General features: G+C 64.7%; 87 protein-coding genes and 1 tRNA gene (2 of these 88 cut by a window edge). 45 read left to right on the plus strand and 43 right to left on the minus strand.

Features of this window, described 5'->3' with window-relative positions; translation table 11 throughout:
- The 6 genes from EV641_RS07055 to EV641_RS07080 form a co-directional block, all read left to right on the plus strand.
- On the plus strand, positions 1 to 229 hold the 3' portion of the coding sequence (locus EV641_RS07055; RefSeq protein WP_132471273.1) for a DNA methyltransferase. It extends 4,349 nt beyond the left edge of the window; 229 of the gene's 4,578 nt are visible here — the last part of the coding sequence; its start codon lies off the left edge, out of view; its stop codon occupies positions 227 to 229.
- 32 nt (positions 230 to 261) lie between these two features.
- Positions 262 to 1,464: an AAA family ATPase gene (locus EV641_RS07060; protein ID WP_132471274.1), complete on the plus strand. Its 1,203-nt coding sequence runs from the start codon at positions 262 to 264 to the stop codon at positions 1,462 to 1,464.
- Positions 1,461 to 2,390, plus strand: coding sequence for a hypothetical protein (locus EV641_RS07065; RefSeq protein ID WP_132471275.1), 930 nt, complete (start codon positions 1,461 to 1,463; stop codon positions 2,388 to 2,390). The genes EV641_RS07060 and EV641_RS07065 overlap by 4 nt, the downstream gene beginning before the upstream one ends.
- 177 nt (positions 2,391 to 2,567) lie before the next feature.
- A complete protein-coding gene (locus EV641_RS07070) occupies positions 2,568 to 8,906 on the plus strand; it encodes a DEAD/DEAH box helicase (protein WP_132471276.1) in 6,339 nt (2,112 codons plus the stop codon).
- Positions 8,906 to 11,152, plus strand: a complete 2,247-nt coding sequence (locus EV641_RS07075) for a 3'-5' exonuclease (protein WP_132471277.1) — start codon at positions 8,906 to 8,908, stop codon at positions 11,150 to 11,152. The genes EV641_RS07070 and EV641_RS07075 overlap by 1 nt, the downstream gene beginning before the upstream one ends.
- Before the next feature lie 1,196 nt (positions 11,153 to 12,348).
- A complete protein-coding gene (locus EV641_RS07080) occupies positions 12,349 to 12,906 on the plus strand; it encodes a hypothetical protein (protein WP_132471278.1) in 558 nt (185 codons plus the stop codon).
- Between the two features lie 544 nt (positions 12,907 to 13,450).
- On the opposite strand, the gene EV641_RS07090 is transcribed toward EV641_RS07080, so the two are convergent.
- On the minus strand, positions 13,451 to 14,161 hold the full coding sequence (locus EV641_RS07090) for an SGNH/GDSL hydrolase family protein (protein WP_199233168.1): 711 nt from the start codon (positions 14,159 to 14,161) through the stop codon (positions 13,451 to 13,453).
- 120 nt (positions 14,162 to 14,281) lie between these two features.
- On the opposite strand from EV641_RS07090, the gene EV641_RS07095 reads away from it, so the two are divergent.
- Positions 14,282 to 15,055: a helix-turn-helix domain-containing protein gene (locus EV641_RS07095; RefSeq protein ID WP_199233169.1), complete on the plus strand. Its 774-nt coding sequence runs from the start codon at positions 14,282 to 14,284 to the stop codon at positions 15,053 to 15,055.
- Between the two features lie 12 nt (positions 15,056 to 15,067).
- Here the strand turns inward: EV641_RS07095 and EV641_RS07100 are convergent, their stop codons facing one another.
- Positions 15,068 to 15,487, minus strand: coding sequence for a cupin domain-containing protein (locus EV641_RS07100; protein WP_132471279.1), 420 nt, complete (start codon positions 15,485 to 15,487; stop codon positions 15,068 to 15,070).
- A 65-nt stretch (positions 15,488 to 15,552) separates the two neighbouring features.
- A complete protein-coding gene (locus EV641_RS07105) occupies positions 15,553 to 20,376 on the minus strand; it encodes an AAA domain-containing protein (protein ID WP_347238221.1) in 4,824 nt (1,607 codons plus the stop codon).
- Between the two features lie 290 nt (positions 20,377 to 20,666).
- Between EV641_RS07105 and EV641_RS07110 the strand changes: the two genes are divergently transcribed.
- Positions 20,667 to 23,219 (plus strand): LuxR C-terminal-related transcriptional regulator, encoded by a 2,553-nt coding sequence (locus tag EV641_RS07110; RefSeq protein ID WP_132471280.1) that lies wholly within the window; start codon positions 20,667 to 20,669, stop codon positions 23,217 to 23,219.
- A gap of 9 nt (positions 23,220 to 23,228) precedes the next feature.
- On the opposite strand, the gene EV641_RS07115 is transcribed toward EV641_RS07110, so the two are convergent.
- From EV641_RS07115 to EV641_RS07125, 3 genes are all read right to left on the minus strand, one after another.
- Positions 23,229 to 23,300: transfer RNA gene (locus EV641_RS07115), tRNA-Cys, on the minus strand.
- Between the two features lie 116 nt (positions 23,301 to 23,416).
- On the minus strand, positions 23,417 to 25,726 hold the full coding sequence (locus tag EV641_RS07120) for an arylsulfatase (protein WP_132471281.1): 2,310 nt from the start codon (positions 25,724 to 25,726) through the stop codon (positions 23,417 to 23,419).
- Positions 25,726 to 26,670: a TauD/TfdA family dioxygenase gene (locus EV641_RS07125; protein ID WP_054716435.1), complete on the minus strand. Its 945-nt coding sequence runs from the start codon at positions 26,668 to 26,670 to the stop codon at positions 25,726 to 25,728. Before EV641_RS07125 ends, EV641_RS07120 begins: the two co-directional genes overlap by 1 nt.
- Before the next feature lie 517 nt (positions 26,671 to 27,187).
- On the opposite strand from EV641_RS07125, the gene EV641_RS07130 reads away from it, so the two are divergent.
- Genes EV641_RS07130 through EV641_RS07145 form a run of 4 tightly spaced genes read left to right on the plus strand, consistent with a single transcriptional unit; the run spans position 27,188 to position 32,297 of the window.
- A complete protein-coding gene (locus tag EV641_RS07130) occupies positions 27,188 to 28,780 on the plus strand; it encodes an ABC transporter substrate-binding protein (RefSeq protein ID WP_132471282.1) in 1,593 nt (530 codons plus the stop codon).
- Positions 28,781 to 28,793: 13 nt separating this feature from the next.
- Complete coding sequence (locus EV641_RS07135; protein ID WP_132471283.1) at positions 28,794 to 29,753, plus strand: ABC transporter permease; 960 nt, start codon at positions 28,794 to 28,796, stop codon at positions 29,751 to 29,753.
- 2 nt (positions 29,754 to 29,755) lie between these two features.
- Positions 29,756 to 30,613, plus strand: coding sequence for an ABC transporter permease (locus tag EV641_RS07140; RefSeq protein WP_241996913.1), 858 nt, complete (start codon positions 29,756 to 29,758; stop codon positions 30,611 to 30,613).
- A gap of 34 nt (positions 30,614 to 30,647) precedes the next feature.
- Positions 30,648 to 32,297, plus strand: coding sequence for an ABC transporter ATP-binding protein (locus EV641_RS07145; protein ID WP_132471285.1), 1,650 nt, complete (start codon positions 30,648 to 30,650; stop codon positions 32,295 to 32,297).
- An 8-nt stretch (positions 32,298 to 32,305) separates the two neighbouring features.
- Here the strand turns inward: EV641_RS07145 and EV641_RS07150 are convergent, their stop codons facing one another.
- Together EV641_RS07150 and EV641_RS07155 are read right to left on the minus strand one after the other, a co-directional pair.
- Complete coding sequence (locus EV641_RS07150; RefSeq protein WP_132471286.1) at positions 32,306 to 35,035, minus strand: hypothetical protein; 2,730 nt, start codon at positions 35,033 to 35,035, stop codon at positions 32,306 to 32,308.
- Positions 35,036 to 35,266: 231 nt separating this feature from the next.
- Positions 35,267 to 37,090, minus strand: coding sequence for a TerD family protein (locus tag EV641_RS07155; protein ID WP_241996896.1), 1,824 nt, complete (start codon positions 37,088 to 37,090; stop codon positions 35,267 to 35,269).
- Between the two features lie 178 nt (positions 37,091 to 37,268).
- Between EV641_RS07155 and EV641_RS07160 the strand changes: the two genes are divergently transcribed.
- Complete coding sequence (locus EV641_RS07160) at positions 37,269 to 37,583, plus strand: hypothetical protein (protein ID WP_132471288.1); 315 nt, start codon at positions 37,269 to 37,271, stop codon at positions 37,581 to 37,583.
- A 122-nt stretch (positions 37,584 to 37,705) separates the two neighbouring features.
- On the opposite strand, the gene EV641_RS07165 is transcribed toward EV641_RS07160, so the two are convergent.
- On the minus strand, positions 37,706 to 38,281 hold the full coding sequence (locus EV641_RS07165) for a TetR/AcrR family transcriptional regulator (RefSeq protein ID WP_199233170.1): 576 nt from the start codon (positions 38,279 to 38,281) through the stop codon (positions 37,706 to 37,708).
- A 91-nt stretch (positions 38,282 to 38,372) separates the two neighbouring features.
- Between EV641_RS07165 and EV641_RS07170 the strand changes: the two genes are divergently transcribed.
- The 3 genes from EV641_RS07170 to EV641_RS07180 are packed head-to-tail and all read left to right on the plus strand — an operon-like array spanning position 38,373 to position 41,345.
- Positions 38,373 to 38,957, plus strand: coding sequence for an NAD(P)H-dependent oxidoreductase (locus EV641_RS07170; protein WP_132471290.1), 585 nt, complete (start codon positions 38,373 to 38,375; stop codon positions 38,955 to 38,957).
- Positions 38,954 to 40,378, plus strand: a complete 1,425-nt coding sequence (locus EV641_RS07175) for a DHA2 family efflux MFS transporter permease subunit (RefSeq protein ID WP_132471291.1) — start codon at positions 38,954 to 38,956, stop codon at positions 40,376 to 40,378. Before EV641_RS07170 ends, EV641_RS07175 begins: the two co-directional genes overlap by 4 nt.
- Position 40,379: 1 nt before the next feature.
- A complete protein-coding gene (locus EV641_RS07180) occupies positions 40,380 to 41,345 on the plus strand; it encodes a zinc-binding dehydrogenase (RefSeq protein ID WP_132471292.1) in 966 nt (321 codons plus the stop codon).
- 25 nt (positions 41,346 to 41,370) lie between these two features.
- On the opposite strand, the gene EV641_RS07185 is transcribed toward EV641_RS07180, so the two are convergent.
- The 7 genes from EV641_RS07185 to EV641_RS30255 all read right to left on the minus strand — a co-directional run bounded on the left by EV641_RS07185 (position 41,371) and on the right by EV641_RS30255 (position 50,762).
- The gene (locus tag EV641_RS07185; protein ID WP_132471293.1) at positions 41,371 to 43,137 is read right to left on the minus strand and encodes an oleate hydratase; all 1,767 of its coding nucleotides are present in this window, start codon (positions 43,135 to 43,137) and stop codon (positions 41,371 to 41,373) included.
- A gap of 108 nt (positions 43,138 to 43,245) precedes the next feature.
- Positions 43,246 to 44,847, minus strand: a complete 1,602-nt coding sequence (locus EV641_RS07190; RefSeq protein ID WP_158289133.1) for an MFS transporter — start codon at positions 44,845 to 44,847, stop codon at positions 43,246 to 43,248.
- Between the two features lie 72 nt (positions 44,848 to 44,919).
- Positions 44,920 to 45,909: a linear amide C-N hydrolase gene (locus EV641_RS07195; RefSeq protein ID WP_054713513.1), complete on the minus strand. Its 990-nt coding sequence runs from the start codon at positions 45,907 to 45,909 to the stop codon at positions 44,920 to 44,922.
- 61 nt (positions 45,910 to 45,970) lie between these two features.
- Positions 45,971 to 47,419, minus strand: coding sequence for a class II fumarate hydratase (gene fumC / locus EV641_RS07200; RefSeq protein ID WP_132471295.1), 1,449 nt, complete (start codon positions 47,417 to 47,419; stop codon positions 45,971 to 45,973).
- Positions 47,419 to 49,071, minus strand: coding sequence for an NAD-dependent malic enzyme (locus tag EV641_RS07205; RefSeq protein WP_132471296.1), 1,653 nt, complete (start codon positions 49,069 to 49,071; stop codon positions 47,419 to 47,421). The genes fumC and EV641_RS07205 overlap by 1 nt, the downstream gene beginning before the upstream one ends.
- Before the next feature lie 28 nt (positions 49,072 to 49,099).
- Positions 49,100 to 49,696, minus strand: coding sequence for a thiamine pyrophosphate-dependent enzyme (locus EV641_RS30250; protein ID WP_347238222.1), 597 nt, complete (start codon positions 49,694 to 49,696; stop codon positions 49,100 to 49,102).
- Entirely contained in the window at positions 49,665 to 50,762 is a 1,098-nt protein-coding gene (locus tag EV641_RS30255; protein WP_347238224.1) for a thiamine pyrophosphate-binding protein, read from the minus strand. The genes EV641_RS30250 and EV641_RS30255 overlap by 32 nt, the downstream gene beginning before the upstream one ends.
- A 453-nt stretch (positions 50,763 to 51,215) precedes the next feature.
- Between EV641_RS30255 and EV641_RS07215 the strand changes: the two genes are divergently transcribed.
- A complete protein-coding gene (locus EV641_RS07215; protein WP_132471380.1) occupies positions 51,216 to 52,133 on the plus strand; it encodes a mechanosensitive ion channel family protein in 918 nt (305 codons plus the stop codon).
- Entirely contained in the window at positions 52,130 to 52,594 is a 465-nt protein-coding gene (locus tag EV641_RS07220) for a hypothetical protein (protein ID WP_054714531.1), read from the plus strand. Before EV641_RS07215 ends, EV641_RS07220 begins: the two co-directional genes overlap by 4 nt.
- Positions 52,595 to 53,247: 653 nt before the next feature.
- Here EV641_RS07220 and EV641_RS07225 read toward each other — a convergent pair.
- The gene (locus EV641_RS07225; protein ID WP_054714534.1) at positions 53,248 to 54,102 is read right to left on the minus strand and encodes a 3-hydroxyacyl-CoA dehydrogenase; all 855 of its coding nucleotides are present in this window, start codon (positions 54,100 to 54,102) and stop codon (positions 53,248 to 53,250) included.
- Between the two features lie 427 nt (positions 54,103 to 54,529).
- Between EV641_RS07225 and EV641_RS07230 the strand changes: the two genes are divergently transcribed.
- From EV641_RS07230 to EV641_RS07240, 3 genes are all read left to right on the plus strand, one after another.
- Positions 54,530 to 55,519, plus strand: a complete 990-nt coding sequence (locus EV641_RS07230; RefSeq protein ID WP_054714548.1) for a linear amide C-N hydrolase — start codon at positions 54,530 to 54,532, stop codon at positions 55,517 to 55,519.
- A gap of 218 nt (positions 55,520 to 55,737) precedes the next feature.
- Entirely contained in the window at positions 55,738 to 56,295 is a 558-nt protein-coding gene (locus tag EV641_RS07235; protein ID WP_347238225.1) for a DUF3558 domain-containing protein, read from the plus strand.
- 23 nt (positions 56,296 to 56,318) lie between these two features.
- Positions 56,319 to 56,648 carry a hypothetical protein gene (locus EV641_RS07240; RefSeq protein ID WP_054714537.1) on the plus strand — a complete coding sequence of 110 codons (330 nt, stop codon included), beginning with the start codon at positions 56,319 to 56,321 and terminating at the stop codon, positions 56,646 to 56,648.
- A gap of 115 nt (positions 56,649 to 56,763) precedes the next feature.
- Here EV641_RS07240 and EV641_RS07245 read toward each other — a convergent pair whose 3' ends face one another.
- The 10 genes from EV641_RS07245 to EV641_RS07290 all read right to left on the minus strand — a co-directional run bounded on the left by EV641_RS07245 (position 56,764) and on the right by EV641_RS07290 (position 66,564).
- A complete protein-coding gene (locus tag EV641_RS07245) occupies positions 56,764 to 57,516 on the minus strand; it encodes an SDR family NAD(P)-dependent oxidoreductase (protein ID WP_054714539.1) in 753 nt (250 codons plus the stop codon).
- Entirely contained in the window at positions 57,513 to 58,349 is an 837-nt protein-coding gene (locus EV641_RS07250; RefSeq protein WP_132471298.1) for a TauD/TfdA family dioxygenase, read from the minus strand. The genes EV641_RS07245 and EV641_RS07250 overlap by 4 nt, the downstream gene beginning before the upstream one ends.
- A 4-nt stretch (positions 58,350 to 58,353) precedes the next feature.
- Positions 58,354 to 58,689 (minus strand): hypothetical protein, encoded by a 336-nt coding sequence (locus EV641_RS07255; RefSeq protein ID WP_054714542.1) that lies wholly within the window; start codon positions 58,687 to 58,689, stop codon positions 58,354 to 58,356.
- A gap of 10 nt (positions 58,690 to 58,699) precedes the next feature.
- Positions 58,700 to 59,989, minus strand: a complete 1,290-nt coding sequence (locus EV641_RS07260; RefSeq protein WP_132471299.1) for an aromatic ring-hydroxylating dioxygenase subunit alpha — start codon at positions 59,987 to 59,989, stop codon at positions 58,700 to 58,702.
- Between the two features lie 37 nt (positions 59,990 to 60,026).
- Entirely contained in the window at positions 60,027 to 61,217 is a 1,191-nt protein-coding gene (locus EV641_RS07265; protein WP_132471300.1) for a CoA transferase, read from the minus strand.
- Positions 61,218 to 61,220: 3 nt separating this feature from the next.
- Positions 61,221 to 62,111, minus strand: coding sequence for an enoyl-CoA hydratase/isomerase family protein (locus tag EV641_RS07270; protein ID WP_132471301.1), 891 nt, complete (start codon positions 62,109 to 62,111; stop codon positions 61,221 to 61,223).
- Between the two features lie 12 nt (positions 62,112 to 62,123).
- The gene (locus tag EV641_RS07275) at positions 62,124 to 63,086 is read right to left on the minus strand and encodes a TIGR03621 family F420-dependent LLM class oxidoreductase (RefSeq protein WP_132471302.1); all 963 of its coding nucleotides are present in this window, start codon (positions 63,084 to 63,086) and stop codon (positions 62,124 to 62,126) included.
- A 35-nt stretch (positions 63,087 to 63,121) separates the two neighbouring features.
- On the minus strand, positions 63,122 to 63,892 hold the full coding sequence (locus EV641_RS07280; RefSeq protein WP_054714282.1) for an SDR family oxidoreductase: 771 nt from the start codon (positions 63,890 to 63,892) through the stop codon (positions 63,122 to 63,124).
- Positions 63,889 to 64,812 carry a CoA ester lyase gene (locus EV641_RS07285; RefSeq protein ID WP_199233171.1) on the minus strand — a complete coding sequence of 308 codons (924 nt, stop codon included), beginning with the start codon at positions 64,810 to 64,812 and terminating at the stop codon, positions 63,889 to 63,891. Before EV641_RS07285 ends, EV641_RS07280 begins: the two co-directional genes overlap by 4 nt.
- 273 nt (positions 64,813 to 65,085) lie before the next feature.
- Entirely contained in the window at positions 65,086 to 66,564 is a 1,479-nt protein-coding gene (locus tag EV641_RS07290) for an aldehyde dehydrogenase family protein (RefSeq protein WP_132471303.1), read from the minus strand.
- A 288-nt stretch (positions 66,565 to 66,852) separates the two neighbouring features.
- Between EV641_RS07290 and EV641_RS07295 the strand changes: the two genes are divergently transcribed.
- Positions 66,853 to 67,482 carry a TetR/AcrR family transcriptional regulator gene (locus EV641_RS07295; RefSeq protein ID WP_132471304.1) on the plus strand — a complete coding sequence of 210 codons (630 nt, stop codon included), beginning with the start codon at positions 66,853 to 66,855 and terminating at the stop codon, positions 67,480 to 67,482.
- A 228-nt stretch (positions 67,483 to 67,710) separates the two neighbouring features.
- On the plus strand, positions 67,711 to 68,181 hold the full coding sequence (locus tag EV641_RS07300; protein WP_241996897.1) for an amidase family protein: 471 nt from the start codon (positions 67,711 to 67,713) through the stop codon (positions 68,179 to 68,181).
- 113 nt (positions 68,182 to 68,294) lie between these two features.
- On the opposite strand, the gene EV641_RS07305 is transcribed toward EV641_RS07300, so the two are convergent.
- From EV641_RS07305 to EV641_RS07315, 3 genes are all read right to left on the minus strand, one after another.
- Complete coding sequence (locus EV641_RS07305; protein ID WP_132471305.1) at positions 68,295 to 69,908, minus strand: helix-turn-helix domain-containing protein; 1,614 nt, start codon at positions 69,906 to 69,908, stop codon at positions 68,295 to 68,297.
- Between the two features lie 65 nt (positions 69,909 to 69,973).
- On the minus strand, positions 69,974 to 71,422 hold the full coding sequence (locus tag EV641_RS07310) for an aldehyde dehydrogenase (protein WP_132471306.1): 1,449 nt from the start codon (positions 71,420 to 71,422) through the stop codon (positions 69,974 to 69,976).
- Between the two features lie 170 nt (positions 71,423 to 71,592).
- Positions 71,593 to 72,555, minus strand: coding sequence for a LysR family transcriptional regulator (locus EV641_RS07315; protein ID WP_241996898.1), 963 nt, complete (start codon positions 72,553 to 72,555; stop codon positions 71,593 to 71,595).
- A 190-nt stretch (positions 72,556 to 72,745) separates the two neighbouring features.
- On the opposite strand from EV641_RS07315, the gene EV641_RS07320 reads away from it, so the two are divergent.
- The 3 genes from EV641_RS07320 to EV641_RS07330 all read left to right on the plus strand — a co-directional run bounded on the left by EV641_RS07320 (position 72,746) and on the right by EV641_RS07330 (position 77,138).
- A complete protein-coding gene (locus EV641_RS07320; RefSeq protein WP_241996899.1) occupies positions 72,746 to 74,071 on the plus strand; it encodes an aromatic acid/H+ symport family MFS transporter in 1,326 nt (441 codons plus the stop codon).
- Positions 74,072 to 74,169: 98 nt separating this feature from the next.
- Positions 74,170 to 75,756 (plus strand): benzoylformate decarboxylase, encoded by a 1,587-nt coding sequence (mdlC, locus tag EV641_RS07325; protein WP_132471307.1) that lies wholly within the window; start codon positions 74,170 to 74,172, stop codon positions 75,754 to 75,756.
- A gap of 20 nt (positions 75,757 to 75,776) precedes the next feature.
- Positions 75,777 to 77,138 (plus strand): FAD-linked oxidase C-terminal domain-containing protein, encoded by a 1,362-nt coding sequence (locus tag EV641_RS07330; protein WP_132471308.1) that lies wholly within the window; start codon positions 75,777 to 75,779, stop codon positions 77,136 to 77,138.
- Between the two features lie 247 nt (positions 77,139 to 77,385).
- Here the strand turns inward: EV641_RS07330 and EV641_RS07340 are convergent, their stop codons facing one another.
- Positions 77,386 to 78,324 (minus strand): YafY family protein, encoded by a 939-nt coding sequence (locus EV641_RS07340; RefSeq protein ID WP_054713683.1) that lies wholly within the window; start codon positions 78,322 to 78,324, stop codon positions 77,386 to 77,388.
- Positions 78,325 to 78,386: 62 nt separating this feature from the next.
- Between EV641_RS07340 and EV641_RS07345 the strand changes: the two genes are divergently transcribed.
- The 9 genes from EV641_RS07345 to EV641_RS07385 all read left to right on the plus strand — a co-directional run bounded on the left by EV641_RS07345 (position 78,387) and on the right by EV641_RS07385 (position 87,110).
- On the plus strand, positions 78,387 to 78,965 hold the full coding sequence (locus tag EV641_RS07345) for a DinB family protein (RefSeq protein ID WP_054713684.1): 579 nt from the start codon (positions 78,387 to 78,389) through the stop codon (positions 78,963 to 78,965).
- Positions 78,962 to 79,345 carry a RidA family protein gene (locus tag EV641_RS07350; protein ID WP_054713685.1) on the plus strand — a complete coding sequence of 128 codons (384 nt, stop codon included), beginning with the start codon at positions 78,962 to 78,964 and terminating at the stop codon, positions 79,343 to 79,345. The genes EV641_RS07345 and EV641_RS07350 overlap by 4 nt, the downstream gene beginning before the upstream one ends.
- Before the next feature lie 49 nt (positions 79,346 to 79,394).
- Positions 79,395 to 81,617 (plus strand): glycoside hydrolase family 3 C-terminal domain-containing protein, encoded by a 2,223-nt coding sequence (locus tag EV641_RS07355; RefSeq protein ID WP_132471309.1) that lies wholly within the window; start codon positions 79,395 to 79,397, stop codon positions 81,615 to 81,617.
- A gap of 2 nt (positions 81,618 to 81,619) precedes the next feature.
- Positions 81,620 to 82,567: an exodeoxyribonuclease III gene (locus EV641_RS07360; protein ID WP_132471383.1), complete on the plus strand. Its 948-nt coding sequence runs from the start codon at positions 81,620 to 81,622 to the stop codon at positions 82,565 to 82,567.
- 136 nt (positions 82,568 to 82,703) lie between these two features.
- The gene (locus EV641_RS07365) at positions 82,704 to 83,291 is read left to right on the plus strand and encodes a DUF3558 domain-containing protein (protein ID WP_158289134.1); all 588 of its coding nucleotides are present in this window, start codon (positions 82,704 to 82,706) and stop codon (positions 83,289 to 83,291) included.
- A gap of 36 nt (positions 83,292 to 83,327) precedes the next feature.
- Positions 83,328 to 83,663: a hypothetical protein gene (locus EV641_RS07370; RefSeq protein WP_132471311.1), complete on the plus strand. Its 336-nt coding sequence runs from the start codon at positions 83,328 to 83,330 to the stop codon at positions 83,661 to 83,663.
- A 77-nt stretch (positions 83,664 to 83,740) separates the two neighbouring features.
- Complete coding sequence (locus EV641_RS07375) at positions 83,741 to 84,511, plus strand: hypothetical protein (protein ID WP_132471312.1); 771 nt, start codon at positions 83,741 to 83,743, stop codon at positions 84,509 to 84,511.
- Positions 84,512 to 84,565: 54 nt separating this feature from the next.
- Complete coding sequence (locus EV641_RS07380; RefSeq protein ID WP_347238226.1) at positions 84,566 to 85,516, plus strand: hypothetical protein; 951 nt, start codon at positions 84,566 to 84,568, stop codon at positions 85,514 to 85,516.
- A 55-nt stretch (positions 85,517 to 85,571) separates the two neighbouring features.
- Positions 85,572 to 87,110 (plus strand): hypothetical protein, encoded by a 1,539-nt coding sequence (locus tag EV641_RS07385; protein ID WP_132471313.1) that lies wholly within the window; start codon positions 85,572 to 85,574, stop codon positions 87,108 to 87,110.
- Here the strand turns inward: EV641_RS07385 and EV641_RS07390 are convergent.
- The gene (locus EV641_RS07390; protein ID WP_054713179.1) at positions 87,094 to 88,140 is read right to left on the minus strand and encodes a zinc-dependent alcohol dehydrogenase family protein; all 1,047 of its coding nucleotides are present in this window, start codon (positions 88,138 to 88,140) and stop codon (positions 87,094 to 87,096) included. The genes EV641_RS07385 and EV641_RS07390 overlap by 17 nt on opposite strands.
- A 115-nt stretch (positions 88,141 to 88,255) precedes the next feature.
- On the opposite strand from EV641_RS07390, the gene EV641_RS07395 reads away from it, so the two are divergent.
- From EV641_RS07395 to EV641_RS07410, 4 genes are read left to right on the plus strand one after another with little or no spacing between them, the layout of a single operon-like run.
- Positions 88,256 to 89,755: a DUF3375 domain-containing protein gene (locus EV641_RS07395; protein WP_199233172.1), complete on the plus strand. Its 1,500-nt coding sequence runs from the start codon at positions 88,256 to 88,258 to the stop codon at positions 89,753 to 89,755.
- Positions 89,752 to 90,348, plus strand: coding sequence for a DUF4194 domain-containing protein (locus tag EV641_RS07400; RefSeq protein ID WP_054713178.1), 597 nt, complete (start codon positions 89,752 to 89,754; stop codon positions 90,346 to 90,348). Before EV641_RS07395 ends, EV641_RS07400 begins: the two co-directional genes overlap by 4 nt.
- Positions 90,345 to 93,653, plus strand: coding sequence for an ATP-binding protein (locus EV641_RS07405; RefSeq protein WP_132471314.1), 3,309 nt, complete (start codon positions 90,345 to 90,347; stop codon positions 93,651 to 93,653). The genes EV641_RS07400 and EV641_RS07405 overlap by 4 nt, the downstream gene beginning before the upstream one ends.
- Before the next feature lie 20 nt (positions 93,654 to 93,673).
- The gene (locus EV641_RS07410) at positions 93,674 to 94,780 is read left to right on the plus strand and encodes a DUF3322 domain-containing protein (protein ID WP_241996921.1); all 1,107 of its coding nucleotides are present in this window, start codon (positions 93,674 to 93,676) and stop codon (positions 94,778 to 94,780) included.
- A gap of 9 nt (positions 94,781 to 94,789) precedes the next feature.
- Here EV641_RS07410 and EV641_RS07415 read toward each other — a convergent pair whose 3' ends face one another.
- The 3 genes from EV641_RS07415 to EV641_RS07425 form a co-directional block, all read right to left on the minus strand.
- On the minus strand, positions 94,790 to 96,148 hold the full coding sequence (locus tag EV641_RS07415) for a permease prefix domain 1-containing protein (RefSeq protein ID WP_132471316.1): 1,359 nt from the start codon (positions 96,146 to 96,148) through the stop codon (positions 94,790 to 94,792).
- Positions 96,148 to 96,507, minus strand: coding sequence for a PadR family transcriptional regulator (locus EV641_RS07420; RefSeq protein ID WP_054713176.1), 360 nt, complete (start codon positions 96,505 to 96,507; stop codon positions 96,148 to 96,150). Before EV641_RS07420 ends, EV641_RS07415 begins: the two co-directional genes overlap by 1 nt.
- Before the next feature lie 85 nt (positions 96,508 to 96,592).
- Positions 96,593 to 97,381, minus strand: a complete 789-nt coding sequence (locus EV641_RS07425; protein WP_054713175.1) for an IclR family transcriptional regulator — start codon at positions 97,379 to 97,381, stop codon at positions 96,593 to 96,595.
- Between the two features lie 36 nt (positions 97,382 to 97,417).
- On the opposite strand from EV641_RS07425, the gene EV641_RS07430 reads away from it, so the two are divergent.
- The 4 genes from EV641_RS07430 to EV641_RS07445 all read left to right on the plus strand — a co-directional run bounded on the left by EV641_RS07430 (position 97,418) and on the right by EV641_RS07445 (position 102,007).
- On the plus strand, positions 97,418 to 98,242 hold the full coding sequence (locus tag EV641_RS07430; RefSeq protein WP_132471317.1) for a fumarylacetoacetate hydrolase family protein: 825 nt from the start codon (positions 97,418 to 97,420) through the stop codon (positions 98,240 to 98,242).
- On the plus strand, positions 98,239 to 99,180 hold the full coding sequence (locus EV641_RS07435) for an acetaldehyde dehydrogenase (acetylating) (protein WP_132471318.1): 942 nt from the start codon (positions 98,239 to 98,241) through the stop codon (positions 99,178 to 99,180). Before EV641_RS07430 ends, EV641_RS07435 begins: the two co-directional genes overlap by 4 nt.
- Positions 99,180 to 100,208, plus strand: a complete 1,029-nt coding sequence (gene dmpG, locus EV641_RS07440) for a 4-hydroxy-2-oxovalerate aldolase (protein WP_132471319.1) — start codon at positions 99,180 to 99,182, stop codon at positions 100,206 to 100,208. The genes EV641_RS07435 and dmpG overlap by 1 nt, the downstream gene beginning before the upstream one ends.
- A gap of 371 nt (positions 100,209 to 100,579) precedes the next feature.
- The gene (locus EV641_RS07445) at positions 100,580 to 102,007 is read left to right on the plus strand and encodes a stealth family protein (RefSeq protein ID WP_199233179.1); all 1,428 of its coding nucleotides are present in this window, start codon (positions 100,580 to 100,582) and stop codon (positions 102,005 to 102,007) included.
- A gap of 9 nt (positions 102,008 to 102,016) precedes the next feature.
- Here EV641_RS07445 and EV641_RS07450 read toward each other — a convergent pair whose 3' ends face one another.
- The 7 genes from EV641_RS07450 to EV641_RS07480 form a co-directional block, all read right to left on the minus strand.
- The gene (locus EV641_RS07450) at positions 102,017 to 102,937 is read right to left on the minus strand and encodes a phosphodiesterase (protein WP_132471320.1); all 921 of its coding nucleotides are present in this window, start codon (positions 102,935 to 102,937) and stop codon (positions 102,017 to 102,019) included.
- Positions 102,938 to 103,146: 209 nt separating this feature from the next.
- Positions 103,147 to 104,625 carry a sodium:solute symporter family protein gene (locus EV641_RS07455; RefSeq protein ID WP_054713174.1) on the minus strand — a complete coding sequence of 493 codons (1,479 nt, stop codon included), beginning with the start codon at positions 104,623 to 104,625 and terminating at the stop codon, positions 103,147 to 103,149.
- A gap of 19 nt (positions 104,626 to 104,644) precedes the next feature.
- Positions 104,645 to 105,673 (minus strand): 2-oxoglutarate and iron-dependent oxygenase domain-containing protein, encoded by a 1,029-nt coding sequence (locus tag EV641_RS07460; RefSeq protein WP_132471321.1) that lies wholly within the window; start codon positions 105,671 to 105,673, stop codon positions 104,645 to 104,647.
- Positions 105,670 to 106,428, minus strand: coding sequence for a hypothetical protein (locus EV641_RS07465; protein WP_132471322.1), 759 nt, complete (start codon positions 106,426 to 106,428; stop codon positions 105,670 to 105,672). The genes EV641_RS07460 and EV641_RS07465 overlap by 4 nt, the downstream gene beginning before the upstream one ends.
- Positions 106,425 to 108,395, minus strand: coding sequence for a 5-oxoprolinase/urea amidolyase family protein (locus tag EV641_RS07470; protein ID WP_132471323.1), 1,971 nt, complete (start codon positions 108,393 to 108,395; stop codon positions 106,425 to 106,427). Before EV641_RS07470 ends, EV641_RS07465 begins: the two co-directional genes overlap by 4 nt.
- 7 nt (positions 108,396 to 108,402) lie before the next feature.
- A complete protein-coding gene (locus EV641_RS07475) occupies positions 108,403 to 109,053 on the minus strand; it encodes an urea amidolyase associated protein UAAP2 (RefSeq protein ID WP_054720669.1) in 651 nt (216 codons plus the stop codon).
- Between the two features lie 3 nt (positions 109,054 to 109,056).
- On the minus strand, positions 109,057 to 109,899 hold the full coding sequence (locus EV641_RS07480; RefSeq protein ID WP_132471324.1) for an urea amidolyase associated protein UAAP1: 843 nt from the start codon (positions 109,897 to 109,899) through the stop codon (positions 109,057 to 109,059).
- Positions 109,900 to 110,075: 176 nt separating this feature from the next.
- Between EV641_RS07480 and EV641_RS07485 the strand changes: the two genes are divergently transcribed.
- Positions 110,076 to 110,774 (plus strand): TetR/AcrR family transcriptional regulator, encoded by a 699-nt coding sequence (locus EV641_RS07485; RefSeq protein ID WP_132471325.1) that lies wholly within the window; start codon positions 110,076 to 110,078, stop codon positions 110,772 to 110,774.
- Between the two features lies 1 nt (position 110,775).
- On the opposite strand, the gene ctaD is transcribed toward EV641_RS07485, so the two are convergent.
- Complete coding sequence (gene ctaD / locus EV641_RS07490; RefSeq protein WP_132471326.1) at positions 110,776 to 112,530, minus strand: cytochrome c oxidase subunit I; 1,755 nt, start codon at positions 112,528 to 112,530, stop codon at positions 110,776 to 110,778.
- A gap of 542 nt (positions 112,531 to 113,072) precedes the next feature.
- Here ctaD and EV641_RS07495 point away from each other — a divergent pair.
- Positions 113,073 to 115,343, plus strand: partial view of an esterase-like activity of phytase family protein gene (locus tag EV641_RS07495; RefSeq protein ID WP_132471327.1) — the 5' portion only. It continues 69 nt past the right edge of the window; 2,271 of the gene's 2,340 nt are visible here — the first part of the coding sequence; it begins with the start codon at positions 113,073 to 113,075; its stop codon lies off the right edge, out of view.

A 115,343-nucleotide genomic window follows, 5' to 3' on the forward strand; every position in this document is an offset into this window, starting at 1 on the left:
CTACCGGACCCAGTTCCCGGTGTTGCAGAAGTACGAACGTGATGCACTTTACGACGCAACCGGCCGCCGCCTTCCAACAAAACTCGCTTCCGAGTACCGCAAGAAGGGCTCCACGAACCCCACCGAGCTCACCGTCGACGACATTGCCTACCTGGAACCCTTCACCGGCGTCGACCGCGAACGAGACATGCAACTCGCATACCAGCATTTCTCACACGTTATCAACTAATCCCGCACGCAACCCAAACGGACGGTACATCGATGGCATTCATCAAAGAGTTCACAATTACCAACTTGGCCGGGCAGGTCGGACGGACCCATAGAGTTCTAGATAGGAACGTAAACGTATTCTGGGGACTGAACGGGCGAGGAAAAACCACCCTCCTAGAGATACTGAATTGCGCCCTCTTCAACCGGACAGACTCACTTGAGCATCTCCCGTTCGAAGAAGCCGAAATCGTGTTCCACAGCGAAAATTTCGATGCGGATATCTGTCGGCGGTTCTCTCGCAACTCGACACCGCAGCCACCAAGTCCAGAAGAGGCTGAGTTTGAACTGTTATCAGACCTTTCCACAGACGACGATGTTTTCGCACTGACGTCCCCAGTCTCTGAACGTTGGTCGTCAGAAGAAGTCAACAGTTCCCACTTGTCAGACAACCAACTTTCCAGCAGATATAAACATACCTACCTTCCGATATCCCGCGCGGTCCCCGGTCGCCCCACCCTCCGAAACCGCCGACCTGACAGCCACCCGTCGTACTCCGACCCCACGCCCGAGGAAATCTTTGTCGACCAGATCCAGCGCGTCTGGCGCCAGTACAGCTCACAGAGCAATGCATCGATTCGCTCCATTCAACAGAAAGGGCTGGCGACGGTCCTTGCGATTCTATTCGGCGGCGAATCCATAGATGAGATACCTGTGCACAGTAATCAGTCGGCTGACCAAGCCTACAACCTTGTCCAGTACTTCTTGAAGGAGCAAAATCTTCATCTCCCGTTCGGAAAGAAGAGATTCATCGAGCGATATAACAGTTCGAAAGAGCACCGCGCTGTTGCAGCCGAGATTGAAGCAGTGCGAACGATCGTCGATGAAATACTGGCCCCACAGCGCGAACTCCAATCGCTTATCGACGAGATGTACACGGGAAACAAGCACCTGACTCTCGATCCGCCGACACTTAGAAAGCCCCACTCAATTGGTGTGGAGGTCGAGGGAGGGATGATTCCGCTACGTTCACTCTCTTCAGGCGAGAAGCAGCTACTCACCCTGCTAATCGAAGTACTAGCAGTCGGAGAATCGACAGTGATGATCGACGAACCTGAACTCTCATTGCATGTTGACTGGCAGCAGCAGTTGATCCCGTCCATGCGCCGAATCAACCCGAATGCACAGCTGTTACTGGCGACCCATTCTCCGGAAATTATGATTGATGTTGACGATGAATGCGTGTTCGAGCTGTGAACAAAAAACTGAAGCGAGATGTGCGCGCATTCCAGAAGCGAGTATTGATGGGAAAGGCCACCAATTGGGTTATCGTTGAAGGACGTATTCATGACCGGGCATTCTACAGTCGGCTACTGGAATCGATATCTCCGAACGGCTACGCACGAAGCGTGGTGATGCTTGCTGAGACCTTGACGGTAGAGGGCCAGTGCGCGGGCGGAAAACCGCACATGCTAAAACTATACGACAGCTTTAAGACCTCAGACACGCTGCTTCAGGAGAATGTCGCGGGGCAATCTGCTGTGATTTTCTTCCTCGATAGAGATCTCGACGATTATTTGACACCACTCGTCCCGCGTGAGCACTTAATATTCACACAGAATATGGATGTCGAGTCCGAGATATTCGCGCACGCTAAGCTCGACAGAGCCCTTTGCGCCACTCACGGTCTCGATCAAGTCGAAGTGTCGGATTTCTTTGCATCCATCCCACAACCTACATCAAACCTATTCAAGATCTGGAGGATGTGGATTAAACTCCGACTGATTTCATTACACTGCGAAATCCCCAATGGCCGAAGATTCTCTCAACCATCAAAGATTAATTCGAATACCTATGGTGAAGTGTGCAATGAGCGCTACCAAGCGATACATGACGAATTGCAGAAATGCGCACAATCAACAGAGTTTGAGGACGTGAAATCGCGAGTCGAATCAGATCTCGAAAATATCATAGCGTTACAACGCGAATACACTCTAGTTCCAGGAAAGTGGATTCCAGGATATCTGCGGCATCTCATTGAAGAACGGTTCCGCTCCGACATCGTAAGGAAAAATGTTTCGGATCTAGAGATCACAACAGCCTGCTTGCAGTCGATTGAATTTTCCGATAGTTGGACGTCGTACTATGAAACCCAACTTCAGTCGATCCTGGTAAGAAGCTAATCAGATTCAAAGACTTGACCGCGTACGAAAGTAGTTATAGTCGTCTAGCGAACCTGGATCGAGACTAGGCAATTAGTTCGTATTCAGTGGCAATGAGGGGCATTCGACGGCAATTAGGGGCATTCGACCGCGTATGCTGCCGCCAGCCCGTCGGCGAAGTTCAGCAAGGAGGAAGTAATGGGGACGCTGCTACCCACACTGCAGGCCAACCGTCTGCACGACGGCCTGACCGACTACCTCGCAACGACATTTGCCCTCACCGACCCTGATGCCCAGGGTGCCCTGTCCGACTTCGTCGGTCACCCCAACACCGGCATGTTCAAGGGACCCTACGTTCGTCTGCGCTTACCGTTCGCATCAGCCGGCGGTAACTGGGGTATGCACCTGGACTGGTGGCCAAGAGGATTCGCCCCCTACGGCCACCAGTCCGCCGCGTTCGAGCGCCTGTCCACCAAGTTCCACGACCGTCCGCAGCCGACGCTCGTCACCACCGGCACCGGGTCCGGCAAGACCGAGGCATTCCTTTACCCGATCCTTGACCACGTCCTGCGCGCCAAAGCCGCCGGCGTCACCGGAATGAAGGCACTCGTCCTCTACCCGATGAATGCGCTCGCCAACGACCAAGCCGAACGCCTCGCGCGTCTCATCACCGAGCACCCCGAACTGTCCGGGGTTTCCGCCGGCCTCTACACCGGCGAACAATCCACCGGTGGACGCACCAAGGTCAGCGAAGAGGGGCTCATCACCGACCGCTCTCTGATGCACTCCGCTCCACCCGACATCCTGCTCACCAACTACAAGATGCTCGACCATCTTCTGCTGCATCCCGACCGCGCCGACATCTGGCGTCTCTCCGCGGATTCGCTGCAGTACGTGGTCCTCGACGAATTCCACACCTACGACGGCGCCCAAGGCACCGACGTCGCCATGCTGCTTCGCCGCCTCGGTCTCACCGTCAAATCCCACTGGACCGACGCCTCCCCTGTCACCGAGGCCGACCGCGCCCGCCCGCTCGGCCGCATCACGCCCGTCGCCACCTCTGCCACCCTCGGGTCCAAAGCCGAACCCACCGCGATGCTCGAATTCGCACACACCGTCTTCGGTGAAAGCTTCGACGCAGATGCTGTCATCGGCGAGACCCGGTTGAATAGGTCGGAGTGGCTCGCCGACCGCGACACCACGCTCGATCGACTGTATCGTCCGATCACGCCGTCGATCACCGACGCGGTCTCGGATCTCGATGCCACGGCCAGGACTCTCGGGAACGCTGCACTCACGTCCGCCGTGCTGGCAAAGCTGTTCGAGCGCACCTACGACCTCGACACCAATCGCGGGCTCTCCCCCACCGAGCTACGCCACCTCGACGCTGCCGAGCAACTGCACCTGCTCAAGGCGCACCCTCTGATGCACCGGTTGCTCGACCACGCCGTCGACGCGGCCTCCCTTGCCGACCTCACCTTCGCGCTCTTCGACGCCCCCACCTCCGAGCGCGACACCCGCCGCGTTCGCGCCGAACAACAACGATTCCTGGACTACCTGTTCGCTGCGCTCTCCCACATCCGCGCCGAAGTCGGACGGTCCGCGTTGAACGTCGATGTGCACCTGTGGATTCGGGAACTGTCCCGCATCGACCGAGCTGTCGCCACGGGAACGTCGTACCGTTGGTCCGACGATGGCGTTCACGAAGACGGCGACGTCATGCACCTGCCGGCGGTGTTCTGTCGACACTGCGGTCGCTCCGGGTGGGGTGCCCGCCTCGCTCCGACCGGTCACACCCTCGACGTCACTGACGACGCCATTCGTGCCGATCACGCCGCCGGTACCTCGCGCTTCCGCGCGCTGATCTCCGCGCCCGCTGAAGCACTCATCGACGCCGCACAACCCGACTCCTCCATCGAGGGGCTTCGCTGGTTCCGCATCGACGACCGCGAAATCTCCGACACCGCACCCGACTCAGACAGCACCGAACACCTCGAAGGCAAGGTGCTGCCGGTACTCGTCCTCACCGGCGCGAACGCCGAAGAGGAATCGAAGAACGACATGTGCCCGGCGTGCGGTGCCGCCGACGGAATCCGCTTCCTCGGTAGCGCCGTCGCCACTCAGCTGTCGGTGACTCTGTCCAACCTGTTCGGAGACGCCACACTCGACGTCGACGAAAAGAAGGCGTTGATGTTCACCGACAGCGTGCAGGACGCCGCGCACCGCGCCGGTTTCGTGCAGGCCCGCTCGCATACCCTCAGCTTGCGTTCGACGCTGCGGAGCGCCCTCGGCAACACAGCGTTGACCTTGCCTGAGCTGCGCGACGCCGTCATCGCACGCACCGGCGAAGACCCGGCCCGCCGCTACCACCTACTCGCCCCCGACATCGTCGACCACGACGAGTTCACCCCGTTCTGGAGATCCGACGCCCCTACGAAGGCGCGCAAGGGCGCCACCAAGAAGGTGGAGAAGCGCCTCGAGTTCGACATCGACCTGGAATTCGGACTCCAGTCGAGGCTCGGCCGTACCCTCGAGCTCACCGGAAGTGCCGTCGCCGAGGTCGACCTCGGCGGCCCGGAACGCCCAGTCCGGCTTGGCCGTGCCGCCCTCAACGCCACTGAGCATCAGCTCTCCCTCACGCCCCCGGACAACGCAGCAATCGCCCGCTGGGTTCGCGGCACCGTCGAACGCGTCCGCACCCGCGGTGCCATCCGGCACTCGTGGCTACTTAAGTACATCGAGAAGGACGCCAACCGCCGCTGGGTGTGGGGCGCCCGCCCCAAAGGTGAGGGCATGCCGGCGTTCCCGAAGGGTCGCCCTGCCCCAGCCTTCCCTGCCATCGGATCACGCACTGTACCCGAAGGATTCGACGCAATCACCGCTGTGTCCTCCTGGTACGCACGCTGGGCGTCGCAATGTCTCGGGGTCTCGCCGTTCGACGGCAGCTTCCTCGCCCGGTCGCTGTTCTCTGTCCTCGCTGAACAACGGGTACTCACTGCGGTTCTCACCGAAAGCGGGCTCACCGCCTACGGGCTGCCACCAACCGCGGTTACAGTCTCTGCTCCTTCGGACGAGGATCTCGCCGCCGGTCGGCACCTACTCGTGTGCAGCGTGTGCCAAACCCCGACCCCGGGTTCCGCCACGGCCGTCGACGAACTCGACGGCGCGCCGTGTCTGCTCGTCCGCTGCCCCGGTACGCTCGCCCGCTCGCCCAAGGCACAGAACTTCTATCGCAGGCTCTACGACAGCTCCGAAATGAAGCGTGTCGTCGCACGTGAGCACACGTCACTGCTGCCCACCGCGACCCGCCTCGGGTACGAGACCGCATTCAAACGCGGCGGCGCAGACCCGCAGGCCCCCAACGTCCTTGTCGCCACTCCGACCCTCGAAATGGGTATCGACATCGGCGACCTGTCCACGGTGATGCTCGGCTCGCTTCCCCGCACCGTCTCGTCTTATCTGCAGCGTGTCGGCCGTGCCGGACGCCTGACCGGCAACTCGCTGATCCTCGCCTTCGTCCGTGGCCGCGGCGAACACCTGCCGAAGTTGTACGACCCGACATCTGTAATCCAGGGCGACGTCCGCCCACCCGCGACCTTCCTCACTGCCGAGGAGATCCTGCAACGCCAGTACGTCGCGCACGTCATCGACCGTCTCGCCCGCGACCCCAACACGGTCGCCCCGCGCGGTGCCCGTGCCGTCCTCGGCAGCTTCGACCCGGACAGCTGGATGGCTGGCCTGCTCACCGCGGTCGACACCGACGCCAATCAGCTGGTCGACGGCTTCCTCGCCCAGTTCAACGATGTCCTCGATGACACCACTCGAGACTCGTTGCGTGCCTGGGCCACCCCCGGCGACGACGGAATGCCTAGCCGACTGGTCACCGATTTGCAGGAGGCCGTGCACCGCTGGAATCGGGACCTCACCGAACTCACGGCTCGCCGCGCCGCTGTCGAAGCCGAGATGCCGGAGTTCGAGCGCCGTGCGGCCTCCCCCGCCGCCACCGACGACGACCTGCGCGATCTGCGTACCGCCAAGGGATCGCTGCGGCTGCTCGGCGGCCAGATCCACGACCTCACCGACGACTACTGGATCAGTGTCCTCGAACGCTACGGCGTGCTCCCCAACTACACGTTGCTCGACGACTCGGTCACCCTCGACGTCGGCGTCACGTGGATCGACCCGGACACCAACCAGTACATGGGCGAGGCCACCAGCTATCAGCGCGGCTCGCGCGTTGCCCTCACTGAACTCGCACCCGGGGCCACCTTCTACGCGCAGGGCCTGGCCGCGCGCATCGACGCCGTCGACCTCGGAGCCGGCGAATCCAACATCCACACCTGGCGGCTGTGCCCGCAGTGTGGGTGGGCGGGCATCACCCTCGCCGGGGAGGAACCCCCGATCGTGCATTCGTGCCCGCGGTGCGGGACCGGGGCCATCGCCGACGTCAGCCAGCAACTGCAGGTAGTCGAGATGGCTCGTGTGTCCGCGGAGGTCCGCCGCGACGAAGCCTCCATCAACGACGCCCGCGACGAGCGGCACAAGGAATCGTTCACCGTCGTCACCGCCGCCGACATCGACCCCGTCAACGTGGACCGCGCGTGGTTCGTGGAAGACCACGAATTCGGCGCGGAATACCTGCGCCGCATAGATGTTCGTTGGCTGAACATGGGACGACGGACGTCACAGGGACGCACCCGCCACATCGCCGGGCAGGAATCCACCACCGGACTGTTCCGGGTGTGCTCGTCGTGCGGACAGCTCGACAAAGCGGTGGGTCGCAATTCCCGGTACGAACACCGCAGTTGGTGCCGGCACCGCAACGCCGCCACCGAACACGTCCGGGAGATCGCGCTCGCACGGACGCTGCGCACTCAGGGTGTGCTGTTGCACCTGCCCCGGTCGCTCGAGTACGACATGTTCGCGCATCCCAGCCTCAGCGCGGCGATCCTGTTGGGTCTTCGACAGGTGATCGGCGGGTCGCCCGAACACCTCGACGTCGTCACCATCACCGACGCCCTCTACGCACCGACGCAGCGGGCTCTACTCATCCACGACACCGTGCCCGGTGGTACCGGCTACCTCGCAGAGTTCGCCGACCCAGCGAAGGTCTGGGCGGTGCTCGATGCCGCGCGCACCGTGGTGAAGACCTGCGACTGTGCCGACCACGATCGGTTGGCATGCCACAAGTGCCTGCTGCCGTTCTCGCCACCGCACGAACTCGACCGGGTGTCGCGGAAGGTCGCGGTGCGGGTGCTCGAGCAGATCCTCGGCGTCGACAATGACACAGAACCGGACCAGCAAGCGTGGCTTGCGGCGGTCACCGAGGAAGCGCCCTCGCAGCCGGTTGGTAGCGAGGAATCGCCGCTGGAGAAGGAGTTCTACGCCGCGTTCGTGGAGCGGTTGCGCTCCATCGGCGCGACCGTGAAGGAATCCCCCGGCACCTACGGACCGTCTGCGTCGATTGTGCTCCCCGGCAAGAAGATCCGCACGTGGAAGCTCACACCGCAGGTGCATATGGCCAATTCAAAGCCGGACTATGAGCTGAGCACCCCGGATCCGGATATCCCGCGGATTGCGCTGTTTGCAGACGGCAGGAAGTACCACGCGATGCCAGGCGACCTCAATCGCGTCGCCGACGACGCGGCCAAGCGAGCAATTTTACGCGACAGTGGGCACCTGGTCTGGTCCCTCGGACACGAGGACCTGCAACGGTTCAAGGCAAACGAAACGGTGACGCCAGCGTGGCTCACAGACCAGGTCGCTGCGAATGTGATGAAAGCCGGCAATCTCCGGCCGGCACTCGTGAAACTGCTGTCCGCGGACCCGATCACCATGCTGCTCGCGTTCATCAGCGACCCGGACCGCGAGGCGTGGGAAATGGTCGGTCGCTGGTTGCCGTTCGCGTTCGTCAACGGCAGCAACCGAGCCAAGGGGGACGGCGACACCATCGCCGCCGCCGCGCTGGTTCTTCTCGACGGTGGGAAGGCAACGTTCGGCGACGGTGTCGACATGTGCTGGGCGTACGCCGACGGCCCGCTGACCGTCACCGCCACCATGCGAACCGACACCCGCGCGATGAATGCCGTCGTCGTAGTGGACGATGACGACGATCAGATCGAAATGCTCGACGGTCGCGCGTGGAAGGAATGGCTGCGACTGTCCAACTGGTTCGGTCTCGGCGGTAGCCATCGAATCACCACCCGGAAGCTGTTGGAGCTCGACTCCAGTGCCCCCGTCGAAGCGCCGACATCGGCCACACTCAGCCCGGAATGGCAGGAAGTGTTCGACTCCACCGTCTCCGACGTCGAGAAGCAACTCGTCCTCGCACTCGCCGATGCCGGCGTGCCCGTACCCGAGGTGGGCTACGAAACCGACGACGGTGATGTGGTGGACTTCGTGTGGGGAGATCACCGCATCGGTGTGCTGGTCGAACCGAACGACGAGGTCACTCGTACGATGTCCGAATTGGGGTGGACGATATGCCCACCCGATGCAGAACAGATCGCGGCAGCGATGAGGAATGGAGTCTCGTAGTGGCGAACCTGGTCATCGCATCGAATACCAAGGCAATGAAGAAGCTCGAGAAGTCCACCAACGACAAGGTGTGGGCGTTCATCGAGAAGCTCTCTGCCGATCACACCGCTCCTGGTCTCCACATCGAGCCGATCCAGGGCGCTATCGACCCGCGCGTTCGTACCGGACGAGTGGATCTGAACTTTCGCGCGATCCTGTTCAAGGTCGACTCCAAGCTCGGCGATGATCCGACTTTCATCTACATGGGCACGTGGAAGCACGACGTAGCCAACAAGCTTGCCGAACGCTCAAAGCTGCGTGTCAATCCGATCAACGGCGTCCTCGAAGGCATCATCGGTGAGCTCGACGGTGAAGAAGACCGCAAGAAGCGAACTGTCGTGCCCGATCCTCGAGGCGAACTGAACCGAGCTGTGAAGGAGCAGCCGAAGTCGTACCTCGGTGCAACGTTCAGTCTTTCGGACCTCACCGATCGACTGGGCCTTGAACTCGACTTGGCCGAACGTGCACTGGCCGCACCCGACGAGGACGCCGTTCTCGACATCGCAGCGAATGCAGTGGGATGGCAGGGCAGTGCTCTACTCGACCTTGCCACCGGCCTGCACATCGACTCGATCCGCGAGAAACACGGCTTCACCGACAGCCCCGTCGACGACACTCTCGACGAAGACGAGCAGATTCTGAAGGCGCTCGAACGGCCCGCGTCGAAGATGCAGTTCACGTTCGTCGAAGACAACGAGGAGCTTCGCCGCGTCATCGAGGGTGGCGACTTCGCGGCGTGGCGGACGTTCTTGCATCCGGAGCAGCGCAAGTATGTCGAGCAGAACTTCAACGGTGCCTTCCGCCTGTCCGGTGGCGCCGGCACCGGCAAGACCGTGGTAGCGATCCATCGGGCTCGTCGCATGGCGAAAGCAGACCCGACCGCGCGGATTGTGCTCACCACCTACAACAAGACCCTTGCTGCTGATCTCAAGGCTGCATTGAAGACCCTCGACCCCGAGATTCCCGTTGCGGACCACCCCGGCGAACCAGGGGTCTACGTCGACGGCATCGACGCGCTCGGCTACGCAGTGCTCAACCAGACCGGCGACATCGGTGACGCTGCCGAAGCTGTACTCGGATACCGCACAGAACTCACCCACCAGAGAACCTCCACCGACAAGCTGTGGCGCGACGTCGCGCAGTCGGTCAGCAGTGGGCTCGATCCGAAACTCGCAACACCCGGATTCCTCGAGAACGAGTATGTGGCCGTGGTTCTCGCCAACAAGGTGACGACGCTCGAACAGTACGCAAAGGTCGCGCGCCCGGGACGCGGCGTGCGTCTCACCCGTCCACAACGCATCGCAGTGTGGAGACTCGTCGAGGCGTTCAGAAGGCAGAGCCGCATGGACGGCAGCCTGAGCTTCCCGGAGATCCTTGCGGTCGCCGCCGAACAACTACGGTTGCGGGTCGAAGCCGGCAAGGACTTCATCGCTGACCATGTACTGGTCGACGAAGCTCAAGATCTGCACGCGACGCACTGGGCGCTCCTTCGCAGTCTGGTCACAGAAGGCCCGAACGACCTGTTCATCGCAGAAGACTCCCACCAGCGGATCTACGGGCAGCCCGTCGTGCTCGGGCGACTCGGGATCAAAATTGTGGGACGTGCTCGGCGCCTGACACTGAACTACCGCACGACCGCCCAGAATCTGCACTTCGCTGTGAGTGTTCTCGCCGGTGCAGAGTACAAGGATCTCGAACAGGGCGAAGAGTCCACAACAGAGTACAGGTCTGCTCGGTTGGGTCCGGATCCCAAGTTGGTCGAGTGTAAGGATCCCGCAGACGAACTGGACCAGGTCGCATCTTTGATCCACAGCTGGATCGAGCCCGATGTCGAGGGGAACAAGGTCGACCCGTCCACGATCGCCGTCCTCACTCGCGGACAGAACGATCGCAGTCAGTTCGTTCGGGCACTCGGCGAGCGTGGTATCGAAGCGCGCGCGCTGGACAGCAGCCCTGCAACCACTGGACACGTGCAGGTCCTCACTATGCATCGTGCCAAGGGCATGGAGTTCTCTCGCGTCATCCTTGCCGGTGTAGACAATGCGCACGTCCCCTCCGCCGCAACGCTGCGGTCCGTCCCGGAAGAGGAACAGGCCGAGGCACTTCTGCGGGAGCGGTCACTACTGTACGTCGCTGCCAGTCGTGCGCGAGATGCGCTTGTGGTGACGTGGAGTGGGAAGAAGTCCGTGTTGTTGACCATCGCCTGAATCGTTCACACAACGATACCGATTCTGTCAAATGAACCTGATGCAACCTTCCCGCCATCACGTGGGGCGGCAGCTTGCCAGATCAGCCGACACACGAGTACGCCGCCCCACGCCGAACGCGCCTATTGCGCGCAGATTCGCACTTCTCGCCGCTCTCATGGCAATCCCGCAGGCTCCATACCCCCGAGAAGAGCACTGCACCTCTCAGGGTGGTGGCAGCTTGAGCCTCGAAGGTGTCGACGCCACTATTACCAGGCGTGGGGACCTGCAGCGGAGAGGCAACACGTGCACGACCGTCTTTCGCGGTGGAGCACACAGCTCACGAAACTCCATGCGCCCGTTCAGTCGCCATTGTTGGTGCGCAGTCGCCCGAACGAGACCCCCTACTCTGTGCTGGATCGAGAGGTCCATTTCAATCACATCGTCACAGTCCACTCTCATCTAGCTAGGGTTGAAGTTTGCAACTATCACTCGCTATTCCCATCGCTACTGCCATCATCGCAGCCACCGTTTCAGCGACGATCAGCTGGACCACCGCCCGACGAGCTCAGTTCGAACGCGTCATTAACGTACTCGATCTGATATCAAGTTCAACGGTCGCTGACGCCAGACATGAACTCGGTAGCATAATTCACAGCGGCGACACCCGGGTCGAGAACGAACCAGACATCAGAAAATTGCGCATCAAAGATCTATTCACGGTGCTGTGGGCGATCCAACGTATCCATGCAGTAAACCAGTCAATTTCAAATTGGGCTAATAGACCAAAGTCCTGGCTACGGCGGATGCCAATAATAGGGAAAATGTCGACAATAAAACACACAAAGCACCGAGGGCCGCGAGGACTACTCCGCAACTCGTGTCAAGACTGGATTTCCTACTGGAAAAGGAACCTACCACAAGTCCGAATTCAACTTGGACTGTCGCCAGAATCCACCAAAGAGTCAGAAGTGGCGCTCAATGCCCTCGCGGAGGAATGGGCTCAGCCCATGAGCTAGGTGGCCCGCACTCAGTGAGCAGGGCCACCATGCTTTAAGCCTTATCGCCCGATCAGCTCGCATCCCCCCTGAGGGGCGATCCTTCCGACCTCGGGCCTGCCGAGCCGTATGCTGCCCGAACCCTCCGCCTCCTGGACCGCTCCCTGGACACATATACGATGAAGAAGCCAAGCATCGCAAATTTCACGAGCTGCACCTGTGCGAGATCCCGGATTCTTCAGCCGCATCGAGCCAGGATACGAAATCTACTTCTGGCTCGCCAAGACGGGATTGCTTTCACGAGTACGCTCAACGACAAGTCTTTACGAGTTAGAACCGACGTCAGCACCCGCCCACTGGGTCGATGCACATGACGAGGAATATACTCATCGATTCGAGTTCGAAACGGTCAGTGAGAGCCTTGTCAAGACAACGACCTGGAAAGAAATCCAACAACGACACGGGCGAAATTACGCAGCACAGGCGCCTGCCAACGAGATCGCCGATTCCGAGGCCGAGGCCCACCTTCGATCGTTGTTCTCCGTTCAAAGCGACTCTGCATTCGACGACCTCTCCAACTTCGAGGAAGGGAAACACGATGCCCCCACAAACTACGAGAAGGGTGAGGACTTACGTACACGCGCGCATCGAGAAATCACGGTGCGCCGAGGCCAGAAGAAGTTCCGCAAAGCGCTCTTCGCCGCCTACAGAAACCGCTGCGCGGTTACTGGATCCTCTGTCTACTCCGTTCTCGAAGCAGCGCATATCGACCGATAGTTCGGCGATCACAGCAATCACGTCACCAACGGCCTCCTTCTGCGCGCTGACCTCCACACACTGTTCGACCTCCAGCTGTGGGCTGTCAGTGACGAACTAACCGTCATGGTGGCGCCTTGGCTGAAATACAGCGAGTACGGCGAATACGATGGAGCCTCGCTCGAACTACCCAAGAATCCGATGCACCACCCGGACCCAGATGCTCTTGCCCGCCACCGGAAATCGTGTGGCTGGATAACACAACCGGTCTAGCTCCACCGAGCACCTGCGACCGCGTAGGCCACAACCCTACGAAACGCACACTCAATCCGCAGTGTCTACGTCTCCACCGATTCTGCGCCAGAAGGTGAAACGGCGCCTCCACGCTACAAGCCCTCCAGCGGCTCTGTTATCGAAACAGAAGGACTGGAGCCTGTGCGGATCCTGATCCTCACGACCTATGCCACCGACGAGAATGTATGCCAGGCGCTCGAAACCCTCGAACTCGACGAAGATCCACGGAAAGTGTTCGGCAACTGTGAGGCGTCAGGGAGTCGGCTGAGGGTCAATGTCTGCGCAGCAGCCCGGCTTCGAGCGTCTCGGCGATCAGGGCCGCGCCCTTGCTGTTCTGGTGGACGTGGTCGACGGTGAGGAGGAGCCCTCTCCGATCGGAGATCGTGTCGAGGCTGCGGCCCAGGATCCGACGCTCAGCGAGCATGGCGAAGAACCCCGGCACGGTCATCTCCTGGTATGGGACGGCGGCGGGCCGCTCGGCCGCGAGCTCCGCGACCTGCCGCTCATGGACGGGTAGGTAGACGACCCCGTGGCTGGCGGCCAGGTCGGCGATCATCGTGCTGTACCGCGCCGACGCCTCTGCCGGCGACGCTTCCAGGTCCTGTCCGAGCACAGGAATGGAGGACAGGCCGATCTCCGCATCGGTCTCGGACCGGAGCCTGTCGACCACGCGGCCGAGACAGTCCTCGAACCAGCCCGGCGAAGGCTCGGTCGGCAGCTGCTTGCGCTTCTTCCAGCGATCGAGGGCGAATCCGGGCAGACTCGCCCTGGCGTCGTTGGTCCCGATCATGACCGTGACCAGGTCAGCCGGGGTCGAAACCACCTCGTCGAGCCGCTGCAGCAGATTCCATGCGAAGTCGCCGTTGGCCGCGAATCGGCCCGTGCTCACACGTCCGGGCATCAGTGCGGAGAGCGGGGCGAGATAGTCGGCGCTGAGCTGCGCTCGGGTCAGGCTGTCACCAATTGCCGACAGGCGGATCATGATTGGTCCTTCCGGTGAGCGCGCGTGGCGCTCGTGCGTAGATTGATGGGGTGACTGTGGGTTCAGCGACACGGGTGACAGCGCAGCCTTCCCCGGCGTTGCGCGGGTATGTAATGTCGTATGACGGTTTCGAACAGCAGGGGTTTCCACCCGGCGTTCATCGGGGCGCACCGGGGCGCACCGGGGCGCTACCTCACGCTGATCGTCTCCCTGTCCGAGCCGATCCGAGTCGTTCCGGCCGAGGGATGCACGGTTCGCGATGGGCGGTTCGATGCCGTTGTTGGTGGCCTGACTTCGAAAGCCGTCGCGATCAGACACGAGGGCCGTCAGCACGGCGTCAAGGTGTCGCTGACTCCGATGGGAGCCCGGGCCGTCTACGGGATGCCCGCGGCCGCCCTCGCGAACGACGTGGTCGACGTCGGCCACATTCTCGGCGGACTCGGTCGTGAGCTCAGCGATCGGAGCCGCAAAGCTCATTCGTGGCGTGAGCGGTTCGCTGCCCTCGATGACGTTCTCCTTTCGGCCGTCCGCGGTCACGACATGAGCCCAGCGGCGCGTGCTGCCATTCGGCCCGAGGTCCGCGAGGCGTGGCGGCGACTGTTGAGCTCCCGCGGCACAGCCCAGATCGGATCGTTGGCAGCCGAACTCGGATGGAGTCGACGCCACCTGACCAGACAGTTCCACAGTGAGATCGGCCTGACACCCAAAGAAGCTGCACGTGTTCTGCGCTTCGAGCACGCCTACGTCCTCGCCACGGCAGGTACCCCACCCTCATGGTCCACAATCGCAGCAGCGACCGGATTCGCCGACCAAGCGCACCTCGTCCGGGACTGGCGCGACTTCACAGGGCTCACCCCAACGGCCTGGCGCGGCAGCGAACTGCTCGCTCACTAGCGCCGTCAACGGTCACCGCATCCGGTGCTCGGTACCGAGCCCGGGAGTGATCGTGAGGATCCGCGCGTCGCCGTCCGCGTCGACCGCATGCCATACGCCGGCAGGGTTGACCGTGGCCTCACCCGGACCGAGAGTCACCTGCTCGGTCCCGTCGCCGATCTCACGTATGACGGTGATCGTGCCGCTGACACACACGATCACCTCGTCACCCGCCGGGTGCCGCTCCCAGTGGTTCCCGCGGCCCTGCTCGTCGATGAGGACGACGAGCCGGCCCTCATTGCCGTCGTCGGCGACCGCCGCCGCGTAAGCATCGAGGGTCGCAGGTTCGAACGTGAACCCCTCGACCGGTCGGGATCGGCATCCGAGACCGAGATGCAAAGGGGTGGACTGCAGGTTTACGGCAACGCGGGAGTCTGTCAACTGAAGGTTCATGCACAACAGGTTGTCAAGAAGTTCCCTGCCCGGTCTTGAAGAAATGAGACCTTCGCAACCTGTCCCTAACGAAGCCGCGGCATCCCGCTCTGCTCTCGAACATCATCGGCATGCGGATCGACAACTCCCGCTACGCGGTACTGCCTCCGCTCCCCCAGCACCGAGATCTCGTCAACCACCCCCGCGACGACGAGTTCTTCCAGCGCCGCGAGCACATCCTTCCAGTCCATGTCGAGCCGGCCTGCGAGCTCCACCACCGGGTATGTCCCGTTCCCGAGCGCATTCACGATCATGTCCTCGAGGCTCACCGGCGCCGACGCAGTCGACGACGAATCCGCGGCTCCGGCAGGCTCTGCGACCGGCACCGTGATCACAGGAATCATCTCGGTGATCGCGGATTCGAGGTCCGGCTCCGAAACTGCCACGGGCACAGCCTCGACGACCTCTGCAGCGACCGGCTGCGCCACCGGCGGCTCCGCAATGTCGACAACGTCGTCGACCGGCGGGCCGTCATCCACCAACTCGACCGGCGTCCAACCCACATCGACCACGACTGCAGCATCCGCGACGTCGGGTGTGATTCCCCGCCGTTCGAGCTCGCCCCACAGGCCGGCCATTGCAGCGGTCGGGTCGAGGTAGTACTCGGATTCGCGGACCCGCCAGAATTTCCATCCGCTCCGCTGCAGTTCGCGCTCACGTTCGAGGTCGGCTCGCTGCTGCTCGGGGCTGGTGTGCCAAAGGTCGCCGTCGCACGCGACCGCCAGTTTGCCTGCCGCACCCGTCACCACCAGGTCGATGAAGTGACCGTTTACCTCGACCTGCGGGTTCACGTGATAGCCGCGAGCAACGATGTCGAGGAACACCTGCTGCTCGAAGAGACTGCCGAACGCTCCGTGCCGCTCGTCGCGTGTCGCGCCGTCAGGCATCGGATCGGCAGGTGTCGGCGACGTCGACTGCATGTAGGTGAGCAGTGAATGCCTGAGGTCCGACGACCGCAGTGTGTCGGCCGTCCGCGAATGGAACAACCACAGCTGGTCCTGCGCCCGCGACGCAGCGACGTTGAATCGCCGCTGGTATTCGGTCCTCGTCATCGCCGCGATGTTCTGATCAGGCGCGACGACCATAGACAGGAACACCACGTTCCGCTCGTCGCCCTGGAAATCCGGGGGCGTGCCCACGCGGAGCCGGCGTTCTTCCCACTGATCCGGAGTGAGCCTGTCGAGCAGTTCGTTCTGGATGGCGTCGACCTGCGATTGCCCCTGCAGAACCACCACACCGAACGTCTTGCCGTCATAGGCGGCGTCATCGAGGCATTGCACGAGAGTGTCGGCGAGGGCACTGGCTTCGACATAGTTCGTCAACGACGAGTTCTGCCCGGTGACGACACCACCCTCGACGTAGGTGGTGCGCAGCGGCGGCAACCTGTCGGATCCGAACTGCCGCACCGGAACCAGCGGTGCATCCGCATAGAACTGGTCGCTGGACCACGCGATGATCTCCGGCATCGACCGGAAATGCTCCCGCAACCGGATGACGCTCCCGAACCGTGATCGCAGCAACGAGAACACACTGGACCGCGGAGTGAAGCTGTCGCGCAGATACTTCGGGATGTCGGGCAGATACGAGTCGAGGCGACTGAAGACGCCGTCGAGCGCACCCAACGACATCTCACTCGGTGCGCACTGCTTGTCGTCGCCCACCACGATCACCCGCGGCGCAAGCCACAGCAGGAACAGGCTGCTGATGTCGGCCTGGCTCGCTTCGTCGACGATGACGACGTCGAACGAATTCTGTTCGGCCGGAATCGATGCCAACACCTGCTGCAGCGGCATCACCCACGCCGGTACTGCACCCTGCGCGACTTGCATGGCCCCTCGGGCCGCTGCACGATAGCGCTCCGCGTACCGGCCGGTGCCCTTGCCGATACTCGCGACATGGTCGCGGTAGGAATGGAGGGCTTGGACCTGCTCGGCGGTGGTGCGGTCGAGGCACGCGTTCCACGCCTTCTCCGCCGCGAGCTGGGCGGTGAGATGCGCGATGTCGGCTTCGATGGCGTCGAGGTCGCGTTCGAGCTGCCCGTCGTCGCGGCGCTCGTGGTTGCGTCGCACCCATTCCTCGGCGCGACGCCACGCCCACGCGTTTTCGACCTGGGTGAGTCGGGCCGGCCACTCGGGGCTGGTCGGATTCTTGGCGATGGCCTGCGCGAGTGCGGGCGCGGCGGCGGTCAATCGTGCGTGCAGGGATACACGTTCGAGCTCCTCACGGTGCTCGCCGATCGCATGACCCCACGCATCCAGCGCTGCGCTGATGGCATCGAAATCCGCGTCGTAGAAGGCCTGCACCAGCGCGCGCCCTTCGGGTGAGACTCCCGCGCTGATCTCGTCCCGCACATACACGGCGACGGTTTCGAGCCAGGACTTGTTCGCTTCCGCAGTGCCTGCCGCGGCGATGGCTCGCGCCGACTCCGCGACCGACTGTGCCTGTTCGATGTTCGCGATCCGAGGCGCACCGGGGTTGACCTCCTGCAGCGCCAATTCGACGTCGCGTACCCGCGCGCCGAGGCTGTCGATGACCTCACGCTCCCGGTTGACGAACGTCAGAGTTCCGACGGCACGGCTGCGCGACTCGTCAGGTGCGATGTCGACGCCGAGATCGTGGAGAACGATGCCCACCACCCGGACTGCGTCGAAGGCACGGAGGTGCTCGGCGACGACACGCACGGTGTGGGCGGTAGTAGCCGCGACACCGTCGACGGTCGCGGGTTCGCCGAGCGCCTCGACCGCATGTTGTTCGTCGCTTCTCCGGAACCGGGAGAGGCCACTGCGCCACGTATCCCCGGCATCCAGCTTGTGGGCGAGCGCGTCGTACGCCTCGAACGCGTGCCGGCCGACCACCGGCGTGTGCACGTTGCCGGCGCCGATGAAACGGTCGGCGTCCTGCGCGGCCTGCACGAGGCCCGCGAACTCAGCGGTCTTCCCCCACAGGTGCTGGGCCTTCCCCGACAGGACGTCGTCGGCCACGCGTTGGAATCGCGGGTCGAGTTGTTCTGCGTCCTGCAGAGCCCCCTGAAGATGTTCGCAGAGGCCGCGGATGTGATCGAGCGCGGCGGGTGACGCGCCCTCGAGGATCCTCAGCAGTCCCGGCATTTCGCTGCCCGTCACTTCACGTGGCGCCTGCGCGACCGCGTTGCACGCGTACTGCACATCGTCCTGGCCGGGAAGCGACAGTTCCGGAAACACCTGGTGGCGGCGCCGCGCGCGTTCGGCGCTCGAGCGCTGGTGCAGCGACAGCAGGGTATGGAGTTCCTCGGTGTTCAGCGGGGGCGCGTCGGTGAGAAGGGGCGCGGGCAGCCACCCGTATCGGGTTTCCTGTGCGCGGACCTGCCGGACGATCGACGCGAGCGTCCCCTGATAGCCGGCGACGACCTCGGGGTGAACGACGGTCTCTTCCGCGCGGGCCTTCCGGATCTGTTCTGTCAGCGTCGCTCGACGCCGCGTTGCATCGGTGCGTTGTGTTGCGAGGTCGCGGATGCGCTGCGCCGTGCGACGCTGGTTGAATTGTGCTTTGCGGGTGGCGATCTCACTGACACTGTGGTTGAGTTCGGCAGATCCTCCGCGCGCCGCGTCGGTCACCGACACACACAGATCCTGCAGTTCGGGCGGGAGTTTGTCGCGGAGGACGCGCAGAGCCTGCGCCTTCTCACTGGTCACCAGTACGCGCTGGCCGCGCGCGAGCAGCGCCGACACGAGATTGGCGATGCTGTGGGTCTTGCCGGTGCCGGGCGGTCCTTCGACCACGACACCGCTGTCGGCGGCGAGCCTGTCGATGATGTCGCGCTGCTCCTCGTTCGCGGGCAGCGGGAACAGTGGATCGCCGTCGGCGAGCAAGGCCGACGACGTGCCGGTGCGGTCGAGCCATGCGACACGGTCGGTCGGTTCGATCGCTTCGACGAGCTGCGCGAGACCGAGCGGCACCGGGTTCGACTCGTCGGACGCGGCCTCGATCATGCGGTTGTAGTACTCGATGAGCGCATAGGCGCCGCGTTTGCGCAGCACCAGCGCGGGTGACGGCGTCAGGATCATGTCGGGTGACGGTGCATCCTCTGCACGGTCGACGACGTCGACGCGCACGGTGAGGGCGCGGTCGGCCCATTCCTTGAGGAACACTCGGGCCGCCGGGTCGACGGGTGATGCGACATGGGTGACGAGGGATTCGTGCAGGTTGCGGGTGCTCGACGAATCGAACACCTCCAGCCCGGTGAGGACCTCGATGTCTTCGAGTGACGGGCCGGCATCGGGATTCAACCGGACGAGTAGGTCGCCGGACTCGAGGTGCCGCTCGACGAGGGTGGACTGCGTGATCAGGTGCGTGCGCACCTCCTCGCCTGCCACAGCCTCGGAGAGCTGCAGCAACCCCGACGCGAGGACGAGCTCCACCGATTCCGGTTGGGCTTCGAGGTCGAGCACCGCGCGCTGCAGGAACGTGTAGAGCTGTGACGCGGGTCGTCGCTGACGGTCGACGGCCGCCCACGCCCGCCACTCGGTGAGCCAGGTATCGAAGCCGCCGGGAACCTGCGGATCGAGTGTGGGTTCGACGGTGGCGTCGTCGATCGCCCCATGCACATACGCCGCGATCTGCTCCGGAGGGCGCGGCGGGTCTTCGAGGTGAACGCGCCGCGCGCGGAGGACGACGTCGCCTGCTCCGGCATCGGCGCTGAGTCCGACGTCGAGATTTCCCTCGTCGAGAGACACCACGCCACGGTGTTGGTCGAGCACCCGGACGGGCGCGCTGCGGGCTTTGACGAGGTCGGACAAGAATGTGAGCAGACGTTGCACGCGATCCCTCAGCTCAGGATCGTTCTCTCTCGACTCCACAACCACTCCACTCACCTCGCTTCCACGGCACACCCGACGACAGAGACGGGCAAGATCACCTTAGGAGTCGTGACCGACATGTCCACCGCCGGTCCCACCGTCAGATCACCGCATCTCCTTCCCGTTGCCGGTAGGACGTGACTGCGGACAGAGCGGTCGCCCGAGCGAATACCCTGACGCCCTCCTCGGGGCAGAGAGTTCGTGGTGGCGGCAACAACGATCTGCCTGCACGAAGGTGGCGTTGGTCATATCTCCGGTCATTCGTCCCACTCGTTCGTTACGTATCGGACATATTGTGATCATTCATGGCGACGGGGCGCCTCGAGCAACAAGGGAAGGACTCTGCCCCGGTGGCCTTTGCTGACGGTGTCCGATCTGGTGTGCCCCTCTCCCGTTCCGTACTCGACGCCATACCGCGCACCCGCCTGTTCGCACTCCTGGACCAGCAGCCCGCTCTGACCGTGCTGCAGGCACCGCGCGGGTTCGGTACGCGCTCGCTCGTCGCGAGTTGGCTGCACCGCGGAGGCGCCTCGGGTCGCGACGTGACCTGGGTCGACGCCACCGCAGCGGCAGAGCACTCCACGGCGGATGCGGCCGAGCGATGCGGCGAGCAGATCCGGAACCTCTCCGACCTCGGTGCTCGATTGCTGGTGGTGGCAGGGGTGCCGTCGGCGTGGGCGGCCATGGTGCTCGAAGCCGTGCGGGACATACTCGAACGATGCCCGTCCGCGAACGCGGTGGTGACGCTGCACGGCACGATCAAACCATCGCACGCGGCAGCGGTCCGCGATATCGACTGCCGTTGGATCGGTGCGGAGCAGTTGTGTTTCACCGTCGCCGACACCGTGGAATTGTGCCGGGCAAAAGACCTGTCTCTGGGCGAGGAAAAGTGCGCCGACCTGCGCAACGCGCTGAGTGGGGTCCCTCCGTTGGTGGCCACGGCAGTGTCGATGCTGCGTATCGCCCCGGTCGCGCCCGTCGACGCCGACAGACGTCTGGTTCCGCCGGTCGATCGAGTGGTCGACGACTATGTCCAACAGCGCCTCGCCGGCCTCGATGACGCAGCACGAGAGGGCGCGCTCGGGGTGGCGGTGCTGCGTCACTGCACGGTGGTCGAGGCTTCCGAGACGACCGGGCTCGAGTCGTGCGAGGAGCTGCTCGAACGCCTCGATTCTGTAGGTCTGATGTTCGGTCGATTCGACGGTGTGCACCGGAGCTGGGTGTGGCCGGCCGCAGTGCGCGACAGGATCCTCGACCTCGCACGACGCGAACGACCCGACAGCATCGACCACGCTCTCGTCCGCCTGGCGGAGGAGAACCTCGCGGCGGCCAACTACGCCGACGCCGCCGCCTATGCCGTCGATGGGAGCGAATGGGATACCGCCGTCCACCTCATCGACGAGCACTGGAGTGACCTCGTCGCGCAGGATTTCGAGATGCTGGTGCATCTGCTGCGAGTGATACCCGACGAGATCGCCGACCGCCGCCCCGGAATCGCAGCAGGGCGGGCGCTGTTCCTGAACACATTGGCCGGGCACCCCATGCTGCACGTCGATATTCCGACCGATCCGGACGAGCTGGCCGTGGTCGGAGCGGGGCCGGATGCGGCCGAGATACTGCACGTCGGCCTCGTTCAGGCCATCGCATTGCGAATGGCGGGGAGTCTGCGTGAGGCGGGAGACCGGGCAGCGACCTTGATACCTCTCGTGGACGCCATGCAGGCCCATCAACCGCACAACGTCACCGCCCAACTGCCCACCATCCGTCTGCAATGGGCCATCGGTATGCAACTGGCGGGCGATCTTCACACCGCCACCTCGGAATTCGAACTCTCTTACCGTGATGCACTCAAGGCCGGCTTCGATTTTGTGGTCCTCAACGCGGCCGGGAGCATCGCATCGAATTGGGCGATACTCGGAGATCCGATGCGGGCGGACGAATGGATCACCGCAGAATCCCGGGTCGACACCAGCGTCGGGTACTGGGACGACATGATCCGCGTCGGGGGTCGTGTGGCACGCACCTTGGTCGCCCTCGACCGGATCGACCACGATCAGGCGAAGGCCACCTTGGATCTGCTCGGCGTGCCGCCTGCAGGTGAAGAGTTGTGGGGGCTCGTGGCGTATGCCCATACCCAACACGCATTGTCCACCGGCGATGCGTACACCGGGGTGGCGTGGCTCCATCGCATCATCGACGGTCATCGCGGCCTGCACCAGCCCGGAGCATTGTCCGATGTGCTCCTGACCGCCACCGAAATCGATCTGCACCTGGCCCTGGGCAACGGCAACCGCGCTCGGACGCTGGCCGAGTCCGATACCACCGGCCACCCGCTGATCATGGTGGCAACGGCCCGCGTCGAACTGCTCACCGGCCATCCCGACGAAGCACGCGCGGCGCTCAGCCGGATCACGTGGCCCAGCTGCGGATGGCCGCGGGCACACCTCGAGGCGTTGCTGATCGAGGCTGCCGCGACGCTGTACACCGACAGCGACAACGCGACGCGCGCGTGGGTACGCGCCGTCACCCTGGCCGAGACCTTCGGCAACCGCAGGGTCTTCGCCACCGTGCCGACGCGGGCGCGAGACGAACTGGCCGCAGCCACCGGCATCGCTGTGCCCGATGGCATCCCCGACTCCGTGTTTCCTGACATGGTGGTCGAGATCGCACTCACCCCACGCGAACTCGCAGTACTCGTTCAGCTCGATCGTGGCGTCGAGCGTAAAGACCTGGCAGACACCCTGTTCGTCTCGTACAACACCATCAAGACGCAACTGCGCAGCATCTACAGCAAACTCGCGGTGCACAGCATCAGTGAGGCGCTCGTGCGAGCGCGAGAACTGGGCCTCCTGAAGTAACCCTCTCAGAGCGGATGGCGGGAGTCGAACCCGCGTTGACGGTTTTGCAGACCGCTGCCTTGCCACCTCGGCCACACCCGCATACATAGACACTCTCATGCCGGGCCGGCGAATTCACGCATTAGAATCGGCGTGCAGTTAATTCCCGCGATGGGCTCGGCACGGCAGGCAGCCTCTCAGCTGCTCAGGAACGCCGCTCAGTCGGCGGCGTACTCGGCTTCGCGCTCGATCTCGCGGACGGCAGCTGCGGGGACACCGACCGGTCCGGGTGTGTAGGTCACCGACGTCAGGTCGCCTGTGTACCGGAACGGACCGCGACGTCGACGCAGATCCCACGACACCGGGCCACGTGCGTCCACACCGACCGAGATTCCGGTCCACGGCGCCATGCCGACCAACTGCACCTGGTCGAGCAATTCGCCCACAACCGTCCCGTCGACCGAGATGGTGAAATTCCATCGCAGGTGCGGCGCGACGACGGCCGACACCTCGATCGACCGGGCACCTGCGGGGACCGGACCGACATCGACCGAGTCGTACCTGCCGAAGCTGTTGACCCCGAACACGAGGTGACCGTCCTCGATATACAGCAGATATCCACCCTGCGGGTCCCCGTGGGCAACCAGGACGCCCTCGTCGCCCGTCGACCAGCCGTCAAGGTCGACTCGAATATCGAAGTCCCGGTATGCGATCAACTTCGACGACCGATAGCGCTCGAGCGTCGGCGTCCCGGCGAGGATACGGACGGGGCGTCCCAGCGCCTGCTCGGCCGGTCGCCGGGTGGCCAAACCGGTGGGGGTGATCAGCGGGAAAACGGTATTCGCCCACGCCGACTCGTCCCAGCCCGCTGAGAGCTCGGCGACTTTGTCCGGATACTTCTCGGCGACATTGTGGATCTCGGTCGGATCGGTGCGCACGTCGAACAACTGCCACTGCGGGGCGTCGACGTCGGCTCCCGGATGCAGCGCCAGCAGTTTCCAGCCGTCGCGGTAGAAGCCGCGGTTGCCGACCATCTCGGTGTACTGCTCGGTGTGAGCACTCTCCGCCGCCCGATCCCTGAGAAGCGGCGACGCGTCGACCCCGTCGAAGGTCTTCACCGGAAGCCCCTTCCGATGAGTGGGCGCCTCCACGCCGGCGAGAGAGAGCAGGGTCGGAGCCAGGTCGGTGACGTACGCGAACTGGTCGCGGACCCCGTTGTCGCCGCTCTCTTTTCTCAGGCCGTCGGGCCACGACAGGACGAACGGCACCCGCACTCCCCCGGCGAAAGACTGTCCCTTGTAGAACCGGAAGGGCGTGTTCGACGCCTGCCCCCACCCGCGCGGATAGTGCACGCCGAGCTGCGCCGACCCGATCAGCGACTCGTTGTGCGGCACGTCTCCGACCCAGTCGGGATCCGGGATGCGGGCGAACTCCGCGAGGTAACTGCGGGTACCTTCCGGCCCACCTTCCGCAGTGCCGCCGTTGTCGGAGGTGAACACGACGATGGTGTTGTCGAGTTCGCCGAGCGACTCGATGGTGTCGAGGATGCGGCCGACGGACTGGTCGACCGAGTCGACCATCGCCGCGTACACCTCCATGTACTTGGCGAAACGGCGCTGCTGATCGGGAGACAGTGAATCCCATTCGGGAACATCGAATCCGGGCTCGACATTGCGTGGCACCTGCTGGGTTCCCTCGGGGAACAGTCCCTGCGCGAGCTGGCCGGCGAAGCGATCCGCCCTCACCGCGTCCCACCCCTGCGCGTACTTGCCGCGGTATTTGGCGATATCGGATTCCTTGGCCTGCAACGGGCCGTGCATCGCGACGTGCGCGAAGTAGAGGAAGAACGGCTTGTCGGCGTCGTGGGCGCGCAGATCCTTGATGTAGGAGACAGCCTTGTCGGTGAGGTCGTCGGTGAGGTAGTAGTCGTCCGGGTACTCCTCGATATCGACCGCCGAGTTGTCCGAGGTCAGCTGGTTCGGGTGGAAGAACGAGTTGAACCCTTCGAGCGACCCGTAGTAGCGGTCGAATCCGCGTTGTGTCGGCCACGAGTCGCGGCCCGCGCCGGGGCGGAGGTTCGCGTCGCGCACCAGGTGCCACTTGCCGAGGGCGAAGGTCGCGTATCCACCGGCCCGGAGGATTTCCGGCAGGGTCTGGGTGTCGTCGGACAACTCCAACCGCAATCCGGGGAAGCCGGGGTCGGCATTGGCCACGAAGCCGTATCCCGCCCGGTGAGGGTTGACGCCGGTCAGCAGCGCCGCGCGCGACGGCGAGCACAGCGGCGTGGTGTGGTAGTTCGTCAACCGCACACCCGAGGCGGCGAGCCGATCGAGGTTGGGGGTGTCGATCTCGGAGCCGAACGGCCCGATGTCGCTGTATCCCATGTCGTCGATAAGGACGACCACGATGTTGGGGGATCCCGGTGCGGCGGTGGGTGTGGGTGGCCATTCGGGAGTCGAGTCGTCGATGGTGCGGCCGATGCGGCCGCCGAAGTCCTCGTAGCCCCGTGCGTGCGGTGGAATGGTCATCAGGCGTCGACCCGCACGGGGTTGTCGATGGGCGAGTAGTCCGAGGCATCGCCGGACACGATCTTGCTCTGCTCACCGCTGATGGCCACCGGTACGTCGCCGGCAAGGGTGATACGGGTGAGGCGACGGGGCTGGTCGTCGTAGTCGGAGATCGCGTAGTGCTGGGTGGCCCGGTTGTCCCAGATCGCGACGTCGCCGGGTTCCCAATTCCAGCGGACGGTGTTCTCCAGCTTGGTGATGCGCGTCTGCAGCAGTTCGTACAGTTTCTGCGATTCGACGGTGCCGAAGCCGACGAAGCTCTTGACGAATTGGCCGAGGAGCAGTGCGCGCTCACCGGTTTCCGGGTGGACACGAACGACAGGGTGGATGGTTTCGAAGTAGCTGGATTCGAAGGCTTCGCGGTACTCGGCGAACTGCCCGTCGACGCGTTGGGCGGCGTGAGCGGCGTAGTCGTAGACGTTGCTGTGGACGGCCCACAGGTTCGAGACCAGGTCTTTCAGCGGTTCGGGCAGCGCAGCATAGGCCGCGACCGTGGAGGCCCAGGTCGTCGTACCACCGTAGGACGGCAAGACCTCGGCGCGAAGAATCGCCGCCTTCGGAATGCGGTCGACGAAGGTGACGTCGGTGTGCCAGCTGTCGGCGCGGACGTACTCTGCGTCGATCGGGAGGGTTTTCGCTCCATATCCCTTGACGGTGGGATGCGGAGTGGTGGGGATACCGAGCAGCTCGGCGAATTCGAACTGGGAGTCCTCGTCGAGATGATCCTGCCCGTGGAAGAAGATCACTTTGTGGTCCAGCAGTGCCCGCTTGATCGCGGCGACCGCGGCCGCGTCGAGGTCGCCGCCGAGCGTGACTCCATCGATCCGGGCGCCGATGCGGGATCCGAGCTTGACGACGGTCGGGGTGGAGGTCTCGCTGCGCGGGGTCGCGAAATCGACGGACATGATGGGCCTTTCGTGGACGAGATACACTGGGCGGCCCCACTATGCAACCGGAATACGCGGTGCGTGCACACATTTTGGATCATGCTGATTCGAATTTCCCGAATCCACTCGAACGATTGTCTTTATTCTCAATCAGGAAAGTAGGAATAGCAAGCCCTTCATTCCCTCAATCGAGAAACATGCCCTGTTGTCATGTGTTTCGATCGGGTGCTAGCTTGGCGCCCATGACTTCGGACAGGCCGTTCCCCATGCGGGTCACCTACGTGACCGCCGCACTGGGCGCACGTCTGCCTCTGGCGCGGGAACTGTGTTGTTCCCTCCGCACCATCTGCAGCTAGCTGCACGGGCCGTCCGCGTCGCAGCCCGATGCGGAGACCTCCGACTACTCCCTCTCCCGTGTTGCTCGGTCGTGTGCTGCCTCCGGAATCGGGCAACAGCCCTTTTCACTCCTCACCTTTCGGGTATCGGACTCCCGTGCCTGCGTTCCCCTCCCCTCGAGTCGAAAGACGATCCCCCAGTGACAAGTTCAACCCTCCGTTTCGATCGGCGAACCTTCTTCCGCGGTGCCGGAGTCACCGCCGCAGCGGTCTTCGGAACCGGCCTGCTCGCAGCGTGCTCTTCCGCAGTCGGAGAACAACAGGCCGCCGCAACCGGCTCTTCGACGCCGGTACGCGGTGGCACTCTGAAGGTCGGGATCACCCAGGATGTCATTCCCGCAACGATTCTCACGAACACCGCCGGCGCCACCGCTGTGATCGGACTCGTCTACGACAGCCTCATCACCTACCCACTCGACAAGGTCGAGGCGCAACCGCACCTGGCGACGGCGTGGGACCTCGCCGACGACGGCCTGTCACTGAGCCTGGATCTGCGCGACGACGTCACATTCCACTCCGGCCGGCCGTTCACCTCGAAAGACGCGGAGTTCTCACTCCGGACCTACGCGGATGCCAAGTGGACAGCACAGCTGCGCGGCACCGCTGCCGCGATCACCGAATACGACACGTCCGACCCGCACCGCCTCGTCCTGAAATTCGAGCACGAGCTCGGCAACATCTTCGACCTGCTCGACACCGTCCCGATCCTCGACAGTGAGACCATCGACCAGCTCCTCGCCGGTGAACAATTCGTCGGTACCGGCCCGTTCCGGCTGACCGACCGCACCCCGAACACGTCTCTGACGTTCGAGCGCAACGAGACCTACTGGATCCCGGAACGCCCCTATCTCGACCGCGTCGAGATGTCGATCATCGACGACGCGCAAGCACTGCTCAGCTCGCTCAGATCGGGGCAGGTCCAGCTCGTGCAAGGGCTGAACTACCGCGACGCCGAGACCCTGGGCAACACCGCCGGCTACCAATCTCTCGCCATGGAGGGCGCGGAGGTGCAGATATACGTCGGCACCAACGTCACACACCCGGCACTCGCCGACGTGCGGGTGAGGCAGGCGATCGCCTATGCACTCGACAGGGAACGCATCATCGACGAGGTCTTCCGCGGGTCGGGGTATCCGATCAACCTGCCGTGGCCCAAGGGTTCGCCCGCGTACGACGAGGCGCGCAATGCGACGTACAGCCGCGACGTGGAGAAGGCGAGGCAGGCCTTAGCGGACAGCGGCACTCCTGTACCGAACCTCCCGTTGACCTACCAGGCGGGCAATCCGTTCTACGAAGCCACGGCGCAGGTCGTGCAGGCGAACCTCGCCGAGATCGGTATCGACACCACCCTCGATCCGCAGGAGAGCGCCACCTTCGTCCAGAACCTGATCGGAGCGCAGTTCCCCGGACTCTGGACCACCTTCCACTCGTGGGCGCAGTACACCCCGTCGACGCTGACCGTGAGCGCCTACCCGTTCAACGCGCGAAAGAACGCATCCCACTTCGAGAGTCCCGCGTACGTGGCGGCCGCGGACGCCGCGTGGAACGTCGCCGACGGCACCAGCCCCGAAGCAATCGACGCGTACACGGTGGTCAGCGACGAGTTGCTCGACAACCTCTTCCTGATCGAGATCGGCGTCGTGTTCAACCAGCTGGCTGCGTCCGCTTCGGCACACGACCTTTCGTGGACGAAGCGATCCGAGCTGAAGCTGACCGACACCTACCTGACCTGAGAAAGGATCCGTCATGGTGCGCTATCTCGTGCATCGGGTGCCCTCCGCGGTCGCAGTTCTCGTGTTGGCCTCGGTGCTCATCTTCTTCGTCCTCCGACTCGTGCCGGGCGACCCTGCATCCACATTGGCCGGTCCGGACGCCAGCCCGGAGGCGATCGAAGCGATCCGTCATTCGCTCGGACTCGATCGTTCCGTCCCGGCCCAGTACGTGGCGTGGGTCGGCGATGTAGTGACATTCGACCTCGGCAACTCCTACATCCTCGGCGGCCAGATCGCCGATCTCGTGGGAGCCGCCCTCGTCAACACCGTCGTGCTGGCCACCTCGGCACTGCTGCTCGCGCTGGTTGTGAGCCTCGCGCTGTCCGTCGCGGTCGTGGTGTGGCCGGCGCGGTGGCTCGCCGCCCTGGTTGCCGGATTCAACACCCTCGCCGTCGCACTACCCACGTTCGTCACCGGTGTGGTGCTGGTGTTGGTGTTCGCTGTGGTCCTGCCGTTGCTGCCATCCGGTGGACTCCCACCGGCCGGATTCCTTGCCCGACCGGATATCTCGATCCAGTACCTCGCGCTGCCGACGATCTGCCTGGCGCTTCCCGTTGCCGCCGCGCTCACCCGGTTCCTGACCGAGGCGCTGCGCACCGAGATGAAGCAGCAGTACATTCTCACGGCCCGCGCGCTCGGAGTGTCGCAGTGGAATCTCGTCACCCGCAGCGCCCTGCGCAACGCGCTGCCGACGATGCTGACCATTCTGGGGCTGCAGACCGGGCAGTTGCTCGGCGGTGCGGTGCTCGTCGAAGCGATCTTCGCGTGGCCCGGCATCGGACAGCTGATCGAGCAGGGCATCAGCCGACGGGACTACCCAGTGGTGCAGGTGCTGCTGCTGATCGCGGTGACGGTTTTCGTGATCGTCCAGCTCGTCACCGACATCGTGCACGCCTACCTGGATCCGCGGGTCCGGATCGGAGGAGCGTCGTGAGTGTGTCGTCGATCGATCCGGCGGCCGAGCCGGAACTGCGGAGCCGCCGACGGCCGGTGGTCAAGGCGTTGACCCGCGGCCAGGGTCTGGCCGGGGTACTGCTCGTCGTCGTGGTCGGGGTAGCCGGACTGCTGGCACCGTGGCTCGCGCCGTTCGACCCGAACCAGCAGATCAGCGGAGCCAACCTGCTCGGACCGAGCGCCGAACACTGGTTCGGCACCGACACGGTCAACCGCGACGTGTTCTCCCGCGTGCTGCACGGGATTCGGATCAACCTGCAGATCATCTTCATCGCGGTGCCGATCGGGGCGGTCCTGGGATCGCTGCTGGGCCTGGTTTCCACGATGCACTCCGCTCTGGACGTCGTCGCGCAGCGCGTGTTCGACGTGGTGCTCGCATTCCCTGCGCTGATCCTCGCGATCGCGTTGGCGGCGATCGTCGGGCCGGGAGCGCTCACGGTCGGGATCGTCATCGTCGTCGCGGAGATCCCGGTGTTCGGCCGAAACGTCCGAACGCAGGTGCTCCGGATCAGAGAGTTGCCGTTCGTCGAAGCTTCCGAGGTGATCGGTGCGTCGCGCTGGTTCACCCTCCGCGCCCACGTACTGCCGAACGCCACGGAGCCGCTGGCCATTCAGCTCGCGCTCTCGATGTCGGTCGCGGTGTTCGTCGAATCCGCCATGAGTTTCATCGGAATCGGTGTGCGCCCGCCCGAGCCGTCACTGGGGTCGATCGTCGCCGACGCCGTCCCCAACCTCGACATCAATGCGGCGTTCGCGATCGGCCCGCTCGCCGTCATCGCGGCCCTGGTCCTCGGGTTCCTCCTCATCGCCCAGGCGCTCGGTTCCGCACGCCGGACCTGACCTCTCCGCTTCCCACCGACAGGAGTACAGAACGATGGCCGAGACCATCCTCGACATCGCAGACCTCACCATCCGATTCGGCACCGACGCACCACCGGTGGTATCCGGTCTCGACCTCGCCGTCGACGCCGGGGAAATCGTCGCGCTCGTCGGAGAGTCGGGGTCGGGCAAGTCGATGACCGCGAAGGCAGTACTCGGATTGCTCCCCGACGGCGCCGCGGCCAGTGGGGCGATCCTGCTCGGGGGCCACCAGATCGTCGCGGCACCCGAGAGTCAACTTGCCCGGCTCCGCGGCACCCGCGCTGCGATGGTGTTCCAGGAACCGCAGACCGCGCTGAATCCGGTGCAGAAGGTCGGCTGGCAAATCGCGCAGGCGCTGCGGGCGCACGGGCGGGTATCGCGTGCGGATGCTCGCGCCCGAGCGATCGAGTTGCTGCGGCTCGTCGAGATCCCCGACCCCGAACTGCGCGTCGACTGGTATCCGCACCAGCTGTCCGGCGGGCAGAAGCAGCGTGTCGTCATCGCGCTCGCGCTGTCGGGAGATCCCGATCTGCTGATCGCCGACGAGCCCACCACCGCACTCGACGTGACCGTCCAGGCCGAGATCCTCGAGCTGCTCCGGAACCTCCGCGACGAGCGCGGTACCGCGATCCTGCTCATCACCCACAACATGGGTGTGGTCGCCGATATCGCCGACCGTGTCGCGGTGATGCGTGCGGGCGGCCTCGTCGAGGACCGCGATGTGCACGAGCTGTTCGATTCACCGCGCGAGAAGTACACGGTGCAGTTGCTCGCATCCGTCCCGCGACTGCACACGTCCTCACACGATGCCGGCGATGCGCGAGAGGCGTCCGCGCCTGCGGTCCTGGAGATCCGTGATCTCGACATCGTGTACCCGGCCAGGTTGGGCAACCAGGCGTTCACCGCGTTGCGCGGTGTGAGTGTCGACGTCGCGGCGGGTGAAGTGCTCGGCATCGTCGGCGAATCCGGCTCCGGGAAGACCACTCTCGGGCGTGCCGCGTTGGGGGTGATCAAGGCGACCGCCGGCTCCGTCGTCTTCGACGGTGCAGACCTCTCGACGGTGTCGGCGCGGGAGCTTCGGGCGTTGCGCCGCGGAATGGCGCTCGTGCATCAGGACCCGGCCGCATCCCTCGATCCGCGGCGCAGCATCGGTGACTCGATCGGCGAACCGCTGGTGGTGCACAGGAGCGCGTCCGGGGTGGTGCTGCGGGCCAAGGTCGGAAACCTGCTCGAGTCGGTGCGGTTGCCCCGCGATTTCGCGGACCGTCGGCCCGGTGAACTGTCGGGCGGTCAGAGGCAACGTGTCGCGCTGGCCCGAGCTCTCGCACTGGCGCCCCGACTGCTGGTCGCGGACGAGCCGACCAGCGCTCTCGACGTGTCGGTGCAGGCAGAGGTGTTGGATCTGTTCGCGGATCTACGTGAGGAATACCGTTTCGCGTGCCTGTTCGTCAGCCACGACCTGGCTGTGGTGAACCAGGTTGCCGAACGGGTCGCGGTGCTGCGGCGCGGCGAACTGGTGGAGATCGGTTCGACGGCGGCGGTGTTCGGCAACCCTCGGGATACGTACACACGCGGATTGCTGGACGCGGTGCCGTTACCCGACCCGGTTCTGCAACGCGAGCGTCGGCGAGGCGACAAGACAGTGCTGTCGGCGGTCGGGTGATCCCGCGATCAGAAAGGCCCTCGCAGTCTGGATATCGCCTGCTCCGCTGCGGCCACCCTTTGCTCGTACCACCCCACGACGAACGTGGCATACGCTTCGCGGGCCAGGTCGACGGTGCGGTCGCGGAACTCCATGAGTTCGGCGCTCACCGCCGACTGAACCCCGCGAAGGTCTCGCGGGCCGAGGTTCCACGGCTCCGGGAGGATCTCTGCGGCGACCTCGTCGAGAATCCCGCGCTGATCGGAGTCATCCCTCACAACGAAATGCGCTAGAACACCGACAGTTTCGGACACCAGCACCACGTCAGGAGAGCCGGGCGAGCTCAACACGGCATATGCGATCAGCCAATTCTCGTCCAGCGCTCCGGCTTGCGCGAGCTCAACGATCGAGTCGACGACGAATCGGGCGTTGAGTTCGATTGCATCGGCAAGTGCAGCAACATGTCTGGGCGGTAGCGTGGGAAGTACTGCGGAACGGGCCTTCGCAGCGATGATGCATACCGCCAACCCGGCCAGCACGTCATCCGGCAGATCGGCTTCGTAGTGCCGGGCATAGTCGGTGATCGTCGGCAGACCGTACCGACCGAGGTCGCGGTCCAGTTCCTGCTCGGATATCCCGTCCCAGCTGTTCCTCAGCCGGATCAAGGCCCACGCGCCGGCAAGTGCGTCATGATGTGGATCTTCCTGCCACGGCGCGGAACCCGTGTGATCCAGCAGGTTCAGGATGTGCCGGGCAAGCAATTCGACGTCCGTGCTCCACGGTTCACACACCACGGCGTCCTGCAGAAAGCGCGGGGCGACCACGCTCGGATACCTCTGGACCATCTCACGCCACTCGGCAGCCGTCCATTGCTGCGCTGCGACGACCTCGTCCAGGCCCGGGATCACTCCCGAGCCTTCGCCGAGCTCGTAGAATGCGCGCCACAGGGCGACTACCGCCAGTTCACTCCGCACCCGCGCCCCCTCCCCTTGCTCGGCGAGGGCGAAAACACCTTCGGCGATGATCACGCTCTGGGTGGTGTTCACCAAGGACGGATCCGCTGCGAAGTCACCGAAGGTGGGCACCCCGGCCACATTGCTCGCGATGAACGCCAGCACGGACGGTTCGAGCCGAGAGCCGAGCGGTCTGCCCATGAAGTCGAGGTGGCCGATCACTGCAGGCTGCAGGTAGTCCATGCACGTCGCACGTCCTACCGGGCCGACCTCTGCGACGAGCTGCGGACCTCGGGTGTCGTCGCACAGTACCGGCACCACCACGAGTTCGAGGATCTCGAGGGCCAGCTCGCGGCCGAAATCGCTCGTGAGATCGGCCCGGATGATCGCATCGAGCACTTGGAGTGCCGAGACCGCCACATCGCCGATCTCGTAGGCGGAATACAGACTGCTTCGCAGAGCACCGAGAACGCGGTCGGCCTCTGCCACGAGTTCGGGAGTCCGATCGCAGTATTCGAGCAGTGCACGCTGCGCCGGATCTGCGTTCCGGAACCACGCGTGATCCTGGAACACGCGAAATGCGAAGACCCGTCCGGCGAGAGTGCGCACCACCGGGGCCGGCCGGTCGTCGGCCAGCCATGCACCGAATATTCGGGCAGCCTGCGCTGCGGTGTCCCCGAAACTGCGGTCCACCACGTCGACGATCAGCGACGCGAACTCCGACTCCATCGCCGTGTGGGGGCTCTGTTCCAGCAGGACCGTGGTCGCTTCGTCCAACGAGTCGTGCAGATCGCTGTCCGCCACCACTGCCATCGCCAGCGGCCACATCGGCGACAGGTCGTCGTCGCCCGCTTTCCCCGCGATCTCGTCCTGATGGGCCAGTGTGCGGGCGGCAGCCGATTTGTCGACGAGGACGATCTGCGCCAGTCTCGACCACGGGGTCACCGGCACCATGTCGCCGTTGTCGACGCGATGCGGTGCCCCATCGAGCACGCCGAGTGACGGCGATTCGTTCTCACCGAACACGACGCATCCCGGGGTGTCGCCCGGAAGGTCCTCGAGGGGCACCGCGACGAGATGTGCGCCGCGCGCGACAGGGTCGTCGACGGTGTGCAACCTGTCGAAGGTCGACCATCCGAAGCGTCGGCTCGTTCCCGGCGACATGAAGTGCGAGACCGCGGCGATCCATCCGGCCGCGCTGTCCGAATCCGTGCAGCCGAGGACCACGGGCGAGCCACCGCGGAATGCCTGAGCAACCGCGTCGAGCAGGACGCTGAAGATACCGATCCGGGAGGTGGTCGGGTCGAGGAGAAAGGTCACGGCGGCGGCGCGTGAGGCGACATCACTCGGCCTGGGTTCCGGAGATGCGAGGATCGCGGAAGCGACGCCACTGGGCCCGTACGGTGTGAGCCACTCGGCCGAGCGCCATCGTTCGATGGGCCGAGGGCTGCCTGCCGCATCGGTGTGCCGGTCGAGAAGTGCGTGAGCGAACACGTTTCCGTTCCGACCGGAGGGTTCCGCACCGGCCGGTACGGTGTGCCAGTACAGGCCTGTGTTTTCGCCACCGGGTACATACATCAGTCGACGGGGCCGATTCTCCACTTCCTCGCCGATCAGGAGTCGAGGAATCGGCTGGACCGGTTCGAACCGAGTCACGACGCCCGCGAGCAGTGTTTCCTCTTCGGCCGCGTCGAGGTCGCCGGTGGTCTGCTTGATCTGCCAACCACCGCCGCCGGCGTGGCCGGGGCGGTCGAAGGAGGTGTAGGTGAGCTGCCCGAATCTCGAGCGGTCGGCACCGGTGATCACGTCACTCGGCCGACCCGTCGATCCGAGTCGTACCGAGCGTCGACCATAAGCAGGTTGTGGATCACGATGGACGGTGAGACCACGACCTGCACCGATGCCGGGACACCATCGGAGACGCAGAGAGTACGTGCGTGCGGCTGCGCCCGATCGAGACCTGCTCAGGTGCGGTTTCGGTGGGATCCATGACCACTGATACTAGGCCAGCAAGCTTGCCCACTACAGCGAGACCGATCAGTCGTTGTCTTCGACATCCACCCCGTATCTCACTGCGAGCGCCGCGAGGTCGTCGTCGTACCCCTGCCCCACCGCCCGCAACCGCCACTTCCCGGACCGTCGGTAGATCTCGGTGAGCACCATCGTGCGTTCGGTGGTGCCCGCGTCGAGGACCGCGGTGGCAGCGGTGCCGGCCTCACTGTCCACGCTGATGGAGACCGCACCGAGGTCGCCGAACGTGCGGTCTCCGTCGATGGCCGCCGCAATCGCGATGCGCTCGCACTCATCCGGAATCGATACGAGGTCGACGCGTACGGATTGCTCGCTGCTGCCGTCCATCGTCAGTTCGACGGCGCCGTCGTCGTAAGTGGGATTGTTGTAGAAAACGAAATCGTCGTCGGTGTCGACTCTTTCATTACTGTCGAGTAAGAACGCGACGACGTCGACGTCCAACTCGTTTCCGACGGCTTCGGCTTTCCACGCAATGTTGACCGACCACTGCGTGGTCTTCGCCGGAAGGTCGATCACTTCGCCGTGTGAGAGCACCGGCGCCGTCAGGCGGGATTCGGTGCGCATGTGCGGAGGGACGACGCCCTTCTCGATCGCGGCATTCACGTCGTCCGGCGTGAGTACCGGCAGCTGACGGTCTTGGACCCGCGACAACCGCTTGTCTGCGTCGGCGCCGTCCAGGAGCAGGGCGTCGGTGACGGCGGCCGTGAAATTGAGGGACGGTCGGGCCCCGAGCTGCGCGATGCGTGAGCGCATCATGACCGCTTCGAGGTGGGTGCCGCCCAGTAGGAGGACGCGACGCCCCGACCACAACTTCGGCTTCTTGCCCTGGAGCGCCCAGTTCGGCGGCTCCGGCGTGGGCATCGACGTCGTCACCGGGGTTTCCTGCTGCGGAACGATGTCGATCACCGTCGCCACCTTGGGCTCCCCCGGCGCCACTCGCTCCAGCAGTGCTTCGAGTTGCTGTTCGGTGATGACGGGGATGCCCTCGGCCATGGCCTTGCGTACCTTGGCGGTCTGTACGCCGGGGTCGTTGCAGACGACGACGCTGGTCTGGCGACTCGCGCTGTTGAGTACGTCGAGCCCGGCGTCCGTCATGCGGTGGGCCAGCGTCGGCCGCGGTGTGGTGGTGGCCCCACTGATCACCACCTTCATGCCCTGCACGAGCCCCGCCTCGGTGAGACGGCCCGGGTTCTTCCACTGGCACGGCACTCGCTGCACCGAATCCGGGTACACCGACTTCCGGCCGCGGCAGTTCACCACGGGCAAGGGCAGCTGCAGATTCTCGGCCAGGGTGGCGCTGCGCACGAACACCTCGGAGAGCACGCGCGCGTCGTCGTACGCATCGTGTGCTTGCAGTTGCTGGACCTGCCAGTGCCGGGCGAGGGTCGCCAGCTTGAAATTGGGGACGTCGAGCTCCAGGCGCCGCGACAACGCCAGGGTGCAGAGCCGCTGTTCGGCCGGGATGGACCTGCCGGACCGCCGGAACTCGGCGTCGAGGAATCCGTAGTCGAATGACGCGTTGTGTGCGACGAGGGTGCCGCCGTCGAGGATGTCGGCGAGCTCGCCGGCGATGTCCGTGAAGCGGGGTGCACCGGCGAGCCGCTCGCGTGTCAGGTTGTGGATGTGCACGGGCCCGGGGTCGCAGTCGGCGTTGACGAGGGTGGAGAACTCGCGTTCGACAGAACCGTCCTCGCGCAGCACCAGAGCGGCGACGCTGAGCACGCGGTGCGCGTTCGGGCGCAACCCGGAGGTCTCGACGTCGACCACCACCCAGCGGTGACCGCGGGGCAGCGTCGCAGGCCCGTTGGCATGTGCGCGCGTATCGATCACATCGACCTCCTGATGCCTTCCGCGTCGGGATGGAAAACCGACATGACCGACATTCTTACCGGACGCCACCGACAGGTCCCAAGGCAGGCCGGGGCCGAATCGACTTGTGTAACACCACTGCCAGCACTGCCGATAACCAGGGACTTCTGCTGATCGGAATTCGGGTGACGGGACAAACGTGAAGAACTGGTTGGGGCTCTTTGCAGCCCTCGTCATCCTCGGATTGATCATCGAGCACTGGCAGACCATCCTGGTCGTCCTCGGCATCATCATCGGGGTCGTGGTCGCTGTCGCGATGATCGCGGCGGCAGCTCCCAAGATCCGCGGAGCCACGGAGCGCGCGCTCGAGGCCCGGCGGAACGCAGCAGAGATGGAACGTGCTCGGCGATCGGGTTTGCGGGCTCGCGCCCTGACGCAGCACGACTGGTACCTCGAGGGCAGCGATCGCGGGGTCTACGGCGAGTTCCCGCCCGTCGACCTCGACAAGCTCTAGTTACGCCGCCGCATTCCACAGCACAGCCGCGCGCCGGAAAGACAGCCGCTCGCGGTCGACACGTTGTTCGCGTCCGTTTCATCCGCGGTTGCGCTTCGAAGCCGGGCACCTTTAGTGATGAGTCACCGCAAATAGCCGCGCAGGAAGACCCGCACCCCCGCGCGCACATGCTCTTCGGTCGAACGCCCCCCGCCTGAGGTGTCCCGGCCGATCAATGCCATCAGATGGAATGCGGCGAGCATCGGGTCGTCGAGGTTCAGCCCGTCCAGGTTCGTTAGACGATCGGCGAGGTGCCGGCGCACGCGTAACGGCCCGGCGTCCCTCCATGCGTCGACGGCAGCGGGCGGTATGTGGTCGATGTCGGCCTGGATCTGCCGGACGAGAGCGAAGTGGGTGACGTACTCCTCGTCCCACACCAGGGCAACGCCCAGGTCGGTGAGGTCGTCCTCGAGGTCGGTGACCTTACGCAGGTAGTTGTCGATCACGGACATGTGTCCGGCCGCGACGCGGTCGGAGCTTGCGGTGATGACAGCCTGGAAGAGCGTCGCCTTGTCGCCGAAATGGTTGTAGATCGTCCGTGTCGAGACGCCCGATTCTTTGGCGATCACGTCGATGCCGGCCCGCGTGTAACCGTCGCGGGCGAACACCTCGAGCGCCCCGGTCAGAATCGATTCCCGCTTGTCAGCACGTAACGCCATGGTCCACACCTTAGTAAGTACAACACCCATTGCACTTTTTACATTACTCGTTGTACTTTATCTGTGCACCCAACGACCAAGGAGACACCGCATGACACGGATAGCAATCATCGTCGGCAGCACCCGCCCCGGACGTCGCGCAGCATCCGTGGCGCAGTGGGTCCACGAGGTCGCCCAACAACACCGGCCGGACGACACCTACGACGTCATAGACCTACGCGACTACGACCTGCCACACCTCGACGAGTCCGCGCCCGCGATCTTCGGCACGTACGAGAAGGAGCACACACGACGGTGGGCCGCGACGATCGGGGCATACGACGGATTCGTCTTCGTCGCACCGGAATACAACCACTCCTTCCCCGGCGCATTGAAGGACGCCATCGACTTCCTGTTCGACGAATGGGCCGACAAGGCAGCAGGATTCGTCACGTACGGAGTCCAGGCCGGAGGGGTGCGGGCAGCCGAACACCTTCGGCTCGTACTGGCCGAGGTCAAGGTCGCGACCGTACGCACCCAGGTAGTGCTGTCGCTGCACCACGACTTCGACATCACCGACCCACTGGAACCCGGAGCATTGATACCTGGGCAGCACCAGGAACCGGCGCTGACCGGCCTGATCGACGAGGTCTCCGCCTGGTCGGAAGCACTGAAATCGCTGCGAGTGCCCGCATGACCGCCGTCATCGGCCGGGCCGGGCAACGCGCGGCGGTTCGGCCGATGACCGTGACGCTGGTCGTCGTACTCAACATGCTGATGGTGGTGCTCGACACCACGATCGTCCACATCGCGATCGGCACCCTTGCCCGCGAGTTCCACGCCACGATGACCGACATCCAGTGGGTGACCACCGGATACGTCCTCGGGCTGGTCACCATCATTCCGATCACCGCCTGGGCGGTCGGACGCTTCGGCACCAAGCGGCTCTACCTCACCGCAATCATCTTGTTCGTGCTCGGCTCGGTCTTGTGCGCGTGCGCATGGGATGTGTGGTCGCTGGTGGTCTTTCGTGTGGTGCAGGGACTCGGCGGCGGCATGCTGATGCCGGTCGGCATGACCATCGTGCTCCGCGCAGCGGGCGAAGGCGAAAACGGTCGGCTCATGAGCATGCTCGGCATCCCACCTCTCATCGGCCCACTCATCGGTCCAGTACTGGGCGGCCTCCTCATCGACGCAGCATCGTGGCGTTGGATCTTCCTGATCAACGTCCCGGTCGGTCTCGTCGGGGTGCTACTCGCCGCCCGCCTTCTCCCCGCCGACCCGAACCGCACTCGACGCAGCCTCGACTGGATCGGGCTCGCGTTGCTGTCATGCGGGCTCGCAGTGTCGGTCTTCGGACTCACCGGCGGAGGAATCATGTTCGCCGCACTCGGTGGCCTGCTCGGGGCCGGATTCGTCGTCCGGTCTCTCACGACCGACGAGCCGCTCATCGAACTCGGATTGTTCCGTCGCCGCAAGCTCGCCGCGTCGGCTCTTACCCTCACGTTCGCGGCAGCGGCGTACTTCGGGTCCATGGTCCTGCTGCCCCTCTACTATCAGATGGTTCGCGGGGAGGACGCACACACCACCGGACTGCTCAGTATTCCGCAGGTTGTCGCAACCGGCCTCACGATGCAGGTGGCCACCCGCCTGGTCGATCGGATTCCACCCGGCCGAGTCGTCGCGCTGGGCACGATCATTGCCCCCATCGGGGTTCTGCTGTTCGCCGTCCTTGTCTCTGCCGATACCCCGTATTGGCAGCTCATGGCTGCTATGTCGGTGATGGGCGTCGGCATCGGTATGACGCTCATGCCTGCTACTGCCGCGGGAACCCGCGGCCTCACCCACGACGAGGTGCCCTCCGCCAGCACCGGGCTGATGATCATTCAGCAGGTCGCGGTCGCGTTGGGCACTGCCGTGTTCTCGGCCGGGCTCGCGCGGTCCGTCACCGAGCGCCTGCCCGAGGTGCAGGATCTCGAGCAGGCCTTCCTACTTCCCGAGTCGTCTCTTCCTCTCCTGGCGGATGCTTTCCGTTCCACCTACCTGTGGGTGGCCGTAATATTGGCCGCTGCGCTTCTCCCCGCACTGCTCCTTCCACGCCGACGCATCGAGGTATGACATGCACGCAATACGACTGCACGCCTTCGGTGTTCCCGACAACCTGATCTACGAGCACCTTGCGGACCCTGTTCCAGGGCCCGGCGAAGTCCGTATCGCGGTCGAAGCAGCCGGAGTACACACCATCGAGACGAAGATCCGGCGCGGCGAGACCGTGGGACCGCATCTGCCACCAGCACTTCCGCTCGTGCCGGGTGGGGAGGTCGCCGGTACTGTCGATGCGGTCGGCGACGGCGTCGAGCCGACATGGATCGGTCGGAGAGTCGCTGCGCACCTCGACGGCCACGGCGGCTACGCCGAACTCGCCGTCGCTCGCGCGGAAAACCTCTACCCCATCTCCGACGACCTGTCCGCCGACGTCGCCGTCGCGATGATCGGCACCGGTGCAACCACGCTGGGACTACTGCACACCACACAACCGACCGTCGACGATGCCGTTCTCGTCCTCTCCGCCGCCGGTGGCATCGGCACGCTGCTCGTCCAGAGCTTGCATCGTGAGGGCATTTTCGTCGTCGGGGCCGCCGGTGGTGCGACGAAGACCGCACAAGTGCGCGACAACGGTGCCGATATCGCGGTGGACTACAGCGATCCCGACTGGCCGGAGCGCCTTTCCTCTGCACCCCGGGTCAGCGTCGTGATGGACGGCGTCGGCGGCCGGATCGGGCGACAGGCTCTCGAACTTCTCGCCCCTGGTGGCCGGATCATCCTCTACGGGTGGGCATCCGGCTCACCCACCGAGATCGCAACCACCGACCTGATCTCCCGGCAGCTCACAGCGACCTGGGCGCTGGGGCCACGCATGGTTCCGCCGGGCGGGTGGGACGCATTGCGCTCGACCTCCTTGGAGCGCGCTGCGACCGGGGAGTTCCGACCGCTGATCACACGCTTCCCTTTGTCGGAGGCCGCAGCAGCGCACGCGGCGGTGGAGGGCCGGACAGCGCGCGGGAAGGTGATCCTCACCGTCTGACCTCCACCTACCCGCGGTGCCCCAGTTACTCTCGGGTCAAGATGTGGTACTCGTGCAGCAATTGGCCGATCTCGTTCTCGTCGAGCTTCTTGCTCAGCCGTCGACGCATCAGCTTCGGCAGCGGTACGTTCTCTTCCTTCTTGTCGTTGAGAAAGTACGTTGCCTGCAGCAGCTTCCGGATGTCGTATGTCGATCCGAACACCTCGGGCACACCACGTTCGATGCCCAGCAACTCGTATGCAGCCTCCATCCCGGTGCGGACCGAGTACTCGGTGGTGAAGATGCAGTCGCGGGTGGTTTCCGCGAACTGCCCGAGGAAAGCGAAGTTGACGGCACCTTCCGGGACCACGGCCGGCCGGTCCCCTGCCTGACGCGGCATGAAGAACGAGGTGACGTACGGCATCATCACCGGCACCGTCTTCGCTGCATTCGCAGCGAGCTCAGGGATGTCCCCGATCGGAACACCCATGTGGTACAGCCATTCCTGAGTGATCTCTTCGCCCGTGCACTCCTGCATCGGCTTCTTCACGTAGTCGCCCGGAACATCGACGAACAGCGAATACACCCACACGACGATCTGATCCTTGGGCTGCTGCTTGAAATGCGGCTGACGGTTCACTGTCCAGCTCATCAGCCACTTCGAATCCCGGGCGGTGACGATGCCTCCGGTGACGACACGTCCACTGAACGGATCCCGCTTACAGATCTTCTGGATGTACTCGGGGATACGTTCGTCGAGTGTCGTGACGGTCGCGGACTCCCATTTGGTTTCGGGGATGTGCGCACCGAACACGTCGGGGCGACCGAAGGCAGGATCCTTCTCTGCGATCCGACGCCACAGATCCCATGCCGGCGCGGGCCCCTCGTCGAGCCGCGCCGGTGTGTGGTGGTCGCCGTTGTTCGAATTCTCCGTCAACGAGCCGATGGTGGTGAGCACGAGATCATCGAGACCCAGATCGACGCCACCCTCGGCCCCCTCGGACACCCAGCGGATTCGCGTGGCCTGCTTCTTCTCGGGCGTGATCTCGAAGTCGATGTCCGTGACCTCGGTGTCGAACCGGAAGTTGACACCCTGATCGAGCAACCAGGTGTACAGCGGCAGCACGAGCGACTCGTACTGGTTGTACTTGGTGAATTTCAGGGTGCTCAGATCCGGTAGGCCACGGATGTGGTGGATGAACCGGTGCAGATACAGCTTGATCTCGAGCGCACTGTGCCATTCCTCGAACGCGAACATGGTGCGCCAGTACAGCCAGAAGTTGCTGTCGAGGAACTCGCGGCCGAATACTTCGTCGATGCGCTTGTTCTCGAGCTCCTCACGCGGCGTGAGGAACACCTTCATGATGTCCTTCTGCGCCTTCGAGCTCATATCGAACTTGAAGTCGGTGTGGGCGTCCTGCCCACGCTTCTCCGTGACGCGCTGAAGCGAATAGTTCGGATCATCCTTGTTCAGCCAGTAGAACTCGTCGAGCACGCTGGCGTCGTCGACCTCGAGCGAGGGGACGGACCGGAACAGATCCCACAGACACTCGAAATGATCCTCCATCTCGCGCCCACCGCGGATGACGAACCCCTTCTTCGGCTCCTTGATTCCGTCGAGTGCACCGCCGGGCAACTTCAGCCGTTCGAGGATCGTGATCCGGTTGCCGGCCATCCTGCCGTCGCGGATCATGAATGCTGCCCCCGCCAGCGAAGCCAGTCCCGAGCCGACGAACCACGCCGACTTGTCGTCCACACCCTCAGGCTTGCGTGGACGGGCGAATGCCTCGTAATTGCCACTGCTGTAATACATTGCGTCTCATTTCTCGTGTCAGGAGCACTTGTAGAAGCCCTCGCCCGACGCATTGTCGAGCTGCTCTCACCGATGTAGTTCTCTTCAGTCACCGGCACCCGGCGTGGATCAGCCCTCCGGTTCTCGACGAGCAGGAAGGTGCCGGAACGCAACGATCGGCAGGAGCACCGCCAACCCGAGCACGAACAGGCTCGCGCGCAACGCGACCAGTCTGGATTCGATGTTGATCTCCACCGCGCGGTCGAGCTGCTCCGACGTCAGGTCGAGTCCCACGAGACGGCCGCGGAGATCGTCGTTCGCGACGAAGCTGACGGAGCTGGTGGTCACATGGATTCTGCTGTCGGACTGCAGATCCGGGTCGTCAGCCACTCGACTCGATGCGGACTGGGCGAGCACCGACATCAACACCGCTCCTGCGACTGCGGTGCCGGTACACAGCCCGAGGAAGGTCGCCATCCCCCGAGCACTGCCGATCTCCCCGGCAAGGGAGGGCGGGCTGGTCTCCATGAGAAGCGCAGCGCCCGCGCTCAGCCCGACTCCGATCCCCAGTCCCAGACACACCTCGCTGACCCCGGTCCACACGCCCGACCAGTGATTCGAAATGGTGAACGCAAGCAGAATCACGGATGCGGCGGCGAGTACGTGTGCTCCGGTCAACAGCCAGCGGCACGCGACCAATCGCATCAGAATCGGTGTCGCAGCCGCCGAGACAAGTGCAGCGAGGGAGATCGGCACCAGCATCATCGCCGAGCCCATCGGACTCTTGCCCAGCACCATCTGGGTGTACAACGGCAGCAGATAACTCACTCCTGCCATCAGCAGGTTCACCGCGACCAGACCGCTCAGACAAGCACGGTTGAGCCCCGACCCGAACACCTGAGGGGCGAGAAGCGCCGTCCGACCACTGTCCTGCAGCGAATGCTGCCGCACGGCGAACACGTGCAGCACCAGCACGCCGAGCAGCAACAGTGCCAGCACCGGCGACAGGCCGAGCACACCCACCGGAGCCGAGTCGGCGGCCAGCAGAAGCCCCCACGCGCCGATCTGATTGATCGCCGCGACCAGCAGGAGTACACCGACCGCCGAAAGTGCGATGCTCACCTTGTCGACGGAACCCAGGAATGGAGTCCGGGGCAGGACAACCCGTGACGCAATCACGAGGGTCCCGACGATGACGACGAGCAGGAGCAGGAACGGTGCCCGCCAGCTCCAGGTCTGGACGAGGAATCCACCGACCAGCAGTGCGAGTGCGGCGCCGATACCGGTGGTTCCCGCCAGGATCGACACCGCGACTGTGCGCTGCGTCCCGGAGTATGCCTGGCCGAGAATTGCCAGCGCGTTCGGAACAAGCAGAGCGCCACCGAGTCCCGCGACCGCCTCGCCGGCGACCAGCATCGAGACTTCCTGGGCAAGGAGGCAGATCAGCATGCCTGCGGCGTAGACGGTCAGTCCGAGCAGTTGGGTGTTCCGGGCACCGAGGACTCCACTGATCTTGCCGCCCGTGATCGTGAATGCGGCGACGAACACCCCGTAGGCGACGATGGCCAACTGCACATTCGAGATCGTGGTGTCCAGCCCCTCCACCACCGCACTGATCGCCATGGGCAGTACCGATGCGTTGAACACCGAGACGAGACCTGTGAAGCACACAAGTATCAGCGGCAACCAGGTCGCTCTCAGGTGTGCCTCGTCTGCGCTCTCGGTTGACACACGAACGGAAGGCTGCTGATCAGCGGTATCCATATATGCCCCTCGGGGATCGTGCAGTGAGTGCGAACCTGATCAGGACGGCAGAGTGAGGAACTGCATCGGAGCCGTTTCCTCGAAGCGACCGGTGACGTTGCCGGCGAGACCACCCTCGAGCGCCTTGTCACCCATCAAGTCGAGCTTGCCCGCGGGCGCCCCCTCCCCGAAGTCGAGTTCGTCGAGGTCTACCCACACGATGTTCGGCCGCGTGGTCGAGTCGAAGACGAACCGCCTGTTGGTCAGGTCGGCGACCGTCTGCCAAATCGTCTGTGACGCATTCGGCTTGTCGGGATCCGGAATACGGAAGGGCTGCGCGGCATTACGGATGACACTGAACATGCCTGCGATCGCCTCGACCTTCGTCTTGGGCTCCGGCAACCGGCCCACGTAGTACGCGGCGCGCGCGAACCTGTCGGCCGCGAGGGTGGTCCCGGGCAACGGCTTCGTACCACCGAACCCGTCGACCTGCTCGAGTAGTTCGATCTGCTTGTCGTAGGTCGGTGAATTGGTCATCACGCGATAGTCGCGGTCGTGCCAGACGGTGACCTTGCCGTCGACGTACTCGATGATCGCCGAGTCACCGGTCGCGTCATCCAGTGCAAGGTGCACGGCAGGCACCTCCCCGGTCGCCGGATCGCCGAGCGGCACGACCTGGACTTCGGACTCGGCAATCCACGCCGTAGCGTCCGCGACTGTGGAGAAGTTGTCCAGGAAGTACTGCAACCAGACCGCCATGCTCAGACCCGGCCGCGACTTGTCATGAGTGCCGTAATCGGATTCGGCAAGCCACAGAATGTGGCCCGAGAGTCCCCCTTCGTTCATTCCGTCCACCGTCATCATGTCGAACGCACCGGCCACGACACTGCCGTATTTCGCGGTCCACGCGAGCGAACCACCGACGCCGTCGTCACGCTCGATCCCGCGGGGAAGCGACCACAGGTTCGTCCCGGTGTCTCGGTGATAATCCATATTGCGTCCCACCAGCACGGACCCGGCGGCGTCCGGCCACATCACCCGTGTACACATAGCTCCACCTTCCATCGCATTGTCGAGAGAGTTGGTCGGGTGGCACGTCCACCCTGAACTGTCACAAGGTGCCGACCATCTGCCGTGGGTCCACAACTTTGTCGAACTCTGCGGCGTCGATGTACCCGGTCGCCAGGGCAGCCTCGCGCAACGTGGTGCCCTCGTCGTTCGCCTTGTGGGCGATCGCGGACGCCTTGTCGTAGCCGATGACCGGCGACAAGGCGGTGACCAGCATCAGCGAGTTGCCGACGTACCGATCGATCTGCGACCGGTCCAGCTCGGCGCCCTCGATACAGAATTCCCGGAACTTCCCTGCGGCATCGCCCAGGATCCTGGCCGAGTGCAGGACGTTGTTGACGATGATGGGCCGCATCGCATTCAGCTCGAAGTTCCCCTGCGTCCCAGCCAGGGCGACAGCCGAGTCCTCGGCAAGCACCTGGATGCACACCATCACCATCGCCTCGCACTGGGTCGGATTCACCTTGCCCGGCATGATCGAGCTGCCCGTCTCGTTGGCCGGGAGCACCAGCTCGCCGATCCCGCATCGTGGCCCCGAGGCCAGCCACCGGATGTCGTTGGCGATCTTCATGAGTGGAACAGCCAGCGCCCGTAGTCCGGAACTGGCGGCAACCATGGCGTCGAGCCCGCCCTGGGCGGAGAACTTGTTCTCCGCCGTGCGGAAGGGATAGCCGGTGAGCTCTGCGAGCTTCGCGGCCACCTCGACGTCGAACCCGGGAGGGGCGTTCAGGCCGGTGCCGACGGCGGTACCGCCCATGGCGAGCTCGTGAAGTCCCTCCATGTCGGCCTTCAGGCGTTCGAGCCCTTGCCGGATCTGCGTGGCGTAGCCAGACCACTCCTGCCCGACAGTCAGCGGCGTCGCGTCCTCGAGGTGGGTGCGGCCGATCTTGACAACCTCATGCCACTGCTCGGCCTTCACCTCGAAGGCCTCGAGCAGCTTCTCGATCGCGGGGATCAGGCGCTCGTTGAGCTCCTTCACGACGGCGATGTGCATGGCCGTCGGGAAGGTGTCGTTCGAGGACTGCCCCATGTTGACGTGATCGTTCGGATGCACCGGGGTCTTCGCGCCCAGTTCGCCGCCGACAAGTTGGATGGACCGGTTACTGATCACCTCGTTGACGTTCATGTTCGACTGGGTGCCCGAGCCGGTTTGCCAGACATACAGCGGGAAGCTGTCGTCGAGTCGGCCCGTGATGACCTCGTCGGCGACCTGTGCGATCAGGGTCGACTGCCATTGCGGCAGGCGCTCGGCCGCGCCGTTCACCAGCGCGGCCGCCTTCTTGACGTAGCCGTAGGCGTGGTAGACCTCGTGCGGCATCCGGTCGTTGCCGATGGAGAAGTGGACCAGGGAGCGCTGGGTCTGAGCGCCCCAGTACCTGTCCGCCGGGACGTCGATGCCGCCCATCGAATCGGTTTCGTGGCGGACCCCGGTCGCGTCGATGCCGATGGGGAGGTCGAGAACGACGGGGGTTTCGGTGGCCGGGGCTCCCATCAGAGGTCCCCGTCCCGGTAGACGGGCTGCCACATGGCGTCCTCGACGGACTGGATCAGTTCCTGCGTGGGCTTCGTGGCCACTCCCTCGGCGATGGCCTGCTTGGCCACGGCGACCGCCACGGTGGCGGACGAGGCGCGCAGGTTGTCCACCGGCGGCAGCAGCGACGCGCCGCGGCCACTGGGGTCGACCTGGCCGGCGACAGCTTCGGCAGCGGCGAGCAGCATCCCGTCGGTGACCTGGGTGGCCCCGGAGACGATGGTGCCCAGGCCCAGACCCGGATAGAGCAGCGCGTTGTTCGCCTCGCCGATCACGTAGTCCACACCCTCGAAGGGGACCGGATCGACGGGGATGCCGGTCGCGATCAGGGCGTTGCCTTTCGACCACGCGACAGCGTCGACCGGCATGACCTCGATCCGCTCGGTCGGGTTCGACAGCGGCAGCAGGATCGGGCGCTCGACCCCGGCGCACAGCGCCTCCACGACGTCGCGAGTGAATGCGTTGTGCGCGGTCGAAGTCCCGATCAGAATCGTCGGCTTCGCTTCCTTCACGACGGTGAGCAGATCGATCTTGCCGTCGACGGTGCGCGCCCACTCTGCCACCTCGGCCGCCGGCCGCGCGTATGGCGCCTGATAGTTCGGGAGGTCGGTCATGTCGTCGGTGACCAGGCCGTTGACGTCGACGAGCCACACCCGGGCCCGGGCGTCAGCGAGGTCGAGTCCCTCGCGAACCATCGCTGCGGCGATCTGGTCGGCCATGCCGGTGCCGGCCGTTCCTGCCCCGAAAACCACGAGACGCTGCTCGGCGAAGCTCTGCTTGGTCACCTTCAGGCCTGAGAACACCGCGGCCATCACGATCGCACCCGTGCCCTGATTGTCATCGTTGAAGATGCGGTACTTGTCTCGGTTCTTCTCCAGGATCCGACGCGCGTTGGACGGACCGAAATCCTCGAAGTGCAGCAACGCGTGTGGAAACAGGTCGGCGGCCGTCTCCAGATAGCGGTCGACGAAGTCGTCGTAGCGATCGCCGGTCACGCGAGCATGCCTGTTTCCGAGATACGCAGGACTGTTCAGCAGGGTCTCGTTGTCGGTGCCGACGTCCAGGTGCACCGCCAACACGCGCGCCGGGTGGATTCCGGCCGCTGCGGTGTACACCGCCAGCTTCCCGACGGAGATCTCACTACCGTTCACCCCCCAGTCACCGATACCGAGGATTTCCTGCGCGTCCGAGACCACTATCAGGTCGATATCGTCCGGGCCGAAGCCCAGGGTCTCGAAGGACGGCCGCACATCCTGGGGCCGGTCCACCGAAAGGTACACGGCTCGCGATTGACGGTAGTCGTGGCTCCAGTTCTTGATCGCGGCACCGATGACCGGGTCGTAGATGACGGGCAGCAGCTCCGAGAGGTGGTCGAGAATCACCCGGTAGTAGAGGACCTCGTTGCGGTTGTGCAACGCGCTCAGGTAGTCGTATTTCTCGAGATCGGTCTCGAAGGAACTGAGCTGAGTGTAGGCACGCACAGCTTGCTGATCGAGAGTTTCCACTGCAGCGGGGAGCCGCCCGACCAGCGCAAGTTCCTCCCGCTGCTCATATGTGAAGGCGGTGCCCCGGTTCCGCAGCGGATCGGTGAGTACATCAGGCTTCTTCGACACGGTTCTCCTTGGAGGTTGTGAAAGGTGACTACAACAGAGGGGGGATGGTGGGCAGGATCGGCACTTCCAACACGGTGGGGCCGGAGCGGCCGAGCGCAGCCTTCACCGCAACCTGGACTTCGGTCACTGTCTCGGCACGTTCGGCGGCACATCCGTACCCCTCACCGAGTGACACGAAATCCAGCGACGGGAGATCGAGTCCCGGCACACCCGGCGTCTCTTCCAGGTCGGCGAACGCCTTGAGAATCGCATACTCCCCGTTGCGGGGAACTACGTAGAGAATGGGGAGTCGCTGGGCGGCAGCGGTCCCCAGCCCCTGGATGGCGTAGTGGAACGATCCGTCGCCGATCATCACCACCACCGTTCGGTTTCGACCGGAATCACGTTCTGCCAGAGCAATACCCACACTTGCCGGCAATGTCCAGCCGAGGCTTCCGCTCGCCGCGGTGTAGAAGGAGTCGGGCTTCTCGATCGGCCATGCCGTGTGCAACTCGGCGATATTCGAAGGCGACTCCTCCATCAGCACCGTGTCGTCGGGCACCACCGATCGGATGGTCTCGAACAGCTCGACCGCGGTCATGACCTGACCCGGCTCACCCACCAGCGGTGCCGGATGAGGAGCCATACGATGCGGATTCACCTCGATCGGTGTGCTCGGCGCACGGTCGTCGACTCGCTCGATCAAGCCCTCGAGCGCAAGAATCGCATCGCACAGAAGACTGTCGCCGACGGGGGCCTTCGCCGCCTCCGCCGGATCGTCGGTGACATGGATGAGGGTCATCCCCTCGGGCAGGTACTCCCCCCGCGACGTACGGGTAGTAGCGGAACACGGGTGCGCCGATGACGATCCCGACGTCGTGGCCTGCCAGGCGGTCGGCAAGCGGGCCGATGGCGAACGGCAGCCCACCCCGGTACTGGGGGTGGTGCTCGGGGAACGGTGGCCGCTCCGAGGACGGCGCAGCCCAGACGGGTGCGCCGAGCTTCTCTGCAAGAGTCACCGCTTGTGCCCAGCCATCCCCGCGGGCGATCGAGGATCCGTAGATGAGCACCGGGTTCTTCGCGCTGGACAAGGAGCGGGCGAAGTCGGCGATTCGTTCCGGGTCCGGTCCGATCCGCGTCGCCACCGAGCGAACCACGGGCGTGCTCACCGCAGGTTGGTCCCAGTCGTCCAGCGGGATCGAGAGGAATACCGGGCCGGCCGGTGGCTGCATGGCGATCACGTAGGCGCGCATGAATGCCGCGGGTACGTCCGCAGCCCGAACGGGCTGATAGCTCCACTTCGCCCACGGCTTCGTCAGCATTTCGGGTTCGACGTTCGTCAGCCACGGTTCCATCAGGAGCATCTCGCGTGTCTGGTTTCCCGCGGTCACGATGAGCGGGGTGCGGTTCATCGCCGCGGTCATGATGTTGCTCATCGTGTTCGAGATCCCCGCGGACGTATGCACATTGACAAGGGCGGGCGACCGGGTTGCCTGTGCGTAGCCGTCGGCGATCGCGACAGCCGAAGCCTCCTGTAGGGCAAGGATGTACCTGAAATCGCTCGGGAGCTCCTTCAAGAAGGTCTCCTCGGTCGAACCTGGGTTGCCGAACACCGTGGTCAGCCCGAGCTTGCGAAGCAGGTCGAATGTGACGTCGCGGATAGTGTGCATCAGTACCCACTCACCTTGCTGCTCCTCCGTATGGTCCTGCACGACGAGCTCTTCCAGATCCGGCCACGCCGGACTTCTTCAGGTCGCTCGGGAACAACATCGACGAATCACTCATCCGTTCCTCCATGTGGCGCTCGTCGAGCCGTCGCCGTCCACCATCGAGTGAGTGGACGCAACAGGCTGGTGACAAACAAAGGCGTCGGCCGTAATCGAAATGCGTCAGGTATGTCGACATGAGAAATCGCTGGTAATCCAGGGAGATCCAGCAGATGCGCGACGGACGCTGGAACGATTCGCAATCTATCACAGGACACGTCCACGGACGCGCGTTCCGAAATCGAACGAAACCTCTGCGTGAACCACGCTCTCTGATAACGTCGAATTCACGGCGCAGTATGCCTCTTCGAATCCGCGTGGGATTGTGCTGTCACCAACACGTCCGAAGGGCGGGGCTCATACCACTCCGAATTCAGGGAAGAGCGAGTGAACTACGGGATGCATGAATTCACCACGCTGCTGGCATTCGAATGGGAAGCGCCGTCGTGGACCGAGGACCTCGTTCGGTGGGTTTCGTTGCAGGGGGCGAGCCTGATCCTCTGGACCACCGGCGCCCTACTGGCTGCGCGCTTCGTGCAATGGCTCGTCCATCGGATCACCGATCACATCGACGGTGCCTTCACCGAGTCCGACGCGATCGTGCGTTCTGAGACGCTCAAACACCGGCACTCGGTCGCCCAGGTCATCGCATGGATCGCGTGCGTCGTGATCTACGCGATCGCGTTCGTGAGCGTCTTGCGGAACCTCGGGTTACCGGTGACGGGCATCGTCGCGCCGGCCACGGTGATCGGTGCGGCGATCGGATTCGGTGCGCAGCGCATCGTGCAAGACCTCCTCGCCGGATTCTTCATCATTGCGGAGAAGCAGTACGCGTTCGGCGACACCGTCAACCTCACGCTCACCGGAGCGATCACCACCGAGGGCACTGTCGAGGACGTCACCCTGCGGGTCACCCAACTGCGGTCGAACGACGGGGAGATGGTGACCGTCCCCAACGGCCAGATCATGAAGGCAACCAACCTGTCGAAGGACTGGGCACGCGCGGTGGTGGACGTGCCCGTGCCCGTCGGAGCGGACCTGAGCCGGATCAACGACATCCTGCAGGAGGTCGGGCACGCGACGTTCCTCGATCGCCGGATGAACAAGCTGCTGTTCGACGAACCGTCCCCCATGGGAGTCACCCGACTCGAGCTCGACACCGTGACGGTACGCATGGTTGCCCGCACCCTCCCCGGCAAACAGTTCGAAGTCGGTCGCGACCTGCGCCGACGCATCGTCAGCGCCTTCGCGCGAGCCGGCATCGCCCGTCTGCCGGACAACCACGAGACCGAGAACTCTCTCGGAGGCACATCGTGATCGCCGATCACCACGACGACCGGCCACCGAAAACTGCTGCAGCCGAGCCGGTCAGTGGACAGACATTGTGGAACCGAATTCCGCGTCGACTCTTCGGTGGACACATGCGCACCACCACCGCTGCCCTGATCCTGCTGTTCGTCGTCACCCTGACGTTCTACAGCCAACGGGCGGCACACTACGAAGCGCTCGACGAGGCCGCACACACCAGCGTGCCGTCGGTCCCACACACCGATGCGCCGGCGGAGGACTCTACGGAGACAACTTCCACGGGGACCTATTCAGTGACCCCGACAACCACTCCGGAACCCACGATCACCACCAGCCCGGTTCCACTGCCGGACGCATCGGTGTCCGAAACGGAAACACAGACCCCTCCGACTTCCGCTCGCACCGACGAGACACCTGAACCGACGCCCACGAGCCTCGTACCGACCACGACCTCGCCCGGCGACCCGTGAGTCGCAGAAATTCACCCGCCCATTTAATCCTTCTACGTCACCGAGATGGTTCATCCGCAGGCGAAAAATGATAGAAAAATCGGGAGACCTTTCGAGGAGGAAATTATCAGTCCGGGACGAAAGTCCCGATACCGCCATTTCCACGTGCCACGTGGAACCGACATCGACGAGAAATGCGCGACGGACAAATCGTCGATATGTCGTACCGAATTCCGAACGCCTGGACATGTTCGGACAACACCGGTCGAATTGCCACAGCTGCGGTAAGCCAACCTGCCCAGGAAAGGCGTATGAATATGCACTCGAGTCGTCTGGAACGAACCTGTGGTCGCTGCCGCGTGGCATCGAACCGGAACCAGCTCGGCACCAGATAGGTTCGCTCGAGCAGCACATTACTTCGATCGTCTACCGGCCCCTCAGAACCAGGTCGAGACCGTCACGGGAATGCTCAGCGACCTGTGTTCGAATCAACTACCCGGCCCACTGACGGGCTTCCACCTATCAGTCCCTTCCCGCGCACGTCCCAGCCATCCGCGCGTGCAGTTGCAGTCGCGGACAGCTGAGAACGTAGCGGGACGCATTACGCCACAGATATTTCGACACCCACCACGAGATCGAGGGGCCGCGAATCTGCGACAACTGAGGCCACCGTGTCAGGAGTATCGGTAGAAACCTTCGCCCGACGCGAGACCCAGCTTGCCCTTGTCTATGTAGTTCTCCTTCAACCACACCGCGAGTTTCTTCTGCTCGTCGTCGCCGTTGGCCATGATGTTGTACGGGGTGGAGAGCCCGATGATGTCGTAGATCTGGAACGGTCCGATCGGCGCGCCGGTCGCGATCTTCCACGTCTTGTCCACGGCCTCGGGGTCCGCGTACCCGCCGGCAGCGAGTTGAGCCGCCGATGAGAGGAACGGTACGAGAAGCGAGTTCAGGACGTACCCGGCCTTCTCCTTGTGCAGTTCGATGGGCACCATGCCGATCTCGGTGGCGAACTCGACCACCGCCGCGAACACCGCAGGGTCCGTATCAGGAGTGCCCATGATCTCGGCTGTGTTGAATTTCCAGACCTGGTTCGCGAAGTGCAGCGCAAGAAACCGGTCGGGGCGCCCGGTGGACTCCTTCAGGTCGCTCGGGAGCAGCGTCGACGAGTTGGTCGCGAAGATGGTCTTCGCCGGCGCTGCCGACCCGATCTTCCCGTAGATCTCCTGCTTGAGCGACAGGATTTCCGGTACCGCTTCGACAACGAGGTCAGCGTTCGCGACCGATTTCTCCAGGTCCGTTGTCAGGGTGATTCTTTCGCGTGCTTTCTGAACAGCATCCTCGGTGGCACCCGGTACGTCCTGCTTGTATGCCTCGCCCAATCCGACGAACCGTTCTCGTGCCCCATCGAGTGCTTCACTGCTGATGTCGTAGGAAGTGACATCGAACCCCTTGTAGGCAGACTGGAATGCGATCTGCGACCCCAGAACCCCGGCTCCGAGCACGGTGACTCTTCGAATTTCACTCATTTCGTTCCTCCTTGTGAGCCCAGTCGATCTGCGCTCTGACACATGGACAAATGCGACAGATACGAGGCGGACGTTGTCGAATGGAGTCGGTGTGTGTACACGACAAGGTCTCCGATGGCCCGATGGGAAATCAGAGCAAAATTGTGGATCCCGGAACGACTCGGAATCTATCACAGGACGCAACCGCGCACGGGCGTTCCGAAGCAGCGCACTGCCGTGCAGTGGATCGTCCACAGAACTACCCAATACCCGGTGGACCAGCAAGAATTCACCCGCTGATTTCAACCTCGAACTGCCACCGATTCGGATTGCCCACGGGAAGAATGATCGGACACCAACTGAACACATGGGTACCGTAGGAATGCGTGCCGGATGCATCGTCGGTGTCCCGCACCATCAACCGCTCAGGCATGGAAAGGCGCAGGTGATGTGCACGCGGATAGTGTGGAGCGTCCCCACCGGTGGGGTTATCGTAGGCCGGACCATGGACTTCCACATGGACACCGCAACCAACCTCTGGTCGCTGCCGCGTGGCGTCGAGCGGAATGACGGTGTCGGAGGGCAACTGGCCTGGACCGCGAAGTACGGCAGCGTCGTGGCAGCGGCCTACGACCTGATGACGGTCGACGGCATGAACGAGGGTGGATTGGCTGCGCACGTTCTGTGGCTTTCCGAGTCCACATACGGCGCACGCGACGACAGCAGACCCGGACTCAGTATGGCTGTATGGATGCAGCACTTCCTCGACAACTTCGCGAGCGTCGACGAAGCAGTCACGTGGATCAACGAGACAGGCGTGCAGGTGGTACCGCTCGCTGATCCCGCTACCGGGCTGGTGCCCGCTGTGCACTTGGCGCTGGACGATGCGAGCGGGGACTCCGCGGTCGTCGAGTACTTGGACGGCAAGGCCGTCGTCTGGCACAGTCACGACCACGTCGTCATGACCAACTCCCCCACCTACGACAGGCAGATCGAGCTGCTGAAACAGATCGACGGCTTCGGGGGCGACAGACCACTCCCCGGCACCAACTCTGCGACCGACAGATTCGCCCGCGCTGCATATTACGTCGGCCGGTTACCTCTGCCGGCGAACCCGGCCGAGGCCGTCGCAGGGATGCTCAGCGTCATCCGCAACACCGCACAGCCCTTCCGCAGGCCCGATCCCGGGAAACCCGATGCCTCACAGACAAGATGGCAGATCGTCGCAGATCTGACCAACAGGAGATACGTCTTCGATTCCACCTCCCGACCCAATCTGGTATGGGTCGACCTCGCAGATCTGGACCTCGGCGAAGGCGCACCGGCGGGCAAGTTGAATCTTCTCGGCGACACCGCATTGCAAGGTGGTCTTGCCGGTGAGGTGTCGGGCCATTTCGAGAAGAGCGACCCGTTGCAGTTCCTCACACTCTCGTCCTGAACCACCGGCGCGGGCACCCCGGCCCGCCGTGGACATCGACATAGCCCATCCGGTCCTTCCCGCGCGCATCCTAGCCATCCGCGCGTGCAGTTGGAGTCGCGGATGGCTGAAATCGTCGCGGGAATCTTGACGGAACCGGTTGTGCTAGCGTCGAACCGATTTTCAGCGAATCGGGGGGTCGCATGAGCAGGTGGGAGCGCGCAGCGCTGGGTGCCGCGATGGTCGCGGTGGTGTCGGCCTGCGGACCAACGCCGGCAACAAAGGTCGACACCACCACCGAGGCCGCCGCCCCTACGACGCGCACCCCGCGCATCGTCGACGACTCGGGCCGCCCCGACATCACCTTCGACCCGTGTCTCGACCTGCCCGACGACGTGATGACCGCGGCCGGTTACGACGCCGCGCACAAAGAATTCGCGGACATGCCGATGGGGTCGTACACGTTTCTGGGGTGCACGTACGAGAAAGACGACCCAGTCCCCGGGGTCAGGCGCGGCTACGGACTCAATGTCCTCTCCGGGAACGTCACTCTCGAAGAAGAACTTCTGAAGAACGGCACCGTCGCCACCCTCACGTCAATCAACAACCGGCCGGCCCTCGTCGAAATCGATCCGAACACCACCGATACGTGCCGCTACATCCTTGAAACTGACTTCGGGATTGTCATTTTCAGCAGACTCCACTACAAGGACCATCCGGGACCCTCCGCTCAAAGCGAGTGGTGTACAGGGCTGGAAGGCTTTGTGTCTTCGGTCGAGCCGTTCATCAGTCACTGACGAGCCCCACCACGGAGGTAAGTATGTCGGATTTCGTACGACTCGAGCCACCCGTCATCGACGAGATCGTGGCGATCTGCAACACCGCACTCACCGAACTCGAGCGGGCGTTGAAGACCACGGACAGACTCCAGATCACCGAAGGCTTCGGCGACTTCGAATCCGCCAGGCAACTCGCCGCCGGTTACGCCCGCAAAGGGGCGGGCACTCCCGAGTCCGCCCGCGAGCGAATCGAGCAGTTCATCGAAGCCCTCACCCAACTCCGCGACGCCTTCGCCTCCGGCGGCGAAGCCTTCGTCGAAGCCGAGTTCGATTGGGTACGGCAGCTTCAGGCCATCGACGTCGACACGTAGCCGATCGCCTCTTCCCGCGCGCGTCCCAGCCTCCCGCACCTGCAATTGCGGTTGCGGGAAGCTGGGTTCTTCGCGGGAATCCTGTTGTACGGCAGCATCTACCGAGGTAGTGGCGTCAGGTGTTGCGCCCACCGTTCACACCGATGATCTGGCCCGTGATGTACCCGGCTTCCTCCGAGCAGAGGAACGAACACGCTGCCGCGATATCTTCGGGCTTGCCGGGGCGTCGGACCGGAGTTCGGTCGGCGTGTTCGTCGACGCTGCCGCCGAGCAGACCGTCCCGTTCCGATCCGCGGAGCATCGGGGTGTCGACGAATCCGGGTGGGATCGTGTTCACGGTAATTCCCGAAGGTCCCAGTTCTAGCGCGAGCGATTTCGTGAATCCGACGAGCCCTGCCTTCGACGCCACATAGTGGGTCATGAACTGCTGACCACCTTGAGCGCTCGAGGACGAGATGTTCACGATCCTCCCCCACCCCGCCTTCGTCATATCCGGCACCACGGCCTGGCACGCGTAGAACGGCCCCGACAGGTTGACCGCGAGGGTTCGCTCCCACACTTCGTCGGTGATGTGCCCGAACTTCTTGAATCCGGTGATGCCGGCATTGTTGACGAGAACCGACACCGCCCCGAGGCTTTCCCGCACGCTTTCGACTGCAGCGTCCACCTGCGAGCGGTCCGACACATCCACGTCACCGAACGCTACTGCGGTATTGCCTTTTTCGATGACCTCTTCGACGACGGTCTTGGCCGCTGCAGCGTTCAGGTCGAGCACGGCTGTCGCGTATCCGTCGGCGGCGAGCCGGTGGGAGATGGCCCGGCCGATACCCGAGCCTCCACCGGTCACCAGTGCGACCTTGGCTGTCATTGCACCACCTCTTCACCTACGAGCGACGTGCGGAGCATCAGACGTGCAGACTGCTCTCCGTACGGGCAGGCGCGGTGCAGCATGCCCGTGTTGTCCCAGATGACGACGTCGCCCACCCGCCACTTGTGCCGGAGGGTGAAGCGGTCCTGCGTCGACCAATCCAGCAGGCGCGTCAGCAGGTCCTTGCTCTCGTCCTCGGACCTGCCGACCACTCGCTCGGCCGTGGATCCGAGCACCATGGACTTCTTGCCTGACCCTCGGGTCCAGACCAGCGGGTGCTCGCGCGAGGGATTGCGGTCCCACGCCGCTCGCTCCTTCGGATCAGGATCGGGATACACGAGCAACTGCGACGCGGCGAAGCTGTGCACAACGCGTGTGCCCTCGAGCTCCGCCTTGAGGTCGTCCGGCAGTTCCTCGTATGCGGCGTAGGTGTTCGCGAATTCGGTGTCGCCGGTGTCGTCGTCGGACACCTGCCGCGCCATGAGGACAGTTGCCTTGTCGGGAATCTCGGCGGTGGTGCCGTCGATATGCCAGAAGAACGTGCCTTCCCGATAGGCAGCGAGTTTGCTCTTCGTCGCATCGCGGGTGACCTTCTGGATCTCCGGGTGCTCCGAGTCGCCGCCCAGTGGGAGCTGCGCGACCTTCCCCAGCAATCGGCTGAACGCGACGAGGTCGCCGTCGGACAGATTCGCCTCACGGAACACGACTACACCGCGTCGGTTCAGTGCATCCGAAGCGACATCGGCGACGCCCTGATCCACGAGTTCGGCCCCGGACAAGCCGCTGATCTCGACGCCCGTTGTGGGTCCGATATCGGTGACGGTGTAGGCCATGGCGTCAGACCTCGGGTTCGACGACAGTGTCGAAGAACGCAGCACCCGAGTCGGGGATCTTCGGCTGACGGAACACGTTGACCGGGTACGACACCATGACCAGCGAGTACATCAGGTGCAACAATGTGGTCTCGGCCTCGGGTAGCTCCTCCAGATCGAATCCGTTGAGGTAGTCGATCGCCTCCTCGGCGCGCGGGGCGATCGCATCGTAGAAGCGGTCGAGTTCGTCGATCGTGCGGGCCATACGCGTGTCGTAGCGTTCCTCGCGGGTGGCAAGCGCCCACTCGTCGACAAAGGGCTCGAGATCCCGGAATGATTCCGGCAGAGTCGAAGTCGTCATCGGTTCGTCCTTACTTGGAGCTGAGGTTCTGGTGTGTGGTGACCGTGTCGCGGACAACCTTGTGGAAGTTGCGGATCATCAGTTCCTGATCCGACAGGTGGAACTCCCGGTTGGCGCCCGTCGCCAGGGCCGAATGTGTCGCTTCGACGGTGTTCGAGTCTTGCATCGCGAACTCGATGGTGGTCTGGGCGGTCATCTCCTGGGCCAGACGCTCCGCTGCGTTGCGCGGCGGCGGGAAGTAGATGTCAAGCTCGTAGCTGTGCTCCCCGACCGTCTCGGGCCAGTACTGATACGTGATGTAGAAGTTGCGGGCCCAGATCTGCACCGAGAAGTTCGGGAACAGCCAGTAGGCGTCGTTGCCCCAGGACTTGATGTTGCCGGGGTTGAGGACGTCGGGCAGCGGGCCGATGTCCTGCACGTCGTCGGGCCCGAACAGGCCGGCGCGCAGCAACTTGTAGATCCAGCGCTGGTTGCGCTGGGCGGGGCCGAGCTCACCGGGCTTGCGCGGGGGCAGCTGCGGCGGGCCGGGCACCGAGTTCAGCATGTGCGAGGTGAACAGGTCGTAGTAGTAGGAGTCCGGCGGCGGCACCAGCTTCTCGGCCTTCGACACGTCGCGATCGATGAATCGGCCGTGCACATACGGCGGGTGGTACCACTCGAGGATCGTGTCGATGGAGAGCTTCCAGTTGCCCTTGACCTTGGTCTTGTAGCCGTAGTGCTCCGTCATCTTCTCGAACGGGTAGCTCTCGACCGCGGTGAACTTCTCACCGAGGAACGAGCGCAGCGGCTGGGCGTGGGGGTCGAAGTTGACGAAGATGAAGCCGGCCCACGTGTCGCAGTGCAGCTCGGGCATACCGAGGGCGCCCTTGTCCAGGTCGAAGAACTGATCCTCGTTGGTGACGTGGTCGACCTTGCCGTCGAGCCCGTAGCGCCAGCCGTGGTACTTGCAGGTGAACGCCTTGCAGGACCCCTTGGTCTCCTCGGCGGGATGCTCCTGCCAGACCACCTTGTTGCCGCGGTGGGCACACACGTTGTGCAACGCCTTGACGGTGCCGTCGGCCTGCTTGACGATAACTATCGAGCCCAGCCCGACGAGTTCACGTGTGAAATAGCTGCCGACGCGCGGCAGCTGATCGATGCGCCCGACCTTGAGCCACGACCGCTTGAACACTGCTTCGCGTTCGGCGAGGAAGAACTCTTCGGAGACGGCGTCGTCGTAGCTGACGGGTCCGGTTCCCAGCTCCGGATATCTCGGGGTGAACTTCCCCTGGCCGGTGGCCAACTTCTCTTGGATTGCCATGGTATGGCACCTTTCTCGTAGCAAATCTGTGGTGTGGTCAGATCACGCCGTCTGCGCGCAGGGTCGCGATCTCACTCGGGGTTCGAGCCAGAAGCTCTTGCAGAACGGAGTCGGTGTCGGAACCGAGTTCTCTTCCCAGCCATCGGATCTCGCCGGGAGTGTCGGACAGTGCGGGAATGACATTGGGAACGGAGAGAGGGCCGATTCGCGACTCGGTGGTCGTGATGGTGCCCCGGTGCAGGTACTGCGGATCGTCGACGATGTCGGCGATCGAGTACAGCGGCCCGGCCGGCACCTCCGCGTCGACACATCGCTTGATCACCTCGTCACGACTGAGTGATCCGACCCACCCGGAGACCAGGGCGTTCACCTCGTCGCGGGCCTTCAGCCGTGCAGCCTTGGGGCCGAACAGATCCGGGCTCGCCAGGTCCGGGTCGCCCATCGCCTTGGCGAGGCGGACGAACATGTCGTCGTGGGAGCAGGCTATCGCGACCCATCCGCCGTCGGCGGCCTGGTAGTGACTGTGAGGGGTGACGTTGACGGTGTCGGCGCCCATGCGTTCCCGAACGAATCCGAACTGCTGGAACGCCGGGGCCAACTCGTCGAGAGCGCGGAAGATCGTCTCGTACAGCGCCAGGTCGACGACCTGCCCGCGCCCCGTGCGTTCCCGTGCCTGCAGCGCCGTGAGCACTCCGATCACCCCGTACAGACCGGTCATGTAGTCCGCCAGTGACGTCGACCCAGGCGTCACTGGCGGGCCGTCCGGTTCGCCGGCGAGGTATGCGAGGCCGGAGAACGCGTGGGCGACCCGAGCGAAGCCCGGAAGGTCACGGTTGGGGCCGCTCTGGCCGTATGCGGACACCCTCAGCATGACGGTGCGCGGATTGATGGCGTGGATCTCGTCGAACCCGAACCCGAAGCGTTCCATCACTCCGGGTCGGAAATTCTCGATGACGATATCGGCGTCGGCGATCAACTCCCGCAGGATCTGTTGCCCGCGAGGATCTGTCAGGTCCAATGTCACCGACCGCTTGTTGCGGGCCTCGCTGAGCCAGACGAGGGTGTCTCCGCACTCCGTCTCGGTTCCGAATCGGCGCAGGTGGTCGCCCACACCGGGGCGCTCGATCTTGATGATCTCCGCCCCGAACTCACCGAGCACCGTCGCACAGAACGGGCCGGCGATGAAGGTGCCCAGGTCCAGGACCTTGATTCCGTCGAGCGCGTGCATGGGTCAGCCTTCCGCGGGGCCGTCGGCGCTGTCGCCCCGGTTCGTCCAGGGCTTGTCGTCCCAGGCTCGGTCCAGCGGCTGCATGTAACCGCCGACCGGGAAGAACGCGCGCTGGGCGTAGGTTTCGTATCCGATGCCCTGGTTCATCTGATCGAGGAATGCGCGCTTGAGCTGGTGAGTGAACAGCTGACGGGTGTAGCGCAGGGTAAGCGGGGGCTTCTTGACGAGGTCGCGGGCCAGATCCCACGCGCGATCGAGCAGCTTGTCCTTGGGGAGCACCTCCGCGACGACGCCCCATTCCTTGGCTTCCTCCGCGGACAACTTCTTGCCGGTGAGCAGCAGGTAGCGGCCGCGGTTGTGACCGGCGAGGAAGTTCCAGATCACGTGCTGTCCGTCGCCGGGGACCTGTCCGCGCGGGAAATGCGACACGTCCTGGAACCACGCGGTGTCCGAGGCGAGAACGATGTCGCCCATGAGCGGCACCTCGGAATGGATGTTGCAGGGCCCGTTGATCGCGCTGATCATCGGCACGTCCACGTCGAGGACGTTGAACATGAGATTGCGGTTGTACCAGGCCTTCTCGTCGAGCTTCCAGAGTCCGCGATCACCGGGCATCGCCTGGTAGATCGGAGTGTCGATGGGCGAGCCGTCGGGCATATAACCCCAGTCGGCGTTGTAATTCTCGCCGGTACCCGTGTGGATCAGGCACTTGATCTCGCGGTCGCCTGCGATGTCGGCAAAGGCGTCGGCCATGTCGTCGTGTGATTTCCAGTCCCACACCAGCGACCCGCCGTCGGTGTGACACTGCATGAACAGAATGCCGTCCTCGGTGAGTTCGAACTTGTAGTTCGCGTACCGATCCTTGTATTCGCTGAAGCGTGATCTCTTGGTCATGTCTGTCCTTCTCTAGAGTCCTGCGAGGCGTTGCGCGACGGGAGCGAACTCCTCGAAATTGCTCTGCTGCACGGAGATGTAGTTGGCGCCGAAGGTCTCGCGACGCTTCAGCAGTTGGTCGGCGACCTCGTCGACACCGCCGACGAGGACGTTCGGATGGTCCGCGAGCCCGTCCGAGCTGATCCGCAGGCGGGAGGCGATCTTGTTCAGTGTGGTGTCCGCATCGTCGGTGATCTTGATGAAGAAAGGCGAGCTCTCGATGTCGAGGTCGGACACGCGTTCTCCTGCTGCATCCCGGACGAACTGCAGTCGCTTGACCGCTTCCTGCTGCGGGGTGCGGCCCTGCGCGTTGACCGGCTCGAACGACACTGTGCTGATACTGGCGATGTCGGCTTCACGGCCGGCCAGTGACAGCACCCTCTTTCGGCTACCTCCGATGATGATCGGAGGGTGCGGCCTCTGCACCGGCAGCGGCAGTCCGGCATAGTCTTTCGCGGTGACGTGCGATCCGCTGACATCCAGTGGCGCACCCGAGCACTGCGCCTTGAACAGTGCGACGACTTCTTCGAGTTTCGACACGCGCTCCGGAGCGGGTGCGAAGGGCACACCCATGGCGACGTATTCGGGCTCGCTCCAGCCGCAGCCGATACCGAATTCGAGCCGGCCGTCGGAGAGCATGTCGAGGGTCGCCGCTTCCTTCACCAACACGCCCGGGACGTGGTAGTCGGTGCAGAACACCCGGCACCCCACACGCAGCGTGCTGGTGACGGCTGCGGCGACAGACATCGCCGCGATCGGAGCGAGGTACTGCGGTGGCCACCGGGCTTCCTCCTGCGCCGGCCCCGGCCCGAGGTAGTGATCGGAGAGAAAGAGCGTGGAGAAGCCGAGGCCTTCGACGCGGCGGGCGGTGTCGCGCCATTCGGTGGCGGTGGTGGCTTTGGTCGCCTGGACGGCGAACCGAAATGGTCGTGTCATGACTGTGGGCTCCGTTCGGAGTCGAGTCGTGCAGGTCAGCGTGCGACGTAGCCGCCGTCGACCGGGATGGCCGTCCCGGTGATGAACGACGATTCGTCACTGGCGAGAAACAGTGCGGCGTTGGCCAATTCCTGTGGGACTCCCCAGCGCTTCATCGGCTGGGGTGGTACCTTGCCCTCTCCGGTGGGTGGGGCGACGTGTCCGTCGGCGGCAGCGCCGGCGAGGCCCGTCCAGGTCATGCCCGGACAGATCGCATTGACCCGGATGCCGCTCGTCGCGTAGTCGAGCGCGGCCGATTTGGTGAGCTGCACGACCCCACCCTTCGCTGCGGAATACGCCGCGATGCCCTTCCACCCGACCAGCGCCGACGCGGACGCCGTGTTGATCACCGAGCCACCGCCGGAGGCGATCATGGCGGGGATCGCGTACTTCATCCCGAGGAAGGCGCCCTTGAGGTTGACCGCGACGACGTTGTCGAACGCTTCTTCGTCGAGTTCCGCGATGGGGCCGCGCTTGCCGCTGAGCCCGGCGTTGCTGAACAGCACGTCGAGGCGGCCGAAAGCGTCCACCGCCGCGGTGACCATATCTTGCACGTCCGCCGAGTTCACCACGTCGACGTGCACCGCGACCGCAGCGTGCCCGATCTCGTCCGCGGTCGCTTTCTCCTGACCACTGATGTCGGCGCAGACCACCTTGGCCCCTTCGCGGGCGAACAGGCGCGCACTCGCGCGACCGATCCCGGACCCCGCGCCGGTGACAACGGCGACCTTACCCTCGAGACGACCCTTGCCCTCAGCTGTGCTCATCGTGCGACACCGTTTTCTGTCTGTGTGAGTTCTGCTTTGACCAGTACGTTCTCTGCGAGACGCAGATGCCCGGCGTCGACGAGCTGGCCGCCTCGACCGAGCGCGCCGACGCCTCCGGTCTGTGCTGCGCGGTAGCCGTCGACAAGTGTTCGGGCGTGCGCAATCTCGTCCGGTGTCGGTGTGAACACCTCGTTGGCGATCGGTACCTGGCTGGGGTGGATGGCCCACTTTCCGTCGAATCCGAGCATTGCGGCGTGTTGGGCGTCGGTGCGGTATCCGTCGGCATCGGCGTAGTCCGGATAGGGGGAATCGATCGCGTCGACGCCCGCTGCGCGAGCCGCGGCGAGAACCTGGGCCCGCGCGTAGTGCCAGAAGTCGCCGGGATAGGTGCCGGCGGCCGGTCGGAAGTTTCCGCCGACGCGGGCGTGCAGTGAGGCCGAGAGGTCGCCGACACCGAAGATGACGGCTTCGACCCGTGGGCTGGCCTTCGCGATCTCCCCCGCGTTGAGCAGGCCTTCTGCCTCCTCGATCAGCACTTCGAGGCCGATCGGCCGTGACAGGCCGAGCTTGGACTCGAGTTGGGTGAGCATGACGTCGACCCACCACACGTCGCGGGCGGTGCGGGCTTTGGGCACGATGATCACATCGAGTGCGTCGCGGGCGCCGCTGACGACCTCGATCAGGTCGTCGTGGCACCAGGGTGTGTCCAGTCCGTTGATCCGGACCGCGCGGGTGGTGCGTCCCCAATCCAACTCGGTGAACGCGTGCACCGCGATTCCGCGGGCGGCTTCCTTCATGGACGGCGCGCAGGCGTCCTCGAGGTCGAGGAAGACCAGGTCGGCGTCGGAGCGGGCCGCGGCCGCGCACATCGATTCGTTGCTTGCCGGCGTTGCCAGCTCGGAGCGTCGTGCCCGTGTCACTTCGCATCTCCGTTCAAGTGTGAGTGCATCTGAATACTGTTGAAGCACAGCAATATTGCGAACTCCAGGCAGTCGTCGCGGGTCCGCCGGGGCTGTGGCGACCGATCGACGTTCGAGCCTTTCGAATGTTAGTCATATGTTTAACACTCGACTTCGATCATGGTCAAGGGGTGCTGGATCATTCGAGCTCTGGAGCCGTTATTACCTGCAGATATATAGATCTTACGCAGGCCATCCAGCTCCCCTTGACCAAATATTAGGCGATCGATCAAATTATGGAAGGATCGTGGCCAGCGACTTCAGCTCGAGGAATTCCTCCAGCCCGGCCTCACCCATCTCGCGACCGATACCCGACTGCTTGTAGCCACCGAACGGGACGTCGGGTTGAAAGTAGTTTCCTCCGTTGATACCCAAAGTGCCCGTGCGTACTCTGCGCGCAACGTTCAGCGCCCGCTGCTCATCGCCACTGAAGACCGCACCCGACAACCCGTACGCGGAGTTGTTGGCGATCCGCACGGCATCGTCATCGTCGTCGTAGGGAATCACCGCGAGGACCGGGCCGAACACTTCCTCCTGCGCAATCTCACTGTCCGGATCCACACCGGCCAGCAGCGTCGGCGCGTAGAAGAAACCAGGATCGACCTTCCGACCGCCTGCTACGAGCGTCGCACCTGCAGCGACGGCCCGCTCGACCATGCCGTGCACCTTGTCGCGCTGCTTCTCGCTGATCAGCGGACCCATGTAGGTCTTCTTCTCCCGGGGATCTCCGTAACGAACCCGCGCCATCATGGCCGCCACGGCCTCGACGATCCGGTCGTGGTCCTTCCTCGGCACCAGGAGCCGGGAGTTGAGCGCACACGCCTGACCTGCATGCATCGTGATACCGAATGCCGCGTACGGCGCTATCGGCCCGTAGTCCGCATCGTCGAGCACGATCAATGCCGACTTGCCGCCGAGCTCGAGGAACACCCGCTTCAACGTGTCGCCGGCGGCCTTCATGATCTTGCGGCCCACCACGCTGGATCCGGTGAAGGTGACGACGTCGACGTCGGGATGCGTCGTCATCACCTCACCTACGGCAACATCCGTCGACGACAGCACGTTGACGACACCGGCCGGGATGTCGGTGTGCTGGGCGATCAGCTCGGCGATGAAGAGGGTGACCAGCGGAGCTTCCGGCGCCGCCTTGAGCACCACCGTGCACCCCGCGGCCAGCGCGGGCGCGAGCTTGGCGAGGGCCAGTTGATTGGGGAAGTTGTAGGCAACGATGGCCGAGACGACACCCGCCGCTTCCTTCTCCACCCAGCGTCGGTGCTGTTGGCCGAGGTATTCGACCGAACCGAGTTCCTCACCGAAGTCGTAGGTTTTCAGCAGGTCGGCGTAGTAGCGGACGATCTCGAGCGGTCCCTCGAGCTGTGCTTCCTTCGTGAGCGCGACGGTGGCACCGACCTCCGTGATAGTCAACTCGCGCAGGTCTTCGAGGTGATCGAGCAACGCCTGATGTAGCTGGTCGAGGCAGCGCTGCCTGAGGGCGACGTCCGTCGCCCAGTTCGTGGTTTCGAACGCGCGGCGAGCAGCGGCGATGGCCGCTTCGGCATCCTCGACGGACGCGTCCGGTGCGTAGCCGAACACCTCGCCGGAGGCGGGGTCGACGGAGGGATACGCGGTGGCGGCGTCGCGTAGTTCGCCTCCGATGAGCAGCCGCTGGTCGGTGACGACGTCTGCGGGGACTTCTTGTTCAACTGAGGGCATTCATCTTCTCCTTCGAGGTTCGAAAGGTGAATCGATGTGCGGGTGGGACCGTCGGCGCTACCCACGGAAAGCAATCCATGATCGAATAAGGCAGTGCTGCTAGGTGATACGGGCCCAGAGGTAGGAACATTCGTGCATCGGGAAGCGGACGCGCCGACGGGTGGAACAGGGTCGAGAACGACACCGCGTCCGACAGCCTGTTAGGCGATCGCCTAATGATAGGCTGCGTCACATGGATAGCACCGGGATGATCAGTGCGTCAAGGATCGGGCGCGCCGGGGACGCCGCATGAGCGCTCCCCGCAAGCGTCGCCGTGAAGGCACCAACGAGACACGCGACCTGCTGATCCAGGCGACCGGCGACCTCATGCTCGAAGAGGGCTACGCCGCGGCGACCTCCCGCAGGGTCGCAGCCAAGGCCGGTGTGAATCCCGCCCTCGTGTACTACTACTTCCCCACCATGGACGATCTGTTCGTCGCCGTCCTCCGCCGAGGTGCCGAGGCGAACCTCGAGAGACAACGCAACGCACTCACCTCCGAGTCGCCGATTCGCGCGCTGTGGGAAGTCGCCACCGAGCCACGCGGGGCTGCCCTGCTGATGGAGTTCATGGCCCTGGCGAATCACCGCAAGGAGATCCGCACCGAGATCGCGGCGTACGCAGAGCGGTACCGAGAGAGCCAGGTTGCTGCGCTCACAGTGATTCTGCGCGCCCGAGGAGTCGATCTCGACGCGCTGCCCCCGACGTTGATGTCGGTGATGATCTCCAGCCTCGGGGCGACACTCGCCAACGAATCGACTCTGGGCATCACTCAAGGACACAAAGACCTGGCCGAATTCGCGGAGGATTTCGTGCGCGTCTTCGAAGGGCACCCGTGGACTCGGCAACTCGGTCTCTCGGAGAGTTCACATACAAGCTGACTGCGCCCGGCTTCCTTCCCGGAAACCCCTGCGCCACGCCATGTCCCAGCATGGTGACAGCTTCCCCGATATCGACGCCGTCGATGGGGGTATGGCGAACATTCATTGGTAGCCGATCGGTGAGAGCACTACCGTAACGAGTGGCACGGGAGTCCGATTCGGCCGCAACGACGCGGTCCCTTCGCGATATCCGCGACAGCTCTGAACATCCGAGGGAACACGAGCGGAGTGACGGTCGTGGAGTTGTCGCTGCCCGACGACCTGGCGCTCGCCACCGGGCCCGGCATCGACCTGGTGTTCTACGAGGCCGAGCGGTTGCTCGCGACGCGGGTGAACAATGCGCGCAGCCACATGGGCTCGTTCGACATCACGGACCTGCTCGATTCGATCGAGTCACCCGATGTGCGAGCGACATTCGAGTCCATTGCATCGGCACAGGTCACCGCATCCGCCTACGAGCACGCACGCCGTATACGGTGGCGACTTCGCCGTCTCTATTCAGAAATGTTCGCCGCCAGTGGCGTAACCGCACTGATTGCCCCCACCGTGCATGTCCTGCCACCCCTGATCGGGCAGGACCAGACGATCGAGGTCGATGGAAAGCCACAGCCGGTGTTTTCCACGATTACGCGCAACACCGCGCCGGGTTCGGTCGCCGGGGTCCCCGATGCTGTCCGTCCCCGGCCGATCCACCCCTGAAGGATTGTCCGTCGGACTGTGCCTCGAAGGTCGGCACTTCGAGGATCGGCACCTTCTTGCTGTCGGCGACGTCGTCAGCAGGATCCTTCATCACTGATCTCTGGAAGATGCCTCTATGACGGTGGTATGTCGGCGATTCCGAACGACCGGATAGCGCGATAGAGCGTGGTGCGGCTGATCCCCAGCGCACACGCAGCCGCCTTCTTGTTCCCCCCGGAGTCCTTGAGGGCTTTGACGATGGTGTCGCGCTCCGCCTGCTCCAGTGGGGTCAGCTGCCGAGTCAAACGGCCGCGCCACCGCTCGGGGATGTCGGCGACCGTGACGTCACCCGCACTGCGGATATCACAGACAGCTTTGACGGCAGTGCGCAACTCACGAAGGTTTCCGGCCCACTGTTGTCCGGCGAGGGCTTCCAGTGCAGCCGGTGTGAAGCGGACGTGCGGCGCCGCGCCGAGCTCCTCGAGCATCTTGTTCACCAAGCCGGGAACCTCGGGCCTGCGATAACGCAGCGGCGCGAGTTCGATCCGCTCCGTGCACTCGGATACGACGCCGGCGTGCTCGGGCAGCAACTGGTCGACGGGTGCACTGGTCACGATCACCCGTGCGCGCGCCGAGCGGAGATCCTCGGCCACCTCGCGGGCGAGCGACGGCGGAAGATGATCCACGGCCTCGAGGACGACGCAGCCGCGCACAGCAAGGCAAGCACGCAGCTTCTCGGCCCAGGTGCGTACGCCCTGCTCCGTAACGTGGGCTGCGTCGAACCAGGTGGCGTCGTCGTGGGCGGCAGCACGTGCCACGGTGGTTCGACCGGTGCCCGGCTCACCGGTGATCAGCAGCGACCCGGTGGGTACCACGGGACCTTGAATCATCGTCGCCGATCGGGTCTGCACCTCCCCGAACGTGAACAGGGCGGCGCCGCTACCCGGAACCCGCAGTACCGATGCGGTGAGCAGTGGTCCCGCCGACAACTGTACGTCTTGGGTCGTCTCCCGGTCGATCGGCGCGTCGACGGCCAATGCCCGCAATAGCGCGTGGTCCGCCGGTTGCAGAATCTGCACAGCGGCGGTGTTCGCGAGGAGAATGTCGTCGCCGATGGCGATCACGGGGCGGGTCCGGGCGCGCACGGTCGCGTCCTGGAAGCTGCGGAAGACGCGCAACTCGGCCTGCCGGGATTCCTCGAGAAGCCGCTCTCCCACCTGGCGGGCAGCTCGAATCACGAACGGCGCCAACAACGGACTGTCGTCCTCGCTGAGACAGGTGATGTCGAGGACACCTTCGATTCGCCGGGTGGCCGGGTTGACGACGGGCTGGCCGTAACAACTGAACTTCTTCAGTGCCTCGATGTAGTGTTCCTCGCCGCGTACGGCGATTCCGCGCCGGAGTTCGAACGCAGTCGCGATCGAGTTGGTGCCCGTGGTTTCCTCGAGGAAACGGCGGCCCTCCACCGTGCCGACCTCTTCGAGTTTCGGTTGCAGCTGCCGTTCGCCGTAGCGGAGGTCGACGAGGCGGGCGTTGCGGTCGGCGAGGATGACAGCGAACCCGTTGCCGTCGAGTTCCTCGGCCATCTCGTCGAGCACCGGGGTGGCGGCGAGCATGAGGCGGCTCCGCCTGTCGACTTCCTCGATCACCGCGTCGTCCACGGACGCGTCCGGGAACAGCCCGCTCATCGCCACCCGCTGCCACGATTGTGTGATGAGCGGGCGGTACGAGTTGTCGGGTTCACTCATATCCCGGCATCCCTTCCGAGCTGTTCCCGTCGAGTCTACGTCCGCTCCCGGAGTCGGGGGCGACGTCAGCCCAGGTAGACCGACTTCAGCTGCTGATAGTTCGTGAGGGCTTCAGGGCCGAGTTCGCGGCCGATCCCGCTTGCCTTGACACCCCCGAACGGGGCGGTGGGTTCGGGCAGATAGGTATTGATTCCGATGGTGCCGGTCTGCACCCGCTTCGCCAGCGCCAACCCGCGGTCGGGGTCGTCGGTCCACACCGTGCCGCCGAGTCCGTAGTCGGAGTCGTTGGCGATGCGGACCGCGTCGTCGTCATCCGCGTAGGGAATCACCGACAGCACCGGGCCGAAGATCTCCTCCTGGGCGATGGTGTGGTTGTTGTCGACGTCGGCGAAGATCGTCGGCTCGACGAACCAGCCCTTGTCCCGGTCGGCGGGGCGGCCGCCGCCGATGGTGACACGCGCACCGTCACCACGACCCTTGGCGATGTACCGCTCGACGCGCTCGCGCTGCGCCGCCGTCGCCATGGGACCGATCTGAGTGGTGTCGTCCAGTGCGTCACCGACTTTCAATGCGCCTGCGAGGTCGGTGAACAGATCCACGATCTCGGAATACCGCGACTGCGGTGCAAGCACCCGCGTCCCGAGGAAGCACGTCTGGCCGTTGTTGAGAAGTGTTGCAGTGAAAAGCTTCTCGGCTACCGTCTGCAGTTCGAGGCCTGCGTCGTCCAGCACGATCGCCGCGGACTTACCGCCCAGCTCCAGGGTCACCGGGCGCAGCAGCCGACCACAGACCTCACCGATGGATCGGCCGGCAGCGGTGGAACCCGTGAAGCTGATCTTGTCGACGCCGGGGTGCGCCACCAGGTACGCACCGACTTCACGACCGCCGGGCACGATGTTGACCACACCGGCCGGGATCCCGGCCTCGGCAACGGCTTCGGCGAACACGACGCTGTCGAGGACAGTTTCCGGAGATGGCTTGATCACCAACGTGCACCCCGCCGCCAACGCGGGGGCGTACTTGAACGCGGCGAGGGTCTGCGGGAAATTCCACGGCACGATCGCCCCGACCACACCGATCGGCTCCCGCCGGACCAGGGTGTTTCCACCGAGCAGTCCCGGGCGGGTCTCCTCGATCGACGACTCACGCGCCAGGCCGGCGTAGTAGCGCAGCAGGAGGACAGGGAAAGCTCCCTCGAGCTGGCGGCCCACTGCGACAGGCATGCCGTTCTGAGCACTCACCCGCGTCACCACGTCTTCGGATCGTCGCTCGAGTACATCGGCGAGGCGTTCCATCGCGTCCGCGCGGTCGGCCGGAGCCCAGTGCGCCCACCCGGCCGGGTCGTCGAACGCGCGGCGGGCAGCCGTAACGGCGGCGTCGACGTCGGCTTCCTGCGCCTCCGGCACCGATCCGATCGGCTGCTCTGTGCTCGCCGAGATCGCCGTGATTCTTGCGCCGGCGCTCGGCGCAACCCACTCGCCGCCGATGAACAGAGAGTCGTAGTGCAGATCCATGAGAAGTCCCCTGAGAATGTCGTCGACAATGTCCAGAACGTGGTGCCTGCGCCCAGATCGTGGCGGTGGCGCATCCGCGTTGTGACGATCATGACAGCTCGGCAAGGTCGGGTCGTGTTCCATTTCTGGACACGACGTTGCCCCCGGGCCGGGACTTCATCAGCCCTGATTCACTGCCTGCGCGTGTCCGGTCTGGGCCACGCCTCGGTCAGCGCCGTTTTCACGGTCCGGCGGAACCACTCGGTCCCGGGGTCCGGGAGCACGCGTTTGTAGGTATACAGCGAGATCTCGACGGCGGGCACCTGGAAAGGGAGGTCGAATGTCCTCACGTCGGCCATCCGGCAGAACTGCTCCGCCACCGACGCCGGGATGATCGAGAGATACGGCGTCGTCTCCAGCAGTTGGGGCACGGCCGCGAAGTGACTGATCCGCAGAGCGACGTCCCGCGAGTGGCCGAGCAACGACAGCGACCGATCGACGTCGGTGTGCCCGGCCGCGACCTCCACGGCGATGTGCCGTTCACCGAGGAACTCGTCGAGTGTCGGCGTACGCCCGATCCGTGGGTGTGTGTCACTGCAGATGCCGCAATAGTGGTCGGGGAAGAGCGCGTCTCGTTGGAAGTCGGCGGCGGTGATTCGCGGGGTGCAGATGACGGCATCGGCCTGTCCCTGCCGGAGTTCGGTTTCGACTACGGCGAAGTTGAGGGGCGTGATGTGCAGATCGATGCCGGGCGCGGTCTCGGCAATTCTCGCGAGCACAGGCGGGAGAAGGCTCACCTCCCCGAGGTCGGTCGCGTGCAGCCGGAAGGTTCGGCGCGACGTCGCTGGGTCGAATTGTCCGACACCGCCGATCGCGCCGTCGATGACCTCTATCGCCTGGCGCAGTGTCGGATACATCGACGTGGCGAGTTCGGTGGGCTGAAGACCCCCGGTGGATCGGCTGAACAGGTTGTCGTTGAACTGTTTCCGCATCCGGCCGAGCGCGTGACTGACGGATGGCTGGGTGAGCGACAGGCATTCGGCCGTGCGCGTGACACTCCTGGTCTCGTACAGCAGCAAGAATGTCCGCACCAGATTCAAGTCGTAGTCGCCCATCCCGTAAATAGACGACATCAATGGGGGTATGTCAAACATTCATTGGATCCATCCCCCCGCAGTCGATAGCGTGATCCCGACCACAGCGACGGCATCCCGCGGATTCCGTAGGAACGGATCGACCGGGAACCGAACAGCCGATGAGTGACGGGTATGCCGTCTCGATCAGGGCGAACCCACTCGGTCCGGCAGCGCGCCTCGCCTCCATGTTCATCCAGAGAGGTCCACCATGACTGATCAACCGATAACAGGCCACCAAGGAAAGTCGGGCACATCCGCACGCGTTGTGCTCCTGCTGTGCCTGCTGGCGGTCGTATTCGAGGGCTACGACATGGTCGCCTACGGAACCACGTTGCCCGCGATGCTGGCCGACCCCTCCTGGAATCTCACGCCCGCCCGAGCAGGAGTCATCGGGAGCTATGCCCTCGTCGGCATGCTGGCCGGGTCGATCCTGGTGGGCGCCATCGCCGACAGGCTCGGACGCCGCGTCTTGATGATCTCGGCGACCGGATGGTTCTCCGCGTGGATGGGCGTGTGCGCGATCGCCCCGGACGCCACATTGTTCGGTATTGCACGGTTCTTCGTGGGTATCGGAGTGGGCGCCCTGATCCCGCTCGCGGCCGCGATGGCCGTCGAATTCGCCCCGAAGGGCAAGAGCCACACGTACAGCGCTATCGTCTGGGCCGGATTCCCCGCCGGCGGCGTCCTCGCTTCCCTGCTCGGGCTCGTCGTGGTCGACACTCTCGGAGTCCGGACGATGTTCTGGATCGGCCTTCTGCCCCTTGTGATCTTCGTGCCCGTCATGCTCAAACTCCTGCCGGAGTCACCGAGTTTCCTACTCGCCCGCGGTCGTGTCGACGACGCGAACCACATTGCGGACTCCGCCGGCATCGACCGCCCCGAGCCCCCACGTGTCGGCGAGAAGGTCGGGCCCCGCGCACTGTTCACCCGCGAACTCCGCCGCGCCACTTTGTTGTTCGGACTTCTCAGCGCATGCGGTCTGCTCCTGACCTACGCCCTCAATACATGGCTTCCGAAGATGATGCAGTCGTCCGGATTCGGTAGTGATTCAGCTTTGACATTTCTGCTGGTACTCAACGCCGGCGCGATTATCGTGCCCCTGTTCGCCTCGCGGTTGTCCGACCGTATCGGGCCGCAGATCGTCACCGCGGCCTCGCTCGCCAGTGCTGCCGTCGCAATCCTGGTATTGAGCACCGATGTCTCCTCCTGGCTGCTGTTCGTCCTCGCCTTCGTCGCAGGTGCCGGCACGATCGGTGCGCAGGTGCTCATCTACGGCTTCGCCGCCTCGTACTTCCCGGCCTCGAGCCGTGCGGCAGGAACCGCGTGGGTGGCGTCCGTGGGACGGATCGGCGGTGTGGCAGGGCCGACGCTGACGGGCTTGGTGATCGCCAACGGTACGAGCATTGCTCCTGCCTTCTATCTGTTCGCGGCAATCGCTGTGATCGGTGCAATCGCAGCCTTCTCGGTCCCCCGTCTGCGCACCGAGGTCGCTCGAGCCGAGGACAGAGCTGCAGTTCGAGCGATATCGAACTGATCTATGTACATATAAGAACTATTCATTGGAATAATTTCAGTGGGAAATCTAGCGTCGAACCAGGCACCCGATACGTGTCACCAAATACAAGGAGAGCCATGGCAACCGTCAGCGAAGTGACCTACGACCTGTTGCGAGCCCGCGGCCTCACCACCGTGTTCGGCAATCCGGGGTCGAACGAGCTTCCGTTCCTGTCCGGGATGCCCGACGACTTCCGTTACATCCTCGGCCTGCACGAAGGTGCTGTCCTGTCGATGGCCGACGGCTACTCCCTCGTCACCGGCGAGGCGGCGTTCGTCAACCTGCACGCCGCATCCGGTTCCGGCAATGCCATGGGCGCACTGACGAACTCGGTGTACTCGCACAGCCCGCTGGTGGTGACCGCGGGGCAGCAGGTGCGTTCGACGATCGGTCAGGAAGTCATGCTCTCCAACGTCGACGCAGGCACCCTGATGAAACCGCTCGTCAAATGGAGCAGCGAACCGACCTGCCCCGAAGACGTCCCGCGCACGATGAGCCAGGCCATCCACACCGCTCTGCAACCCGGACGCGGGCCTGTCTACGTGTCGGTTCCCTACGACGACTGGGCGGCAGATGCCCCCTCCGAGACCGCCCACCTCCTCGACCGCGAGGTGCACGGCGCGGCCGTATTGTCGGAGAATCAGATCGGGAATCTGATCGATCTGCTCGAGGGCGCAACGAATCCCGCTCTGGTCCTGGGACCGGCCGTCGACGCCGATCACGCCAACACGCATGCTGTCGAACTCGCTGACAAGCTTCGGGCTCCGGTATGGATCGCGCCCTCGCCGTCGCGCTGCCCGTTCCCGACCCGCCACCCCAGCTTCCGGGGAGTCCTGCCCGCCGGTGTCGCAGACCTGTCGGCAACTCTGGCCGGGCATGACGTGATTCTCGTGGTCGGGGCCCCGGTGTTCCGCTACCACCAGTACGTTCCGGGACGATATCTGCCCGACGGCGCCCGCCTGATCCACATCACCGACGACCCCGGCGAAGCCGCGCGCGCCCCATTCGGGCAGGCGTACGTCGCCCCGATCGCCGCAACACTCGACGCACTCGCATCGGCGGTCACCCCGAGCAACCGAGCGCTCCTCCCACACCCCGGGGAATTCCCGGCAGTCGAATCGACCGGGGCGGGGATCGACCCCGCACACCTCTTCGCGCTGGTGCGCGCGAACGCCCCCCACGATGCCGTTTACGTCAACGAATCCACCTCGACCGGGGACGCATTCTGGTCGCAGATGGATCTCTCCCAACAGGGCAGCTACTTCTTCCCCGCCTCCGGAGGGCTCGGGTTCGGACTGCCCGCGGCCGTCGGTGCACAACTTGCCGCCCCTCACCGACAAGTGATCGGCCTCATCGGTGACGGATCAGCGAACTACGGAATCACGGCGCTGTGGACCGCCGCACGCTATCGCATCCCGGTGATCATCATCATCCTCAAGAACGGCACCTACGGTGCGCTGCGCGGCTTTTCGACGATCCTCGGTACCGGGGAAACTCCCGGGCTCGACGTTCCCGGCATCGATTTCGTTCGGATCGCCGAGGGTTACGGTGTGCACAGCCACGCTGTCGATGCCCCCGAGGACTTTGCCACAGTCTTCAAATCCGCGCTCGCAGCGGGAGAACCCACCCTGATCGAGGTCCAGACGACCTTCGGTCAGCCGTGACGATCGGCCAGGGAGCACGTGTGAATCACCTCGACCAACTGAAGGATGTCGTCCCCGCGGACGTGGTCGTCACCGACCCCGACATGATGGAGGGCTACCGCCGCGACAGCGCGGATCTGGTGCCCGCGGGCAAGCCGCTCGCGGTAGTGCGGCCACGATGCACCGCACACGTGTCGGCGATCATGGAGTGGGCCACGCGCACGAACACGGTCGTCGTGCCGCGCGGTGCCGGCACCGGATTGTCCGGCGGCGCCACCGCTCTCGACGGCTCCGTCGTCCTGAGCATGGAACGGATGACTGCAATCCGCGACTTCGACCGAGCCAACCACACCGTGGTCGTCGAGGCCGGCGTCATCAACGCGGACGTCGGCCGTGCGGTCGCAGACGCCGGACTGTTCTATCCGCCCGACCCAGGCAGCTTCGAAGTCTCGACCATCGGTGGCAACCTCGCTACCAACGCCGGCGGGATGCGCTGCGTGAAGTACGGGGTCACCCGCAACTCGGTGCTCGGCCTCGAAGTCGTCCTCGCTGACGGTCGGGTACTGCACACCGGCGGCCACACCGTGAAGAACGTGGCGGGCCTCGACCTGACCCAGCTGTTCATCGGATCCGAAGGTGCGCTCGGCATCATCACCTCGGCGACGTTGCGGCTTCGCCCCACACCGGCAGCCATTGCGACGTTCGTGGCCACTTTCCCCACCCTCGATGCCGGAGGGCGAGCGCTGAATGCGATCTTCGCCAGCGGCGTCACCCCGAGCATGCTCGAACTGATGGACAATGCCACGATCAACGCGGTCGAGGACTACCAGCGACTGGACCTCGATCGCGACGCAGCACTCCTCCTGATCGGCCAAGCCGACGGAACCGATGCTCTCGCCCAGGTAGAGCGGATGGCTGTGTGTTGCGACGACGCGGGGGCCGATCTGTCCGTCGCTACCGCAGACTCCGCCGAATCCGATATGTTCCTCCAGGCACGCCGGCTCGCCGGATGGGCCACGATGGAACAGTTCCCCACCGTCATCGAAGATGTCGGGGTACCACGTACCCGGCTCCCCGAACTCCTCACAACCATCGACGAGATCTCCCGCGACACCGGCGTCCGTATCGCCACGGTCGGGCACGCCGGTGACGGGAATGTGCACCCGATGTTGCTTCTTCCCGACCTCAGCGACGCCGCCCGAAGCCGTGCGATGGACACCGCCGACCGGATCTGTGCAGCGGCCCTCGCATTGGACGGGACCATCACCGGTGAGCACGGAATCGGGGAACTCAAACGTGAATGGCTCGCCCAGCAACTCGACGACACCTCCCTCGACGTCCAGGCAAGCATCAAACGGGCACTCGACCCCACCCTGATACTCAATCCCGGTCGCGGATTCTGACGGGAGTGCGCAAACAACAGTGATTCCGGCGGCGTCCGCGTAGGTGCGCCCGGATGAGCGCGGCAACTACTGCCGATCGTCGTCGAAGGCACCACCAGATGCAGCAAGGGCGGTGGTCGTAGCCGAGCGCTCGGGAAGGTGCGGGTCCGGGGATGTCCGGAGCAGTACCAATTCGTGGTACAGCGGGGGCAGTCGCAGCGACGAGCAGGCCTGCCAGCGCATCTGACCGGGAGGCACGCGCGGAGCACTAGGACCGCACCCCTGCGGCAGTGAGCTTCTCCCCCAGCTCAGCACACCGTGCCGCGAGTTCCGGCGGCTCCAGCACATCGAACTCGTGTCCCAACGTGAGCACGTGCCACAGGACGATATCGAGATTGTCTGCGCCACTGATCAGTTCACAGGTATCACGATCCCGAGGTTTCACCACCGCCGCAGACGCCGGGATCTGGCTGCGCACCGTCTCGGCCGGTGCGCGGACCAGGAACCGCGCTTGCTGCCGATACACCCGACTCGCGACACCTTCCTGCACGTAGGTCGCCGCGTCGGGTGCTGCGCGCGGACGGAACCGCCACGTCCGTAGCGTCACCGCGGACATCCGATCGACGCGGAAGCTACGCCAGTCGTCGCGGTCGAGGTCGTATGCGAGCAGATACCAGCGTCGATCGGAGGCGACGAGGCGGTAGGGCTCGATCCGTCGCGGCGTCGAGCGATAATCGAATCCGATCTCCACCTCGTCGCGGCAGGCCCGCGCGAGTGTCATGAGCGCCTCGGGGTCGACGGGGTCGCGACCTCCACCGAAGGACTCCACCGAGACCGACAGCGCACGCACCTCGTGTCGCAAACGGGCAGGAAGCACCTGGTCGAGCTTGGTCAGGGCTCTGAGCGCCGCGTCGCCACCGCTCGCGATCGCGCCACCCGCTCCTGCGAGCAGAGCGACGGCGGTGACGATCGCTTCCTCGTCGTCGAGGAGTAACGGAGGCAGATCCTGACCGGGTCCGAGCTGGTAGCCGCCACCGATGCCCTTGCTGGCATGCACCGGATATCCGAGGTTGCGCAGCCGCTCGACGTCGCGCCGGACGGTGCGGGGCGTGACGCCGAGCCGATCGGCGAGTTCGGGGCCGGTCCAGACCTGTCGCTGTTGCAGCAGACCGAGCAAGGTCAGTACCCGCTCGGTGGTGTCGTCCATGAGTTTCAGAGTGCCAGATGCAGCGGACCGATCCTGTCCTCTTGTGGTGCCACAGTATCTCCATGGCTACAGAATTCGACTGGAACAATTCTCTGCTCGAGCAGTGGGAGTGGCACTGGAACAATCAGATCCGCGCCCGATTCCAGGGTCTCACGGACGACGAGTACTTCTGGTCTCCTGTGCCGGACCCCTGGAATGTGTGGCCTCGGGGCGCCTCGACCGCGCCCCTGCAGGCCGGCGCAGGCGATTTCACCATCGACTTCGCCTTCCCGCAGCCGGACCCTGCACCGTTCACCACGATCGCGTGGCGGCTCGGACACGTCATCGTCGGTGTGCTGGCCGCACGCAACGCATCGCATTTCGGCGCACCTCCGGCGTCGTACGAGTCCTGGGAGTATGCGGGCACCGCAAAGGACGCCCTCGACCAGCTCGAAACCCAGCTCGACGTGTGGGTGAAGGGCGTGCGCGGCCTCAGCTACACCGAGCTGATCGCCCCGGTCGGCGACACGGAGCCCTACCCCGAGCTCGCGGTGGCCGACCTCGTGCTGCACATCCACCGCGAACTGATCCACCACCTGTCCGAGGTCTCGCTCCTGCGCGACCTGTATGCACACACCCCGAAAGAGGGTAAGGAATCATGATCACACTGGTCGATCCCGACGAGCTCGCCTACAGCCCCGCTTTCGCTCAGGGGGTGATCGCACCGGCCGGCAAGACTGTCTATGTCGGTGGTCAGCTCGGCACCGACGGCTCCGGCGCCATGCTCGACGGCATCGAAGCGCAGACCGTGCAGGCGATGAAGAACGTCTTTGCTGTGCTGGCCGCTGCGGGGTCGGGCCCGGATCACGTGGTCAAGCTCGACATTTACATGGTCGACGGGGTGGATGCGCAGGTCGGATACGCGGCGTCGCGGTCGGTGTGGGGTGATCGGCGTACAGCCATCACTGTGGTCACCACCGCGGGGCACGCCCGGCCGGGGGCGCTGGTCGAGATCGACGCGATCGCGGTTGTCCCCGAGTAGGGCACTCGGAGCGATAGTCTGCTGCCGACGCCGATTTCGGAGGAGCAGCATGACCGACCCCGCCCAGTCCGTTCCCACGTTGACACTCGAGGAAAAGGCAGGCCTGACCAGCGGGCTGAACTTCTGGTTCACGAAACCCGTGTCGCGGGTGGGTATTCCGTCGATCATGCTGACCGACGGTCCGCACGGCATCCGCAAGCAGACCGAGGGTGGCGATCACCTCGGTCTCACCGACTCGGTGCCCGCCACCTGCTTTCCCCCCGCCGTGGCGATGGGATGCTCGTTCGACCCTGAGCTGCTCGAACAGGTCGGGGTCGCGCTCGGCGTCGAGGCTCGTGCAGCGCAGGTGAGCGTGCTGCTGGGTCCGGGTATCAACATCAAGCGGTCGCCGCTGTGTGGACGCAATTTCGAGTACCTGTCCGAGGACCCGTTGTTGTCGGGTGCGCTCGGCGCCGCACTCGTTCTCGGGATCCAATCACAGGGCGTCGGGGCGTCGCTGAAGCATTTTGCAGCCAACAATCAGGAAACCGACCGGATGCGGGTCTCTGCGGATATCGACCCGCGTCCGCTTCGGGAGATCTACCTGCGCGGGTTCCAGCGCGTGGTCGAAGACGCTCAACCGTGGACAGTGATGTGCTCGTACAACCGGATCAACGGCGTGTACTCGTCGCAGAACCGCTGGTTGCTCACCGATATCCTGCGCGGTGAGTGGGGATTCGGCGGGCTGGTCGTCAGCGACTGGGGTGCCGTATCCGACCGGGTCGCGGCCTTGGCGGCAGGACTCGACCTGGAGATGCCCTCGACCGGTGGACGGACCGATCAGGAGATCGTCGACGCGGTGAAGGCCGGGTCGCTCGACGAGTCGGTGGTCGACGTTGCTGCCGGGCGGGTGGTCGATCTGGTCGGCAAGTCCGTGGTCGACCCCGATGCCGTATTCGATGCCGACGAGCACCACGCGCTCGCCCGCCGGGTCGCTGCGGAGTGCGTGGTGCTGTTGAAGAACGACGGAGTCCTGCCGCTTGCCGCCGACACGAACGTTGCCGTGATCGGTGAGTTGGCTCGCACTCCGCGCTATCAGGGTGCCGGTTCGTCGCGGATCAATCCGACTCGCCTCGACAACGCGCTCGACGAGATCCGGGCGTTGGCCTCGGTGGATGTCGCGTTCGCTCCCGGCTATCTCGACGACGGCACCACCAACGACGAGTTGCGCGCCGCCGCGACCGATGCAGCGCGTGCTTCCGAGGTCGCCGTGGTGTTCGTCGGTGTACCCGCCGCGCTCGAATCCGAAGGCTTCGACCGCACCGATCTCGAACTTCCCTCGGAACAGACCGAGTTGCTCGACGCCGTGGTCGCGGCGAATCCGAACACCGTGGTCGTGTTGTCGAACGGCGGTGTCGTGCGCGTGTCCGGTTTCGCCGATCGCGTACCGGCGATCATCGAGGGCTGGCTGCTCGGTCAGGCCGGTGGCGGTGCGATCGCCGACGTGCTGTTCGGGGTCGCCGATCCTGCGGGCCGGCTCGCCGAGACCATCCCCGCGCGACTCGAGGACACCCCGTCGTACACCGATTTCCCTGGCGAGCACGGGCACGTCCGCTACGGCGAAGGCCTGTTCGTCGGGTACCGCGGTGTCGACGCCCGAGGGACCGACGTGTCGTTCCCCTTCGGACACGGTCTCTCCTATACGACGTTCGACTACTCCGACATCTCGGTGACCGCCGATGACGATGTCGTCGTGACGCTGACCGTCACCAACACCGGCGAACGGTCGGGTTCCGACGTGGTGCAGGTGTACCTGGGCGTGCCCGACTCCTCTGTGACCCGCGCACCGCGCGAGTTGAAGGGATTCGCGAAAGTGCGCCTCGATGCCGGCGAATCACGGCAGGTGGCGGTTCCGGTCCGGCGCGCGGACCTCGCGTACTGGGACACCCGCGTCGATACTTGGGTGGTCGAAGGCGGCGTCTACCGCGTCGAGATCGGTGCTTCGAGTCGCGACATCCGAGCCACCTGCACCGTCGACATCGACGGCGACGAAGTGTCGATCCCATTGACGCTGGAGTCGTCGATCGGCGAGATACTCGCCAACCCTGCAGCTGCAGAGGTTCTTTCGAAGATATTCGCCACAGCCGACGGCGCAGCCCCTGCCCTCGACCCGGCAGTCCTCGAGATGGCGGCCTCGATGCCGCTCGAACGGGTACTGAGCTTCGGAAATTTCGGGATCGGACTCGAGGAGGTCCAGCAGCAACTGGACGTGGTGAACGGCAAGTCGAAATGACAATGCGCATCGCAACATTCAATATCAATGGCATTCGCGCGGCGCAGCGTCGCGGGTTCGAGACATGGCTGCGCGACCGGGAGCCCGACGTGGTGGCGCTTCAGGAACTCCGCGCGCCCGCATCGGCGATTCCGGACGGCGTGTTCGGCGACCACCACGTCACCTACGACGAGGGGACGCTGCCTGGTCGCAACGGCGTCGCAATCCTGGCCCGCAAGGAGCCGAGCGCGGTGCGCACATGGAGCGGCACAGCGCTCATACGACATCCTGGCGACGACCACATCGAGACCGTCGACGTCGAACCCACTCCCCTTGCCCGAGGTCTGCGCGAGTTCGCCGACCAGGGAAGATACGTGGAGGTCGACCTCGCGGACGCACCCATCACGGTAGCGTCGCTGTATCTGCCGAAAGGCGGTTTGCCCGCTCACCTGCAGAAGCCCGGCCGGATGCGGGAAGCACCGGACGGCGGCGCACGCTACGACCGCAAGATGCGCTTCCTCGACGCGTTCGCCCGTCAGCTCACGAGATCACGGCGCACAGCCCGCGCGCAGGGCCGCGAGTTGCTGTTGATGGGCGACCTCAACATCGCGCACACCCGGTACGACGTCAGGAACTGGCGGCGCAGCAATCAGGCCGAAGGTTTCCTCCCCGAGGAAAGAGAATGGTTCGCATCGATCCTGTCGCCCCGCACTCTTGTGGACGTGGTGCGCAGTCACCACCGAGACGTGGACGGTCCGTATTCGTGGTGGTCGTGGCTCGGGCAGTCCTTCGCGAACGACGTCGGCTGGCGAATCGACTACCACCTCGCCACCCCCGCACTCGCGCGTTCCGCGGTGGCGGCCGGGACCGATCGCGATCCAGCGCCCGATCGTCGGATCAGCGATCACGCACCTGTTGTCGTCGACTACGACCTCGCAGTGTTGGACAGCGGGATAGGTACGCAACGCTGACGTGACGTTCGCAAACCTGGTGGCTCACCACTGGGTTTGCGAACCTCACGTTTGCATTGCGAGCTTCCGGTGACCCGCTCGCGTGGCAGCCACTGTGCTAGCGTCTCCCCCGGTATTCAGCGGATCGGGGGGTCGCGTGGGCGGGTGGAAACGTGTCGCGGGGAGCATCGCTCTCACCGCAGCGACAACGGCGTGCGGGACCGACGCACCACCCCCAGATCCACCGAGCGCAGCCGAGACCGTCACCTCGACGACGCGCACGCCCCGCGTCATCGACGAATCCGGCCGGCCGGCGATCACTTTCGATCCCTGCCTCGACCTCCCCGACGACGTGCTCGCCGAAGCGCAATACGATCCGAAGTCGAAGCGCCCCTCGGAGTATCCGATGGAGGCTTACAGCTTCCTCGGCTGCCGATTCAAGAGCACTCCCTCGGCCTTCGACGACGATCGCCTGAGCGTCCTGGCGGGAAACGTCACGCTGGAAGAGGAATGGGAGAAGAACAGCCCAATCTCCACCCACACCGACGTCAACGGACGCGACGCGCTGCTCCGGCTTGATCCGAACAACAAGAACACCTGCACGATCACTGTTCGAACCGAGTTCGGAATGGTGATCTTCAGCCGGACACGCTTTCCTGATGACGCGCGCAGGCTACCGCTCGACGAATGGTGCGGAGATCTCGACCGGACGGTCGCCCTGTTCGAACCCCATCTGGACCACTGAACCGCCACACCCGAGCCAGTCGAGAAAGGATCCCGGATGAGCGAGTTCGTCCGACTCGAACCACATGTCATCGACGAGATCGTCGCAATCTGTGGGACGGCAATCGAAGCGCTGAAAGAAGCGAGAGTTATCGCGAAGGACCTCACCGATACCCGAGGCTTCGGGGAGTTCGAGTCGGCGCAACAACTCGCCGCCGGCTACGCAAGAAAAGCAGCCGGGACCCCGGAATCGGCCCAGGAACGAGTCGACCAATTCATCGACGCCTTCACACAACTGCGGGACGCCTTCGCTGCCGGCGGCGAGGCGTTCCTCGAGGCCGAGCTCGACTGGGTCCGCCGGCTTCAGGCGATCGATCCCGGCTCTGTCGTCTGACCGAACAAACATCGGATCGATCACGCCTCGCGTGTCATCACCGGGGGCAATGACGTTCTCATGGCAGTCTGACCTGCATGCATGCGTACGACGAAGGGTTCGAGCCCCCGACAGCCTGTGCCGACTGGTGCCGTCTTCGCATGTACGACCTGCAGGTCCTCGATGACGGAGTGACCGTCGATCTGAAGTGGTGGAACGACCATCTCAAGGACGCCGGACACGACATTCGGCTGCGTGGACGCAATCTCGATGGGCGCGTCGTCACCAGCGGCAAGGCCGTCGTCCCCCGCAACGACCTGCGCCTGGGCAGTGAACTCGTCCAGACCGATCACGACGGTCTGGGGCTGCTGTTCCTGTGCGCGGCCTGGCGCAGCGCTCACGCGCGCCGACGCTCGGCGCGCCGGTTCCCGAACGTCTTCGACGCCCACGCACCGTCCGGACGCGACCCTCTCGGCAAGATCAAAGGCGTCCTCGATTACTGCGCGAAGACGAAGTCGCTGCCCGACAATTCCCGACTCACGTGGTTGGGATGGCCCGACACCCCCGGTGTGGGAGTTCCGCTGTTCGCGACATTTCTGTGGGCCGTGGATGTCCACACCGATGCCGGTCCCGCGCAGTTGCTCGATCAGCACGGAGTGTCGACGCTTGTGCACGAGGGTTGGTTGGAGGATCCCGCGGTCGCCGATTTCACGTTGCGTCGCTACCTCCGCTACGTGGGGCTCCTCAGCGGGTGGGCCGAAAAGATCCGGACCCGGCCGGAGCTCGTGGAGATGTGGCTCGTCGAACGGTGGGATGCCCGGATGGCCGAGGTGCGCGACGGCTCGCATGCGACCCCGCGCCTGTTCTGAAGTTGTCCACAGGCGCATATTTCATCCACAGATTCGGCAGGAACGCGATTTTCGATGCCCACGCGGCTCGTCGAGCGGGAGTATCCGCTCATGTACGAACCACGGGGACTCACCAGGAAATCACTCGCCGCGACGGGCATGTCCGAGCACCACATCGGTAAGGCGTTGCGCTCGGGCGAGCTTGCCTGCATCGCTCACGGACTGTATCTGTGGCGCAAGGACTTCGATGCGCTCGGACCGGTCCGGCGTCACCGCGTGCACGCGCGACACATCGCTTCCGGTCTGGACACCGACGAGGCGATCAGCCATATCTCGGCCGCGGTGCTACACGGCATCGACGTGTGGGACGTGCCGCTGCGCCGCGTCCACGTCTCGCGTCCTCCCAGCCGCAGTGGCCGTGTGACGTCCGGTCTGCACGCACACACCACGAATTGGGACGACGGGGAGATCACGCAGGTGCTCGGCGTTCCGGTGACGTCGGTTGCCCGCACCGTCGTCGACCTCGCCCGGACTCTCCCCCGCGACCAGGCCATCGCCGTCGGAGATGCGGCACTGCGTTTCGACCCGCGGGCTGCAACGCAGATTCCCCGCGTGCTCGAGGCGTCCCGCTGCCGCTACGGGCTGGTGTCGGCGGCGTCGGTGTTGCAGTTCCTGGACGGCCGTAGCGAGAGCATCGGCGAGTCGCTGTCGAGGATCCGGATACACGAATACGGCCTGCCCGCCCCCGACCTCCAACGCGAACTCGTCACTTTCGACGGTCGACGTGTTCGCGTCGATTTCTACTGGGAAGACCTCGGGGTTGTCGGAGAGTTCGACGGCCACGAGAAGTTCACCGAGCCACAAGACCTCATCGACGAGAGGCGGTGGGAAGACGGGCTGCGCGACCTGGGTCTCGAGGTCGTCCGCTGGGATCCGGAGGAGTTGGAGACCTTCGAGGTGGTTGTGCGTCGGTTCGAGCGCGCTGTCGCCCGGCACCGGATGTGGGCACTCGATCGAGCGCAATAACGCCACCGTTTCGGCCTACAGTCGAGGGGGCGACGGGGACCCGATGGATACGACGATGATTCGCACGCGCTGGTGGCCGTTCGCGGCGACCACGGTGCTGGTCGTGCTCCTGGCCTGGACGGGAGTGATCCCCACCTGGCCGGGCCTGGTGCACCTGGTGGCGTTGCCTCCGCTGGACATGTTCGCTGATCTGCGGGTGCTGCTGGTGGCCACCGATTCGTGGCCCCAGTTCCTCTTCCTGCTCACAGTTGTCGGTGCGTGCAGGATCGCGCTGCTGGCGTGGCTGATGGGCGGCATACACCGCTGGCGTCTCGCGCTGACCTTCTACGCGATCGCGTTCGCACCGATCGCCCTCGCCGCGTTCTCCGCCACTGCGTCGTACGCGGTGCTCTACTCGCGGATCTTCTGGCCTGCCGTCACCCTGATCGCCGCGATGGTCCTGATCTTCGGCCCGGTGCCGTGGCAGGGCGCCGACACGCTGCTGTCGTCGATGGCCCTGGCATGGCGACGTGGATTGCGGGTCGAGGTGATGATTACGTACTGCGCGGCGATCGTCCTGCTCGGGGCTGTCGCCGATATGTGGTCGGCGATCCCGTTGGTTCCCGTGTCTGCGATGGTCACGCTTGTTGCGGTACGCATGATGGAGCGTCCGCCGGTTCGCCGGCCGCTTGTGGCGCTCGCTGCAACCGTCGCGGTGTTCGCGGCGTCGTGGACCGTCTTCGTCGCGACCCGCAGCTACGACACACCGGAGCAGGGGCCGAGGCAGGCGGGGTCGTTGCTGATCCTGTCGGGCATCAACTCGAAATCCGGGCGTGGTGCGATCCACGCGACAGACGTCCATCGGCTCGGATACACCTGCGATCAGGTGTATTACTTCTCGTATGCCGGGCCGGGTGACGGACAACCGCAACGCGACGCGACGTGCCCGATCCGGACGGGCGCACCGTATGAGCCGGGCGACACCCAAGTCGCGTTCGCACGGCAGGTCGACCTGTTCGTCGAGCAGGCCGAACCGCTGCCACGACCCCTCGTCGTCGCGGCGCATTCGCATGCGGCGTGGGTGGTGTGGGATGCCGTCGCGGCCGGGCGGGTCGAGGCGGATGCGCTTCTGCTCGTGGGGCCGTTTGCGAGTACACCGCTCGGCTATCCGCCGCCGGGGGTGCGCGCGCCGAGAGCGGTACTCGGGGATCTGCTGCGCTGGGCAGCCCCGATCACCGACCTCATCCACTTCAACTTCGACCCCGACACCCCTGCGGCTCGCGACCTGCTGGCGACGGCGGGAGCGGCAGAGGCGATCTTCGCGCAACCGATGGACGCCCCTGCGTTGTCGTTGACGTCGACCACCGATCCTCCGCTCATGCCCCACGGCCGGCGCTTGAACGTCGAACGCAATGGGTGCCCCGCACGGGTCGCACACCCGCACCTGCCGAAGTCGCCGCAGTTCGAGGACGCCGCAATCCGGTTCTTGAATCTCCGGCCGCCCCCGCCGTGCCCGGTCTGGCGAGATTGGGGTGCGGTGCTCGCGCAACCGTTCGGACCGCCGACCCCGCCCCACGCCGACGTGGCGCACGAACCCCTTACGACGAGGCCGTGAGCAACACCTTGAGCGCACCGGTCTCACCGGCACGGGAGAACACGTCGTAGGCCTCCTCGAACTGATCCAGCACGAACCGGTGCGTGATCATCGACGAGGTGTCGAGCCTGCCGCTGTCGACCAGCCCGATCAGGGTCGGTGTCGAGTAGGTGTCGACGAGACCGGTGGTGATGGTGAGGTTCTTGATCCAGATGTCCTCGAGGTGCAGGGTCGCGGGCTTTCCGTGCACCCCGATGTTGGCGACGTGCCCACCGGGCCGCACCAGCGCGACCGCCTGCTCGAAGGTGGACGGGATCCCGACGGCTTCCATGGTGACGTCGGCACCGAGGCCGCCGGTGAGGTCGCGGACGATCGCGGCGACGTCGTCGCGGCCACTGTTGACGACGACGTCGGCGCCGAACGATCTCGCCGCATCGAGTCTGCTGTCGGCGAGGTCGACGGCGACTATGTGACTGGGACTCATCAGCTTTGCCGCGAGGATCGCGGCAAGCCCGATGGGTCCGGCGCCGATGATGACGACGACGTCCGCCGGTCTCACCTTCCCGTTCAGCACCCCTACCTCGTAGGAGGTCGGAAGGATATCGGCGAGCATGAGCATCTGTTCGTCGCTCACCCCGCCGGGGACGCGGTGGGTGGAGTTGTCGGCGAACGGCACGCGCACCTGCTCGGCCTGGGTGCCGTCGATGAGATGTCCGAGTATCCAGCCGCCACCGCCGAGGCATTGGCCGTAGCTGGTGTCGCGGCAGTAGCGGCAGCGTCCGCACGCGGTCACGCAGGAGACCAGCACCCGGTCGCCGGGTGACAGGGTCTGCACGCCGGGGCCTACTTCGACGACGGTGCCGACGGCTTCGTGGCCGAGGATGCGGCCGTCCGTCACCTCGGGGACGTCACCACCGAGAATGTGCAGGTCGGTTCCGCAGATGGTGACCGCATCGACGCGCACGATCGCGTCGGTCGGGTCTTGGATGTGTGGGTCGGGGACGTCTTCCCAGGCTCGCTTGCCCGGTCCGTGGAACACCAGTGCCTTCATTGTCTCGGCCCTCCCGCCGATAGGTGTGGTCCAGGATCCAGGGTGTCATCTCCGGGAAGCGGCTGCTACAGCAATTGGTCCCGAGTGGGCGGGGATGTCGGTGTCATGTGCCAGCATGGTCGCGATCACCGAAAGGAATGCCGTGTCCACAGCCGATCTTCACCGCCTGGTGCGCCTGCAGAAGGAACATCAGGCATGGTCGTTGCTGCGATCCGACAATGCCGCCGTGGTACTGGCGCTGTTGGGCTCGCATTTCGATCACGGCACGCGACGCGTCCCGGCACCCGACCTGTTCGGATTGCTCGACGCCGACCTTCAGATCCTGCGCGACGAAGGTTTCGATCTTCCCCGTACCGGCCAGGCATACTGCGCCGACTGGGTGCGCGCCGGGTATCTGCTGCGCCGCGCCAGTTCCGATACGCGCGAGGAGACGCTCGAACCCACGGAGTCGACGTTCGCCGCGCTCACCTTCGTGTCGGGGCTGACGAGCGCCACCAGCTCGGTCACCGAATCCCGCCTGACCACGCTCGCTGGGCAGTTGCAGGCGCTCGCCCGCGACTCCGATCCGCGCAGCGAAACACGGCTGGCAGCGTTGCGGGCCGAACGGGACGAGCTGGATCGGCAGATCGCAGCCGTCGAATCCGGCGAATTCTCGGTGCTCGATGGCACACGGGCGGCGGAGCGCTCCAGGGAGATCCTCGCGCTGGCAGGCGAGATCCCCGGCGACTTCGCGCGGGTCCGCGCCGAACTCGAGGGTCTCAATCGGGAGCTTCGCGCTCGCATTCTGGACGACGACGGCGAGCGCGGAGACACGCTCGGCGAGGTGTTCCGCGGCGTCGACCTGATCGGCAGCTCGGACGCGGGGCGAAGCTTCACCGGTTTCTACGACATGATCATCGACCCGGAGCGCTCGTCGCAGATCGACGAATGGATCGACACCGTACTTCAGCGTCCGTTCGCGCAGTTGCTCGACCTCGAGCAACGTCGGCGGTTCCGGTCCTTGCTCAGCGAGATGGAAGAATCCGGCAGTGAGGTGCACGCGACGATGACGTCGCTGTCGCGGTCACTGCGGCATTTCGTGCAATCACGCCACTACGAGGAGCATCGCCGTCTACAGCGACTGCTGCGGACCACCCAGCAGCACGCTCTGCAGGTGTCGGAGCTACGCAAACCGTACGACCAGCTGGATCTCGAACTGGTCCGGATCGGCATGAGTATCGATTCCGTCGCCGCACTGCAGTTGCACAACCCGGCCGACGACCTGGTTGCCGAGCCCGTGGTGTCGAACACGACGGGCGAGGTCGATCTCGACGATCTGCGTCGCATCGTCCGCGAATCCGAGATCGATATGGACGAACTGGCAGCCAATGTAGCCGCGACGATGCGTGCCCGGGGCAGCGCGACGATCGGCGAGGTCCTGTGCGACCACCCGGCGACACAGGGTCTGGCAAGCGCCGTCGGTCTGCTTGTCCTCGCGTCGGAACACGGGCATCGTGTCGACGGCACCGAGAGTATCGAGTGGACGTCTCCGCGGGGCGGGACACGTGTCGCGACGGTGCGACGCTATCTCTTCGATCCCACCGATCCCACTTTTCCGGAAGCGGGGGTGTCATGAACAGTTCTCCAGGGCTGTATCCCGGCGACACCGGAGAGCTCGACCTCGACGCACGACGCGCGCTCGTGCAGCTACTCAAGGGCCCGCTGATCACCGCAGCCAAACATCCCGAGGTGTGGCGCACAGTGATCCGCGACGAGAGGGTCCTGCGGTCGAGACTCGCCGACGTCTTCCTCGACCTCGTGATCGACGAGGACGAACTGCTCGCGTTCACGCGGCCGGCGGACACCGGCGACCACAAGACCCCAACGGTGCTGCGGACGGAGCGACTGACCTTCATGGACACCGTGATGCTGCTGACGTTGCGGCACCGGTTGCTGCGCGCACAGCCCGGCGACCGTGTCATCGTCGACTTCGACGAAGTCGTCGGGCAGCTCGAGATGTATCGCGCCGCGACGAGTACCGATCCCGTTGGGTTCCGCCGGCGCGTCAATTCATCGTGGGAAAAGCTCAAGAAATACTCCTTGCTGGCGCCCACCTCCACCGAGGGACGCATGGAGGTCTCCCCGGTGCTGCGGCAGCTGTTCGACGCAGACCAGGTCGCCGCGGTAGAGGCGGAGTTCCGAAGCATCGTCGAGGAGAACGAGTCGTGACGGGCCCAGCTATTCATCCTGGCCAATTCCGCCTGGCGCGTGTTCAGGTGGTCAATTGGGGCACGTTGCACGGTCACCACGATGTTCCGGTGGCACGCAAGGGTTTTCTCATCACCGGTGCGTCAGGGTCGGGTAAGTCCACGTTGATCGATGCGATCTCGACAGTGCTCATGCCCGGCGGCAGCGTGCGGTTCAACGCGGCCGCGCAGGAATCGGCTGCCGGTTCCGGCCGCAACTTCGTCAGCTACATCCGCGGCGCGTGGCGCAGAGAGGCCGACAGCGACACCGATGCGCTCACGGCGTCGTATCTGCGGACCGGCGCGACGTGGAGCGCGGTCGCGTTGACGTACCGCGTCGGCGACGACACCGCACCGGTGATGTTGGTCAAGCTCATGCATCTCAAACGGGGGGCCAACACGAACAGCGATGTGTCGCATCTGCATCTGATTCTCGACGGCGACATCGAACTCACCGAGTTCGAACCGTTCGTCACCCGCGGAATCGATACCCGGGCGATTCGTAAACACTGGCCCGACGCCGCTGTGAACCCGAGTTACGCACCGTTCGCCCGCACCTTCCGCACCCGACTCGGCATCTCGTCGGAGGCTGCACAACGCCTGCTGCATCGCACCCTGTCTGCCAAGAGTCTCAACAGCCTCGACCAGTTGCTGCGCGACTACATGCTCGACGAACCCAGCACATATGCCATCGCGGAGCGCGCCACCACCCAGTTCCGCGACCTGCGGGAAGCGCACCGCGTGGTCGTCGACGCGCGACGCCAGGTGGAGATTCTGGATCCGCTTGTCGGTCTGGCCGTCGCCCGCAGCAGCGGTCTACAGGCACAGCACGACCTGCAAGACGAATCGGACCATCTCGATGCGGTCCACGTCGAGATGACCGTGCAACTGATCTCCGAGCGACTCGACGAGGCGAAAGCACAGACCGGGCTTCTGCAGGCCGCGGCCGACAAGACGACCGACGAAGCCGATCGTGCCGCCGAACGCACTCTCGATCTACGCGTCCGGCTCGAAGGTTCGGGCGATGGCCGTCTCGCTACCCTGCGCGCGCAACGCGACACCGCCGCCAGCGACATCGATCGTGTTGGTCGGCAGCGCACACGATTCGACTCGGCGCTTGCCGTGTGGGAAGCATCGCCTCCCGGCACCGCCGACGAATTTGCGCATCTGCAGGCCCAGCTCGACACGGAACTCCGCGACATGGATGCGACGACCGAGGGGCGCCGCGCGGAGCGGCACGAGGTGATCGGCGCACTCTCCGAACTCCGCACGCGTACAAGAAGCCTGGTTGCCGACCGCGAAATGCTGGCGAAACGCCGGTCCAACTTGGATCCCGCTCTGCTTCGTGCTCGCGAGTTGGTGTGTTCGGCGGCAGGGCTCGGCGAGGACGTACTGCCGTTCGCGGGTGAGTTGATCGAGGTGCTCGCAGATCACTCCGCATGGACCGGGCCGATCGAACGTGTACTGGGCGGATTCGGTCGTACTCTGCTGGTGCCCGACGAGCTCCATCCGAGGGTCGCGGCCGCGATCGACGCCCATCACCTCGGTACCCGAGTGGTGTATCGACGGGTTCGAGCCGCCGCGACGCCGCCGGATCCGCCCAGCACCGCCGACGGTTCTCTCGTGCGCAAGATCGACGTGCGCGCGGGTTCCCTGACCACGTGGATCCGGCATCACCTCGCGGAGCGTTTCGACTACGTGTGCGTCGACACCTCCGACGAACTGCGGCGGGTGCCCCGCGGGGTGACCCGGGCCGGGCAGGTCAAGCACGGCGGCGACAGGTTCGAGAAGGACGACCGTCGCAGGATCGACGATCGGAGCCGCTGGGTTCTCGGCTTCGACAACGAGGCGAAACTCGCCGGTCTGCGCGACCGTATCGCAGCGGCCGAGCAAGAGATTTCCGGGCTCGAACGACGCGAGGAAAGTCTCGATCGGGTCGAATCGGAGATTGCGCGGCGGCGGCACGCTGCAGCGACGATCCGTGAGATTTCGTGGGCGGACATCGATGTCGAGTCCGCCGAAAGCAACCTCGCGACGGTAGACGAGCGGCTGCAGCAGTGGCTGCAGAGCAGCGCCGAATACGCGGCCCTGACCGTCGACCTCGAACGCGCCGAACTCGAGGGGCGAGCTGCACGCGAGGCGCAGTCGGCGGCACGGGCGAAGCTCGACACGCATCGCGCCGAACTCGATGGCCTGCAGAAGCGGCTCGATGACGCCTGCAACGATGGTGCAGGAAGTGTTCCCGATGCAGTCGCCAGTCGGATTCGAGCACGGTTTTCCGCAGCCGTGCGCCGAGTGACCGCCGACAATATCGACCGCACCCTGCATACGGTAGGACGCGCGATCGGCGAGGAACTGCGCGCCGCGGGGCGGACGACGTCCGACGCCGAGCAGGCGATCACCCGCATCCTCATCGTGTATCTCGCCGAGTGGGAATCGAGGCGGGCCGAGATGCGGCCGGACGCCGAGTACGTGGACGATGCGCTGGCTGTGTTGGCGCGGTTGCGCAACGACGGTCTGCCCGCGTATGAGGACGAGTTCTTCCGCCTCCTCAGCGATCAGTCGCATCGCAACATCGGCGAACTGACACGAGCGATCCAGAAGGCTGCGGGTGAGATTCGGTCGCGCATCGAACCGGTGAACGAGTCGCTGCGACGCTCGCCGTTCGATACCGACAGGACGCTGCGGATCGACGTCAAGGACCGTCGCTCCCCTGCCGCGTCCGAGTTCCTCACCGAACTGGTCGGGATCGTCAGCGGTTCGTGGAAGGAGGAGGATCGCACCGCAGCGGAGCGGCGATTCGATCGGATGGCTGCGGTTCTCGAACGTCTGGATTCCGGGGAGCCGGCGGATCTCCGTTGGAGAAACCTTGTGCTCGACACACGCCTGCACGTCGGGTTCATCGGTGTCGAGGTTGATCCTGAAGGCCACGACACCAACTATCACGATTCGAGTTCGGGGTTGTCCGGCGGGCAGGCGCAGAAACTGGTGTTCTTCTGCCTTGCGGCCGCGCTGCGGTATCAACTGGCCCCTGCCGGCGCGGAGTTGCCGCGGTACGGAACGGTGATCCTCGACGAGGCATTCGACCGTGCCGACCCTGCATACACGCGGCGTGCTCTGGATGTGTTCACACAGTTCGGGTTCCACATGGTGCTCGCGACACCACTGAAGCTTCTGCAGACACTCGACGACTACGTCGACGGTGTCGCGACAGTGAGCATTCGAGACAAGAAGTACTCGCAGTTGGCCTTGCTACCGATCCGCGACGCCGGCGAGGCTCAGCCGTGAAGTGCGTGCCGCCGTCGGCTGTGGCCGGTAAGGCCCGGACCACCTACACTCACCGGCGTGGAAGGTGGGTTGCAGAGCCAGAACTCGGCGGACCGGATAGCTTGTCGATCGCATTGCACCCACCGGCCGAAGCTGCTGTCGCGAACGATCCCGACGCTGTCGTGGCATGGGTCCGCTCGTGGCATGCGTATTCCGGACCCGGCACCGTCGAGTGGGAGCTGCGTCGATGGCGAAGCTTCGGTCGCCAGGAGGTACCGGTTCGTCTCGTGTTGCGTGGCGCCTCCGAAATCGCCGAGGCCGCCGGACGCACACCCGAGTGGCGTACCGTCACCGCCCGGCGACAACATCTGACTGACGTGCTCGCACCGGGCACGTCGCTGCTCGCTGCTGCGATCGCCTCGACACACTCGAAGTGGCTCGAAATGGACGAGGAGAACTTCGCACGGCTCGTTGCGGTCGTACGGTGGTTCTCAGACAACCCGGGGTCAGGCATGTTCATTCGTCAGTTGCCGATTCCCGGAGTCGACACGAAATGGGTGTCGCGCCATCGCGGCACGGTCGAGGCGTTGCTCGAGGGTGTGCGCGGCGATCGCGACCTCGGGGTGAGGGCACTGCCCCGGATGTGCGACGTGGCAGTGTGTGACCGGTCGCTGCTGCCGTCGGCTCCCCGAATCTTCGCGACGTCGATCCACGAGCTGTCTTCCCTGCCGGTAAAGCCTTCCACCACATTGGTGCTGGAGAACAAGGAAGGCCTGCACGCCCTGCCCCACCTTCCGTCCACGGTGGCACTACACGGAGGTGGGTATTCGGTGCACGAACTGGCCACCGTGCCGTGGCTCGCGGCCTCGGTCGTGGTGTATTGGGGTGATCTCGACACGCACGGCTTCGCGATACTCGATCGCTTCCGACAACATCTGCCGCACGTGCGCAGTCTGCTGATGGATTCGGCGACGATCGAACGCTGGCGCGAGCTCGCGGTGCCGGAATCGTCGCCGGCGAACCATGTCCCGCAGCATCTGACCGAACACGAATACAAGGCGCTCGCGCGGGTACGGTCGGGCAATCTGAGGATCGAGCAGGAGCGCATCCCGTGGCCGTACGTGGTCGAGCACCTGGTCGCACTCTGACAGGCCGACTCAGACGAAGCCGAACAAGGGTGGAATCGCGACGACCACCAGCGCAGCCCATGCTCCGTATACGGGCAGATACTGCACCTGCCACCGTTCGACAGCGCCGAATCCGCACCGCCCGCGAATGAATCGGATGCCCAGCCACGCTGCCCAGCACAGGTTGACCAGCAGTACCAGATTCAATCCGAGCGCGACTACCTTGTTCGCCGTGAAGCCGAACTGCACGATGCGCGTGAGCATGGCGACGAGCATCAGGACGTTGACGGCCAGCGCCGCCACCACGAGGACCATCTGAGCCACGTCGAACACATCGGGCAGCGCGTGGGGATCGCGAGCGGAGATGGCATACAGCAGCAATCCCAGAACGAGGACGAGGATCAGGTCCATCAGGATGAGCAGGTCCCGGTCGACGTCGAGAACGCTCTGAGACGAGACGAACGCGACGACGAATGCTGCGAACAACGCGAGCAGCATGAGGATCGTCAGCGGCGTGAAGACCCGGGTGAGCACGGGCGCGATGTTCTCGATCACCGCTTGCTTCGCCTCGACGAGCCACGCTGCCACCACCATCGCGCCCACCGGCGCGAACGGGAGGACCCACGCTTCGAAGAACCACCCGATGTCGATGTCCAGCGCCGCGAACGTTCCTGCCGTCAGGCCCATGAGCGCTCCCCCACCGAGCGCGAGCAACACCATGTAGACGATCCATTCGCCGGTGAACCGGACGAAGTCCATGCGTCGGCGATCCGAACGCCAATCACCGCCGGCGTACGCCGCACCGACCACGAGCCACAACACGATCGGGGCGTGAATCGCCGCAATGATCTCGGTGTCTCCACCATGGTCGAACGGGTAGACGTTCAACACCAGTGCAGTCGCCACGAACGGCGCTGCCAGTGCCGCAATCCCCGGAACGGTCATGTTCCGCTTCCACGCGAAGTATGCAACGAGGAACGGCAGCACCAGAACGCTCAGGCTGCGCATGAGCACCTGTTCGGGAAGCCATTCGGCCCCGGCCTTGATGACCAGCCCTGCTGCGACGGCGAGGGCGAGAACCACGCCGAGTTCACTGGGTCTGCGCCTGCCGTCGTCGTATGAATCGGCCGAGACCAGCACGAGTTGTTTCCACAACCGGTCGGAGTGTTCTCGTGCGAACTCCCGGGAGATGTCGTCGACGCTGCCCATCCGCCCCACAGCGACGAGAAATGCTTCGCTCGACGTGAGTCCCGCGGTCGACAGATCCGAAACCTGCTCTCGCAGATGTTCTTCCAATTCGTCGACATCGGATGTCGAGATCACCCGATGCCCCGAGACATATCCTCGCCACTGCGCGATCTGAGATTCGAGCTGCGCGTCGATGTCCATCACACCCACCCTTCTGCGGCCGGTGGCAGCACTGCGGAGTCCCACACCCGGTGCAGGGCATCAGCGACGACCGTCCACTGTGCGGCACGTTCGGCAAGCATGTTCCTGCCTGCGTCGGTGATCGTGTAGTGCTTCCGTCGGCGACCGTTCTCTGCGGTATGCCAGGACGCCGAGATACAGCCGGCGCGTTCGAGCCGATGCAGCAGCGGGTAGAGCATGCCGTCGGTCCATTGCATGCGACCGTCCGACAGCTCGTTGACGCGTTTGATGATCGCGTAGCCGTACGACTCACCCTCGGCGAGAATCCCGAGTACCAGGGGCGTGGCCGACGCAGCCACGAGGTCCTTCTCGATGAACATGACCCTCCTATACCTAGCTCTTCTAGGCATGGGCTGACCCTAGCAGATCTATGTACATAGAGCCTCAAGGCTTCAAGGGATTCGGTCAGCGCAACCGTTCACGTCGCCCGACGGTGCTGCGCAGCCCTTCCGCTGCCGCGCGCACCGCCGCGACGTGGGCTTCGGGAGTGAATCGACCAGTGGGGCCGGTGACGCTGATTGCCGCAATGACCTCGTCGTCGATCCCGAACACCGGTGCAGCCACGCATGTGATGCCCAGCGCCGATTCCTCCCGCTCGAATGCGACACCGGTCTCGACGACCCGTTCGAGCTGCGTGCGCAGAATTCCGGGGGCGACGATCGTGTGCGGCGTGCGACGGACCTTGGGCATCGACAGCGCTTCGTGGACGAGTTCTCCGTCCGCATGCGCCAGCAACGCTTTTCCGATTGCGGTGCAATACCACGGATTTCGTCCACCGGTCCGCGACGGTGACTTCGCCTGCCGGTGACCGCCGAGCTTCACCACGTAGACGACATCGAGTTCGTCGCGCACACCCAGATGCACGGTTTCGTGAGTGCGTTCGTAGAGATCCTGCAAGAACGGCATGGCCATCTCGAGCAGGCTGCGCTCGACGGAGGCCCGCATCCCCAGTTCGAACAGTCCCCCACTGAGGCGGTATCCGCCGTCGACCCGATCGAGCAATCGGTTCGCGACCAGCTCCCCGGCGAGGCGATGGACGGTCGCCTTGTGGAGTTCGGTGCGTCGGACGAGTTCGGCCAGCGGGAGAACGTTGTCGTCAGGCCGGAAGGCACGAAGGATCGTCACCGCCTTGCCGAGCACCGTGTCCAGATTCGCCGTCACGAAAACAGCGTATCGCTCAGTGAGACGAACCATTGTTTCTCGAGCCCTCGAAGCAGGACAGTAGAGGTCATGAGCAACCCCACGAACACCACCGCGGTCAGTGAGGCGGACATTGCCGCCGCAGCGGACCGCCTCGTGTCCGCCGCCGCGAGCGGCACCCCTACCGCTCCGATCCGCGACCTGATCGGCGAGAGCGACCTCGTCGCGGCCTACGCCGTTCAGCAACGTTTCAACGAGGGCCGCACGGAGGCGGGCGCCGTCATCGTGGGTCGCAAGATCGGCCTGACCTCGAAGGCCGTGCAGGAACAACTCGGTGTCGGTCAACCCGACCTCGGAGTGCTCTTCGACAACATGGCGTTCGACAACGGCGCCGATATCCCGATGGACCTGCTGATCCAGCCGAAGGTCGAGGGTGAGGTCGGGTTCGTGCTCGGCTCCGATCTCGTCGACGGCCCGCTCGACACCGCCCAGGTGCGAGGCGCCATCGAGTACGCCGTCGCCGCTCTCGAGATCTGCGACAGCCGGATCGCCAACTGGGACATCAAGTTCGGCGACACTGTCGCCGACAACGCATCTTCGGGTGTGTACGTCCTCGGCACCGAGCGCCGCACCCTCGACGAGATCGAACCCGTCGACGTCACCATGTCGATGGAGATCGACGGCACCGAGGTCTCCACCGGCAACGGCGCCGCCTGCCTCGGCGACCCTATCCAAGCCGTCGTCTGGCTCGCACAGACCGCCCGCGAACTCGGCCAGCCGCTGAAGGCGGGCCAGGTGATCCTGTCGGGTGCACTCGGCCCGATGGCGTCCGTCTCCGCAGGCAGCACCGTCTCCGTCACCGTGTCCGGCCTGGGCACCGTGACAGCCCGTTTCGTGGAAGGAAAGCAAGCATGAGCAAGACCAAGGTTGCGATCATCGGATCGGGCAATATCGGCACCGATCTCATGATCAAGGTTCTCCGCACCTCCGAGGTTCTCGAGATGGGCGCCATGGTCGGTATCGACCCCGAGTCGGACGGCCTCGCCCGCGCCGCACGCCTGAAGGTGCCCACCACGGCAGAAGGCGTCGAAGGCCTGGTGAATCTGCCGAACTTCGACGAGATCGAGATCGTGTTCGACGCGACCTCCGCGAAGGCGCACATCGCGAACAACGAGCGTCTCGCTCCGCTGGGCAAGCGACTGATCGACCTCACGCCCGCCGCGATCGGCCCGTTCGTGGTTCCCGCCGTCAACGGCGATGAGCACCTCGACGCGCAGAACGTGAACATGGTGACGTGCGGTGGCCAGGCCACCATCCCGATGGTCGCGGCCGTGTCCCGCGTCGTGCCGGTCGCGTATGCCGAGATCGTCGCGTCGATCGCGTCGAAGTCGGCCGGTCCCGGTACCCGAGCGAACATCGACGAATTCACCGAGACCACGTCGTCGGCAATCGAGACGGTCGGTGGCGCCCGCCGGGGCAAGGCCATCATCATCCTGAACCCGGCCGAGCCGCCGCTGATCATGCGCGACACGGTGTTCTGCCTCGTGGACGCCCCGGATCCGGCCACGCACGACGAGATCCGTCAGTCGATCGAGAAGATGGTCGGCGACGTCGCGGCATACGTGCCGGGCTACCGCCTCAAGCAGCAGGTGCAGATCACCGAGATCCCCGAGGATCAGCCGGTCGAGACACTGCTCGTCGACGGCAACCGCCCGACCCACCAGGTCTCGGTCTTCCTCGAAGTGGAGGGCGCTGCCCACTACCTGCCCGCGTACGCCGGCAACCTCGACATCATGACCTCCGCCGGACTCCAGATCGCAGAGCGGATCGCACAGAAGAAGGACAACGCCTGATGAGCAACACCACCGTCTTCGTTCAGGACGTCACCCTCCGCGACGGTATGCACGCGGTGCGTCACCGGATCACCCCGGCCGACGTCAAGCGCATCGTCTCCGCCCTCGAGGACGCGGGTGTCGACGCGATCGAGGTCGCGCACGGCGACGGTCTCGCCGGCGGTTCCGTGAACTACGGCCCGGGCTCGAACACCGACTGGGAGTGGATCGAGGCCGCGGCCGAGGTTCTCCGGAACGCCCGCCTGACCACGCTGCTGCTACCCGGTGTCGGTACCGTCCACGATCTGCAGCGCGCTTGGGATCTCGGTGTCCGCTCGGTGCGCATCGCGACACACTGCACCGAGGCCGACGTCTCCGCACAGCACATCGCGACCGCCCGCGAGATCGGCATGGATGTCTCGGGCTTCCTGATGATGAGCCACATGGCTCCGGCCGAGGAGCTCGCGAAGCAGGCAAAGCTCATGGAATCGTATGGCGCGCACTGCGTCTATGTGACCGACTCCGGCGGCCGGCTGACCCTGGGCGGTGTGCGCGATCGCGTCCGTGCCTACCGCGAGATCCTGAACGAGGGCACCGAGATCGGTATCCATGCTCACGAGAACCTGTCGCTGTCGGTGGCGAACAGTGTCATCGCCGTCGAGGAGGGCGTCTACCGCGTCGATGCGTCGCTCGCCGGACACGGCGCCGGTGCCGGCAACTGCCCGATCGAGGCGTTCATCGCGGTCGCCGATCTGTACGAATGGAAGCACGGCTGCGATGTGTTCAAGCTGCAGGATGCAGCCGACGACATCGTCCGCCCGCTGCAGGACCGCCCGGTGCGCGTCGACCGCGAAACCCTCACCCTCGGTTATGCCGGTGTGTACTCGAGCTTCCTGCGTCACGCGGAGGCGGCGTCGGCCCGTTACGGCATCGACGTGCGCACCCTGCTCCTCGAGGCCGGCAAGCGCAAGCTGGTCGGTGGCCAGGAAGACATGATCGTCGACATCGCGCTCAACCTCGTCGCCGAGCGCGAGGCCGCGTCCGCCTGAGGCAGTCGGCACAGTCGAGCAGAGGTCCCCGTCCGAGCTTCTCGGGCGGGGACTTCGCCGTGGGCGCCCCTGGGGGATCAACTTCAGCGAACACTCGTACACCAAACTTTGCTTCCAGCATGTTTCACCTGCGATTTCCCCCACTTCTCTCGGTGAACATTTGCGACTAGGATGACGTCCTAACGGAAATATTTCACCGAACGGAGCACTCCACGATCACCCAGGCACAGCCCTCGACGTCCCATGTCCCCGCGAACCCGGGTGTGGTGGCCACTCCCGCACTCGCGCCGATCCCGAATCGGCCACTCGATCCGATCTGGTCCATCGACCGGTACGCGCTGCCCATCACCACGACCACGCCGCACGAGGCGATGGTCGAGGACCTCCTGTTCATCCGGGATGTCCTCGACACGGCGGGTATTGCGTACACGCTGATCCGCGAAGAGGGCGACCGCCCCTGCCTGGCTGTCGATCGGGCCGACCGGAAGATCCTCGAGGCGAGCCTGGCATCGGCCTGTTCGGGCCAGCCGTTCTATTCGAAAACGCTGGGAAAGAAGGGACTTCGACCTGTCCTCGTAGCGGACGGGCGCCTGTCCCGGATGCGGAAGGCCCGCGCGTTCCGGCTGTATCGTCCGCGGGTGGAGCCTGTGAGCGGTCTACGGTACGGCGCGTCCAGCGGCGTGGGGATCGAGCTGTGGCGACGACGGGGCGACGAACTCGAACTCCCCGGCGCGAACGCGCTCACACGCAATACGGTGCTGCGCAGCGAACTGGTGTCCACCACCGTCGAGCGGTACGGACGGGTCTGGCCGACCATCGAGGGCATGTTCGACGCGCATCCGTCGGGCCTTCCGTTCGAGATCGATCTCGTCTTCTCGTGGGTCGACGGCTCGTCGAAGACATTTCAGGCCAAGCGCGCCAAGCTCATGCAGAGCTATGTGGTCGGAGAGGGAGACGACTCCCCCGCACGCTACCGGCAGATCAACGAGCTGAAGTACGCGCTTCGCTCGGTGAACATGTACGCCCCCTGGGTTCGCCGGATCTTCGTCGCGACCGATTCCGATCGACCCGAGTGGCTCGCCGACGACGACCGGGTCACTTTTGTGCGAAGCGAGGAGTTCTTCGCCGACCAATCGATGCTGCCGACGCACAATTCACAGGCCGTCGAGGCGCAGCTGCACCGCATTCCCGGACTGGCGGAGCATTTCGTGTATTCCAACGACGACATGTTCTTCGGTCGCTCGGTGGACCCCCAGGTGTTCTTCTCACCGGCGGGGGTCAGCAAGTTCATCGAGTCCGACATTCGGATCGGTCTCGGACCGAACCACAGCGAACGTAGCGGTTTCGAGAACTCGGCGCGGGTCAATCGAGGGCTGCTGCGAAAGCGTTTCGGGGTGACGATCACCCATCACCTCGAACATGCACCGGCACCGCTGCGTCGGAGCATCGTGGCGGAGATGGAGCGAGAATTCGACACCGAGTTCATGGCAACTGCAGGAAGTCCGTTCCGCGCAGTCGACAACATCTCGGTGACGAACTCCTTCTATCACTACTACGCGTTGCTGACGGGACGCGCGGTGCAGCAGCAGTCCGCCCGTGTGAACTATGTCGACACGACGACGCACTCGGGCCTGCGAGAACTCGATACGCTGCTCGCGAAGCGCAAGACCGACTTCATCTGCCTCAACGACGGCAGCGCCCCCGAGGTCGACCTGGAAGTGCGCACCGCGAAGGTCACGCAGTTCCTCGACCACTACTATCCGATCCCCGCACCGTGGGAGACCGCTTACCCCCGGTGACCGCCCCGGTCAGACGTTGAGGGTGAGCTCCGGATTCTCCGGGATTCTGACCCGCGCATCGGCGAGACGCTGCGCAGTCTCCTCAGCGGAGACGTGCCGACCGGCGGTGGCATAGCTGCCGGCCGGCACCACGGAATGCACGATGGTCTCGGGATAGACGTGTACCAGGTTGAACCCCTGCGCTCCGTCGCGACCGCGCTGCGAGTCGAACGGGACGTTGAGATCCTGGGTGTAGCACGTGGACGACGCCACCGACACCGGGATTCCGGCAAACGTCGCCGTGGTCGAGTAGTGCAGGTGACCCGCCAGAATTGCGCGGACATCCGAGTTGCGCACCACGTCGGCGAGCCCGGTCTGGTCTCGAAGTTCGACGAGCACCGCGAGGTCGAACACGCACGGCACCGGAGGGTGATGCAGTACGAGCACGGTTCCGAACGGAGCGGGCGCCTCGAGTTCGCTTCGGAGCCATTCGAGTTGTTCAGGGCTGATCTCGCCGTGGTGATACCCGGGTACGGAACTGTCCAGGGTGATGACCCGCAGGCCGTTGACGTTGTGGACCTGGTCGATCGGCCCGGAACCCGGGGCCTGGTCGAGCAGACGTTCACGGAAGGCGGCGCGGTCGTCATGGTTCCCCATCGCCCAGATCACCCGGGCGTCGAGTTCCTCCGCGACAGGTTCGACGAGCGCACGTAGCTTCACATAGGCATCTGGCTGGCCACGATCGGCGAGGTCGCCGGTGAAGACCAGGGCCTCGGGCCGAACCTGCGACGCACGGATGTCGTCGACGATTCGCTGGATGTGCGCGTCGCTGTCGACCGTGCCGTAGAGCAGTTCGGTTCCACCCACCAGGTGGGTGTCGCTGAGGTGCAGGAGGGTGTGCGACGGCCGCGGGTACTCGGCTACTCGCTCTGACTCGGCGGAGCCGGTCATGATCACTCGCTTCCGTTCGGCGACGTTTCAGGATTTCACGCCGACTTCGAGGCTAACCTCATCTGTTGTACCTCTCCAACACGACTGCCGCCCTCTCGTCTGGGAAAGATCCGGCAAACACCCGGTGACCAACCATGACCTGCGCAAACGCGCGGTCGGGACCCACCGGCACTACCGGTGGGTCCCGACCGCGCTTCGGGTGATTCCATCTACACCGCGATCAGTTCCTTCTCCGGGCCCGAGGTTGCAGCGGGAATCGGCGTCGGAGTCGGCCGTCGCACCAGCGCCACGCCCACGTACACCATGAGCGAGACGATCACGGCGAGGAATGTCGTCCACCCGTCGACGTCGGCCGACACCAGATCGTTCGGGATGTACAGCAGGGTGTTGTCGACGCCGTAGATCGTGGGTGTGAGGACGAAGAACCCGACGCGCACCCCGATACCGACGATCGCAGCCGCGGCGACGGCAACTCCGTCACCGCGAGTCCAGAACAGGCCGAGGATGAACGGCACCACCAGCGATGCAAGCAGCAGGTCGAAGGTGAGGGTGAGCAGGATGCCGGTCTGCGGGACTCGCAGTGCGACGATCGCACCGAGCGCCGCCATCGGGAGCATCGCCCAGCGAGTCGCCTTCATGACGTCCGACGACATCGCGGCGTGCTCGCCACCGACCCGGAAGATGTTGCGCACCAGCACAGTCGCGGTGGACAGCAGGATTCCGCTGATCGTCGTCAGCGACGCCGTGACGAGACCCGACAGGACGAGGATCGACAGCCACTGCGGCGTGTACTGGCCGAGCAGCACGTACAGGATCGGAGCGTCGGCTGCGCTGTCGCCCACGATGGAGACCGCAGCGAGTGCGACGAACGACAGCGGGACGCACAGCAGCAGGATGCCCGTCGCTGCGGAGAAGCAGGCGCGCTGCGCGGCATGCGGCGACTTGGCGGAGAACACGCGCTGCATCAGGTCGATGGCGACGAGGTTGCCGAGGCCGAGCGCGACGATCGTCGCCCAGTTGATCGCTGCGCCCTGCGCGGGATCGGTGAGCTGACCCAGGTTTCCGATACCGAGACCCTCAGGGCTGGAGAACCCGGGACCGGCCGCGACCCACACGAGGAGCGAGATGATCCCCACGACCATGACGGCGAACTGCACCATGCCGGTGTAGACACTGGCGAACATCCCACCGGCCATGGTGTAGGCGAGCACGAACGGGATGATCACCAGCACTGCGATCGTGTAGTTCAGGCCCAGGAAGTATTCGAGCAGGTAACCCAACGCGACCAGGTTGCCCGCGAGCAGGATCCCGAAGCTCACAACCGTGAGGACCGACGCGGTGATCTCGGTGCTACGCCCGAACCTCTGCCCGAAGTATTCGGGAAGGGTCACCACTCCGGTAGCGCGTAGCTTCTTCGCGAAGAACAGGCCCACGAGGAGCACACTCACTGCAATACCCAGTGGCATCGCAGCGCCGGCCCAGAAACCGAATGCGGCGGACAGGTCTGCACTGCCGAGAGTCGCGTTGGAGTCGATGACCTGCGACATGAGTAGGACCGCGATGACGGGCGCGCCCAGTGAGCGGCCGGCCAAGAGGAAGTTCCCGGTATCTCCGCGAACTTTACGAGTGGAATAGAAACCGGCCCCGAGCAGAACTACGAGGCACACGGCGACACCGGTGATGATCATGACAGCTCCATCGAGAAGGTCAGACGGCAGGAGCGCTGCGTTGGGCTTCGCGTCCGAGCGAGTAGAGAGGGCGTGCATTGTCGGGAAGAGCGATCTCGCCATCAGCGAGACGGCGACGGAGATAGACGAAACTCTGGGCGGTCTGCGCGAACAGGTGCTCGCCCGCTCGTACACCGTCGTACCGCGGACCGTCTTCGCCGACGAATCGATCCAGGGGTTCGACCCACGTGTCGTAGTCGACATTGAAGAAGAGCGGGAACGAGTAACGCTCTTCGGCTACCTTACGCACCCGATGTGACGTCGCTGTAAATATCCCGTTGGTCCAAATCTCCAGTAGATCACCGATGTTCAGTACGAACGCGTCGTCGCGGTACGGAACGTCGATCCAGGTGCCCTCGGCATTGACGACCTGGAGTCCCGGCGCCGTGGGCAGCAGGAGCGTGAACACCTCGTAGTCGGTGTGGGCACCGATGCCGGGCCGGTCATCGGCACTCGGGTCGTGCGGATAGTGGATCATCCGTAGCTGCGCCGGCGGTGTGGTGACATACCGATCGAAGAGATCCGGCGACTCACCCAAGGTTTCGGCGAAGGCGCGCAGGATAACTCGGCCGAGACCGAATATCGCGTCGTAGTAGGCGGTGACGGGGCCGGCGAAGTTGTCGAGCGCGGGCCACCGGTTGGGCCCGAGTAACGGATTGCCCGCGAGATAGTCCGGGTCGTCGGCCGAGAGATCGATCGAAAGGTCGTAGGCCTCTTTGTGATCGGGGGTGGCTCCCGCAAATACCTCCTCCCCCGCCGGGACATATCCGCGATGATTGGTGGAATTACCGATGTACACAGACATTTTCGTGTCGTCCGGTTCCGCAAAGAATCGCTCGGCTGCGTCCTTCAGCCCGTCGATCAGGGTGCGATCGATTCCGTGACCGATGATCTGAGCGAAGCCCACCTCGCGTGCTGCTCGGCCGAGTTCACCGACCACGGCGTCGCGTCCGTCGCCACCGGCCATGAGAGCGGTGACGTCGATGACCGGAATACTGGTGAAGGTCACGGGATTCTCCTGGATTCGAGGTCGAGTCGCTGCCAGTACCGCACGACGGGATTCCCGTCGAGGTCGTGGTCGCGAGTACCGATGCGGCCGCCGAACACCGGATTCAGGTGTGCACCGACCCGATACGGGAGGCTGGAGGCGGTGATGATCCACTGCTCGCCACGCACGACGCCGAGCGCGATCTCACAGTCGAGGAGGTCTTGTGCCGCGCGCAGGCTCGCGGCTCCGCGGATCTGCTCGTCCAGTGGACGGTCGAGCACATCGGTACGACCCCGGGCGAATGCGAAGTCGCCGCCCACCCGCACGAGGACGCCGGGTGCACCGGTGTCGAGGTCCTCGAGCAGGTACTCGTCGATGTCCTGCGAGGTGGCCGCGATCCGCCAGTGCTCGATGTAGTCCTCGAATATGCCCCGCTCGACGAGGGTGTCGTGGTCGAGCGCACTCAGCGCGCCGGCGTCCGGTGTCGGGCCTGCCGGGTGCAGCGCAACGGTACGGCCCCATTCGACGTGGTCGCCGTTGTCGAACAGTGGGCCGGCGAATCCGTCCTGATCAGCGAGCACGAGGAGGTCTCCGATACCCGAGCCACGAAGCGCAGGTGCCCCGATCTTCGGCAACGCGGCGGGCTGTCGAAGATCGCAGTACAGTGCGCGTCCCTGCAGCCAGGTGACACGGGTCGTCGTGTCGTCCAGGTGCTCCGGCTTCCTCAACAGCGTGCGCTCGAAACGGGTTCCCGAGAGCGCCGTAGCAATCGTCACGCGCCGCCTTCCTTCCACCGTGCACGCTCCTGCGCGAACGCCACGGACTGGATTCGCTGGAAGGCGTCGATCGATTCGGTGTTGTCCGCCAGGAACTTCCGGTGTTCGGCGAGCGAGAAGGTACCGTCGGTGATCTCCACTCCCCCACCGCGGCCCGCGGCGAGGTCGGCGCGCAGGTCGAGCAGTTCCTCGGGATCGACGGGGTACCAGGAGATCCGGTCGAAGAAGCGCAGAAGCCACGGGGTGCCGTCCTCGAACGGACCGGCCTGTTGTGGATGCCGGTGGTTCCAGACCTGTGTGGTGCGTCCGACGAACTGGTAGCCACCCGGGCCTTCCATCCCGTAGATGCACAGATACGCGCCGCCGATCCCGACCGCATTCTCAGGCGTCCAGGTACGTGCGGGGTTGTACTTGGTGGTCACGAGCCGATGCCGCGGGTCGAGCGGGGTCGCGACCGGCGCACCGAGGTAGACGTCGCCGAGCCCGAGCACCATGTACTCGGCGGCGAAGACGGTGTCGAACACGTCGGCGACGGCGTCGAGGCCGTTCATGCGGCGGATGAACTCGATGTTCCACGGGCACCACGGCGCATCGGAACGCACCCCGTGCATATAGCGCTGGATGGCTTCGCGCGTCGCAGGATCGTCCCATGACAGCGGCAGCCGCACCTGCCGGCTGGGCACCTCGAGTTCATCGCTGTCGCCGAGGGTGTCCTCGACGTCCGCGAGGTGGCCGAGCAGGGTCTTCACAGGCAGCACGTCAGGGTCGACCTTGACCTGCAGCGATCGAATGCCCGGGGTGAGTTCGAGCAGGCCGCGGGGGCGGTCGGCGTCGAGCCGCTGGTGCAGTGCGTGGATGCGGGCACGCAGACCCAGATCGAGGGTCATGTCGCCGTATTCGACGAGCACGTTGTCATCGCCGCTGCGCCGGTAGGTGACGGCGGTGTGGCCGTCGCGCCGGGCGAGCACACCGTCGTCACCATCTCCGCCCGCGGAAGTGACCAGCGACAACCCTGCGCGACGCTCGGTACCGAGTGCGCGGCGGGAGGCGACGCGCTCCGCACGCACCGGCACGAACCGGATCGTGTTGCCGGGGGCGAGCTGCCCCAGCTTCCAGCGGTCGGCGGACGCCACGGTCAACGGGCACACGAAGCCGCCGAGGCTCGGACCGTCTGGTCCGAGGAGGATCGGGGTGTCGCCGGTGAAGTCGAGGGCCCCGACGGAGTATGCGTTGTCGTGGATGTTCGACGGGTGCAACCCTGCTTCGCCGCCGTCGGTCCGGGCCCATTCCGGTACCGGGCCGACGAGTCGGACACCGGTGCGATCGGAGTTGAAGTGCACCTCGTAGTCGGTGGCATAGAGGGTGTCGATGTCGGCACGGGTGAAGAACTCCGGTGCGCCGTGCGGGCCCTCGGTGACCGCGATCCGCCAGTGTGTGGTCAGAGCGGGGATGTGCTCGGAGGGCACTGCGGCGCTCTGATCCGACGAGATGTCGCCGACGACGAGTACGTCACCGTCGCGGAGTGCGCGGCCCTCATGACCACCGAATGCTCCGAGAGTGAAGGTGGCTGTGCTGCCCAGGAATTCGGGTATGTCGAGGCCGCCGGCTACCAACACGTAGACACGCAGACCCGGCCCCTCGATCGTTCCGACGTCGAGCAGTCCGCCCGCCGGGACCGTGACCGGCCGCCACTGCGGCACGATCGCACCGTCGACGCGCACCGTGACCGGGGCGCCCGTCACGCACACCACGGTGTCCTCGGTGAATCGCAGGGCCGGACCGGCCATTGCGGATTCGAGGCCGGAGGCGCCCTCGTCGTTTCCGAGCGCGGTGTTGCCGAGACGGAACGACAGGTCGTCCATCGGTCCGGACGGCGGCACACCGATCTGCCAGTAGCCGGCGCGACCCGGGTAGTCCTGGACGGTGGTGAGCATTCCGGGACGCTCGACGGTGATCTTCGTGGTCATGGCGAACTCACACCTCCTGTGGGCGCGTGACGATCATCCGCACGGGTGTGGGATCGAAACCGTTGCACGGGTTGTTGATCTGCGGGCAGTTGGAGACGAGCACCAGCACGTCGCGGTCGGCCCGGATCGCGAGACGCTTGCCGGGTGCGGACAGGCCGTCGACGATTCCCAGGGTGCCGTCGGCCTCGACGGGCACGTTCATGAAGAAGTTGATGTTGGAGACCAGATCTCGCTTACCGAGGCCCCACTCGGCACCTTCGATCAGGAAGTTCTCGACACATGCGTGCTGGTGTTTGGTGTGGTGCCCGTAGCGGAGGGTGTTGGATTCCTGCGAGCAGGCACCGCCGACGGTGTCATGATTGCCGACCTCGTCGCCGACCAACGTCATGAGGGGTTCGCCGTCGGAGTCGCGCAGAACCGAGCCTGTGGTGAGGAACAGGTTTCCCTGCCCCGCAACGGTTGCGGCGGCACTGTAGCGGGAGGTGGTGTCGTGGGCGTCGTAGATCAGGGTGTCGACGGCCTGGTTGCCGTGGAGGTCGACGATGGTCAGGACGTCGCCAGCGGCGATGACCGCAGACCAGGGGCCGCGCGGCTCGACGCTCTCGTCGAGCACGACGGTTCCGGGGACGAGGGCAGCAGTATCGAGGGTGGCGGTCACGGGTCAGTTCTCCATTCCGGGTTCGGCAGCAGCCCAGGCGTCTTCGGTGTTGAGCACCGCGCGGTGGTATTCGGGTTCGGTGGTGTCGATCGAGTCGAGGTCGTCTGCGGCGCGCCACGCGGTCACTTCGAGTGGGGTCGTGACGAACTCGGGGTCCGGGTCGAGAGGGTGTGCGGTGTTGGCGATGAGCACGACGACTGGAAGGTGGACGAGCAGATCGACGTACGCCCCGGCGCCGGCGGTTCCGGTGCTGGTGAGCGTGCCGTCGTCCCCGACACGGATGCCGTGGAAGAACGACAGTGACGGCGGGAGGTCGCGCGGCTGCAGATCGTGCTTGGCGGCGGCGACCTTGAACAGTTCACGTCCCGCGGGGGACGACGAATGCAGCGCACCGGCGCCGTACCGTGCGGTGTTTCCCGCCGCGTGGCTCGTGCCGCACAGAGCGTCGTGGTGACCGGAGGTGTCGGCGACGACGGTCGCGAGTACGCGTCCCTGATCCGAGAGCAGTGGGTGCCCGGCGCCGAGGTAGGCCTGCCACGGCACCTTGACGGTGTCGGCGACGTTGAGCCGTTCGTGCGGGGCGTCGGCACGGAACAGGAGGAGGTGCGCGCACGCGGCGCCGTCGAGATCTCGTAGGCGCAGGCGGGTGCCGCGTGCGAGGACCTTACTGGTGTAGCGGCCGCCCGGCACGGTCTCGGCCCAGGTCATCGACACGCACCGACCGTTGGGCGGGGTGGGCCACGCCGACGCCGGCACGATCGGCATGCCGTCGGTAACGGTTCCGGCCTGGGCGCGTGCGTGTTCTCTGGCGGCGTGGGTCGTGGCTGTCGCGAGTGTCTCGGTCATGGTGCTCCGATTCGTGGCGGACGGGGTAACTGTCGAGTGACAGTTTTCAGAGCGCGCATCTTCGGAGGATGTCCCCGGCGTAACGAGTGTGTGGCCGATGTTTCCAGCTGATGACGTAACGCTCACACATCGATGCGATTGGGTAGCAACATAACTCGATGTGCCATGGTGGTGACGTGACCAGAGCAGGACCAGGCCGTCCCCGGCTGACAAGCCCTCGACGCCCGGGCACCACCGCCCGCGCGGAGATCCTCGACGCCGCCGCAGAGCTGTTCAGCACGCGCGGTTTCGCGACCACCTCGACGCGACAGATCGCCGACGCGGTCGGCATCCGCCAGGCGTCGCTCTACAACCATTTCGCGACGAAGAACGACATCCTCGCCACGCTTCTCGACGCCACCATCGCTCCGACCGTGGAGTTCGACGAGAGTCTCGACGACTCCGAACCCGCCGCGGTGCTGTTGTGTGCGCTGACGTGGTTCGACGCCGCGCAATTGTGCGCAGGACGATGGAACCTCGGCGCGCTGTACATGCTGCCGGAGGTCCGCAGCGAGCCGTTCGAGGCGTTCAGGGAAGGCCGCCTTCGCCTCGCGCGCCGCTACCGCGACCTCGCCGCCGAGGTGCTCGGCGGCGGGCCACTCGCCGGCAGCGATCCGCGCGCCGAGCTGCCGTTCCGGCTCGTGGAGTCGGTCATCGACATCCGCGCCGACCGGCAGATGGACGAGCAGGTGATCGACGCGCAGCTCCCCGAGATCCTCGCGACCGCGGCACTCACCGTCCTCGGTCGTCCCGCCGAGGACGTCGTGGATCGGGCGCGTGCTCTCGTTGTCGGTGTCGCGGACGAATCGCTCGAGGCAGTGCTCGCCCAGAAATAGGTCAGTGTCGGTCGTACGAGGTATCGGGTGGCGTGCGGTCGGCGCCTTCGACAACAACCGCATTGTGCTTCTGTGAACCCGGGCCGACGTGGGACTCGGCACGCATCCGATCCGACATGTGTGGGTAGTGCAGCTCGAATGCCGGGCGCTCCGACCGGATACGCGGCAGTTCCGTGAAGTTGTGGCGCGGCGGCGGGCACGTGGTGGCCCACTCGAGCGAATTACCGTAGCCCCACGGATCGTCGACGGTGACGACCTGCCCGTAGCGGTAACTCTTGAAGACGTTCCACACGAAGGGCAACGTCGACGCGCCGAGGACGAACGCGCCGATGGTGGAGATCGTGTTGAGCGTCGTGAAACCGTCGGACGGCAGGTAGTCGGCGTACCGGCGAGGCATCCCCTCGTTACCGAGCCAGTGCTGCACCAGGAACGTGGCGTGGAACCCAACGAACGTCAGCCAGAAATGCCACTTCCCGAGTCGCTCGTCCAGCAACCGGCCCGTCATCTTCGGGAACCAGAAGTAGATCCCGGAGTAGGTCGCGAAGACGATCGTGCCGAACAGGACGTAGTGGAAGTGGGCTACCACGAAGTAGGTGTCGTGGACGTGGAAGTCCAGCGGCGGCGAGGCGAGGATGATCCCGGTCAGACCACCGAACAGGAAGGTGATGAGAAAACCGATGGCGAACAGCATCGGCGTCTCGAACGTGATCTGCCCTCGCCACATCGTGCCGATCCAGTTGAAGAACTTCACCCCGGTGGGCACCGCGATGAGGAAGGTCATGAACGAGAAGAACGGCAGCAGTACCGCACCGGTCGCGTACATGTGGTGCGCCCACACGGCAACCGACAGAGCGGCGATCGCGATGGTCGCGTAGACCAGACCCGAGTATCCGAAGATCGGTTTGCGGCTGAAGACCGGGAAGACCTCGCTCACGATCCCGAAGAACGGCAAAGCCACGACGTACACCTCGGGATGCCCGAAGAACCAGAACAGATGCTGATAGAGCAGCACTCCCCCGGTCTCGGGGTCGTAGATGTGAGCGCCGAGAAGCCGGTCGGCGAGACCTCCCATGAACGCCGCGGTCAGCAAGGGGAATACCAGCAGGATCAGGATCATCGTGATGAACACGTTCCACGTGAAGATCGGCATCCGGAACATGGTCATACCGGGCGCACGCATGCACACCACGGTGGTGATCATGTTGACGCCGCCGAGGATCGTGCCCAGGCCGGTGACCGCGAGACCTGCGAACCACAGATTCGCACCGATACCAGGCGAGTGGATCGCATTGGCGAGAGGCATGTACGAGGTCCACCCGAAATCGGCGCCGCCGCCGGGAGTGATCAGACCGAACAGGACGACCAGTGCACCGAAGAGGAAGAGCCAGTAACTGAACGCGTTCAATCGTGGGAACGCCACGTCGGGCGCGCCGATCTGCAACGGGAGGATGTAATTGGCGAAGCCGAACACGATGGGTGTCGCGTAGAGCAGCAACATGATGCCACCGTGCATGGTGAACAACTGGTTGTACTGCTCGGTCGACAGGAACTGCAGGCCCGGCACGGCGAGTTCGGTGCGCATCAGCATCGCCATCAGCCCGCCCGCCAGGAAGAAGGCGAACGCCGTGACGATGTACATGATCCCGAGCGTTTTCGGGTCGGTCGTCGTGATGAGGTTGTAGAGCACCGCTCCCTTGCGGGCGCGTCGTTCCGGATAAGGCCTGGTTGCTCGAGCCTCCACCACCACCGGATTCATGGACGAACCTCCCGGACGACCGCGGCGCCGACGTGCGGCATTCCACCGGCACCTGTCCGCCGCATGCCTGACTCGCCCGGAACAGGCCGGTAGCCCCGAGCCTAGACCTCGTCCCATCGGGTGGCGGTGGATTGCCGGAATCAGGCCCACCTGCCGCTACCGAGGTGAGCGCCGGAAACGCTGGTTGGTGTATCGGAATATCGAACACATACCGTCATTTCTGACATCTACGGGCCCACGCTCGCTCGAAACGTCGGACAACGACGTCGAAATGGGCCAGTTCCGCCCAGGTCCAGCGGATCACGTCCAGCCCGGATCCCGCAGCGCGTCCTCCCGCAGCTTCTCCCTGACAAGATCACGTCGGTCCGAAGACGTCCAGCCCGGCCGGTTCTGTGGATCGATCCGCCGCCTGTGGACAACCTCCGGAGTACGTGAAGTACCGGACACCTCGTCGACTCCCGGCGTTCACCCGGAGATCCCCATCGGGTCATCCACGGGCGACAGGCTCTCACGATCGAATCAGAACCGGAAAAAGAGGACGAATGACGACGACGAACCGAAGCCGCCTCGCGGCAATCGCTGCTATCGCAGCACTGATGACAGCCGCATGCTCGACGAATGACGGAGGCGGATCGGACGAACCCGCCCAGGACACTCCGCGGGCCACGTCGTCGATCGACTGGAATGTTCCGGATTCGGAACGCTACCACCGGCAGGCCACCTACTCGGTGTTCGAGAACCGGCCCGCCGACGAGCCTCTCGAGACCGAGACAGTCGCCGAGATCTCCACCGTCACCCCCGATGGCAACACGGTCATCTACACCGATGCGACGGCCGAACGCATCGGATTCGTCGACGTGCGCGACCCGACGAGCCCGGTCGGGCTGGGAACTTTGTCGCTGGTCGAACTCGGCAACGCCGACGACCAGCCGACCTCGGTGGTGGCATTCGGGGAGTTCGTTCTCGTCGTCGTCGATACCAGCGGCGGCGACTTCGTGAACCCGTCGGGACGCGTCGATGTGGTGCGGGTCAGCGACCGCACCCGCGTCCACAGCATCGACCTCGGTGGTCAGCCCGACTCGATCGCCGTCAGTCCCGACAGCACATTCGCAGCGGTCGCGATGGAGAATCAGCGCGACGAGGAATTCACACCGGACGGCGGCGAGGAAGGCGACCTCCCGCAGGCGCCGACGGGCTTCCTGCAGCTCATCGACATGGCCGGCGAACCGACCTCCTGGACGACACGCAAGGTCGACTTCGACGTCGAGCAGGCCCGCGACGCCGGCCTCGACACCCCCGAAGACCTAGAGCCCGAATACGTCAGCATCAATTCCCGCGGCCAGGTTGCGCTCTCGCTGCAGGAGAACAACGGCATCGCGATCATCGACGGACCCACCGGCGAGGTGACGTCGATCTTCAGTGCCGGAACCGTCTCCGTCGACGGGATCGACACCGCAGAGGACGGCGCGCTCGACCAGACCGGATCCATCGCCGACACACCCCGCGAACCCGACGCCATCGGTTGGATCGGTGACGACCACCTCGCCACCGCCAACGAGGGCGACTGGAAGGGCGGCACCCGCGGCTGGACCGTCTTCGACGCCGCGAGTGGCGACGTCGTGTGGGACGCCGGTAACACCTTCTCCCAGCTTGCGGTGCGCACCGGTCTGCACATCGAAGGCCGAGCCGAAGCGAAGGGTCCTGAGCCCGAAGGACTCGCCATCACCGATATCGGAGGCCGGCCGACGGCGCTCGTGGCATCGGAACGCAGCAACTTCGTCGCGGTGTACGACGTCAGCGATCCCGCGGAACCCGAGTTCGTGCAGATTCTCCCGACCACACCGGGCCCCGAAGGGATCCTGCCGATTCCGCAGCGCGACCTGCTCGTCATCGCATCGGAAACGGACGATGCCGAGGCTCGGGTACGTGCGTCGATCAACGTCTACGGATATGGCGACGCGTTCACGCAGAACGCGGGAACCCCGGCGTTCCCGTCGATCGTCTCCGGAGACATCGACGGTGTTCCCATCGGCTGGGGCGCACTCGGCGCACTGACCGCCGACCCGCTCGACGACAACCGGCTGTTCACCGCCACCGATATTGCATACGGCCCGGCGCGGGTGCTGAGTGTGGATGTGTCGCAGACGCCTGCGCTGATCGAGAGCGAACTGGTGATCACCGAAGACGGTGCGCCCGTCACGCTCGATGTCGAAGGCCTGTCTGCGCGTCCTGCTGGTGGGTTCGTGCTCGCCGTCGAGGGTGAGGAGGGCCCTGGAAACGAGCTGGTCGTGGTGGCCGCAGACGGAAGCATCGAGGAGCGGGTCGCGCTGCCCGACGACATCGCTGCCGGCCTCGGTGGTCAGGGCCTCGAAGGTGTGGCCGTCGACGGAGACGTTGTCTGGGTGGTGCTGCAACGCGAAATCGACAGTGACGACGAGGGAGTCGCACGCATCGGCCGCTACACACCGGAGAGCGGCGAATGGGAGTGGTTCGGCTACCAACTGGATAGCACCGACGCCGAGGGTGACTGGATCGGCCTGTCCGAGATCGCCGTCCACGACGGCGCACTGCTGATCCTCGAGCGCGACAAGCTCAATGGCCCTGATGCTCGCGTGAAGGCGCTCTATCGAGTCGAGATCCCCACCGACGCCGGAGTCGCCACAGCCAACGAGACTCCGCAGGTGCTGCCGAAGACCCTCGCACGCGACCTGCTACCGGACCTGCAGGCGACCCGCGGCTACGTGCAGGAGAAGGTCGAAGGTGCGGCGGTCGCCGGCAACGGCAATCTGTACGTCGTGACCGACAACGACGGG

The organism is Rhodococcus sp. SMB37 (assembly GCF_004345605.1).
Lineage (GTDB): Bacteria > Actinomycetota > Actinomycetes > Mycobacteriales > Mycobacteriaceae > Rhodococcus.

Excerpts from the sequence above, each read along its gene's own strand:
- EV641_RS07425 (WP_054713175.1), bottom strand. The coding sequence starts at position 97,381 with ATGGTTCGTCTCACTGAGCGATACGCTGTTTTCGTGACGGCGAATCTG.
- EV641_RS07345 (WP_054713684.1), top strand. The coding sequence starts at position 78,387 with ATGGCTACAGAATTCGACTGGAACAATTCTCTGCTCGAGCAGTGGGAG.
- EV641_RS07255 (WP_054714542.1), bottom strand. The coding sequence starts at position 58,689 with ATGACGACTTCGACTCTGCCGGAATCATTCCGGGATCTCGAGCCCTTT.
- EV641_RS07180 (WP_132471292.1), top strand. The coding sequence starts at position 40,380 with ATGCACGCAATACGACTGCACGCCTTCGGTGTTCCCGACAACCTGATC.
- EV641_RS07110 (WP_132471280.1), top strand. The coding sequence starts at position 20,667 with ATGGCGACGGGGCGCCTCGAGCAACAAGGGAAGGACTCTGCCCCGGTG.
- EV641_RS07145 (WP_132471285.1), top strand. The coding sequence starts at position 30,648 with ATGGCCGAGACCATCCTCGACATCGCAGACCTCACCATCCGATTCGGC.
- EV641_RS07375 (WP_132471312.1), top strand. The coding sequence starts at position 83,741 with ATGCATGCGTACGACGAAGGGTTCGAGCCCCCGACAGCCTGTGCCGAC.
- EV641_RS07350 (WP_054713685.1), top strand. The coding sequence starts at position 78,962 with ATGATCACACTGGTCGATCCCGACGAGCTCGCCTACAGCCCCGCTTTC.
- EV641_RS07360 (WP_132471383.1), top strand. The coding sequence starts at position 81,620 with ATGCGCATCGCAACATTCAATATCAATGGCATTCGCGCGGCGCAGCGT.
- EV641_RS07275 (WP_132471302.1), bottom strand. The coding sequence starts at position 63,086 with ATGACACGACCATTTCGGTTCGCCGTCCAGGCGACCAAAGCCACCACC.
- EV641_RS07170 (WP_132471290.1), top strand. The coding sequence starts at position 38,373 with ATGACACGGATAGCAATCATCGTCGGCAGCACCCGCCCCGGACGTCGC.
- EV641_RS07380 (WP_347238226.1), top strand. The coding sequence starts at position 84,566 with ATGCCCACGCGGCTCGTCGAGCGGGAGTATCCGCTCATGTACGAACCA.
- EV641_RS07385 (WP_132471313.1), top strand. The coding sequence starts at position 85,572 with ATGATTCGCACGCGCTGGTGGCCGTTCGCGGCGACCACGGTGCTGGTC.
- EV641_RS07310 (WP_132471306.1), bottom strand. The coding sequence starts at position 71,422 with ATGGATCTGCACTACGACTCTCTGTTCATCGGCGGCGAGTGGGTTGCG.
- EV641_RS07390 (WP_054713179.1), bottom strand. The coding sequence starts at position 88,140 with ATGAAGGCACTGGTGTTCCACGGACCGGGCAAGCGAGCCTGGGAAGAC.
- EV641_RS07280 (WP_054714282.1), bottom strand. The coding sequence starts at position 63,892 with ATGAGCACAGCTGAGGGCAAGGGTCGTCTCGAGGGTAAGGTCGCCGTT.
- dmpG (WP_132471319.1), top strand. The coding sequence starts at position 99,180 with ATGAGCAACACCACCGTCTTCGTTCAGGACGTCACCCTCCGCGACGGT.
- EV641_RS07355 (WP_132471309.1), top strand. The coding sequence starts at position 79,395 with ATGACCGACCCCGCCCAGTCCGTTCCCACGTTGACACTCGAGGAAAAG.
- EV641_RS30250 (WP_347238222.1), bottom strand. The coding sequence starts at position 49,696 with ATGGCTCCTCATCCGGCACCGCTGGTGGGTGAGCCGGGTCAGGTCATG.
- fumC (WP_132471295.1), bottom strand. The coding sequence starts at position 47,419 with ATGGGAGCCCCGGCCACCGAAACCCCCGTCGTTCTCGACCTCCCCATC.
- EV641_RS07175 (WP_132471291.1), top strand. The coding sequence starts at position 38,954 with ATGACCGCCGTCATCGGCCGGGCCGGGCAACGCGCGGCGGTTCGGCCG.
- EV641_RS07125 (WP_054716435.1), bottom strand. The coding sequence starts at position 26,670 with ATGTCCGTCGATTTCGCGACCCCGCGCAGCGAGACCTCCACCCCGACC.
- EV641_RS07340 (WP_054713683.1), bottom strand. The coding sequence starts at position 78,324 with ATGGACGACACCACCGAGCGGGTACTGACCTTGCTCGGTCTGCTGCAA.
- EV641_RS07455 (WP_054713174.1), bottom strand. The coding sequence starts at position 104,625 with ATGATCATCACCGGTGTCGCCGTGTGCCTCGTAGTTCTGCTCGGGGCC.
- EV641_RS07400 (WP_054713178.1), top strand. The coding sequence starts at position 89,752 with ATGAACAGTTCTCCAGGGCTGTATCCCGGCGACACCGGAGAGCTCGAC.
- EV641_RS07235 (WP_347238225.1), top strand. The coding sequence starts at position 55,738 with ATGGTCGCGGTGGTGTCGGCCTGCGGACCAACGCCGGCAACAAAGGTC.
- mdlC (WP_132471307.1), top strand. The coding sequence starts at position 74,170 with ATGGCAACCGTCAGCGAAGTGACCTACGACCTGTTGCGAGCCCGCGGC.
- EV641_RS07270 (WP_132471301.1), bottom strand. The coding sequence starts at position 62,111 with ATGACCAAGAGATCACGCTTCAGCGAATACAAGGATCGGTACGCGAAC.
- EV641_RS07430 (WP_132471317.1), top strand. The coding sequence starts at position 97,418 with ATGAGCAACCCCACGAACACCACCGCGGTCAGTGAGGCGGACATTGCC.
- EV641_RS07165 (WP_199233170.1), bottom strand. The coding sequence starts at position 38,281 with ATGGCGTTACGTGCTGACAAGCGGGAATCGATTCTGACCGGGGCGCTC.
- EV641_RS07070 (WP_132471276.1), top strand. The coding sequence starts at position 2,568 with ATGGGGACGCTGCTACCCACACTGCAGGCCAACCGTCTGCACGACGGC.
- EV641_RS07185 (WP_132471293.1), bottom strand. The coding sequence starts at position 43,137 with ATGTATTACAGCAGTGGCAATTACGAGGCATTCGCCCGTCCACGCAAG.
- EV641_RS07090 (WP_199233168.1), bottom strand. The coding sequence starts at position 14,161 with ATGATCCGCCTGTCGGCAATTGGTGACAGCCTGACCCGAGCGCAGCTC.
- EV641_RS07260 (WP_132471299.1), bottom strand. The coding sequence starts at position 59,989 with ATGGCAATCCAAGAGAAGTTGGCCACCGGCCAGGGGAAGTTCACCCCG.
- EV641_RS07095 (WP_199233169.1), top strand. The coding sequence starts at position 14,282 with ATGACGGTTTCGAACAGCAGGGGTTTCCACCCGGCGTTCATCGGGGCG.
- EV641_RS07320 (WP_241996899.1), top strand. The coding sequence starts at position 72,746 with ATGACTGATCAACCGATAACAGGCCACCAAGGAAAGTCGGGCACATCC.
- EV641_RS07315 (WP_241996898.1), bottom strand. The coding sequence starts at position 72,555 with ATGTTTGACATACCCCCATTGATGTCGTCTATTTACGGGATGGGCGAC.
- EV641_RS07290 (WP_132471303.1), bottom strand. The coding sequence starts at position 66,564 with ATGCCCTCAGTTGAACAAGAAGTCCCCGCAGACGTCGTCACCGACCAG.
- EV641_RS07230 (WP_054714548.1), top strand. The coding sequence starts at position 54,530 with ATGTGCACGCGGATAGTGTGGAGCGTCCCCACCGGTGGGGTTATCGTA.
- EV641_RS07195 (WP_054713513.1), bottom strand. The coding sequence starts at position 45,909 with ATGTGTACACGGGTGATGTGGCCGGACGCCGCCGGGTCCGTGCTGGTG.
- EV641_RS07415 (WP_132471316.1), bottom strand. The coding sequence starts at position 96,148 with ATGGACATCGACGCGCAGCTCGAATCTCAGATCGCGCAGTGGCGAGGA.
- EV641_RS07295 (WP_132471304.1), top strand. The coding sequence starts at position 66,853 with ATGAGCGCTCCCCGCAAGCGTCGCCGTGAAGGCACCAACGAGACACGC.
- EV641_RS07305 (WP_132471305.1), bottom strand. The coding sequence starts at position 69,908 with ATGAGTGAACCCGACAACTCGTACCGCCCGCTCATCACACAATCGTGG.
- EV641_RS07470 (WP_132471323.1), bottom strand. The coding sequence starts at position 108,395 with ATGACCACGAAGATCACCGTCGAGCGTCCCGGAATGCTCACCACCGTC.
- EV641_RS07445 (WP_199233179.1), top strand. The coding sequence starts at position 100,580 with ATGGTCGAGGACCTCCTGTTCATCCGGGATGTCCTCGACACGGCGGGT.
- ctaD (WP_132471326.1), bottom strand. The coding sequence starts at position 112,530 with ATGAATCCGGTGGTGGTGGAGGCTCGAGCAACCAGGCCTTATCCGGAA.
- EV641_RS07135 (WP_132471283.1), top strand. The coding sequence starts at position 28,794 with ATGGTGCGCTATCTCGTGCATCGGGTGCCCTCCGCGGTCGCAGTTCTC.
- EV641_RS07215 (WP_132471380.1), top strand. The coding sequence starts at position 51,216 with ATGCATGAATTCACCACGCTGCTGGCATTCGAATGGGAAGCGCCGTCG.
- EV641_RS07240 (WP_054714537.1), top strand. The coding sequence starts at position 56,319 with ATGTCGGATTTCGTACGACTCGAGCCACCCGTCATCGACGAGATCGTG.
- EV641_RS07265 (WP_132471300.1), bottom strand. The coding sequence starts at position 61,217 with ATGCACGCGCTCGACGGAATCAAGGTCCTGGACCTGGGCACCTTCATC.
- EV641_RS07225 (WP_054714534.1), bottom strand. The coding sequence starts at position 54,102 with ATGAGTGAAATTCGAAGAGTCACCGTGCTCGGAGCCGGGGTTCTGGGG.
- EV641_RS07250 (WP_132471298.1), bottom strand. The coding sequence starts at position 58,349 with ATGGCCTACACCGTCACCGATATCGGACCCACAACGGGCGTCGAGATC.
- EV641_RS07060 (WP_132471274.1), top strand. The coding sequence starts at position 262 with ATGGCATTCATCAAAGAGTTCACAATTACCAACTTGGCCGGGCAGGTC.
- EV641_RS07120 (WP_132471281.1), bottom strand. The coding sequence starts at position 25,726 with ATGACCATTCCACCGCACGCACGGGGCTACGAGGACTTCGGCGGCCGC.
- EV641_RS07245 (WP_054714539.1), bottom strand. The coding sequence starts at position 57,516 with ATGACAGCCAAGGTCGCACTGGTGACCGGTGGAGGCTCGGGTATCGGC.
- EV641_RS07370 (WP_132471311.1), top strand. The coding sequence starts at position 83,328 with ATGAGCGAGTTCGTCCGACTCGAACCACATGTCATCGACGAGATCGTC.
- EV641_RS07395 (WP_199233172.1), top strand. The coding sequence starts at position 88,256 with ATGGTCGCGATCACCGAAAGGAATGCCGTGTCCACAGCCGATCTTCAC.
- EV641_RS07435 (WP_132471318.1), top strand. The coding sequence starts at position 98,239 with ATGAGCAAGACCAAGGTTGCGATCATCGGATCGGGCAATATCGGCACC.
- EV641_RS07480 (WP_132471324.1), bottom strand. The coding sequence starts at position 109,899 with ATGACCGAGACACTCGCGACAGCCACGACCCACGCCGCCAGAGAACAC.
- EV641_RS07100 (WP_132471279.1), bottom strand. The coding sequence starts at position 15,487 with ATGAACCTTCAGTTGACAGACTCCCGCGTTGCCGTAAACCTGCAGTCC.
- EV641_RS07420 (WP_054713176.1), bottom strand. The coding sequence starts at position 96,507 with ATGTTCATCGAGAAGGACCTCGTGGCTGCGTCGGCCACGCCCCTGGTA.
- EV641_RS07450 (WP_132471320.1), bottom strand. The coding sequence starts at position 102,937 with ATGACCGGCTCCGCCGAGTCAGAGCGAGTAGCCGAGTACCCGCGGCCG.